Origin of the sequence: Xenorhabdus sp. KK7.4 (genome assembly GCF_963876465.1) — a bacterium.
Lineage (GTDB): Bacteria > Pseudomonadota > Gammaproteobacteria > Enterobacterales > Enterobacteriaceae > Xenorhabdus > Xenorhabdus stockiae.
This window is the reverse complement of record NZ_CAWNQF010000078.1, coordinates 143,508-242,581: the sequence shown is the minus strand read 5'-3', so window position 1 is coordinate 242,581 and position 99,074 is coordinate 143,508. Positions and strand designations below refer to the sequence as shown.

56 protein-coding genes, 5 pseudogenes and 1 riboswitch (1 of these 62 only partly in view) are annotated in these 99,074 nt (G+C 44.8%); of the genes and pseudogenes, 30 read left to right on the top strand and 31 right to left on the bottom strand.

Going from position 1 to position 99,074, the window contains the following annotated elements; translation table 11 throughout:
* The first annotated feature begins 507 nt into the window (after positions 1 to 507).
* Positions 508 to 975, top strand: coding sequence for a hypothetical protein (locus AACS90_RS13725; protein WP_099120615.1), 468 nt, complete (start codon positions 508 to 510; stop codon positions 973 to 975).
* 27 nt (positions 976 to 1,002) lie between these two features.
* Here the strand turns inward: AACS90_RS13725 and AACS90_RS13720 are convergent, their stop codons facing one another.
* The 3 genes from AACS90_RS13720 to AACS90_RS13710 are packed head-to-tail and all read right to left on the bottom strand — an operon-like array spanning position 1,003 to position 1,802.
* Positions 1,003 to 1,173, bottom strand: coding sequence for a hypothetical protein (locus tag AACS90_RS13720; RefSeq protein ID WP_193757133.1), 171 nt, complete (start codon positions 1,171 to 1,173; stop codon positions 1,003 to 1,005).
* A 2-nt stretch (positions 1,174 to 1,175) separates the two neighbouring features.
* Positions 1,176 to 1,649 carry a DnaT-like ssDNA-binding protein gene (locus tag AACS90_RS13715; RefSeq protein ID WP_099120614.1) on the bottom strand — a complete coding sequence of 158 codons (474 nt, stop codon included), beginning with the start codon at positions 1,647 to 1,649 and terminating at the stop codon, positions 1,176 to 1,178.
* A 39-nt stretch (positions 1,650 to 1,688) separates the two neighbouring features.
* Positions 1,689 to 1,802: a hypothetical protein gene (locus AACS90_RS13710; RefSeq protein WP_241538181.1), complete on the bottom strand. Its 114-nt coding sequence runs from the start codon at positions 1,800 to 1,802 to the stop codon at positions 1,689 to 1,691.
* A 54-nt stretch (positions 1,803 to 1,856) separates the two neighbouring features.
* On the opposite strand from AACS90_RS13710, the pseudogene AACS90_RS13705 reads away from it, so the two are divergent.
* Positions 1,857 to 1,967 (top strand): annotated as a pseudogene (locus tag AACS90_RS13705) (IS110 family transposase); the annotation flags it as partial.
* A 1,297-nt stretch (positions 1,968 to 3,264) separates the two neighbouring features.
* Here the strand turns inward: AACS90_RS13705 and rz1 are convergent.
* The 6 genes and pseudogenes from rz1 to AACS90_RS13675 form a co-directional block, all read right to left on the bottom strand.
* On the bottom strand, positions 3,265 to 3,381 hold the full coding sequence (gene rz1, locus AACS90_RS23340) for a lysis system o-spanin lipoprotein Rz1 (RefSeq protein WP_371635152.1): 117 nt from the start codon (positions 3,379 to 3,381) through the stop codon (positions 3,265 to 3,267).
* Positions 3,344 to 3,676, bottom strand: a pseudogene (locus AACS90_RS13695) (lysis protein); the annotation flags it as partial. The gene rz1 and the pseudogene AACS90_RS13695, both read right to left, overlap by 38 nt.
* Entirely contained in the window at positions 3,673 to 4,107 is a 435-nt protein-coding gene (locus AACS90_RS13690) for a lysozyme (RefSeq protein WP_099120613.1), read from the bottom strand. The gene AACS90_RS13690 and the pseudogene AACS90_RS13695, both read right to left, overlap by 4 nt.
* A pseudogene (locus tag AACS90_RS13685) lies at positions 4,104 to 4,412 on the bottom strand (phage holin, lambda family); the annotation flags it as partial. The gene AACS90_RS13690 and the pseudogene AACS90_RS13685, both read right to left, overlap by 4 nt.
* Positions 4,413 to 4,760: 348 nt before the next feature.
* Positions 4,761 to 5,783: an IS110 family transposase gene (locus AACS90_RS13680; RefSeq protein ID WP_099120611.1), complete on the bottom strand. Its 1,023-nt coding sequence runs from the start codon at positions 5,781 to 5,783 to the stop codon at positions 4,761 to 4,763.
* Positions 5,784 to 6,036: 253 nt separating this feature from the next.
* Positions 6,037 to 6,333, bottom strand: a complete 297-nt coding sequence (locus tag AACS90_RS13675; RefSeq protein ID WP_099120610.1) for a hypothetical protein — start codon at positions 6,331 to 6,333, stop codon at positions 6,037 to 6,039.
* A gap of 22 nt (positions 6,334 to 6,355) precedes the next feature.
* Here AACS90_RS13675 and AACS90_RS13670 point away from each other — a divergent pair, with 22 nt between their 5' ends.
* Positions 6,356 to 6,919 carry a hypothetical protein gene (locus AACS90_RS13670; protein WP_099120609.1) on the top strand — a complete coding sequence of 188 codons (564 nt, stop codon included), beginning with the start codon at positions 6,356 to 6,358 and terminating at the stop codon, positions 6,917 to 6,919.
* 100 nt (positions 6,920 to 7,019) lie between these two features.
* On the opposite strand, the gene AACS90_RS13665 is transcribed toward AACS90_RS13670, so the two are convergent.
* Together AACS90_RS13665 and AACS90_RS13660 are read right to left on the bottom strand one after the other, a co-directional pair.
* Entirely contained in the window at positions 7,020 to 7,514 is a 495-nt protein-coding gene (locus AACS90_RS13665; protein WP_099120608.1) for a DUF7823 domain-containing protein, read from the bottom strand.
* A 721-nt stretch (positions 7,515 to 8,235) separates the two neighbouring features.
* A pseudogene (locus AACS90_RS13660) lies at positions 8,236 to 8,367 on the bottom strand (antitermination protein); the annotation flags it as partial.
* Between the two features lie 110 nt (positions 8,368 to 8,477).
* Here AACS90_RS13660 and AACS90_RS13655 point away from each other — a divergent pair.
* The 3 genes from AACS90_RS13655 to AACS90_RS13645 are packed head-to-tail and all read left to right on the top strand — an operon-like array spanning position 8,478 to position 9,302.
* Positions 8,478 to 8,702: a hypothetical protein gene (locus AACS90_RS13655; protein ID WP_153043640.1), complete on the top strand. Its 225-nt coding sequence runs from the start codon at positions 8,478 to 8,480 to the stop codon at positions 8,700 to 8,702.
* Positions 8,702 to 8,992, top strand: a complete 291-nt coding sequence (locus AACS90_RS13650) for a hypothetical protein (RefSeq protein WP_099120605.1) — start codon at positions 8,702 to 8,704, stop codon at positions 8,990 to 8,992. Before AACS90_RS13655 ends, AACS90_RS13650 begins: the two co-directional genes overlap by 1 nt.
* Positions 8,982 to 9,302: a hypothetical protein gene (locus AACS90_RS13645; protein ID WP_099120604.1), complete on the top strand. Its 321-nt coding sequence runs from the start codon at positions 8,982 to 8,984 to the stop codon at positions 9,300 to 9,302. Before AACS90_RS13650 ends, AACS90_RS13645 begins: the two co-directional genes overlap by 11 nt.
* A gap of 135 nt (positions 9,303 to 9,437) precedes the next feature.
* Here AACS90_RS13645 and AACS90_RS13640 read toward each other — a convergent pair whose 3' ends face one another.
* Both AACS90_RS13640 and AACS90_RS13635 read right to left on the bottom strand, forming a co-directional pair.
* Positions 9,438 to 10,688 carry a tyrosine-type recombinase/integrase gene (locus tag AACS90_RS13640; RefSeq protein ID WP_099120603.1) on the bottom strand — a complete coding sequence of 417 codons (1,251 nt, stop codon included), beginning with the start codon at positions 10,686 to 10,688 and terminating at the stop codon, positions 9,438 to 9,440.
* Positions 10,689 to 10,892: 204 nt separating this feature from the next.
* Positions 10,893 to 11,072, bottom strand: a complete 180-nt coding sequence (locus tag AACS90_RS13635; RefSeq protein ID WP_099120602.1) for a YoaH family protein — start codon at positions 11,070 to 11,072, stop codon at positions 10,893 to 10,895.
* Between the two features lie 165 nt (positions 11,073 to 11,237).
* On the opposite strand from AACS90_RS13635, the gene pabB reads away from it, so the two are divergent.
* The 8 genes from pabB to mntP all read left to right on the top strand — a co-directional run bounded on the left by pabB (position 11,238) and on the right by mntP (position 19,417).
* On the top strand, positions 11,238 to 12,608 hold the full coding sequence (gene pabB / locus AACS90_RS13630; protein WP_099120601.1) for an aminodeoxychorismate synthase component 1: 1,371 nt from the start codon (positions 11,238 to 11,240) through the stop codon (positions 12,606 to 12,608).
* Positions 12,605 to 13,168 carry a CoA pyrophosphatase gene (locus AACS90_RS13625; RefSeq protein ID WP_099120600.1) on the top strand — a complete coding sequence of 188 codons (564 nt, stop codon included), beginning with the start codon at positions 12,605 to 12,607 and terminating at the stop codon, positions 13,166 to 13,168. Before pabB ends, AACS90_RS13625 begins: the two co-directional genes overlap by 4 nt.
* A 176-nt stretch (positions 13,169 to 13,344) precedes the next feature.
* Positions 13,345 to 14,709, top strand: a complete 1,365-nt coding sequence (locus AACS90_RS13620; RefSeq protein ID WP_099120599.1) for an L-serine ammonia-lyase — start codon at positions 13,345 to 13,347, stop codon at positions 14,707 to 14,709.
* Between the two features lie 537 nt (positions 14,710 to 15,246).
* On the top strand, positions 15,247 to 16,212 hold the full coding sequence (gene manX, locus AACS90_RS13615) for a PTS mannose transporter subunit IIAB (protein WP_099120598.1): 966 nt from the start codon (positions 15,247 to 15,249) through the stop codon (positions 16,210 to 16,212).
* 78 nt (positions 16,213 to 16,290) lie between these two features.
* Positions 16,291 to 17,088 carry a PTS mannose/fructose/sorbose transporter subunit IIC gene (locus AACS90_RS13610; RefSeq protein ID WP_099120597.1) on the top strand — a complete coding sequence of 266 codons (798 nt, stop codon included), beginning with the start codon at positions 16,291 to 16,293 and terminating at the stop codon, positions 17,086 to 17,088.
* A gap of 13 nt (positions 17,089 to 17,101) precedes the next feature.
* Complete coding sequence (locus AACS90_RS13605; RefSeq protein ID WP_193757132.1) at positions 17,102 to 17,959, top strand: PTS mannose transporter subunit IID; 858 nt, start codon at positions 17,102 to 17,104, stop codon at positions 17,957 to 17,959.
* A gap of 91 nt (positions 17,960 to 18,050) precedes the next feature.
* A complete protein-coding gene (locus AACS90_RS13600) occupies positions 18,051 to 18,509 on the top strand; it encodes a DUF986 family protein (protein ID WP_099120595.1) in 459 nt (152 codons plus the stop codon).
* A gap of 140 nt (positions 18,510 to 18,649) precedes the next feature.
* Positions 18,650 to 18,825, top strand: a riboswitch (yybP-ykoY riboswitch).
* A gap of 7 nt (positions 18,826 to 18,832) precedes the next feature.
* Complete coding sequence (mntP, locus tag AACS90_RS13595) at positions 18,833 to 19,417, top strand: manganese efflux pump MntP (RefSeq protein WP_153043639.1); 585 nt, start codon at positions 18,833 to 18,835, stop codon at positions 19,415 to 19,417.
* 53 nt (positions 19,418 to 19,470) lie between these two features.
* Here mntP and rlmA read toward each other — a convergent pair whose 3' ends face one another.
* On the bottom strand, positions 19,471 to 20,286 hold the full coding sequence (gene rlmA / locus AACS90_RS13590; RefSeq protein WP_099120593.1) for a 23S rRNA (guanine(745)-N(1))-methyltransferase: 816 nt from the start codon (positions 20,284 to 20,286) through the stop codon (positions 19,471 to 19,473).
* A 173-nt stretch (positions 20,287 to 20,459) separates the two neighbouring features.
* Between rlmA and AACS90_RS13585 the strand changes: the two genes are divergently transcribed.
* The gene (locus tag AACS90_RS13585; RefSeq protein WP_099120592.1) at positions 20,460 to 21,017 is read left to right on the top strand and encodes a GNAT family N-acetyltransferase; all 558 of its coding nucleotides are present in this window, start codon (positions 20,460 to 20,462) and stop codon (positions 21,015 to 21,017) included.
* 11 nt (positions 21,018 to 21,028) lie between these two features.
* Here the strand turns inward: AACS90_RS13585 and AACS90_RS13580 are convergent, their stop codons facing one another.
* From AACS90_RS13580 to AACS90_RS13550, 7 genes are all read right to left on the bottom strand, one after another.
* The gene (locus AACS90_RS13580; RefSeq protein ID WP_099120591.1) at positions 21,029 to 22,357 is read right to left on the bottom strand and encodes an MFS transporter; all 1,329 of its coding nucleotides are present in this window, start codon (positions 22,355 to 22,357) and stop codon (positions 21,029 to 21,031) included.
* A 9-nt stretch (positions 22,358 to 22,366) separates the two neighbouring features.
* Positions 22,367 to 23,890 (bottom strand): signal transduction histidine-protein kinase/phosphatase UhpB, encoded by a 1,524-nt coding sequence (gene uhpB, locus AACS90_RS13575; RefSeq protein WP_099120590.1) that lies wholly within the window; start codon positions 23,888 to 23,890, stop codon positions 22,367 to 22,369.
* Positions 23,890 to 24,498, bottom strand: a complete 609-nt coding sequence (gene uhpA / locus AACS90_RS13570; protein WP_099120589.1) for a transcriptional regulator UhpA — start codon at positions 24,496 to 24,498, stop codon at positions 23,890 to 23,892. Before uhpA ends, uhpB begins: the two co-directional genes overlap by 1 nt.
* Before the next feature lie 139 nt (positions 24,499 to 24,637).
* Positions 24,638 to 26,014: a hexose-6-phosphate:phosphate antiporter gene (gene uhpT, locus AACS90_RS13565; protein WP_099120588.1), complete on the bottom strand. Its 1,377-nt coding sequence runs from the start codon at positions 26,012 to 26,014 to the stop codon at positions 24,638 to 24,640.
* A 249-nt stretch (positions 26,015 to 26,263) separates the two neighbouring features.
* On the bottom strand, positions 26,264 to 27,565 hold the full coding sequence (locus AACS90_RS13560) for an AAA family ATPase (RefSeq protein WP_241538177.1): 1,302 nt from the start codon (positions 27,563 to 27,565) through the stop codon (positions 26,264 to 26,266).
* 56 nt (positions 27,566 to 27,621) lie between these two features.
* Complete coding sequence (locus tag AACS90_RS13555) at positions 27,622 to 28,368, bottom strand: OB-fold protein (protein ID WP_099120587.1); 747 nt, start codon at positions 28,366 to 28,368, stop codon at positions 27,622 to 27,624.
* Positions 28,369 to 28,712: 344 nt separating this feature from the next.
* A complete protein-coding gene (locus AACS90_RS13550; protein ID WP_099120586.1) occupies positions 28,713 to 28,919 on the bottom strand; it encodes a hypothetical protein in 207 nt (68 codons plus the stop codon).
* 379 nt (positions 28,920 to 29,298) lie between these two features.
* On the opposite strand from AACS90_RS13550, the gene cycA reads away from it, so the two are divergent.
* Positions 29,299 to 30,699: a D-serine/D-alanine/glycine transporter gene (gene cycA, locus AACS90_RS13545; protein ID WP_099120585.1), complete on the top strand. Its 1,401-nt coding sequence runs from the start codon at positions 29,299 to 29,301 to the stop codon at positions 30,697 to 30,699.
* Between the two features lie 67 nt (positions 30,700 to 30,766).
* Here cycA and AACS90_RS13540 read toward each other — a convergent pair whose 3' ends face one another.
* A complete protein-coding gene (locus tag AACS90_RS13540; RefSeq protein ID WP_099120584.1) occupies positions 30,767 to 31,156 on the bottom strand; it encodes a nuclear transport factor 2 family protein in 390 nt (129 codons plus the stop codon).
* Between the two features lie 119 nt (positions 31,157 to 31,275).
* On the opposite strand from AACS90_RS13540, the gene AACS90_RS13535 reads away from it, so the two are divergent.
* Complete coding sequence (locus AACS90_RS13535) at positions 31,276 to 31,779, top strand: GNAT family N-acetyltransferase (RefSeq protein ID WP_099120583.1); 504 nt, start codon at positions 31,276 to 31,278, stop codon at positions 31,777 to 31,779.
* A gap of 116 nt (positions 31,780 to 31,895) precedes the next feature.
* Here the strand turns inward: AACS90_RS13535 and speD are convergent, their stop codons facing one another.
* The 3 genes from speD to AACS90_RS13520 all read right to left on the bottom strand — a co-directional run bounded on the left by speD (position 31,896) and on the right by AACS90_RS13520 (position 36,190).
* Positions 31,896 to 33,371, bottom strand: coding sequence for an adenosylmethionine decarboxylase (gene speD, locus AACS90_RS13530; protein WP_241538176.1), 1,476 nt, complete (start codon positions 33,369 to 33,371; stop codon positions 31,896 to 31,898).
* 554 nt (positions 33,372 to 33,925) lie between these two features.
* Positions 33,926 to 34,918 (bottom strand): leucyl aminopeptidase, encoded by a 993-nt coding sequence (locus tag AACS90_RS13525; RefSeq protein ID WP_241538175.1) that lies wholly within the window; start codon positions 34,916 to 34,918, stop codon positions 33,926 to 33,928.
* A gap of 384 nt (positions 34,919 to 35,302) precedes the next feature.
* Positions 35,303 to 36,190 (bottom strand): LysR family transcriptional regulator, encoded by an 888-nt coding sequence (locus tag AACS90_RS13520; protein WP_099120581.1) that lies wholly within the window; start codon positions 36,188 to 36,190, stop codon positions 35,303 to 35,305.
* A gap of 130 nt (positions 36,191 to 36,320) precedes the next feature.
* On the opposite strand from AACS90_RS13520, the gene AACS90_RS13515 reads away from it, so the two are divergent.
* From AACS90_RS13515 to AACS90_RS13500, 4 genes are all read left to right on the top strand, one after another.
* A complete protein-coding gene (locus tag AACS90_RS13515; RefSeq protein ID WP_241538174.1) occupies positions 36,321 to 37,238 on the top strand; it encodes a DMT family transporter in 918 nt (305 codons plus the stop codon).
* A gap of 179 nt (positions 37,239 to 37,417) precedes the next feature.
* Entirely contained in the window at positions 37,418 to 37,741 is a 324-nt protein-coding gene (locus AACS90_RS13510; RefSeq protein WP_099120580.1) for a phage holin, lambda family, read from the top strand.
* A gap of 386 nt (positions 37,742 to 38,127) precedes the next feature.
* Positions 38,128 to 38,436, top strand: a complete 309-nt coding sequence (gene ghoS, locus AACS90_RS13505; protein ID WP_099120579.1) for a type V toxin-antitoxin system endoribonuclease antitoxin GhoS — start codon at positions 38,128 to 38,130, stop codon at positions 38,434 to 38,436.
* A gap of 371 nt (positions 38,437 to 38,807) precedes the next feature.
* The gene (locus AACS90_RS13500) at positions 38,808 to 39,452 is read left to right on the top strand and encodes a hypothetical protein (RefSeq protein ID WP_099120578.1); all 645 of its coding nucleotides are present in this window, start codon (positions 38,808 to 38,810) and stop codon (positions 39,450 to 39,452) included.
* A gap of 46 nt (positions 39,453 to 39,498) precedes the next feature.
* Here AACS90_RS13500 and putP read toward each other — a convergent pair whose 3' ends face one another.
* Entirely contained in the window at positions 39,499 to 40,983 is a 1,485-nt protein-coding gene (gene putP, locus AACS90_RS13495; protein WP_099120577.1) for a sodium/proline symporter PutP, read from the bottom strand.
* Positions 40,984 to 41,708: 725 nt separating this feature from the next.
* Between putP and putA the strand changes: the two genes are divergently transcribed.
* Positions 41,709 to 45,689: a trifunctional transcriptional regulator/proline dehydrogenase/L-glutamate gamma-semialdehyde dehydrogenase gene (gene putA / locus AACS90_RS13490; RefSeq protein ID WP_099120576.1), complete on the top strand. Its 3,981-nt coding sequence runs from the start codon at positions 41,709 to 41,711 to the stop codon at positions 45,687 to 45,689.
* A 238-nt stretch (positions 45,690 to 45,927) separates the two neighbouring features.
* On the opposite strand, the gene fliZ is transcribed toward putA, so the two are convergent.
* From fliZ to AACS90_RS13470, 4 genes are all read right to left on the bottom strand, one after another.
* Complete coding sequence (fliZ, locus tag AACS90_RS13485) at positions 45,928 to 46,440, bottom strand: flagella biosynthesis regulatory protein FliZ (protein ID WP_086956345.1); 513 nt, start codon at positions 46,438 to 46,440, stop codon at positions 45,928 to 45,930.
* A 51-nt stretch (positions 46,441 to 46,491) separates the two neighbouring features.
* Entirely contained in the window at positions 46,492 to 47,214 is a 723-nt protein-coding gene (locus AACS90_RS13480; protein WP_099108236.1) for an RNA polymerase sigma factor FliA, read from the bottom strand.
* Positions 47,215 to 47,598: 384 nt separating this feature from the next.
* On the bottom strand, positions 47,599 to 48,576 hold the full coding sequence (locus tag AACS90_RS13475; protein ID WP_099120575.1) for a flagellin N-terminal helical domain-containing protein: 978 nt from the start codon (positions 48,574 to 48,576) through the stop codon (positions 47,599 to 47,601).
* A 245-nt stretch (positions 48,577 to 48,821) separates the two neighbouring features.
* Positions 48,822 to 48,950, bottom strand: a complete 129-nt coding sequence (locus AACS90_RS13470) for a hypothetical protein (protein ID WP_339373620.1) — start codon at positions 48,948 to 48,950, stop codon at positions 48,822 to 48,824.
* A 99-nt stretch (positions 48,951 to 49,049) separates the two neighbouring features.
* Between AACS90_RS13470 and fliD the strand changes: the two genes are divergently transcribed.
* The 5 genes from fliD to AACS90_RS13445 all read left to right on the top strand — a co-directional run bounded on the left by fliD (position 49,050) and on the right by AACS90_RS13445 (position 52,813).
* Positions 49,050 to 50,513: a flagellar filament capping protein FliD gene (fliD, locus tag AACS90_RS13465; RefSeq protein WP_099120574.1), complete on the top strand. Its 1,464-nt coding sequence runs from the start codon at positions 49,050 to 49,052 to the stop codon at positions 50,511 to 50,513.
* Positions 50,514 to 50,525: 12 nt separating this feature from the next.
* Positions 50,526 to 50,936, top strand: a complete 411-nt coding sequence (gene fliS, locus AACS90_RS13460) for a flagellar export chaperone FliS (RefSeq protein ID WP_086956342.1) — start codon at positions 50,526 to 50,528, stop codon at positions 50,934 to 50,936.
* Entirely contained in the window at positions 50,936 to 51,313 is a 378-nt protein-coding gene (gene fliT, locus AACS90_RS13455) for a flagella biosynthesis regulatory protein FliT (protein WP_099108240.1), read from the top strand. The genes fliS and fliT overlap by 1 nt, the downstream gene beginning before the upstream one ends.
* Positions 51,314 to 51,598: 285 nt before the next feature.
* The gene (locus AACS90_RS13450; protein ID WP_099108241.1) at positions 51,599 to 51,979 is read left to right on the top strand and encodes a hypothetical protein; all 381 of its coding nucleotides are present in this window, start codon (positions 51,599 to 51,601) and stop codon (positions 51,977 to 51,979) included.
* Between the two features lie 96 nt (positions 51,980 to 52,075).
* Positions 52,076 to 52,813, top strand: coding sequence for a cyclase family protein (locus AACS90_RS13445; protein WP_099120573.1), 738 nt, complete (start codon positions 52,076 to 52,078; stop codon positions 52,811 to 52,813).
* A gap of 81 nt (positions 52,814 to 52,894) precedes the next feature.
* Here the strand turns inward: AACS90_RS13445 and AACS90_RS13440 are convergent, their stop codons facing one another.
* Positions 52,895 to 54,901: an autotransporter outer membrane beta-barrel domain-containing protein gene (locus AACS90_RS13440; RefSeq protein WP_099120572.1), complete on the bottom strand. Its 2,007-nt coding sequence runs from the start codon at positions 54,899 to 54,901 to the stop codon at positions 52,895 to 52,897.
* An 833-nt stretch (positions 54,902 to 55,734) separates the two neighbouring features.
* Between AACS90_RS13440 and AACS90_RS13435 the strand changes: the two genes are divergently transcribed.
* From AACS90_RS13435 to AACS90_RS13425, 3 genes and pseudogenes are all read left to right on the top strand, one after another.
* Positions 55,735 to 78,624, top strand: coding sequence for a non-ribosomal peptide synthetase (locus AACS90_RS13435; RefSeq protein ID WP_099120571.1), 22,890 nt, complete (start codon positions 55,735 to 55,737; stop codon positions 78,622 to 78,624).
* Positions 78,624 to 85,367, top strand: a pseudogene (locus AACS90_RS13430) (non-ribosomal peptide synthetase); the annotation flags it as partial. The gene AACS90_RS13435 and the pseudogene AACS90_RS13430, both read left to right, overlap by 1 nt.
* Positions 85,364 to 99,074 carry the 5' portion of a non-ribosomal peptide synthetase gene (locus AACS90_RS13425; protein WP_099120569.1) on the top strand. It continues 1,169 nt past the right edge of the window, so 13,711 of the gene's 14,880 nt are visible here — the first part of the coding sequence; the start codon lies at positions 85,364 to 85,366; the stop codon falls past the right edge of the window. The pseudogene AACS90_RS13430 and the gene AACS90_RS13425, both read left to right, overlap by 4 nt.

The window sequence follows — 99,074 nt, the reverse complement described above, 5'->3', positions numbered from 1 at the left end:
CTAAATTCATATTCAACATATTTGTTTTCTCCTTTTAATAGGACGCCAAAAGCCAGTAGTGGAATACTGGCTTTTTTATTTGGTTTAATTGTGAAAAAACATGCAAAACGACCGATGCAAAATAATTGCATCGGTTAATTGTGGTATTTTAGATTTTGGGATAAGTAAAGATTAGCGTTTCCGCTTAAGTTATATAATTATTAATCCGTGTTATAATTTAAATATGAAAAATATAATGAGCGCATTACGCTAGGATGGCTTGTGCTTTTTCAGCACTGCGATATTAAAGAACGAAGACTCCCCACACGGGCGGGGCATTAATTGTAATTAGCCAGTCTTTCTTAGAAGATTACTTGCTCAAAGAAAACCTAGAGAATTCCGGCATAGTATGTACTTTGTCAGCACACCCAAATTGTTCAAAGAGCGATATTCAATCGATATAAGCTAGCACACGCGAAGATAATATTCCACCAGCAAAAAAGCAATTAAGCGACGGAGTGAACACCGATGAAATATTTAAAAAGTTTTGCAGCATTAGCATTATCAGTACCTATGATGGCATTTTCTGCATCTCCTATTATTTGTAAAAACGAATCCACAGGTAACACCAGTACATCTATCTGGCCTTCACTTTATTTATCAGATCCGAATACTCTTTGTTTTGATGTTAAAGGGTGGCCAGAATTTTCTGGTACCAATTGCGTTAAAAATGGAAAAAGCGCGAAATGGACTGGACTTGTTATTGTCTGGGAAGACGGGGAATCACAAGGTCGGGATTCTACCGATTTCCGTGTAATAAATCCTGTGGTCACAAATGAAAACATACAATATCGCATAGAGTGGTCTCGTGGGGGCGAGTGGCGCACTATGCAGAACGTAGCCATCAACCGGCTTACTGGTGGTGCCGTGAGCTACTTTGTCACTGAGCATGGTGGAGAAAACTACCAATGTAAGGTTGTAAAAAAAGCAATTTAAGTCAATTGGGTATGAAATTTACTTATCTTAAGCAATTAATGTAAACCACCCTAGATAGTAATCACAATAAGCCCCGTTACGCTCCCGGCCTTCATCATCCACCCAGCGTCTCCCCTTACGCTTAACTACAAACTCAGCACCGTATTGCTTGAGTAGCCGCTCAGAAGTTTTCTGCATTCTGGAATAAAACTTTGCCACGCTTACCCCCGAAATACTTGAAATGTCATACCGCTATCAGATAGAAAATCACGCAATAGAGAATTAAACCAAGCCATATTCGGTGTGCCGGAGTTAGTACCCTCTCGGTAGGTTACTGATACAGCCCCACTGACAGCCTCAGACAGGACTTCGCCACCAACCGTGGTAAGATCATATTCAAGCGAGTCAATCGCCAAACGGCATTGTGCCTGTATTAATTGCACCGGGATTCCATAACTCGGCAATAACTCGCCATCGGCATAAATACCTTTTCTCGGAAAGGCCAATGGCTGCCCCAATATTGATTTCTGCCCTTTCCATTGTCGTGTGGATAGATAGTCCATCGCCTGAAACAAAAGGGCTGGCAGGTTGCTATCATCCGATAAATGGTAACCACGCTGAACAGCAAACCGCTTTAAATCCTCGGCACTGGCGTAGCTATTAAACGTTGGCGAGTTTTTATCTGAATCAATCATGCTCACCTCAAAATAAAGGGGCAATTAAGCCCCTTACGATTACTTATTGTCGACCGTAGTCGTTGCTGTGGTATCTTTACCAAACGTCACCATAACACCGGCAGTATCCTTAATGCTGGTTACAATTTGCTTCCAGTTGGATTTAGCCCCCAGCTGATCATTTGTCGGTGATTTGATGCTATCTTTCGCCCATTGATAACCGAAGCAGGCAAGCCAAATAAAGTCGCCATCGTTGCTTGTATGCGTAAATTACTGGTCATTCTCAATGCAATGATAAAAACAAATAAACCATGGGATGAATCGTTCCATACAGTTTAAAGTGAAAGACAGTTGCTCATTAATGTGAATTATCATCATTGTTTTTGCCTCATTCAGAATAAATAACTGGTCTGATTTATATAACCCGTACTTTTTTAGTCGGGACGATATAAAGTTCTGCATAAGTCACGCGTCACCCCCCTAAATATGGGCAAAGTCCGATAATCGGACTTTGGTCATTTAACTACATAGCTATCACTACTCTGTGAATCATGATGGCAATGTAAGCCGTCTCTCCGGCTGTCACATCACTTTGCCTGCCTACAGCGGATGTTGCTGATAATGACCTGTTATTCTCAGGGGCATGGGTTATTTTTGATTCTGTCAGTACGCTCGACATGTCATAGCTAATACCGACAGACGGCGATAACCCGGCGCAAAGGGATATCGGTATCGATACACCTGAAGAGGTGCGCACAAAACAGAAGAGTTAAAACAAGGGATTAAGTCGCTTTGCCCAGCCCCTTGATCTCAATCAACATATTGAAATACAACGAGTTTATGGCTTTTGTCCAGCACATACATTAACCATAGAGATATCTCTACAGTCGAAAATAAAAATGCCACCAGTCCGTATGCGTTGGGTACGCGATGAGAACGAAGTGGCAGCATGAGTTATCTGTATTCCTTTAACCGCTCAGGGAATGGGTAAAGAAATATTGACTTTAATTTCATGCGTTAATCAATTGTTAAGAATTATTCGCTTGTTGTTACGGTGTGATGGGTTTATTAGATTTACCAGTTTTTGTGATGATAACGTTGTAAACGATGCGGAGAATAACTATGAAAAAGTATCTTCTTCTTTGCCTAGTTGCAGGCACTGCGCTTTTAGCACCCATGCAGACCTACGCTTCGATTTGCGAGTATATGAATGGTAGTGATTGGGCTAGCTGTATGACTTCATGCATAGCACTTTACCATGATTACGGTACTTGCCTATCTTTATAATAACTTCCGATAGGACGGTAGTGCTTACACCGTCCTCTCACCCACACTGCGTCCTAACATACTCCTACAACCCCAGAATCATTTGTTCTGGGGTGATATACTCTCCGCTCTCTGATTCCATAACTTGATTACTTCCGTCTCAGCTTCGCCGAAATCATCAAACCATCCAATCTCAGGCCCACGGGCATCACAGCTATAGCAATCAACTCATCCTATATAATTCTTATCATCAAAATCAAAACGATGGTCAGGGGCTAAATTATCACTGCCACAAAACGAGCACGACTTAAGTTGATTGCTCATTAGTCTTTTCCCCTGCATTCAGCCTTAACATAATCCTGCAAATATCTCAGTTTTGCCCGGTCGTTGATGATGCCTTCTCGGATATCGAGAACAGCTTGTCCAGTTTATCTACTGAGTTCGACGGTGGTTGCATTGACCACGCTGCCGGAGGAAGTGATTTCAGACACAGGACAGGTGGCTGGGATGCGCAGCTTGCGACGACCAGCGGCAACATCAGCCCGAAGAGTGTTGATTTCAGTCTTAGCATTGGCGAGTTCCTGAGTATGTTTGCTGTCTAACTCATGCAGCATATCAATGTGCGTGTTTTGGTAGTTGATTCGATCGGTCAGTTGCTGGATTTCAGTTAGCTGGTCGCTATTGATACCGAGCTGTTTCCTATACCCAGAGCGATAGAGGTAAGCCGCACCGGAGGCAATAATCAGCGCAATAACCACGCCATAGGTAAAATTGAGTCTCATGACAAAAACATCTGGCGCTCAGATGCCCTACGCTTAGTCAGACCGTTCATCACCTTACCCGCTGCCTTATTCCATCTCTGGAATTCATCGGCTGCACCTTGATAGTCACCGGCATTGAGCTTCTTCAGTAAGGTAGAACGGACAAAGTTACCCGCACCACAATTGAAGATGAACGAGCACAGGGCATCAAACTGTCCCTGACTCAGTGATACCTTTACGGCTGATTCAAGGGTAATGTAAATAGGCTTAAGATCATCATGCAGGAATGCGTCGGCCTGCTGCTCGGTGATCACTTGTCCCGGCTTGACGTCTTTTGTGTGACCGTAGCCAATCGTCCACGGAATACCACCCGTAGCCGGATCGGGATAGGCTTTCAGTTTCAGGCCTTCATATTGTTTGATGAAGCTCAATCCGTTTTCGCTGATTTTCATCTGTGCACCCCGAACTTGTTTTTGAAGAAAGTAAAGACCGCATCAAGAATTGACCCAATCTTCTTAGTGCCCAAAAAGCCAATCAGGACACCGAAGAACTGAGCGAGACTCAGTGGGAGTTGTGCATATTCCAGCGCGTTAATAATCCCCACACTGATTGCCGCACAGATAAAGGCTTCGACTAATGAGGCTTTCCAGCCTGAGCCATCCCTTTTCTCCCGGGCAAATGCTGTCGAGGCAGCCAGCAACATACCACCCAGAAAAGGGGCATTGATAATTAACCAGTCCCAGACATGCGCCCAGAACTCCGTGTTTTTTCAGTTATACGCATATTTCCACCCCATCAGAACAATGGGCGTCCGTGGGGTGAGTCTATGGTCGCTATATGAACGCATCCCGTTTGCAAGACAAAAATCATGTTGACATCGACGGTAGGTTGCAGCTCTATATCCGGCCTTATTGCAGACAATACTGCGGGCCTCGATGTAATCCGCTGACTGGCTCCTCATTCCTCCGACGAGCTTCACGCTCTGGCGACCATACAGGTTTAGCAAATCAAGGTTTTACCTGTCTTTGTCATCATGATTATTGCCTCAGCAATCTTTCTGCATTCAGCTTTGTCATTACATATTGAGATTAATCAGTGTCCGGTTTTAATTAAGAGGTCTGACACTGACGTAATCTTTTTGGTAATCCCGCTGATGGGCGACCAGAGCCCAAACAGTACGAGCCAGTTTATTGGCCATTCCCACTATAGCCACGCAGGTCGGCCGTCGTTTTTTGAGTTCAGTCACCCATGGTAAGGGCGTTTTTGTGGTTAAGGTGGCGACCCTTGCTCCATGGATAAACAGCGTTCTCAGATAGGTATCTCCCCGTTTACTAATCCCCAGTAATTTGACCCGGCCTCCCGTCCCCGTCTGTTTCGGCACCCATCCCAGATAGGCCGAAAACTCTCTGCCCGACCGGAACGCTCTGGGATCGCCCATCGTGGCAATGGCGGCGGTCGCAATCAGCACACCAACACCGGGTATTTTCATAATCCGCTGGCAATCAGCATTCTGTTTTGCCCACGCTATGAGTTGTTTTTCCACCTGTTCAATTTGTTCATCGATTTCGTTCAAGCGGTAGTATTGTTCTTCAAGAAGACTGAGCAGGAAAGGGGCCAGTTTTTCCCTTAGCCGCTCCAGTACTTCCGGCATCGCTTTATCCAATGAAGCTCTGCCCTTATGCACAGTTTCACCGAACTCCAGTAGCAAACCATGCAGCGCATTGATTTGCGCGGTTCTGAATTTCACTAATTGGTAACGCATCCTATGTAACGACAAAATAGCCTGTTGTTCTTCGTTTTTGACGGCAACCGATTTACCGGGTTGCTGAACTGCCTGCCATATGGCTCGGGCATCCTGAACATCATTCTTATTTCCCATCCGGAATGCCCTGACGAACCGCGCCTGAAGCAAACGCACTTCATGCCCCAGTTTTCTCAATTCCCGTGCCCAGTAGTGAGCACCGCCACATGCTTCCATGCCAATCAGACTAGACTCGCGGTTACTAAAGAACGTTAAAAAATCCTGCCGCCGCAGCTGCCTATCAATAACTTCACCTGTGTATTCATCGACAAAATGAATTTGCATCAAATGTTTTGCAATATCGACGCCAAAAGGAGTAAATTTCATGAGTGGTTCCTCCAGTCATCAGGGAGCAACAGGCTCCCGCTTTTAGGCACTATAAGGCCGGAAATCTGTGAGGAACCACGCCTCATCTCTCAATTCCAGCACTGTGTCACAGGCTCAGTGGTTGGGATGCGTTCATTACATTCCTGTGAGTTGTAGTGAATAGGATACCAGCCGCAATAGGAGATACTGAGGTTATGAAAGTGATTGCGGTGGCAAATTTGGAATACCCTACGTTAAATAAAGGGTATTAATTTTAGTCATCACTAGCATACCAATCACTTTCCGCTATCTGGCATTCGAGGGAAAAAATTTCATCTTGGTAATTTGCAATGACCTGTTTTATTACGTTTTTTTGTTCAAGTGTTAATGAATCCCAGATTGCAATGATGGGTTCATTTTGGTGAGAGTGCTCTAGCTCAATAAAAAGTTCTTGGATAATAGATGTCTTGGGGATCTGTGTTGCCGCTCTTTCGGATGAATTAACCCCTATAGATAAACGAGTGATACCGTTATCATCAGTAATGACAATTTTTTCTTTAGATAAACGCATACCACCCTCACAAGGACACATAATGAATTATCAAATATTTTCAACTCTATTTCAGGATACACATACGCCCAATGCTTGGATTAATCTAGCTGAAAATACATCACCTATGGTTACTGTCTTAACGACGCATTTATTATGTGAAGGCTTCTTAGAAGCTTATATTTGTTCAAAAGTAAACATTCCTGATTTGTTTTCTGATACTCCAGAAGCTGGAAAAGTGAAGTTTAAAATGCAATTTAGTAGTAAGCTAAAATTCGCTCAGCGTTTAGGGCTTCCATTGGATGCCTATAAGGCTATTGATATTTTGAATAATATTCGCAATGAATTTGCTCATCGTTTACTTCAAGCTGAAATTAGTAACGAAAAAATTAATCAAATAGCTGCCAATGTGAATAAAATTCATTGTTATGAAAATCAGCATGCGCTTGAAGAAGAGAAATTTGAATACACTAGCGAGGATGGGCAGACCACTCACATATACGCTTTTAATGATCCACAAACACCTAATGCAATGAAACTCATTATTGCCTATGGTTCATTAATTACTCGCTTAATCCAATTAGTTAAAGATAAATACAAAAAATAATATGATTGGTGCCCGTGATTACTGGGTGCCATATTAATCCTTATACGTTCCCTAAAAACAAAAAGGCCGCATTAAGCAGCCTTGAATTCAAAGTGTAGATTTATTCCCAGTTAATATACAGGCGTTTGGTTACACCTGTCTGCTTCAATACAGCTCCCAACTCATATGCCCCAGGGCTGGTATATAAGCCGCTAACACTGTTTTTTGGCGGACTCCCTGGATCGTTAGGATCTTCAGTATTATTACCAAGATTATAAGTTACTCCATCAACTGTTACATAAAGAGTTTTATTATAAAATAGATTATATACCTGCTGAAAATGCCCATCATAAGAAAATGTAAGCCATGTAATTGCAGATGTATTACTCACTTTAGATGAAAACTCTGACCAGTCGAACTCTGTAGTTTTCACAATATCAATAGGGGTATTATTTTCTATTACAATTAAAGATCCAAAAGATGATACTCCATTATTACCATTTGAATATGTGTCATCTTGATAACCCCACCAATGTGCCCATGTATCAGTATCTGGATCCCACCGGGCCATTCCTAAAGTAATATCAATAGTCAGCATATTTTTTATTTCAGACATAAACACCTCACTTTATTATTCGTTAAAGGTCATTTCATCCTACTGCTAACTAGCCAGTTAATATTACTGAGGTCAGGTTCCTATCTCAATTGAATAGCCTGTAACAGAATCAATACGCCTTAAAATAAGGTGGCGCATTATAAAGTTTGCCTGTTAGTCGAGTGCGTGATTCAGTGAGGTGTATATTTGAAGTTTGGTGCTGACAGTGCCCCCTAAATTATTAATGAAGCTTATTTTGACTGTCATAAATTCACAACATTATAATCACACTGTATGTAATGATACACAAGCATTCCTAACATTTAGAATGTCAGATTATTAACTCAAAAAGGTTACAAAATTGAATATTAAAATAAGGCTGTTAATTATATTTATCTTAGGGGTAGGGTTCAATATTTACGGTATAACTCATTTTACATCCGAAAAAGAAATCACCCGAATTCCAAGAATTCTTTACCCACTGTATGAAAATTTCGGTAGTGCTGGGTTAGGCTCAGCCCTGATTATTGGCGGGTTATTCATAATGTTTTATGCCATCTTCACATACAGGAAAATGAAGTAATTTAACTAAAATTCAAAATTGAGCACCTCAAATATTGGGGTGCTTTTGTGCCTTATAAGCAAAAACCCCGCACTGAGCGAGGTCTGAAATTAATAAGCTGTGTGACATTGCTATCACTCTTATCACAATAGCAGCATTTTTACGTACATAAAGCTATTTTTAGAAGTTACTGCATAATTGATGGGTGCTAATATTCTGCGGTACTAACTGGACGCATTTATCCATTTCCAGTGCGACATCCAGCATCATTAACATACCTTCAATAACACCTTCGGCCTTTTGAAGCTTCTTTAGCCCACTCACAAACAGACTTTACGGTAATCCTATTTTTGTAGTTCAACCACTTTACGAAAACGCCTTCGAGCTTGCAGAGCAAATCATAAAAAAAGTGGAGGCAAGCCGTGACTGAGGAACACCGCCAGATGGTGGACATCCACGACGAACTAGTCAGAACGGTAGTCCGCATTGACGACGGCAGGGATTGGGGGCAGCGCATTATCCATACCATGAGACGTAACTTTTACATTCATGAGGGCATCTGCCCTCCTCTTCCACCAGCACCCAAAGTGTCGGTAGTGAAGATAACACCAGCGAATAAAAAGCATAACAAACGGGGTAAAAAATAATGATAAGCATCGATAATGCACAGAATGACATTGGCTTACCCGGACAAATCGACGACGGGCGTGAGTGGGCAGATTGGTTATTGAAGAAGGCGGAAGAGTCAAACGCGAGCAGTAAAAATGAAATGACGATGGGAATAGATGAGCTACTTGAGAACGAAAAGGCGTTGCATATCGTAGCTAAATCTCTTGGATACTCAAAGGCGCAATTTATTGAAGAATTACAGCAAGCGCAATCGGAGGAGCTTCAATATATTAAATTCGAAAGTGAAGAGGCGAGCAATGTTCAATAACTCATTCCACCTGACTCAGATTATTGCCTCAGTCTGGGGTGATCCGTCTGATATCACTGATGTAGTCTGGCATTCTGGATACCGCAAGCCGGAACGGGAAGCAAAAGAAATAGCCCAGCTCACTATCGACATTATGGAGGGGGTACCCGATGGGGTGCCCTACTCCGCAAGACCGAAGAATTTGAACGATATCCTCATGGCGGAACTGAACAACATTATTTTCGATGCAACGTGGAGTGATAAGGCAACACCGGCGAGTGTGGCGAGGGTGATATTGGAGAGCGGGTATCAGAAAGGAGAGGAAAAATGAATCAGTCACCTTACATTAAAACTCAGGAACTGGCAGAACGATATGGAGTGAAACCACACACTATAAGATTATGGTGCGGTAATGGGAAGCAACGTCGAGAAGGCTTCCCAAAACCCAAGTTTAAATCCAATCAGCTTAATTTTCTGCGGCAGGATATTCTTGATTGGGAGGACGGGAAACAATTTTAGTCAGTTTATCCCACCAGCGTTCATAGGCTTCTCTCTGCTCATTTAGGTAGGTGTGCTTATCGTACACCTGCCAAATTCCCGGCAATTTATGACCCAGCATGATTTCAGCGACATGGGGTGACGTTAATTCAGATATCTCAGTACGCATGGTTCTACGTAAGTCATGAATTGAAAAAGATTTAAAATTAGGAAACTGAAGAGATATTTTTTTGTTTAGGGTGGTGACTAGGCTTACGTGCCCTCCAACGGGTAAAAATGGATTGCCATTTTCCACAACAAATAAATATTCGCTCCTGCCGTTTAATCTCTTGGCTTGCTCAATTAACTCTTTAGCCGCCGGAATGATAGGTCTAATGATGTTTTTTTTAGATTTCCTTCCTGTCTTGTGGTTTTTAGGGGGAATAATCCAAATATCTTTTTCATAATCAAAGTCGTTCACTTTGGCTTTTAGTAGTTCACCGATGCGACAACCAAATAAAAGGCATAATTTTATTATTAGTGCATTTCGTGGGTTATACCCGGGAGTGTTAATCACCTGAAAGAGAATAGCCAGCTCTTCTTCGTTTAAGATCCGCTCTCTTATCTCACTATCAACATCTATATTTTTTCCAACTAAATCACTTCGTTCCACATCAGATAACAGGGAGAAATTGGTTATCCCCCGTCGAATCGCCCATTTATGCGCAACTTTGGCATATGTTAATACTCGGGCACCTGTTGTTGGTGCTTGCTTGATAGTCTCTTCAATTAAAGAAAGCCAGACGTGAAGTGTTACCTCGTCATGGGGGAAATCCCCAATTTTTGGAAAAACGTAAATTTCAAAAGAGCGCAAAATCTCATTTGCTTTTACCTTCGAGCCTTGCATGGTTGCCACCCACCATTCCCTAATGAGCGTTTCCACAGTGACTGCGTTTAAGGCGTATTCTTTGCGAACACGCTTGACTATTTTTGGATTGCGATTCTGTTCCAATTCCCCGCGATAGAAAATCACGGAGTCACGGGCATCTTTTAAACCCGTTGCCGGATATGTGCCAATATCAATCCTGTCACCCTTACCATTCCAGCGATATCTAAATTGGAATATGATCTTCCCTTTTGGTGTGACGCGAGCAGACAGGCCGTCTCTATCTGATTTAGTGATGATTTTTTCTTGAGGCTTACCATTAGTAGAACGGAGCCATGAATCAGTAATAGCCATATCACTTTCCTCGAAAGATAACACAGCTTTTAATGTAGTTTATGTACACGTCTATGTACATTTTTTTCATGACTTCACAAGAATGCACATGCTTACTACTGACTATTAGCAAGAAGGAAATGGTTTTAATTTCATTGTAATCAATTAATTAAATCTACATTCATGACTAAGCCTGATTATAGATAACAAGGAATGACAAGCAAGTCACATTCCATCTTCAAATAAAACATGGATCTGCTCTTTATCCTGATGTTTTTCCCTCAGTTCCTGAGCCACAATCGCGATTGCTTCTCCACTGCTCATCCCTTCAGAAATAAGTTGATGGATCCTTTCCACAGCAATCTGTTGTTCTTCATGGGACAATGCCGGCATACCTGAAAACATGGCGTTTACCTCTAATATATAGTAATAATTGATGATGATTATGATTATATACGCAATCAATTTTAAGTTGCAGTATGACAGCAAGTGAACCGGTGTACCATTCTATGATAATCTCCGCCAATTAATCAGTTATTTTTGAATTGCCCTGCCAATACGGGTTCCACCATGAAGATTGCATTACAAAAACGTCAGTTACCTTATTTCCCTGATCTTGCAGCCAGCTATTTTGCTCCTCTTTCCGCATCTCCCTGGGCAATGTTGTTACATTCAGGAGCCGCTCAGCATTCACATAATCGATTTGATATTATTGTTGCTGAACCAATCATCACTCTTGTGACACAAGGAAACGCTACCGAAATCAAAAGTTATGATGTTGTCTCTCATTCTCAAGAAGATCCTTTTCTTTTACTAAAAAAGCATCTTAATGACTGCAATATTACCCCTCAGTTTGATCCTGACCTGCCCTTTCAGGGAGGAGCATTGGGGATATGGGGATATGATCTCGGGCGATGGACTGAAAAGCTACCAGCGACAACCATTAATGAATTGAATTTCCCGGATATGGCCATTGGGATCTACGATTGGTGTCTTATCATTGACCACCACCAGCAAAAAGCAACTTTATTAAGCTATCACGATATTGATACTCGCCTGGCATGGCTGGAAGCACACACCCAGCACCGCGAAACAAATTTTGCCCTCACCAGCGCATGGCAATCCAATATGAGTGAGCAGCAATATCATGAAAAAATTGCGCATATTCATCGTTATTTGCGTAATGGCGATTGCTATCAGGTTAATCTGGCACAGCGTTTTCACGCCGATTATCAGGGCGATGAGTGGCAGGCTTTCAGGCAACTCAACGAATCTAATCGCGCTCCTTTTTCAGCTTTCATTCGTTTGCCTGAAAATTGCGTCATCAGTGTTTCACCCGAACGGTTTTTATTACTGGAAGATAATAAAATTCAGACCCGGCCGATCAAAGGCACATTGCCACGTGAACAAGACCCGGAAAAAGATCGATTACAAGCTGAAAAATTAGCCAAATCCCGAAAAGACCGCGCGGAAAATCTGATGATCGTTGATCTCCTCAGAAATGATATCGGGCGTGTAGCGGAAGCGGGATCAGTTAAAGTCCCCGAATTATTCGTTGTTGAACCTTTTCCGGCAGTCCATCACCTTGTCAGCACCATTACTGCAACATTGCCGGACGAATATCACGCAACAGATTTACTGCGAGCCTGTTTTCCCGGAGGTTCCATCACGGGTGCTCCAAAAATTCGGGCCATGGAAATCATTGAAGAATTAGAACCACATCGCAGACATGGATATTGTGGAGCTATTGGCTATATTAGTTTCTGCGGTACAATGGACAGCAATATTACTATACGCACCCTATTGACAGAAAAAGGAAAAGTGTACTGCTGGGCTGGTGGGGGAATTGTTGCTGACAGCACTGCGGAAAAAGAGTATCAGGAAACATTCGATAAACTTGGACATATCTTACCGAAATTAAGGGAACTCCATACATCATGACATCTCTTTCTGATTTTATTCATCGGTTTCAACTGCAAATTCCCGTACAACCGGATTATCCGGTCAACAATCAGCGGAATGCCGCTGTATTACTGCCGATTATTTGTAAGCCCGAGCCTACACTGTTACTTACCCAACGGGCCAGGCATCTACGTTCACATGCAGGGCAGGTTGCTTTCCCCGGTGGCGCGGCTGATCCGGCAGATCATTCACTGGCTGCCACCGCGCTACGTGAAGCCGAAGAAGAAGTCAATATTCCATATCATCAGGTACAGGTTCTGGGGCAGTTAGCCCCTATGGAAAGCAGCAGCGGGTATCATGTCACTCCTGTCGTCGGGTTAGTTTCGCCGCCCTTCTCTTTTCAGGCCAATCCAACAGAAGTAGACAATTTTTTTGAAATCCCGCTTTTTGATGCGCTCTCTCTTCCCAACTATCAGTATTTGGATGTTAAGAAGCATAACCGCCAACATCGGATCTACTTTTATTGGTATCGTGGGCAAATGATCTGGGGATTAACTGCCTCAATTATTTATCGGCTGGCTCAACAAGTCCAAAACTAGAGCTAAAAATAACCACTAACAAACATTATTTGCACATTTATTGTCCGAAATCATACCAATAACTATTATAATTAAAAAAAAACTGTAAACTCCTTTATCAACACCACTAAATCACAGTAAAGTAACGCGCTTTATTATAAATATACTATATCTCTTTCTTCTTTAAGGAGTCTGGCGTGATTAGCGTTTTCGACATGTTTAAGGTGGGTATCGGCCCATCCAGCTCTCATACTGTTGGTCCTATGAAAGCAGGAAAACAATTTGTCGATGATCTTGTAAACCAGGGGCTTATGTCCTCTATCACGCGTGTAGCCGTTGATGTATACGGCTCACTTTCATTAACCGGGAAAGGTCATCATACGGATATCGCCATTATCATGGGGTTGGCCGGTAATATGCCTGCAACTGTTGATATTGATTCAATCCCTGGTTTTATTCGTGATGTTGAGCAAACTCAACGTTTGCCGCTGGCAAATGGTTTACATATAGTCGATTTTCCTCGTGACGGAGGCATGAATTTCCGGAGCGATAACCTTTCATTACATGAAAATGGCATGCAAATCCATGCATTTGCAGGTGACGAAAATGTTTACAGCAAAACCTACTACTCTATCGGTGGTGGCTTTATTGTTGATGAAGAACATTTCGGTAAGCCATCTCAGGATACAAAGCCTGTTTCTTATCCATTCAGCTCTGCTGCTGAATTACTGATGAATTGCAGCAAAACAGGCCTGTCCCTTTCCGGCCTGATGATGAAAAACGAGCTGGATTTACATAGCAAAGAAGAAATTGCTGAATACTTTGCAGATGTATGGGATACCATGCAAGCCTGTATTGAACGAGGCCTGAATACAGAAGGCGTTTTACCCGGCCCTCTGCGTGTACCGCGCCGTGCCGCGGCTTTGCATCGTATGCTGACATCATCAAACAAACTTTCAAACGACCCGATGAACGTTGTTGATTTAATCAACATGTTTGCTTTGGCTGTCAATGAAGAAAATGCCGCTGGCGGCCGCGTTGTTACAGCACCAACCAATGGCGCATGTGGGATCGTTCCAGCAGTACTGGCTTACTACAATCACTGCATCGAACCGGTTACCCCTGAGCTGTATACGCGCTACTTCTTAGCCTCAGGTGCAATCGGTATTCTGTATAAGATGAATGCTTCTATTTCCGGTGCAGAAGTTGGCTGTCAGGGAGAAGTTGGGGTTGCCTGTTCAATGGCGGCGGCAGGTCTGGCAGAATTGCTCGGCGCAAGCCCTGAGCAGGTGTGCATTGCCGCTGAAATCGGCATGGAACACAACCTTGGTTTGACTTGTGACCCAGTTGCCGGACAAGTACAGGTTCCATGTATCGAACGTAATGCAATCGCGTCGGTTAAAGCGATCAATGCAGCTCGTATGGCATTGCGCCGTACCAGTGAACCACGCGTTTCACTCGATAAAGTTATTGAAACGATGTACGAAACTGGCAAAGACATGAATGCCAAATACCGTGAAACATCACGTGGTGGTCTGGCCATAAAAGTACAGTGTGACTAATCAAATCTGTAAGTTATCAATATGGCATAAGTTAAATAGCGACATTCTTTAAGTTCAGATTTGGCTTATCCGGAAAAATCCCTGCTAATATAGTAGGGATTTTTTTTGGCTGAAACGGATCAAAGAAGTATATTTTTTCCTCTTTTCTATTTAAAACATCTCTTTCTTTTTATCTAAAGATTAACAAAATGTTACCGGAAACAGACATTAAGACCAAAAAATAAAAAATAAAAGAATTAATTAATTTTTATTTGCCATAATTAAAATTAAAATATTATTTTTGCCTATCAAAATAGTTCGACTTAAATTTTCTGACTGATAGCAATTTTCTTGAATGATTCCAATGATAATCTAATGACATATTTTCTTATGTAACAAAATAGAGTCCATAAGAAATGAAATACTTGGGATGGAACCTCGATAAAACATAATATTTGTAACTATTATGTTTATTAACTGGTAGTAAAACAGGTTGGAAGTATTGAGCATGAGCTTGCAATAAATCCGAGTTCGATTGTTACAGAAAGGGGAAAACAAGTGAGTATAGCCATTATGATTGGCACACACGGGGCTGCGGCAGAGCAACTGCTACGCACCACGGAAATGTTGATTGGGGAACAAGAAAACGTTTCCTATATTGACTTCGTGCCCGGTGAAAATGCCGATACATTATTCGAGAAATACAATAAGAGACTGGAGTCGCTTGATACAACGCAAGGGGTCTTGTTTTTTGTTGATACCTGGGGTGGCAGCCCGTTTAATGCGGCAAACCGGATTGCTGTAGACAAAGAAAACTACGAAATCATTACGGGTGTAAACGTACCAATGCTGGTTGAAGCCTTCATGTGCCGTGATGATGACCCATCCATGGAAGAATTGGTTGCGGTTGCATTAGAAACAGGGAGAGAAGGCATTCGTGCTCTTAAAACAGAGCCAGAAGAAGAAGCCAGTAAACCTGAACCTGCCAAGCCAGCCACTCCAGTTGCATCTCAGGTTAGCACTCCAGCTGCAGGCGGTCATATGAAAATCGCTCTTGCACGCATTGATGACCGTCTTATTCACGGTCAGGTTGCAACCCGCTGGACAAAAGAAACTAATGTAAAACGTATCATTGTAGTCAGTGACGAAGTTGCTCAGGATACCGTACGTTCCACTTTATTAAAACAGGTCGCACCTCCCGGCGTCAGTGCGCATGTGGTCGACGTTGAGAAGTGCGTCCGTGTTTATAACAATCCCAAATACGCCGATGAGCGCGTTATGCTTTTATTCACCAACCCTACTGATGTACTGCGTATTGTAGAAGGCGGAGTTTCACTGGAGTCTGTCAATATTGGTGGTATGGCGTTCCGTCAGGGTAAAACCCAAATCAATAACGCCATTTCTGTTGATGCAAGTGATATCACTGCTTTTGAAAAACTGAGTTCACGCGGTATAGAGCTTGAAGCACGTAAAGTTGCCAGCGATGCGCGTTTAAATATGATGGATTTACTCAAAAAAGCTTAAAAAATAAAGATATTTTTTACTCACCATTACTCAACAACAAAATTCTTACCAAATTATATTTGGTTACAGGAGAAAACAATGGAAATTACCGTTGTTCAACTTTTCTTGATATTCATCGTTGCCTGTATTGCAGGTATGGGTTCTATTCTTGATGAATTTCAATTTCATCGCCCATTAATTGCCTGTACATTAATCGGCCTGATTCTTGGTGATGTCACAAAAGGTATCATCATTGGCGGGACGCTGGAAATGATCGCTCTTGGCTGGATGAATATCGGTGCAGCGATTGCCCCTGATGCTGCTTTAGCATCAATTATTTCGACTATTCTGGTTATCGCTGGCGGACAACAGGTTGGTGCAGGTATTGCGCTGGCAATTCCACTGGCGGCAGCGGGTCAGGTTCTCACTATTATCGTCCGTACTTTGACTGTCGGCTTCCAACACGCGGCAGATAAAGCCGCTGAAAACGGTAATCTCCGGGCTATTACAGCTCTTCATATCTCTGCACTGGTGTTGCAGGCAATGCGTATTGCCTTACCTGCGCTGGTTGTCGCCCTGTCTGTCGGCACATCTGAAGTTCAGAATATGCTGGATTCAATTCCGGAAGTCGTTACTACGGGCCTCAATATCGCAGGTGGCATGATTGTTGTTGTCGGTTATGCGATGGTGATTAACATGATGCGTGCTGGTTACCTGATGCCATTCTTCTATCTGGGTTTTGTGGTCGCAGTATATGTACATAATCTTGTTATCCTTGGTGTCATTGGTGCAGTTATGGCGATTCTGTATATTCAGCTCAGCCCTAAATACAATCGATCACAGGCAGCAGCCCCTGCCGGTAACACCCCGAATAACCTTGATAATGAATTAGATTAAGAGGATGAACAACATGTCAGATACAACAAACATGGGTCAGAAAAAACTGACACAAAGTGATATTAATGCTGTCTTCCTGCGTTCTAACTTATTTCAGGGTTCATGGAACTTTGAGCGCATGCAGGCGCTGGGTTTCTGTTTCTCAATGGTGCCAGCCATCCGCCGCCTTTATCCTGAAAATACCGAGGAACGTAAACTGGCCATCAAGCGTCATTTAGAGTTCTTCAATACGCATCCCTATGTCGCAGCACCTATTCTGGGTGTCACACTGGCAATGGAAGAACAGAAAGCAAACGGAGCTGATATTGATGCCGCTGCAATCAACGGGATTAAAGTCGGTCTGATGGGACCGCTGGCCGGCGTAGGAGATCCTATTTTCTGGGGAACTGTGCGCCCTGTTTTTGCTGCGCTTGGTGCCGGACTTGCCTTAGGTGGTAGTTGGATCGGGCCATTTATATTTTTCTTACTATTCAATCTAGTGCGTTTACTAACCCGTTATTACGGCGTTGCATATGGTTATAAGAAAGGAATAGATATCGTCAAAGATATGGGAGGCGGTTTCCTGCAAAAAATGACAGAAGGCGCGTCAATTCTGGGGCTATTTGTCATGGGAGCGCTGGTTAATAGTTGGACGAAAATCGACATTACACTGGTTGTCTCTAAGGTACCTGATCCTACAACCGGTGAGATGAAAATAAACACTGTTCAAACTATTCTTGATCAGTTGCTACCCGGGATTGCACCTCTATTGCTAACTTTTGGATGTATGTGGCTATTACGGAAAAAAGTAAACCCTTTATGGATTATTATCAGCTTCTTTGTGATTGGTATTATTGGTTATTATTTCGGTCTTCTTGGTGTAGCCAAATAGTTTTGTTGAAAAATTGATTAACTGAAAATAGGGAGAGGAAACATTTCCTCTCCCCCACTTACAAAACAGATCAGGAAACTCAGGAGTAAACATGAGCCTGAATGACATCATATTGATAGCCTCAATTTTATTGGCGTTCGCTTTTGCTATTTATGATGAGTTTTTTATCCACTACTTCAAAGGCAAGACGCTGTTAACTATAAAATTAAAAAGAAAACACCGAATCGACGCCTTAATATTTATTATTTTAGTTAGCATTGTGATTTATAATAATGTAGCTGGTCAAGGCAGCCCGCTAACAACTTATTTATTATCGTTTATTATTTTAATCTCAATATACTTTGGTTATATACGCTCACCTAAACTCATCTTTAAAAAAGAAGGGTTTTATTATTTCAACCGCCTTTTTTATTATGAAAAAATTAAAGCTATAAATTTATCCGAAGATGGTATTCTAATGATAGACTTTGAAGTAAATAAAATATACATAGCCGTAACAAAATTAGATGATTTAGAAAAAATCTATAAATTTTTACTGAGTAATAAATAATATTTTCCTTTCTATTAAATAAGGCTGTAATATCACATCAGCCTTATTCTTCCTCATAACATAGATAATGATAATTATTATCATTAAATAAATTAACATAGCACGAAATATTTTGCCTTTCACTCTGAGTATGTTATCGTCCAGTACAGTCATTGGGGAGTAGCCTGTTCCAGAATATTACTGGAAAATTCGTATCAACATACTCGTTTTAATAAAACGTGGTGCGAATGCCGAATCGGTTGGCAAGACCATAGACATATAAAATCACCATTGGTTGGGGGTGGTTTATATGTATATGGAACTACCCAACCGAGGCTGTTTTAATGAATCTCTATGCAACACTCATTCTTGCACTAGCCCTCTCTATGGATGCTTTTGCTGCTGCCGTAAGTAAAGGAGCAGCCCTTCATCGTCCTCATTTACGTGAAGCAATTCGAACAGGGCTTATCTTTGGCCTTATTGAAGCCTGTACGCCTTTAATCGGTTGGTCTCTGGGAATTTATGCCAGTCAGTACATTATGGAGTGGGACCATTGGGTGGCATTCACACTATTATTTGTCCTTGGCTGCCGGATGATCAGAGAAAGTTTCAAACATGATCCTGACGTCACCACCAAGCCAACAGCACCACACCGTCATAGCTCAGTAACCTTAATATTTACCGCTATTGCAACCAGTCTGGATGCGATGGCAATTGGTATTGGCCTCGCTTTTTTACAAGTTGATATATTACCCACAGCGATGACTATAGGAATAATGACGATGATCATGGCGACTTTGGGAATGTTAATTGGGCGTTATATTGGGCCACTATTAGGCAAACGGGCAGAGCTTATTGGTGGATTAGTATTAATTGCAATTGGCTTCAATATATTATTCGAACATCTTAAATTATTTATATATGCCTGATATTTATTCATAAATGAGTTCCCCGTTCTTATTGCGGGGAACTCATTCAGAGATTAAATATGACGGTAAACTTTTAACGTGAAATCAGCTTCACAATTAAACAATTTCTTAGCTATTAAATGGCTTTTAACGTCTTCAGACGCTCTCCAGGCAAAAGGTGTCATCTGTAATAAATTATAAGCCTGTTCACCATCCAGCTGCATTTCATAAGCCAGAGTTTCCTCAGCCACTAATTCGTACCCTTCCAGTTGCTCGCTATTTTCAGGATGTAAACGGACTTCCTGATAAATCAACTCTTTCAGCTGATACAAGTGACGTGGGCCGGGTGTTACAGTGAGGACAATTCCCCCTGATTTTACAACCCGAAATAACTCAGCAGCTTTGCAGGGAGCATAAATCCGCAAAATACCATCAAGGGAACCATCTGCAAACGGTAGTCGATGACTGGATGCCACACAAAAATCAACATCGGGATAACGTTTGGCACCATAGCGGACTGCAATTTTCGCCACATCCAAACCATGAACTGTGATGGGTCGTTTCAGACTCAAAGCCTGTTGTACCGCAGCAGTGTAATACCCTTCTCCACAGCCAATATCCAACAACACTCCAGCCTGTTCCGGTAAAAAGCAATCAAATAGCTCAATAACTTTTTGCTGTAATGCCTGATAGTGACCCGCCTGTAAAAATGCCCTTCTCGCCTGCATCATCTCAGCACTATCACCCGGCTCTTTTGAACGCTTATGCTGAACCGGTAACAAATTCACATAACCTTCTTTTGCACAATCAAACTGATGATTGTTTTCACAACGCCATTGGTGATGGGAAAACAGTAATGGTGAATGACATAAAGGACATTGATAAGACATAACATTCCGATGGGAGTAAAGAATAAATCAAGCATTCACTATACCATGTTTCGGTTTGGTATGTTTTTATAAAACCGCTTTATATAGTGGAGATAAAATCATATTGACTATTTTACGACTAAAATTCATTATGAATTTCACAATAAATTAACATTGAGTTGGTAATCAAAAAAATGCCGTTTGAAGATTTAGAAACTAAGCGTCTTTTATTAAAGAAATTGGCTCATACCGATGCGATTCACATACAACAAAAATTTCCTCACTGGGATATTGTAAAATACTTAGACAAGAATGCAGTCCCTTGGCCATATCCCGATAATGGTGGCGATATTTTTGTCAATAACGTTGCCATACCTGCAATCCAAGAACAAAAAGCCTATATCTGGTCACTCAGAATGAAAGCTAGGCCCGATGAGTTCATTGGTGTCATTGGGTTATATAACAAACAAGATAATAATCGCGGTTTCTGGCTCTCTCTCGAATATCAAGGGCATGGATTTATGCGCGAAGCCTGTGAAAAGGTTACGAGTTATTGGTTTACAGAATTAGACCGGACAGTACTCAGGGTAGCCAAAGCTAAAATCAATGATAAATCCAGAAATATTTCATTATCTGAAGGTATGAAAGTGATCAGAACTGAGAAAAAAGAATATGTTTCAGGGGAGTATGATAGTGAAATATGGGAACTGACCAGAGAAGAGTGGCTTAACCGGCAAATATCACAGCGTTAAAATAAGAGCAGTTAACCCTGCTCTCTTTGCTGAGGAAATTGAGCCTGTAAAAAAGGTAGCAATAATAAACCAATCATGACAGCACATACAGAGATGGTAATAAACAACCCAGTCCAGTGATAATTCTCCAAAATAATCGCAAAAGGATAACCACCAAGTGCTGCACCAGTATAGGCGAAGAGACCAACAAATCCCGTTGCTGCTCCAGCTGAATCTTTATGTGAACACTCCGCTGCCGCCATACCAATCAATAACTGTGGGCCAAAAACGAAAAAACCGATAGAGAAAAATCCCAACGATTGAAAAACTAAATCTGTTACAGGCATCAACCATAAAGCAGCTACTGACAAAAAAATACCAATTGAAAATATTAAATTGATAGGACCCCGATTGCCGCCAAATAACTTATCAGACCCCCAACCGGCAACCAAGGAGCCCACAAAACCTCCGACTTCAAAAAGTGATACGACAAAGTTGGCGCTCACTAAATCATAATGATGATATTCTGTCAGATAAAGGTTTCCCCAATCGTTGATAACTGTGCGAACAATGTAAACCAGCAAATAACTACAGGAAAGTAACCAGATATATTTATTCCTGAAAACATAATCTCTTAATATTTCTTTGGTACTTAATCCCTTTCCTTGATTTTCATGCTTTTTTTCCAGAAAATCATTGCGATACTGCCCAATAGTTGGCAACCCCATTGAAGCCGGTTTATCACGTAATCGCCAACATAATAGAATTCCGCCTAATATCCCCAGACAACCGGGCACAATGAAACCTTCACGCCAGCTGAAGTGCAAGGTGACAAAACCAACAAAGAGTGCAACTAATGCACTCCCAATGTGATGCGAAGTATTCCACAATGACCACCAAAAACCACGTTCCGAACGCGAATACCAAGTGGTAAGTAATTTAATACATGAAGGAGAGGCCCATCCCTGAAACCAGGCATTCAATATCCATAAGCAGGTAAACATGACAACAGAACTGGACAGACCGAAAAAAACATTAATGACACCGGTAGCAATAAGCCCAATCCCCATGAAATAGCGTGGATTAGAGCGATCAGAGAGAATACCGGAAATAAATTTTGAACAGCCATAAGTAATATAAAATAACGTACCAATCAGCCCAATTTCAGCTTTATCAAGGCCCAGATCACTGATCAATTCTGGCATTGCATAATTAAAGTTTTTACGGGTGAAATAAAATAGCGCATAGCCCACATATAAGCTCAACATTATATGCAGACGCCAGTAACGATATTGCTCCCTAATTTCTACCGTAGTCAGATGATTTTGATTAATTAATTTAGGCTGAGAAAAAACTGTCATGATCATTTCTTAAAGTTTAGGCAAAATGATCGATAAGTCCGTACCAGAGTGTGTAGATTCATTTTGCTGTTTCTCACTATGAATTGAAAAATTACCACCGAGGGCCTGTACACGCTCACGCATACCTCGCAAGCCAAACCCCTTCATATGATCTTCAGCTTTACAGCCAATACCATTGTCTTTGATCAATAAACGGATCATTTCCTTAATAGAAAAATGCACTTTAATACAATCAGCCTGAGAATACTTTAATGCGTTATTCAATGCTTCCTGACAAAGACGATATAATGTAGCTTTCGTTGCGTCACTTAGCTGCTCAATAACAACATCAGAATCAATCTCCCAATTAATTTCTACTGATATGCCGTGAGCTTCAAATTCCATATCCCGCAATAACTGCTCAATAGCTTCCTTAAGGCCAAAATCGTCGAGTACTTTAGGCCGTAATCTGCTCAATAACATTTTGGTAGTATCATAAACATTCAGCGATAATGTTTCGATAGTTTTGGCACAATTAATAACCACCGGCGTTGCACCAACACGTTGGATAATATTTGCCTGTGTCCGGATAGCTGTAATATTTTGACCTATTTCATCATGTAATTCGCGGGCAATCTCCCGCCTTACTGATTCCTCTGCTTTCACTAACTGGCGTGACAGACTGTGATTACGAGATAATTCTCTCTTTAGCTGCATATTCAGATCACGCTGACGCTGGACAGCCATTCCAAGTATTATTCCTGTCAGAGTCTGGGTTAGAAGAGATAACAGCAAATCCGTAATTTCCATATCGGAAACACCGCTACGAGCAGCAATTAGCGCAACACTATTCAGTAAAGTGCCAAGCAATGCTCCCTGCCAGCCGTAGCGAAAAGCCAATAAAATAATCGGAATAGCAAGGCAGAATGGCGCAAAATAGCGGAGTTCGTTAGGTATCCAGATCTGAAGAAAGATATTTAATATAAATAATAGACTATAAAAAATGACCTGTTTCAGATTGAAACGAATTTGGTGTGCAATAACATTGGCAGTCATGGGTAGCCAGACATTCTGGAATAAATAATGCCAAACTAAGTAACACAAAGGAACCAGCATAATGCCCCCGGTTAAACTCACCAAAAGTGCGATGGTTACAGCCGGATTATGATTGATGACGGATATAACATTAACGATTGAAGTGATTACAATCACAAGGGCCATCACAGCAAGTCTTTGCCACTGATTACCACAATAATAACGACTGGCTGCCCATACTATGGGAAGGCTGACTATACTGGCAGTTAATACAGTTAGCCACTGAGGCTGCTTCATTAGTAAGGCCAGACCAATCGTAAGCAACCATTCTGTACCATATAGTGTTGGCCAATATTTCTGCGGGATATGTAAAGCAATGCCAAGACGCAGTGCAAATGGAAAAAACAAAATAGCCAGCTCTAAGTCATTGACAAAGTAATAAGCTATCACCCATAAACAGAACCACCAACAGGAAAACAGTAATCCACCACAAAATGAATTGAGCAAGTATCGATACATTAGAGATCACTAGAGGCAAAATAATTTGCTAAGCCCACGTTATTTGTCACGCCCAATTTACTTATCGCATTAGCCCGATGAACATGAATTGTTTTATGACTCAAACCCAGTTCAGCAGCTACTGCTTTAACATCCATTCCTGTCGCAAGCATTTCCGCGATTTGCCTCTCTCTCTTGGTTAAGTGGTCCAAAGCAGCAGGATTATTTTTTGATGATGTCAGTTTTAGCACAATATCCGGCGAGAAGTAAAAACCATTATTCACAACAATACGCACCGCCTGTACCAATTCATCCGGGCTACAGCGTTTGCTCAGATAACCCCGGGCTCCCGCCTTCAGGGCTTTTTCTACCATAGTGGCTGAATCGTGGACACTCAGCATAATACAACCAATGCCGGAGGGAATATCCTGCAATAGTGATAAGCCACTTTCATCAGCCATTGAGATATCAAGAATACAGACCATTGCCCCTGAACCGGGCAGACCATATCTTGCTTCAGCGCATGAACTGAATTCACCAACAACTTCAATATCAGGCTCTAAGCTTAATAATTGGGCAAAGCCAGAACGTACTACCACATGGTCATCGACTAATGCTACTTTAATCATCGTTATTTATTGCCAGATCAGAAAACCCGTATAAATTACTCTCATTAATATAGCTGCGCAATAGACTGGGAACGATACGTTTCACTCAAAAACGCTACTGCGAATAAAACAGTAGCGTCATAATGATTTTTAACAAGTTTTACAGCGCTTTCCTGCTACTACGAATTTTTCTCTCTTCAGCAATAGCAACAAACGCAAGTAATGTAATACAGATAAATGCAGAAGTATCAAGTGCGACAAAAGTACCTTTCCAGCCTGTTAAACCAAAAATAGGCACTCCATCAGCAATCATTCCCAAACCTAATTTAGCAAAACTATCACCGATTAAATAAGCAAACGTACCTTTAACACCATCTGCAACACTGATCGCTTTTTTCGGTACAAAGCCAACAGCTGACACGCCAATCAGTAATTGTGGGCCAAACACCAGAAATCCGAGTACAAATAGAGAGCCTAAATACATAAACTCGCTGGTTGCATGCTGGTAGAACTCAAGGCTAACAATAATTAGGCCCAGTGAGACACAAGCAACAAGAGCGCGACGACCATTTGCTAAATCTGACAAATATCCCCACATCAGCGTCCCGACTAACGCCCCAACCTCAAACATTGTAAAGCCGGAAATAGCAGTTTCTTTTGAATGCCCTAATTCCTGATACGCATATACCGTTGACCATTGGTCAATACCAATTCGCACGATATAAAGAAAAATATTGGCAAAGCAAAGAAGCCAGATCACTTTGTTTTTCAGAATATACTCAACAAAAATCTCCCGCTTGGTCATTTGATTTTCTTCTGCTGCTATATCCTCTTCGCTGATCGCCTCACCAAATAACTCTTCTGCTTTACCCAGACCATAACTTTCAGGCGAATCGCTTCCATAGCGTAAACCAATAAAACCGATGATCAGAGCAATTATGGAAGGGAAAATAAACATCCCGATGACATGACCATCAAATAAATAGTGTGCTCCAAACAAAGCAACACCTGCCGCACCTGCGCCACCCACATTGTGTGACATATTCCAAAGCCCAAGATAGGTGCCTCGTTTGCTACGCGGAGTCCATTTGGTAATGGTGGAATAACTTGCCGGCCCACCTATACTTTGGAAAAAACCACTCAGCGCATAAAATGCCACCATCAAAAAAATACTGATCCCAGAGCTGCCCATACTCATACTAAAACCGAGCATGGCCAGGCCAGACAAAATCAACATAAATGGCAAAAATTGTTTGGTATTTTTTCCATCTGCATAATAAGCCACTAACGTTTTGCCTACGCCATAAGTGATAGAGAACCCCAACCCTATCAACCCAAGCTGCGTCATCGACAAACCATAAGTAGAAACCATATCGTTCTGGGCAATATTGAAATTCTTGCGCACCAGATACATCGCCATATAGCCAATGAAAACCACCAGATATGACTGCATAAAAGGCTTAAACCACATCTTGCGGCGTATATCGACTGGAAGATCCAACGTCGGTTGGCGAACTTGTTCCAGAATTTTAATCATATGAAATCCTCAGATAACCACGACAAAGAAAACCTTTTTAATGCAGGTGGAAATCAAAAAGGTGGCTCGCTAAAACGCGAATTTTTTCGTAGGTATTGTTATTACTGAGATTCTAAGAAAGGGGTTAAAAATTGGCTTGAGCTATTGTCTTAGATAAACTAGGAAAATTTCCTAGTTTTGTCTTTATAGGAAGTAAAGCGTGAAAAGAATCACAATCTCTCAGCGAAGCAACCTGAGACGATAGATATCTTAATTCCTATCTGGCCAGTGCCATGATGGCTCCTCCAGTATATCCCTACCAATGATATGAGTTTCACCTAATTGCTTTTCAAGCTGAATAGTCTGACAAAGCGAAGAGTACTGTAGTGCTGAAATCAATACTGGAGAGTGTGAAACAACCCAAACCTGAGTCTGAGCTGAAACCTTTATAATCAATTTAGCCAGTGAGGGTAAAAGTTCTGGATGCAGGCTGGTTTCTGGCTCATTTAATATCATCATTGATGGCGGACGTGGTGTCAGCAATGCCGCAATCCATAACAGGTAGCGTAGCGTTCCGTCGGATAATTCAGCACCGGAGAGAGTACGCATTAAACCATACTGACGAAACTGTAATGTAAATAGCCCTTCGTTGGAACGGGAAACTGCCAAAGAAGCTCCCTGAAAAGCATCATTAACCGATTCATCCAGCAATTGCGCATCACCTATTTCACGGATAGTTTGTAACGCAGCAGCCAGATCCCGCCCATCATGATGCAATACCGGAGTGCGGGTTCCAATCTGAGCTTTGCGGGCAGGAGCATCACTATCTGTCCGGAAATGATCATAGAAACGCCAGCCACGGATAAACTCACGCATATGAAAAACTTCCGGAGCCATTGAAGGATCAGAAATCTGATCAAACATACTGGTGAAACTATTAATATGCTCTGAAGTAATTTGCCATTTCCGCCCATCACGAACCCGGCTTATTGCCCCTTTTCGTTCTACCAAAACACCTGCCGGATGATAACGCCCTCCTCCCCAAATACATTCCTGTTTAATTTCTGGATCTAACGCAAAAGCAGAGCTAGACGGGTGAGGCAAACCAAGGGAGATGGAATAACCAAACGAATCTGTCGCAAACCCAAGACGTAACCGTTTTACTTCTTTTCTAACCCCACCCTGTACTGGCATGTGCCCTGCACGTACCGCACCAGAAAAATTTTCCGGCCCGGCCCAAAATGCAGAATCCAGCCCACCTTCCAGTGCCAGAGAATTCACTACACCACCCTGAGCTGTTTCAGATAACAAACGTAATGCCCGATATAAATTTGATTTACCGCTACCGTTTGCGCCTGTAATCACATTAAGAGGAGCAAGAGTAATACGAAGATCACGAATAGAACGATAATTATTGATAGCTAATGTCGATATCATAAAATCAATATCTTCCTGATTACCATTTTTATTTTCAGCAATCATTAAATCAATAGAAATAATGATATCCGCGGGGATGTTATCCTTACCTAAAAGAATATAAATGGCAATCATTTTTAACAGAAAAAATCCCATACAAAAAATCAACCAAAAACATCGTTATCAAACTAATTATTTCATTATAATATTTATTATTCTAACATTTCTTTATACCACTCTATTTGATCTCTGTTTTTTTCCACATACTTTTTCCACTCTGAGCTTTTTGATTTATTCAGACAAGAGATATCTATTTTTTTACAAATAGAGAAATTATTAGTGGATAAATCAACTAACTTTGTTAATGCAACTATATTAACACCTACTTTATTAGATCCATTCTTATCTCCACTAACCACTCTATTAATCTGAGATATAATAGACTTAGCAACTTGTTCTTTTGCTTTATTTTCTGATATACAACTCTTTAAAAAAGGCTCACCAACAGCAGTTCCGGCAACTTCACAGGCTAAAGTAATTTTTTGTCCTTTACGTAATGTTAAGGCATAATCCTGAAAATCATTACTCAGTGCTGCATGCACAGTATCTAAAAAACCGCCAGCACTTAATGCAATGAAGACTTTACCATCAGAAGAGTAATTATTTATACTTTTAATAATTCCGAAAACGATAACTTTCTTATATTTTAAATCATTATTTGCTTTAACTTCATTTTCGGAATACCTTCTGTATAAATCCTTTGCAGTTATATGAATATATCCATAATCACTAGATTTTTTTTTGCCAGAAAAAAACCGTTTAACATCATTATCAACAAGCGATTTTGCAAATTTAGCATCATTTTCAGTAAAAGGAATAATCCCACTGTTTGCCACAGCAATTTGCCAAAATAACACAGAAACCACCGCAACAACCAATTGTGCTAGTTTTCTAATCATAATCAATAACCTAAATTTAAAACCAAAAAAAATTCCACATTTAAGGAATCCATTTACTGATAAATTTAATCCACATTACCCTGAATAATAGTCAATGTAAAATATTACCAGTTATTATCATTAAACAATAACATAACAATATAATTTATCCCTCTTATCCAATAAAGTTAAAATTTCAGAAAAGTAATATTGACTATTAACAATCTAAATTACTGATTGAACAATTGATTAATTATCTATTTTTAAGGTTATTTGTAATATTAATCTTAGACAGGCATCGCTACCGACCTAATGGAACTTGCTAAATAGATTCTATGCTATGCCTGTTCTATTTTAATACTTATTTATGACAAAGTATAAATACCAATAACAGAAACTCTTGTTACATTACCATCCAACTCCTGGGCATGAACAAGTGCATTATCCTCCAGAATAGTTAAAAACTGAGCGGCCGAATTTTTCGTCATATCAATATCTATAGCAATCTGAGTGCTAACTAAAACTCCATCATTATTGTCAAGACCGTTATAAACGACGATATATTTACTCATGTCTTATTCTCCTATTTATATTATCTCCTATACACTACATTGGCTATTTTCCTTTTTCCATATGATTAATTAATGGTCTATTTTTAAATTTCATCTAACAATATTTATACCTGAATTCTGGAATAATGAATCCGTCGGAAGTAAACTTTATCATCCCAAAGCCTGCCACCGCTGAGAGACAGAACATCAACATATGTATTTATAAAAGTGAGGACTGGAATGAGTAAAAAGAACCATCAATATTTAGCTCAAAATACGTTCTATTGGTTTTTCGTGTAAATTCCTTCTGTTAATAATGTAGTTGTCTATGTCACAATGGCGTCTTAAACACAGCCTGAGGGTATTAAGGCCATGCTGTGAGAATAAATTGGATACAACTATGGAAGAAAATATACAACCCACACACCCACCTGAAACTGAAGGCTCGCATCTTCAGCGAAGCCTGACTAACCGACATATACAGCTTATTGCTATCGGGGGCGCTATTGGAACCGGCCTGTTTATGGGGTCAGGTAAAACTATTTCCCTTGCAGGGCCTTCGATCATTTTCGTTTATATGATCATCGGGTTTATGCTGTTTTTCGTGATGCGAGCAATGGGAGAGCTATTGCTTTCCAATTTACATTATAAATCATTCAGTGACTTTGCAGCTGACCTTCTGGGACCATGGGCCGGTTTTTTTGTGGGCTGGACTTATTGGTTCTGCTGGGTGATTACCGGTATTGCTGATGTTGTTGCCATTACCTCTTATGTTGGGTATTGGGCACCTGGTTTCCCTGAATGGGCAACTTCACTTTTATGCGTTTTGATTTTACTGACGCTGAATCTCGCAACAGTCAAACTATTTGGTGAACTGGAATTTTGGTTTGCAATGATCAAAATTGTTGCCATTGTTGCCTTAATTGTCATTGGTGGCGTATTGATTGGTAGTCATTTCCAGTCTCCCGCAGGGCATGTCGCTTCCCTTTCCAATGTCTGGGGCGATGGAGGCATGTTCCCTATGGGGCTGAGCGGATTCTTTGCCGGCTTTCAAATCGCAATATTTGCTTTTGTTGGAATTGAATTAGTCGGAACAGCAGCGGCAGAAACCAAAAATCCGATGAAATCGCTGCCGAAAGCCATTAATGCCATTCCTGTCCGGATTATTACATTCTACGTACTCGCATTAATTGTTATTATGTCAGTTACACCGTGGCGTGCGATTGTGGCGGATAAAAGCCCCTTTGTAGAACTGTTTGTTCTGATCGGGTTACCTGCCGCAGCCAGCATTGTGAATTTCGTAGTACTGACTTCTGCTGCATCCTCAGCAAACAGCGGAGTTTTCTCTACCAGCCGGATGTTATTTGGTTTAGCTAAGGAAAGAAATGCACCAAAACAGTTCAGCCAACTTTCCCGGCGTTCAGTTCCTGCATCAGGTTTGATTTTTACCTGTTTATGCCTCTCTTGCGGCGTTATTCTGATCTATTTTATTCCCGATGTAATGCGTGTTTTTACATTGGTAACAACGATATCAGCCATTCTGTTCATGTTTATCTGGAGTATGATTTTGTGCTCCTATCTGGCCTACCGGAAGTACCGTCCTGAACTGCATAAAGCATCTGTTTACAAAATGCCCTTTGGTATTGTGATGTCGTGGGTTTGTCTGGCTTTTTTTGCTTTTGTCATAGTTCTTCTGTCGTTACAAGCAGATACCAGACAAGCATTAATTGCGACACCTGTCTGGTTCATTATTTTAATGATCGGGTATCAAGTTGTGAAAAGGCGCAAAACCCACCTCTGATAAGAGAAGAATGATAAAAATCTATGCATAATAGAATGGCCCGGGATCCGGGCCATTTTTATGGATTCTATTGATAATCGGCAATTTTTGTCCCCTGATGGAATCTGAGTTGCCATACACCTGATGTTGATAGCTGCCAGATTGAGGAGCGCAATGCTTCATTATATGACTGCCCTCTTTTATTCACTTCGTAAGATTTATAGGTAAGCAGCACAATATTTTCATCCAAAATCTGAATATTAAAATCTTCTGAAAAAATTTGAGGAATAATATTTGTTTCTTCTTTTAAAAATTTCACCACAATTTTCTTCGTATAAATATGACCAGACTTTCCTATTTCCAGAAAATTATCATGTAGGATACTATTCAACCATTTAATATCATATCTTTTTTCTCCATGCAGGCTAATTTCAAGGTTTTTTATTATTAAAAGTATGGCTGAATTCCCCTGATTCATTGATACCCTAACATTATAATAATTAAGGAAAAACAATATTATTTATTTTTCAGACATTATATTTACATTTAATGTTTTATCGGGTAATTATAGTAAAGTCAAATTCAGGAGAGGTATATATGAAAATTAAAATCAGATCTGCTGAAACTGAAGATGCTGAGCATTTTCAGCGAATTTTTGGTCATCCCGATGTTTATACCTATACATTACAACGCCCATGCCCATCTCTTGAAATGTGGCGTGAGCGTCTTAAGGATAATAGAATTCAGGGTGTATTCGACTTCGTGGCAGAAATAAATAGTAACGTTGTTGGCACTCTGGGGTTATATAGTTATCCCAACCCAAGACGCAAACATGTTATCAGCCTCGGTATTGGTATTGATTCTGATTATTCAGGCCGAGGTATTGGCTCAGAAATGATGGCGTTTGCTATTGATTATGTTTTCAACTGGCTCGGTTGCATCAGAATTGATCTGGAAGTCTTCACTGATAATGAAAAGGCAATTGCTCTTTATACTAAGTTTGGGTTTGAAATGGAAGGTATTCAGCGCAAAGCAGCCCTTAAACAGGGGCGGTACTGCGATGTTATGGATATGTCTCTAATAAATGAGCAGGTTTTATAAAGTCCCATTAGGACTAAAATAGTTATTTTCTTAAAAGAAAAAAATATTTCTTTGCTGTAATCAATTTATTTTCTATATGTCTGGCCAGATAATCTATCAGCCAGACATGAACTATATTAAAAACCTCGTTGCAATATTTTGCACTCATATTCCTGTGAATTTAACTGGCTCTGTAACTGATTTATAAGAGTATCCTGATGATTAAAATCACTATATATTAATAAATCAAGTGCAGCATAACTATATTCTGGCCATGTGTGGATAGCAAAATGTGACCCTGCCAATATCATTGCTCCACTGATACCACGTGATTTCGATTGATGAAAATGGTAATTAATAACATCAAATTCACACTTATGAGAAATATCAACCATCATATTCTCAATAGTTGATATACATTTCAATTTGTCACTTTCACAGTTTTTCATTTCTATGATGATATGAGTGCCAAACTGTCTTGTATCTGCAGGCAAGTTGATTTTTTCTTGCCCCTGATATTGAAATTTGGTTCTGTTACACTTGTTACAACCTGTCTCTATCAACTGCTCTATGGTTAATATGTCTTTTCCATATCCAATCGTCAACCGATTGTTACACGATTTACATTGATAGAATTTTATACGTGGATTAATCTCTCCAGTATATATTTTATTTGAATAATCAACATTACCTGAAATGGTTGGATATGTATTTTTTGTGACAGAAAGAATATATAAGTCACTGACATTACCTATAATACTCCCGCCATAATATGTATTAAATTGTGGATAGATGCTTTTGATAAAAAGATTTTGATCGCTAAAAAGTCTTTGAACTTCCTGATTTTCTTTAGGCTTCTTTTGTCCAAATGATAATAATATCTCACTCCCTTCATTTTTAGAAAAGCTAATCGCCCTTGACAAAAATAGCTTTAATCCGCTAAGAGTATAGGGTGGATCTGTTAAAATCACATCAAATATTCGGGCGTATTTATTTGGTTCTTTCAGATTTAAATGCTCAGTATTAATCGTAAAATTATTTTTCGCTGATACATACCCAATAAATTTCAACAGCTCTTCATCAATATCTTTAACATGAATATTTTTATTATCATGATGGCCCAGCTTTTTGAATGCCATCATTAAAGCTATAGATGTTAAATCATCATCACCTAAAAAAAGAATTTTTTGTTTGAATACTATCGGGTTTTTGAGTAACAGCATTACCCTACGCACAGATGTATCCAAAGTGGCATGAGCCTGATCCAACAATACATTGACGCGAGGACGGCTATCATATATAGGAGCAAGCAAACCGGCTAAATCATCTTTAAATTTTTCACTTGCCTCTTCTGAGGATAATGAATTATATAATTCAGAATCAACAAGCTTGTAATTAAGTTCATTCTGAATATATTGAATACCCTCTAATTTTAGTTTAAACACCCCTTTATTATCCGCAAAATTTAATTTTATCAGTTCTTTTTTAAATGCGGATACGAGAGGAATAGGCAACCCTATTTTTAATGATAATTCTTTATTTGATACACGATCATCTAAATATAAATAAGAAAGTAATTTTTCCAGTACTTCAATAGGTTGTTCTAACTTCATATTATTCTTTATTGTACAGAGTATATTCATTTTAATCTCTTATTCTCTTATATAGCGCTCAGTCCTTCATATCAATAATATAATAAAAATGATTACCTATTAATTCAGTTACCAGCAACATCAATATTATAATTTATTAGCAATCTATGTTAAATAATTTAACTTTGCAATAAGAATGTTTACCAAAAATGGATAAAAACATTTCCATTAAGTGATTAAAACATAATGATATAATTTCATTTTTTAAATTTTAAACAATAGAAACTTATATATCCTTAATCAAGGGGCAGTGAAAATGACATTTATTTTGGAATAAAAAAGATTGTTTATAGAATTAAATATTGAAAAACATAACAAATAAGAATAAATTACTTACAATACAACCACTCTCTATATGTTAACATGGGTTATATTTTTAATTGAAAATATAACGCTTATCTTCTAAATTGTTCCGTAAAACTAGATGGTTATATTAGGGCGAGATGCGAACTAAAGCTCGCACTTATATTTACGCTGAATATATATAAAATGAATCGAGAATTTTTCCGCTAAAATCAGATAATGAATTTGTTATTATCAAGCACAATAATATTGTCAAAGAATAACTTTCCTCCCTGAAAAATTAAGTCTAAATGATGACTACCCACTTCTCCCCCGCCTAATCCAAGATGTAACCCGGGATGCCTTTCTTCAAACCCCGCATTTAATCCATATAGCCTCTCCACACCACAGTTGGTCCCGATACCAAACTCTTCAATCGTACTGTTACTAGAGTTAGCTGATAGATATTTATCAAAATCTTTCGAAAATTCAGTGCATTGACAGGTAAAATCGATAATTTTGCTATTTTTGATAGTCAAGTTGAAGAAGTCACTGACAACACCATACTTAATTGCAAAAGGTATTGTACTCAGAAATGCACCGCTAAAACTGATAGAGCCTTCCAGATTATGTAGTTTTGTTGCAATTTCACCCGGTGTCAGATCATAATTACCAATGCCATCAATTGATGTCCAGGATTGCTTCTCACTAAAAGTTGCAGTAAGAATATGCTCATCATTCTGCTGATAGATTACTTTTTTACTATTATTAGCCAAATTAATTAAAATATTATTTCTGTCTTTGATAACATTTAACTCTTCAGAAAATGCTTCATAAAAATGTTCGCTATAATCTTTAAATAAAACAGACTTTCGCCAGTTTTCTCGCATAACTTTTCTTATTGCTGACAAAAACTCAGGACCGGATGATTTAAAAGGTTTTAAAGTTGAAGAAAGATAGAAAAATACATATAAATCACAACATTCAATCTCCCTAACTAATGTATCGGAAGAGGTTAGTTCAAGAGATAATGAAGATATATTCAAAGTAGGAAATTCTGGCGAGACGGTTATAACATCTTCAACAATATTCTTGTGTTCTTTATCCCATCCAACAAATATATTAATTATATTCTCTTCATGTTTTTTTTCTTTAATAGCGGGATGATGTAACAAGCAAGTCAGCATGTTTTTTATATTTTTCCTTTTTTTATTAAGAAATAACACAATAACCTCCTGATAAATAACGGGGAATAACATCCCCGTTAAGTTGTCAGAAATTTAATTTCTATAATGCTAAACAGGCCACATTGCAGTTCCAACTGGAACAATAGCTTTTTGTTGCATTATTTCAACAGCTTCTTCAAAGGTTTCTTCTTCAAACCATTCATTCAGTTCGATTGCATCGTTTTCCATCTTAAACTCCAGTCTTTACATTACTGAATGCGAATATATGCTAGCAGCTATTATCGCATAGCGATTCAAACAGAAGTACTATAAGTCAACCAGCATACATATATCATAAATAAATTTGATATATTGTTTAGAAGAATCGTTATATTGAACATTATTATTAAATAATACTTAATCTTATTACTAGGATTTTATTATCTAGCTAGAAAGTTGCTGCAAATGTTGAGAGACAACTTCAGTAATAAAATCTACCACCTTCCTTATTTTCAGGGAATATGCCAAATCTGCATGAATAACAAGCCAAAGAGGCTGATCTAACCCCAGCTTAGGAGAAAGGCAAATGAGATCAGCAGAATCAGCAATAAAATGAGGTAGAACTGCCAATCCCAGACCTGCTTTAACCGCCGCAACCTGAGCTAAGAGTGAAGTTGTCGCTATAGAAAGCGGACGACCATTCAGGGTTTTTTCCATCCATTTGTACATTGGAAGTTGCTGGCTCTCATCAGTCCAGCCAATAAAATGAGCATGACTATAGGCTTCATCAGATATCTGAGATGGATAATTTTCCCAGTATTGTTTACTGGCATATAATCCAAAACCCAGTATTCCAATCTGACGGACAGTAACATGGCCTTGTTCCGGCCTGACAAGGCGAAGAGCTAAATCAGCATCTCGGCGATGAAGGTTGACAGTACGTGAATCAGTAATAATTTCCAGTGCCAAGTCTGGGTATTTTTTCTGCAAAACCGACAGATTAGGAATAATTAAATTGCTAGCCAGCATTTCTGTTGTTGCAAGACGCACTTTACCAGCGATTTTTGTACGTACATCAACTTCTGTCAAAAATGAATTTGCTGCAGTTTCCATTGCTTCTGCTTTTTCCAACAATCCCCTTCCATCTTCTGTTAACTGGTAGCCAGTCTGATGGCGAAAGAACAGAGGCATCCCAAAAGTTGCTTCCAGCCTTTCAATTTTTCTGGACACTGTTGCAATACCAACCCCAAGAAGGGTTGCTGCATTACTGATAGTTCCGGTCTGAGCAACTGCCAGAAATACACGAATATCATCCCAAATAAGTGATTGCATATCATGACTTCCATTTTTGGAAAATTATTTTCTATTTATATCTAAATATCTTTTTTTTCGACTATGCCACAATCATCCTAATAAAAATACAATCAATTTGATTTAATAAAAATTTAATCGAGTCAATAATATGCGTATACGAAATACACCACAGTTAGCGATTGTTCTGACATTAATTGCAACATTTTTTTGGGGTTCAAATTTTCAGGTAACAAAGATTACCCTGATGAATCTGCCTCCGTGGACTGCTTCTGCTGAACGCTTTGCTTTTGCTGCCTTATTTATTTTCCTATTTATGATATCCAGAAAAAAATTTAACATTGGAATACTCAGAAAAAACTGGATTACTTTTATTCTCCTCGGAGGAATTGGAGTTGCAGGATTCAATGGTGCATTATTTGTTGGTCTCCAATATGCAAACCCTGTTAGTGCTGCATTAATAATGGCAACAACACCTGTCACTACCAATATTTTTGAGAGCATCATTAATCGCCGTTCTCCTGATATAGTACGTATAACAGGAATGATACTCAGTTTGTTTGGTGTGATTCTGGTTGTTACCAATGGTCAATCTATGTTGGGTAACACTACTCATATTAATACTGGAGAATTAATTATCTTTTTGGGATCTCTAGGCTGGGCAATTTATACCATTGGGATCCGCACTTTTGTTATAGAATCAACACCTCTGGAATCCACTGGCTGGACGATGTTTTTTGGCACAATTATATTGTCGATCATTGCGATTTCAGTTGAATCACCCGTTTCGACATTATTATCTGCACCCTTTGAAAGTCATTTAGCTGATTTTTATATGGGTCTTGCTGGTTCTGTTGTTGCTTATCTATTCTGGAACATAGCAATTACTATTCGTGGCGCAGGAAAAACAGCTATCTTTTTTAATTTTGTCCCTATTTTCGCATTAGCGATACAGACTATTGTAGGAGACAGCCCCAGTTTCATCCAACTTTCCGGTAGCGCTCTCACTATTATTGGTGTGCTGATTGGACAGGGTATCAGCAAGGGCTCTGAGAGAACTTCACAATAAAAGTCACTATGAAGTTCGTATTATGCAAGGCACAACTTTATAAAAATGTGGAGATCCGGTGCTAACGCTATTATGGAAATATGTAACCTATCACTGAACACCGGGATCCAATCTCTGCCCAGTTAATTTTAATTCAGGCATTGTGATTGAACGACCGGAAATAAATTATGGGGCGAATAATGCAAGAATATCCTGAATTATGGATTGACCTTATGTACTACCTGAGAAATGCCTGGCCACAGATATCCGGCGCATTGCTGGCTATCATGATCTGTTATGGACGGCTGATTTATGACGGTGTGGAACGCAAAAACCGATGGGCTGAACCTCTTCTCTGTGGAGCACTTTCATGGGGATTCTCCAGCGGGCTAGAGCTGATTGGTATTCCTGTCAGCGTATCACCTGCTCTTGGCGGCGCAGTGGGTTTTCTTGGTGTGGAGAAATTACGCGAATTTGTGATACGCGCTATTGAGCAACGCATGGAGGAAAAGGCTCATAAATAGATAACCCAAAATATATATACACAATGGATTTCAAGATGCGTCGCGGCGGCAAGGGAGATTATCCCCAGGAGCATAGATAACTATGTGACTGGGGTGAACGAATGCAGCCAACAAAGAGGCAACTTGAAAGACGAAGTGTATAAAGCTCTGCATATTTGTAGAGCTATTAAATAGCAGATCTGATAATAAATATTATATTAAATCCCCTCTAAAAACATTTCATCAAATAACTGTGATTTAATGATATGGCGTAACGTCATTAATACCTGTTAAATTCTCCGGCATACCAACCTCGGAAAGAGATTGGATATAAATATCATCGCATTCTTCACACAGAAAACCGATGAATAATTTTATTTAAACATTAAATAAAAGAGAGGTAATTCATGGCTAATTATTTAATCCGCGTTGAAATCTATGGTGCAGGCCCAAGAGAAATTAATGCTCTCAACGAATCACTTAAAACAATTAACTTTAATAATAAAGTGGTATTTTCAAATGGCAATGTTATGGCCTTACCTGCCGGCACTTATGTTGGTTATTCATTAAACACTGCCGCTGAAATAAGAGATAAAGTATATAAATTAGCATCTCCACTTTCCGCGAGAAACCCATCAATATTTGTTTGCCAATATAATGAATGGTCTGCATATCTTTATCCTGCATCCATCAATGCATCTGCATCTGAATCCTAATTAAAAAATTAGGTAATTTAATTCTCCAGTCAACCGATTGGCTGGAGAATCGTTTTTTTGCAAAAAATTTTATATTCACTATCATCTATCTCGTTATATACATTAGAAAAAACATTAAAAAAATAAAAATAAAATTACCCATCCAAAATATCTCCTACAAAAACAAACGATTGAAAATTACAATTCATTTAATTCATCATTAAAAACAAGATAAATTAACATAATTTTTATTAAACATTAATAATTAGAATAATCAAAAATATAGACTATTATTTAAAATATACTAAAACAAACAACTACCATTAGCTAATGGAACGTTTCCTTTAGAAAGGTTGATTTTTTATTTACTTATTAATGAGCAAGGAGCGGTTATGAAAATCATAAATTTAATTTATCATAGAATGTTTAATTTTATTATTATGATGTTACTTACTACCACATCAATTTCAGCATTCTCTTCTGGGTATCACCCAATAACCATTGATAATAGAACAAATTATACAATCACTGTCTATGCACCATCTGTCTATTCTGTTTGCACATATCAGCCAACACAAGGCAATCCTGTAGTAATAACAGTGGGGCCGGGAAAGAAAGGAACTTTTACTTGGGAAGATAAAAACTCTCTCAGCTGTTTTCTCTCCGAAAAAATAACAGGGTTTAAATTTATTACTCAGGATAATAAATTATTATGGTCCGGCCGTATAGGAATGATAGAAGTATCCCCCACTATTTTATCTGATTATTATTGGACAATTTTTTACTCTAAACAATATTGCCCAGCACGTTTGAATGAAATAAGTGAAAAAACTGATGGAGCTCCTCCACCAAGTTATATACGCGCTTATTTTAATTCAGAACCAATAAAAATAGACTCTCTCTATGATGTGTATCATAACAAAATCGGTAATTTTGAAAATTCAGATCAAGGATGGACTATTACTCTTCTTCAACCACCAGAAGGGACAAAACTTGAATATGCCGGAGATCCCAGCCGATGGACATGTTGGAATTAACTATTATTAATGAGCCTCTGCTACTTCAGAGGCTCTGAATATATCTTTATTTAGTATTATACTGAGCTTCGGCTTCGATAAAACGCTGCTGGATCGTCTTATTTGGTGCTTTGCCCAACAAGCTCACCACCACAATGGCAAGCGAGGCCAGAATAAATCCGGGGATGATTTCGTACAGACCAAACCACTCAAACTTCATCCATACCAGTACAGTCACAGCACCCACCAGCATACCCGCTAATGCGCCGTTGCGTGTCATGCGTTGCCAAATCACCGAAATCAGGATTACTGGGCCAAATGCTGCGCCAAAACCCGCCCAGGCATTACTGACTAAAGCCAGCACTTTATTATTTGGGTTAGTCGCAATCACAATGGCAATAGCCGCGACCAACAGCACCATCATCCGTCCGACCCATACCAGTTCTTTCTGGCTCGCTTTCGTACGAATAAAGGCTTTATAAAAATCTTCTGTCAGAGCACTGGAACACACCAGCAACTGGCAGCTCAGTGTACTCATGACCGCAGCCAAAACCGCAGACAACAAGATACCCGTGATCCACGGATTAAATAACAGTATGCCCAGCTCCATAAAAATACGCTCATGGTTTTGTAATACCGGGCCAGCCTGATCCGTATGGATTGAAAAATATGCAATACCAAAGAAACCTACCGCTGACGTACCCGCAAGACATAACAGCATCCACGTCATACTGATACGGCGCGCTTTATGGATAGTCTGATGAGAATCTGCGGCCATAAAACGGGCCAGAATATGGGGCTGACCAAAGTAACCTAACCCCCAGCCCAACAATGAGATGATGGCCACAAAATTCAGGTTCTTAAATATATCCATATAGACAGGATTTTTCGCCTCAATAATGGTAATGGCCTTCTCCACGCCACCCACGTTGAGTAAAATCAGCACAGGCACCAGAATCAAAGCAAAAATCATTAAGGTTGCTTGCACGGTATCAGTCCAGCTCACCGCCAAAAATCCGCCGAGGAAAGTGTAGGCAATCGTAGCTAACGCACCCAGCCAGATAGCGTGTTCGTAGCTGATACCAAATGTATTTTCAAACAGCAGTCCACCCGCTACAACCCCCGACGCACAGTAGATAGTGAAGAAAATCAGGATAACAACGGCAGAGATAATACGGAGAACTTTACTGCTATCATCAAAGCGGTTGGTGAAATAATCCGGTAAAGTCAGCGCATTATTATTGATTTCTGTATGAACACGTAATCGGCCTGCGACCCAGCGCCAGTTCAGATAGGCTCCCAGTAATAAGCCCAACGCGATCCAGATTTCTGATACACCGGATAAAAAAATCGCCCCCGGCAACCCCATTAATAACCAGCCACTCATATCAGAAGCGCCAGCAGATAGTGCTGTTACTACACTGCCTAATCGCCGGCCACCCAGAATATAGTCATCGAAATTCTTGGTGGCACGGTAAGCCATGAAGCCTATCAGTAGCATCCCGGCTATATAGACAATGAAGGTAATTAGCATTGGTGAATTTACTGTCATGCAGGTTCTTCTCCATAGTATTTTTTGCAAATCCTGTTTATTCAGACTACTTGATTTGCGTCAATGATGTGTTCTGTACTTATACCCGTCGTCTTTCAAACTGCCTCTTTATTGGCTGCGCTCGCTCACCCCAGTCACATAGTTATCTATGCTCCCGGGGATGAACTCCCTTGCCGCCGCGATGCGGCTTGAAATTCATTGGGTATAGATTTCCCACTTCTTTCAGCGCAATATCTCTCTCAGGACAAGGTGTTCTGTTGTCAGGTTTTACCCATCTTGCTTTCAGACTGCCTTTTGCTGGCTGTATGCAACTCGAAGTTTACTGGGTAGGCCAGAGTTGTACCTGAAGATTATTTCACCTGAAGGTGGCGTTGTTCCGATATGTAATTTATATTTGTAATTATTTAAAAATCACTTTCTATCCTAAATTAGCTAAAACATTTTTAACAACTGATTAACGGCATTTTTTACAAGAAACGTTCGCCAAGTCACATTTATCACCCATAAAGTTGCACCTTCCATAAAAAACCCTATGTAGCCAAATGAAAATAAATACTTATCTATCATGTAGATAATAGATTAATAATCATGAGCCACAAATTATATGTTCAAAATCAGATTGATTTCACAAATTCTGAATAATGGCTTTTAACAAAGTTGCACAAAGTTGCAACATGGAAGATATTGTTCCGTAACTTGATTAGTCTTCCTATTAAGGAGTGAGAATGGGTAGTACCACTATGGGCGTGAAGCTCGATGAAGCAACGCGTAACCGCATCAAAGCTGCTGCACAACGAATTGAGCGCACACCACACTGGCTGATTAAGCAAGCCATTTTTAATTATCTCGAACGTCTTGAAAATGAGGAAAAGATCCCGGAAATATCAGCCGCTCAGGATAACAAAGAAGAAAAGATTTCCGAAGAAGAATCACCAATTGAAGCCCGTTATCAGCCGTTTCTGGACTTTGCCGAGCACATTTTACCCCAATCGGTGAAACGTTCTGCAATTACTGCGGCTTATCGGTTACCTGAAACACAGGCTGTTCCAATGTTACTGCAACAAGCTCAGTTACCAGAAGAACAATCCAAAGCGGCACATAAACTCGCATATTCCATCGCAGAGAAATTACGCCAGCAAAAACAGGGTATTGGGCGCGCCGGTCTGGTTCAGGGGCTACTACAGGAATTTTCACTCTCTTCACAGGAAGGTGTCGCACTGATGTGCCTTGCCGAAGCCCTGCTGCGCATTCCTGATAAAGCAACCCGCGATGCACTCATCCGCGACAAAATCAGTAACGGTAACTGGCACTCCCATCTGGGGCAAAGCCCGTCCATGTTCGTTAATGCTGCGACATGGGGATTACTGTTTACCGGTAAATTAGTCTCTACCCATAACGAAGCCAAATTATCCAAATCACTGACCCGAATCATTGGCAAGAGCGGTGAACCATTGGTGCGCAAAGGCGTAGATATGGCAATGCGTCTGATGGGAGAGCAATTCGTCACAGGCGAAACTATTGCTCAGGCCCTTGCCAACGCCCGCAAGCTGGAGGAGAAAGGCTTCCGTTACTCCTATGACATGCTTGGTGAAGCCGCACTGACTGAAGAAGATGCACAGGCTTATATGGTCTCTTATCAACAGGCCATTCATGCAATTGGTAAGGCATCGAACGGCCGGGGCATTTATGAAGGGCCGGGTATTTCTATCAAACTTTCCGCCCTGCATCCCCGCTATAGCCGCGCCCAGTATGAACGCGTGATGACCGAACTCTACCCTCGCCTGCTTAGCCTGACTTTACAGGCGCGTCAGTATGATATCGGTATCAATATTGATGCAGAAGAAGCGGATAGGCTGGAAATTTCCCTCGATTTGCTGGAAAAACTCTGCTTTGAACCTCAACTGGAAGGCTGGAACGGGATTGGTTTTGTTATTCAGGCCTACCAGAAACGCTGTCCTTTCGTTATTGACAGTATTATCGATTTAGCTCAGCGCAGCCGCCACAGACTGATGATCCGTCTGGTAAAAGGGGCTTATTGGGATAGTGAAATCAAGCGTGCCCAGATTGACGGTCTGGAAGGCTATCCGGTTTATACCCGCAAAGTGTATACCGATGTTTCTTATATCGCCTGCGCCCGTAAGTTGCTATCTGTGCCTAATCTTATTTACCCTCAGTTTGCAACTCATAACGCCCATACTCTGTCTGCCATTTACCATATCGCAGGGCAGAATTACTATCCGGGACAGTATGAATTCCAGTGTCTGCACGGAATGGGTGAACCGCTTTATGAACAGGTGGTCGGTAAAATTGCGGACGGCAAACTGAATCGCCCGTGTCGAATCTATGCACCGGTCGGAACCCATGAAACTTTACTGGCCTATCTGGTTCGACGCCTGTTGGAAAATGGGGCGAATACCTCATTCGTTAACCGTATTGCTGATACCAATCTACCGATCGATGAACTGGTTGCCGATCCGGTAAAAGTGGTTCATGAACTGGCTAAATCTGAAGGGCAAATCGGCCTGCCTCATCCAAAAATTCCATTACCAATTGACTTATATGGTAAAAATCGTGCCAATTCGTCAGGATTAGATCTTTCCAGTGAGCACCGTTTAGCTTCTCTTTCCAGCGCGCTGTTGAGTTCTTCCATGGAAATATGGAACAGCGAACCGTTATTGGGTGGTGACTATACTCATACTGAGGAATTACCGGTTGCCAGCCCGGTTAACAACCCGGCCAAATCTTCTGATATCGTCGGCTATGTGCGGGAAACCACAGAGCAGGAAGTCAGCCACGCAATGGATGTCGCCACCAATGCCGAAACCATCTGGTTTGCCACGCCACCGTCAGAGCGTGCAGCTATTTTGGTACGTGCTGCGGAACTGATGGAAGATAACCTGCAATCCCTGCTCGGTATTCTGGTTCGTGAAGCAGGTAAAACGTTCAACAATGCCATTGCCGAAGTTCGTGAAGCGGTGGATTTTCTCTATTACTACGCCGATCAGGTGCGTCAGGATTTCGCCAATGATACCCATCGCCCACTTGGGCCTGTGGTCTGTATCAGCCCGTGGAACTTCCCTCTGGCCATTTTCACCGGTCAGATTGCCGCTGCATTAGCGGCTGGTAATAGTGTTCTGGCAAAACCAGCAGAACAGACACCACTGATTGCAGCGGTCGCCGTTAAAATGCTGCATCAGGCAGGCATTCCGCGCGAAGTACTACAATTATTGCCGGGGCAAGGGGAAACTGTCGGTTCTATGCTGGTAGGCGATGAACGTGTGCGTGGCGTGATGTTCACCGGCTCCACCGAAGTTGCCAGCCTGTTACAGCGTAATATCGCCGGACGTCTTGATGCTCAGGGCCGCCCGACGCCACTGATCGCAGAAACCGGTGGGATGAATGCGATGATTGTCGATTCCTCCGCCCTGACTGAACAGGTTGTCACTGATGTGGTTGCCTCTGCTTTTGACAGTGCTGGCCAGCGCTGCTCTGCCTTGCGTATTCTGTGTATACAGGATGATGTTGCAGACAGAACACTCACCATGCTGAAAGGCGCAATGGCGGAATGCCGGATGGGGAATCCTGAACATCTGTTCACCGACATCGGCCCGGTGATCGATGCCGAAGCAAAAGCGAATATCGAGCGCCATATTCAGGCTATGCGCACTAAGGGCAGAACGGTTTATCAGGCGACTCATGAAAATGTGGCAGACAGTCGGGAATGGTCACAGGGAATGTTCGTCAAACCTACCCTTATTGAGCTGGAAAGTTTTGATGAGCTGAAAAAAGAGATTTTCGGCCCTGTTCTGCACGTTGTCCGTTTCAAGCGGGACGAGTTGGATCAACTGCTTGATCAGATTAACGCTTCCGGCTATGGATTAACATTAGGCGTTCACACCCGTATTGATGAAACCATCTCTCAGGTCACGGGTAAGGCAAAAGTCGGTAATTTATATGTTAACCGCAATATGGTCGGTGCCGTTGTTGGTGTCCAGCCATTCGGTGGTGAAGGATTGTCCGGCACCGGGCCTAAAGCCGGCGGACCGCTTTATCTTTATCGCCTGTTGTCCCAGCGCCCAGTCAATGCTGCAACTCAGACATTAGCGCGTCAGGATGAGGAATATCCGCTGGATGCCACTATCCGCACTGCCCTGCACTCTCCTTTCAACAAACTGGCTGAATGGGCTACATCAAATAACCACTCGGAACTGAGCCACATCATTCAGGAATACGCTTTACTGGCTCAGGGCGGGACAACGCGCTTACTGCCGGGACCAACGGGCGAACGTAATACCTACACCCTGTTGCCGCGCGGTCAGGTTCTCTGTCTTGCAGATAATGAGCAGGATACTCTGATTCAGTTAGCCGCAGTGCTTTCAGTTGGTTGTCAGGTGGTCTGGGAAAAGGATGAACTTCACCAGCAGTTACTCAAACAGTTACCAAAAGAAGTTCGTCACGCCATTTATTTAGTGAATGACTGGCAGAATGAAGACACGGTTATGGAAGCGGTTATTTATCACGGTGATTGCGATCAGTTACGGCAGGGATGTGAAACCGTTGCACAACGTAAAGGGCCGATTGTTTCAGTGCAGGGTTTTGCCCGGGGCGAAACTAATCTGTTGCTGGAGCGCCTGCTGCATGAACGTTCATTGAGTGTTAACACCGCAGCGGCAGGAGGAAATGCCAGCTTAATGACCATCGGTTAAAAAAGCGGAATTAAAAAAATAGATTAGCCAATTTATTTATAATCATTTGATTAAATCAAACGATTAAATCAAATGATTAAAATAACCCGCTTAGTTCTATTTGGTTATATATTTATAACCAAATAGACATATAAGACATGATGTATTAAAAATAAAGGGGAATGCACTATTTGTACATTCCCCTCTAAAACTGACCAAATTGTTCAGCCAAACAGACGCTATGTTTTTGCCGAATTAATCAATGCCCGTTCTGTTGCCAGCTCAGATATTGTTCGTATTTACGCAGCGCGATATTGTAATTACTGAAAGCAGATTCGGACAGCTTCTCACTCAATTTTTCCTGAATTTTTTCTGGTGTAAACTCTTCTTCAGGATAATTGTCTGAGGTCAGTAACTCATCCAATCTGCGCAGACGAACCACGTATTCACGCACTGTGCTGTGGCTCATCTCGGTTTGTTCAAACAGATACTGTTTAAATGACATAATGTCGAAATAATCAGTCTGGCTATTGCAATAAATTTCACTACAGAAGCGGCACAGCGCTACAAATTTACCCTGTAACTCATTCCATGTTTTGTCATCAACCAATTCGGTCATCTCGGAAATTGCTTCTTTATTGATAACCTGACCGTTAAAAACAAGGGAAATACGGTCAAGAGTCTTATGACAATGCAAACAATGAGTCTGACTATGTTTATAGTCCTTAATATAACGGCTAAGAGGCCGTTTCTTTTGTGTTGTAACAGACATAAGAGATAAAGCCCTGTGTGTAGTCTTAACAAAAAACAAATAAGCAAAAAGTTACTTCTCTGGATTCAAACGCGCCCGCAGCCTTTTTATTGCCTGGCTGTGGAGCTGACTCACGCGAGATTCCCCCACATTAAGCACCGCGCCAATCTCTTTAAGATTCAGTTCTTCCTGATAGTACAGCGTCAGAACCATTTTTTCCCTTTCAGGTAACGACTCAATAACATCGATAACCCGCTGACGGAGATCACCTTCCAATAACTGTTGGAGAGGATTTGTCTCATGCTCTTCCTCAATTACTGGCTCACAGCTTTCGCCGTAAATTTCGTGCCATTCGTCATAAGAAAATAGCTGACTGTTATTGGTTTCTAACAGTATTTGCCGATATTCTATCAGATTAATCTTTAATTCTTTAGCAACTTCCTGCTCACTGGCTGGACGGCCTAACTCTTGCTCAAGTTTACGGATGGTTTGCGTGACTTCCCGTGCATTGCGTCGCACACTGCGTGGCGCCCAATCACGGCTCCTCAACTCATCCAACATTGCACCTCTGATGCGCTGCACTGCATAAGTGGTAAACGCCGTTCCCTGTAGGGAATCGTAACGCTCCACTGCGTTCAGCAACCCTATGCCACCGGCCTGAAGCAGGTCATCAAGCTCGACACTGGCAGGCAACCTCACCTGTAGCCTCAGTGCTTCATGGCGAACCAGTGGTACATAGCGCTTCCAGAGGCTATTTTTGTCCATCACGCCTTCGGCGGTATACAAATCGCTCACAACAACAGACACCTTTGGATAAGAGACTGGATACCATTATCCAATCCCCTAACGGGTACAATCGTTTGAACAATGAAGTAAAAGCGCTTCTTTTTCACCTATGCGAAATTTTTGTTGTCCGCCTTGTGTCGCAAGTTTCAGGCTGTCCCTGACAATACCCGTCGTCTTTCACGTTGTCTCTTTGTTGGCTGCGTTCGCTCACCCCAGTCGCATAGTTATCTATGCTCAGGGGTTCACTCCCTTGCCGCCGCGATACAACGCGAAATACTTAGGGTATTCCCTTTAAATAGCACCTAAAAAATAAGGATCGGCAAGCCGATCCCTTTTTTAGATGTAGGAGCTATGCAGGTTGCCCTGCATAAGCCCTTAGCTGAGTAATAAAAATTAACGCAGCAGAGACAGAACGGTCTGTGGAACCTGGTTCGCCTGAGCCAGAACAGAAGTACCAGCTTGTTGCAGGATCTGGCCACGGCTCATGTTAGAAACTTCAACCGCGTAGTCAGCGTCTTCGATACGGCTACGAGCAGCGCTCAGATTGTTAACAGTGTTGTTCAGGTTGTTAACAGTAGATTCCAGACGGTTTTGAACTGCACCCAGTGAACTGCGTAGGCTGTCTACATCTGACAGAGCTTTATCTAATTTAGCCAATGGATTTGCTGTAGGTTTTTCCCCTGCTTCTTTTTTCTCGTTAAGAGCTGTATTTGCAGCGGCAAGTTTCTCTTTTAAACCAGCTTCTGCGTCAGAATCTTTGTTATCAGACAATGCTTTCGCAGCGTCTGCTACATCTTTTTCAGCCTTTGCTACTGCCTCTTCTTGTTCTGGAGTCTGTTTCAATGCCACTCTAAAGTCATTCAGTTTTAACTCCTGGCTGTCAATTTTTTTCAAATCGATTTTGATAGTTTCGCCATCGTTAGCACCAACCTGAATATTCAGAGTAGTATCTTTGCTTAATACTTTTACGCCATTAAACTGAGTTTGTTCAGAAATACGATCAATTTCACTCAGGCGCTGAGTCACTTCTTCTTGAATAGACTTCAGGTCGCTTGGAGAGTTAGTACCGTTTGTCGCCTGAACGCTCAGTTCGCGGATACGTTGCAGGTTGTTATTGATTTCGTTCAGAGAACCTTCGGTAGTCTGAGCAATGGAGATACCGTCGTTTGCGTTACGGGAAGCCTGAGTCAGACCTTTAACGTTAGCAGTGAAACGGTTAGCAATCGCTTGACCAGCAGCATCATCCTTCGCGCTGTTAATACGTAAACCAGAGGACAGACGCTCAATCGCAGAACCTAAAGTACCCTGAGATTTAGTCAGGTTGTTTTGAGCCAGCAGAGATGAGTAGTTAGTATTGATTACTGATGCCATAGTAGAGTTCCTTTTTAAAATCAAGTCGATATAATTAGTCTGAGCCTGTTTGCTCACGGTGTTCATCACCGCCAACAATTTTATCGGCTACTTAAAAAGAACCTTTAATATTTCTTGAAAAAAGTTTTTCATTTTTTTCTTACTTCTTGTTTCTCCGATGGTTTTCAAGTTACATCGCGGCTGCAAAGAAACGAATTTGCCAAGCCAAAGGCTGGACTGCGGTGAAGAAAAGCAGGAACCTTTCATTAATCTCCAGGAGCATAAGTAACCGTATATTTATAAAAACGGTGACTGGCGTGAGCGAGCACAGCCAATAAATAGACAGCCTGAAAGACGACAGATATACCGATAACCCAAACAGCGCCTGTTCTCATCAACTATTCCATCCATCAAAAAAATCGTTTTCTCAGTAAACTTTTCGCAAATTAATCCGATAACAACTCCAGTGATGCTTTACAAATAAAGGAGTCAATATGGCTAGCATTTCCTCATTAGGGGCCGGGTCCGGGATGGATTTGGGTTCTTTGCTGGATAAACTTCAGGCAGCAGAAAGAAAACGTTTAGAACCATTAGCACAGCAACAAACAAGCTATAAAGCAAAGCTGACCGGTTTTGGCACATTAAAAGGCAGTCTGGAAAAACTTCAGACCGCTTCGGAAGAACTGAAAAAATTCGATAAGCTTAATACAACTAAAACAAGCGAAGACCATAAATTATTTACTCCAAGCACGGATTCCAAAGCCAGCCCGGGTAACTATAAGATTGAAGTTGAGCAGCTTGCCGTAGCGCAATCTTTGCAAACCACATCTGTTCCCAGTGTAAAAGAGCAGTTGGGAGAAACTTCGGCAACAAGCCGTACTATCGTTATTGAGCAGGAAGGTAAAGACGGTAAAACAGAACTCATGAAGATTGCTCTGACCGATGAGCAAACTTCTCTGGTTGAGATCCGTGATGCAATTAATAAGCAGGAAGGTAATGTTAACGCCAGCATTATTAAAGCCGACGATAAGAATAATTATCTGATTCTGACCGCTAAAAAAGCGGGTACAAAATCGATGATGAAAATCAAGGTCGAAGGTGATAATAAACTGAACGAATTGCTGGAGTACCCACCAAGCGATAAAAAACGCACTGGTGTAATGCAAGAAAAAGTTCCCGCAAAAAATGCAGTATTACACGTTAATGGTGTCAAGATTGAGCGCCAGACTAATGAAATAAAAGATGCACCTGAAGGTATTACCCTGAATCTGAAAAAAGTTTCAGAAAAAGAAACTGTAAAAATCACAGGGGAAAAAGGCGAAATCAAAGAAGTAGAACAGTTCAAATCAGAAACACTGGTTGTTTCCCGTGATATTGAACCAATGCAAGAAGCAATTAAAAAGTGGGTTGATGCTTATAATGACTTACAGTCTACTTTTGATTCACTGACCAAATTTAAAGCGGTCGGAAAAGGTGAAGCGGCGTCAAAAGATAATGGTGCTTTGCTGGGTGACGGAACACTGAAAAATATCCAGAACCAATTAAGACACCAATTATTTGCTGCCCAGAATGTTGCTGATATCGCTACCTTAAATAAATTGGGTATTAAACAGAAATTGGATGGCACACTGGAAATCAATAAAGATAAACTGGAAAAGAACCTGAAAGAGAAACCAGCCAACGTGAAGGCTTTCTTTATGGGCGATGGTGAAAAAACCGGCTTTGCAACCCAGACTTACAATCTATTAAAGAAAACGTTAGATAGCCATGAAGGGACTATCGCAACCGCAACCGAAGGCATTAATAAAAGTCTTAAAACCCTTGAGAAACAAGTGGAGCGGACAAATGACACTATTGATGCCACAATGGAGCGTTATAAACGTCAATTCACAGAATTGGATAAACTGATGAATTCCCTGAATAACACAAGTTCATCCCTATTCCAGCTTTTAAGATAATTAAAGGATAATATGTATCAACGTTCGGCAAGCCAGTTATACGCTCAGGTAGATCTTGAGAGCGAAATTATGAATGCTTCTCCCTATCAGTTGATTCAGATATTGTTCAATGGGGCGCTCAGCGCCCTACGTCGTGCAATTATTCTGATGCAACAGGGAAATATCCCGGAAAAAGGTTTAGCTATTTCAAAGGCGATAAATATCATTGATAATGGTCTGAAAGAAGGACTTGATTTCGAAAAAGGCGGAGAGATTGCTCAGAATCTTTCTGCTTTATATGATTATATGAGTCGTCGTTTACTCCATGCTAATTTACGCAACGATGAGAAGGCTATTACCGAAGTGATTGATTTACTTACCGAGATTTCAGATTCTTGGCGGCAGATAGGTCCTCATTACAACGCCAGTCAGGATATTGTTTGATGAAAAATGATCTGGATCTTTTGTCAGCTTACCAGCAGATCCTTAGTTTAAGTGAGCAGATGCTTGATTTAGCTAAAAATGAAAAATGGGATGTACTTGTCGATATGGAAATCACCTATCTGAAAGCAGTAGAAGTGGTTACCTTAATATCAGAAGATTCAGATGCGCCTATTTCATTGCAGCAGAAATTAACCAAAATTTTGCAGACTGTCTTGGATAATGAAAATGAAACTAAGCGGTTATTACAAAAACGCTTAGATGAACTCAGCGACCTGATTAAACAGGAAAGCTGCAAACAATTATTGCATGATACTTATGGGCAATTCCCTGTCAGTGATTATGAAATGGAGTTAACGCCTACGACAGAGAAAACATAAAAATAACAGCGGCACCATAATATTTTATTAATATAATAATAATGAGTGGTATCGTTTATTGATCTTATTTCAGGTGGTGTCATTTAGTCACCATCCCTTTTTCGGGGATCCTGATCCGGCATTATATTTTATGCATAATTTGCAAACAATCAATATAAAAACACAAACATTTTCAACACAAAAAATTAACGCAAAGATGATAATAACGGCTGTTTCTTGCAAGAAGAATACGGAAGAACAATCAAATTTTATTATTATTTAAAATAATATATTCAATGGAATGATATGAAAAAATTTCTCACTTTTACGATGTTATTTATCCCAGCGATAGGTATCGCTTCGACAAATGAAAATTTAGATTACTGCGCTACGACAGAATCGTGGGCAGCTTATCAGGTTATAAACGCCGCAGTCAGAAAAAATAACCAACTGGATAAGCATCAGGCAAATTCAATATTAATTAACAGACACCTTCTGGAAAAAAATAAGTTACCGATAACTTATTCAGCCTGGGGCGAACTTTATTCCCAGACAATAGAAGTTACCATTCCTTATATTGACAAGAATAAATCACCGGTGATTATTATTGCTTCATCGATTATTTCTGAAGAGGAATGTTCTTTTTCCGATCCCACCTATGTTGATATCACCCCAAAAAGTTATTAATATCCACTAACAAACGAGTCTCGGTGGCTGCCCCAGTCACCGACGATTGAATATATCACCTGTCATCCTCAAAAAATTAAAAAAGATGAGGTTTTTATGACGAATAATATTTTACAGGCACTCACTTTATTAAAATCTAAAAAATGGGTCGATCTGACTCACAGCTTTGATCAACATTCTCCTCATTTCTCTATGTTTCCCCCTGCTCAAATAAAAACATTATTTAGTTATCAGGATGGCTTTTTCACCCAACAATTTACTTTTGTCGGGCAATATAGTACGCATATTGATGCTCCCTGCCATTTTATTCCTGATGGACGTTTCCTGAATGGAATTGAATTAAAAGAACTGGTATTACCATTAATAGTTATTGACCAATCAGAACGGGCAGAACAAGAGCCTGAATTTTCGTTGTCAAAAGAAGATATTCTCTGTTTTGAAGCCGAGTATGGCATTATTGAAGCCGATACTTTTGTTGCATTAAGAACAGACTGGAGTAAACGCTGGCCTTCTCAGGCGAAAATGGAAAATAAAGACATTAATGGAAATAATCAGACACCCGGCTGGGGATTAGATGCTCTAAAATTCCTGTTTGAGGAAAGGAAAATAAAAGCCATCGGGCACGAAACATTTGATACTGACTCCTCGAAAGATGCCAGAAATAATAATATCTTCCTCGGCGAGCATTACGTTTTAGCACAGGATACGTATCAAATAGAAATCATGAAAAATTTAGACAAGGTTCCTACTCGTGGTGCGATTATTTTTAATATTGTCGCTAAACCAGAAAAGGCAACAGGGTTCCCGGTACGTTCATTTGCGATAATCCCGTAAGTTACAATAGGTAGTTCAAGCATAACTGACAAAAGAATGCACTAAGCTTGAACTACTTTCCTGACAAAAACTATTTAATGCTTAGAACAATACCTTAAACCCTGCTGTTGTATGTATCGGAGTTTCGATTTTATTGCCATGAAGGTAATTTACCTCAGCGTAAACAGAGATATTTTTATTCACATTAGTATTTATACCCAAACCATATTTACCGGTATTACCGGAGTAATTATTATCAAAAGTCACTTTGTTAATATTGACTTTATTGCTGCCATTAAATTCATGGGAAACAGCCAACTTAGCATATGGCATAATCTCCATACTACCTAATGTCAGATGAGTACCAAAACGTGCACCGGCTTCACTTTGTAAGCTATTTGTTCCGTGAATGTCAGTCTGCATACCATTACTGAGTGTATAATCAGCACTGCTGATGTGAGAATAACTGACTCTTACATAGGGATCAAAAGTAACACGTTGAGATATTGGCAAGGTATAGCCCGTTTCCAATGAAGTCGTGAAAGCCCCCTGATTATAATCAGCCCGTCCGATATCACCGCTATTCATTCTGGCTCTAATTTGGTTTTTCAGACGATTACCTTTCAACACTGCATCAAAATACAAACCTGATTGATCCAGATAGGTCGCATACAGACCACTACTGTAACTCTCAACATCGCCATTACCACCGATATTGAATTTAACATTAGATTTACTGTATGACGTGAAGGCACCTGCTAATAATTTACCTCTTCCCAGCTCAAATTGCTTACCTACCCCGATTTGCAACCCATGCATGGTATTTTTAAATGCGGCATAGTGATGAGTATTCAGGCGGCTATTATCGCTAAGATGGCGTACCCAAACCTCCATTTCACCATCATTGCTACGCAAATTGCCCTGCCGCTGGTGTAAAGTATTTAACTCAGTGTTCAGAATATGTTGTGAAGAAGCAGACATGCTCATTATATTTCGGGCACTGGAACTAAAACCAATTGGAACAAGTGTACTCTTATTATCAGTCTTAGTCGGCTTAGTCATTTCTACCGGATCTTGTTTTGGTTCCTGAAGCAGCTCTTTTTTCTCATTTACCAGATACCATTCCGTATGTTCGCCATCTTTTTTACTCTCTAACCGATAACGATACTTATGAATACCAATATCTACGATGCCTTCTTTGTTCAGTAAATCAAACTGAGCATCACCTGCATTGATATAAACAAGACGGATATTTTCTGGGTGAACAATTTCCCGCCCCCTATCTTGGACTAGGATGCCAAAATTACCAGACGCATGGCCTGTCACATAAATCAGATCACCAATATTATCAGCAAGGCTGGTAGATAATTCAAAATTACCGGTACCCGATAAGTTATTTATCTCCAATTTATTATATTGTGCCCCTGACTCATACCCATCCATTATTATTTTACTATCTGGCAGCATTTCGAGATTATGGATCTGCGTCACTAAATATGGCCCTGGTTTTTCAGGGAATGGGGCATCGCCATCTTCTCCATCATCTTCATTCCATGATGGAGTAATCACTACGACTCCAGCTAATTTTAAGTTTTCAATTGAAACATTAGCTGCTGGCACGGGAGTATTTACCTTCACGTTGACAAAATTATCATCAACATTATCAATTGTTAACTCTGCACCTTTAGCAATATAAAGTCTTCCTCTTGATATAGAGTGTGCTTCCATATCAAGTTCACCACCAGTGTTAATAGTTGTATCCTGAATTATCGGCTTCCCTTGACTTTTTCCTTTACGTTTTAACATAAATATTGATGAACCTTTATTAACAATAGAGTTAATCGCTGTTCCTGCATCCTCTATTCTTAAAGTTGAATTTTGATTCAAAGTTATATTTTTTATTTTTTTATCATCACGCAAAAAAATTATGGATTCATTGAATACAGTATCTGAAGGGATGTTATCAATAAAATAGGTTAGCTCATTATTTGCACTAAAAGGATCAAAGCTTCTATCATCAAAAACACCAGAGTTCGAGTCAGCAATAGCGTAACCTGACACACTGAAAACAAACGCAGATATAACTAAAGACAAATAGGTTTTTTTCACTCTACAACCTCTATATTACATTCTCTTTCTTTAGCACTCGATACAACTGACATAAAAAGTGCCGTAACTTAATAATGTTACATTATTTTTATTTTACCCATTCATCATTAATCAACTATTCCCACGCCATATTCACTTAATAAAAAACACGGAACATACATTAATTATCTCGATGATTTATTTAAACAATTCAATTAGAAATAATCTAGCATCATCCACGATAGCATTAACAATAAAACAGAAAATCAATATTTATAACCATCAAAATAACAATTTTTATAATTTCATAATGGGATAATCAATATAAATGGCCCATCATCAAATTTAATAACGCCTGTATTTACGAATAGTTCATCAGTAATTTTAATACTGCCTATCAAAAAATAGATAAGCCTTACCCCTTTTAGAAAGGGGATTAAAAAAATAAAGTATCTACCTTATAAAGGTTATCTGTTCAATTTCCTTCCCGAGAAACTGTATCGAATAAAAAGTATTTAACATTTGACTCATTATTAGTCTAACAAGCAGGAGTTAAGTAATGTTTATGTCGTGCTCTCGTCTCAATAACGAAAATCAGCCTGCATATGAGGTAAATTACGTATTCCTATCTTCTGACTGCAAATTTTCGATCAACTCTCTACAGCAGATTATCTGGTTTGGCTCAAATCCTCCATCCCATCCCCATTCTACAGCCCCAGTTTAATTGCCCTCGCTCAGAGAGTATTGAAAGAAGTTTAACTATAACACATTAATTTTTATTCATTATTTTGGGTTAAATAAATCATATTCAATCATTAGGCTAATCAATAAGCCTAACAAGCAGGAGTTAAGTAATGCCTATGTCGTGCAATCGTATCAATAACGAAGCCCAGCCTTCATATGAGAATACTTCTGAATCTTCCTCTTGCACATTCTCACTCAGTTCTCCACAACAGGTTGTCTGGCTTGATCAAATCCTTCGCCCTGATAATACCTGTTACAATATCGGTTCAGTGATTCTCATTGAGGGAGAATTAGATGAAGCGCTGTTAATTCAGGCTTTTAAAAATGTTATTGAGCGTCATGATGCACTCCGTTTACGATTGATTGATACGCAAGAATTACCCCTGCAAAAAATTGATAATACTTTACCTGTTTCCGTAACAGTGGATGATTTTTCCGGGCATGCCAACCCAGAAGAGCTGGCTGAACAGCATTTCCGCACAACCTTTTTACGCCCGTACGATTTAAATAATGAGTTATTCCGTTTTGAGCTGTTCCGGCTGGGTAATAAACGCTGGAACTGGCAGTTCTTCTGTCACCATCTTATCGGGGATGGAACCACTTTGGGGCTGATTACTGAAGAAATAGCCAACACTTACAGCCAATTGGCCAGAGGTGAAACAATCACTGAAAGCGCCCCCTCTTATATCGACTTTGTGGATGAAGACATCGCCTATCTGAATTCAAAACGCTATATACAGGATCTGCAATTCTGGCTGGAACGCTATGAAAATTTTCCCCCTGCATTACTCAAACCATCAAATCCAGATAAAGCCACAAAACACCAGCCCCCTGAGCCTTTAATTTATCAATTTGACCGAACGCTTTTTCAGCGTATCGAAGAGCTGGTTGCGGCAAACGGGTTATCCGTGCTGCATTTTATGTATGCCATTCTGGCCTGTTATTTTTTCAGGACAACGCATTTTTCACGTACTGACAGCACAGAGGAAATTGTTTTTGGCATCCCCGTACATAACCGTAAAAACATCAAACAAAAACGTATGGTCGGGATGTTTACCTCAGTGATCCCCGTTGGTATTACCGTGGATCCACATGATTCTTTTCTTGATGTTATGAGAAAAGTAGCAACCGAGTTGCGACGTTGTTATAAGCGCCAACGCTTACCGATTGCAGAGTTAAACCGACACTTACAAACCCGTCAGAAAACAGGCCAGAATCAGTTGTTCGATATCATACTGTCATATGAGAAGATCGAAATGAATGCCAGCCTGCCGGAGGCTTCTCTCACATGTGTCAAAATGCAGCGCGGCAACCCGTTTCCTCTGATTGTTGCAATCCATCATTATGCCTTTACAACGAACAGCGAAGATATCCGAAAACCGGTAACACTGGAGTTTAATTACTCTCCCGATTACCTGAGTCAGACTGAGGTTACAGCACTTCAATCCCGTTTAGTTACCCTGGTAGAAGCCGCGATCTCTGCTCCGGAAACCCTGACCCGATACTTGCCGGTGCTGTCGCCGGCTGAACAGCAAAAAATATTGGTGGATTTTAATGCCACTCAGCAGAACTTTACGCAACATGTCTTAATTCATCAGCTTTTTGAAACTCAGGCAGAGCTGTTCCCCGATACCATTGCCGTCGAGTTTAACGGGCAAAAATTGAGTTATGACGAACTCAATCGCCGGGCCAATCGTCTGGCTCATTATCTGATTGCACGGGGTGTAAGGCCAGATAAACGAGTCGCGATTTGTATTGAGCGCAGTCTGGAGATGGTTGTAGGTTTACTGGCTATTCTGAAAGCGGGCGGAGCCTATGTGCCACTCGATCCAGCTTACCCTAGCGAAAGACTGGCCTATATGCTGGAAGATTCAGAGCCAGTGCTCATACTGACCCGGACAACACTGGCTGACAAACTGACCAGCTCCGTACCAACAATTCTGCTGGATAATATACTCGACACCGATCCTTCATTTCTGGCAGAACAACCGGCTGACAATCCGGATGCACAGGCATTAGGGCTAATGCCACACCATCTGGCCTATATTATTTATACCTCCGGTTCAACCGGTCTTCCCAAAGGCGTGATGGTTGAACACACCAATATCACTCGCCTGCTGGCGGCGACACAAGCGCGATTCCGGTTTAATAACAACGATGTCTGGACGCTGTTCCACTCTTTTGCTTTCGATTTTTCAGTGTGGGAATTGTGGGGAGCGCTGGCTTACGGGGGCAAACTCATCGTTGTTCCACTTGAATGTGCCCGCTCACCCCAGATGTTCTATGAGCTGCTTTGCCGGAAGCAAGTCACTATTCTGAACCAGACTCCAAGTGCCTTCCGTCAGTTAATTGCGGCTCAGGATATGATGCCGCATGAGCAGCACACACTGCGCTGCATTATATTCGGCGGCGAAGCATTAGAGTTGCACACCCTCGCCCCGTGGGTTGACCGCAATCCTACTGAACAGACCCGTCTGATAAATATGTATGGCATCACGGAAATTACCGTACATGCGACCTATCGTGAACTGACGGAAGCGGATATCCACGCAAGGCATGGCAGCCTGATTGGGCAGCCTCTGGAGGATTTACGCATCTATATCCTTGATGCTTATGGTCAGCCTGTTCCAATAGGCGTTGCAGGCGAACTCTATATTTCAGGTGCTGGCGTTGCCCGGGGTTATCTGAACCGCCCTGAGCTGACTACCGAACGTTTCCTGCCCAATCCGTTCTCCGGTAATCCGGATGATCGCATGTATAAAACCGGGGATGTAGGGCGCTGGTTGCCCGATGGTAATATTGAATATCTTGGCCGCAATGATTTTCAGTACAAAATACGGGGCTTCCGCATTGAGCTGGGGGAAATTGAAGCCAGACTTAAGCAATGCCACGGTGTACGTGAGGCCGTGGTTCTCCTTCGTGAAGACGAACCAGAAAATAAGCGTCTAATCGCCTACTTACTGCCGCAGAATGGTGTTGAACTGGTTCCGGCGGTTCTGCGCCGCCAGCTGGCAGAACATCTGACGGAATATATGCTACCCAGTGCATTTGTGGTACTTACCGCTTTTCCTCTCACCCCGAATGGCAAACTGGATCGCCGTGCCTTGCCGTTACCTGAACAATCGGCGGTAGTCACGCATGAATATGAACCACCACAAGGAAGAGTAGAAACGGCTTTAGCGCAAATCTGGCAGAATTTATTAGGATTAGAACAGGTTGGTCGCCATGACCATTTCTTTGAATTGGGTGGTGACTCCCTGCTGGCTGTCCAACTGGCGGCCCGTATACGCCGGATCATGGGGCGAGAACTTCCTCTGCAACAGATTTTTAGCCGACCTGTCCTGATGGAGTTGGCTCAGATTATTACTGAAGCAGCGGTATCCACTCAGGCCGTTATTCCTTCGGCTGATCGCAGCCAGCCACTACCGCTGTCCTTTGCCCAGCAGCGCTTATGGTTCCTGAACCAGCTCGATTCGGCTGCCAGCCGGGCCTACCATATTCCGGTAGCACTGTGCCTGACAGGTCGGCTTAACCATCATGTCCTGACCAGTACACTCAATCATCTGGTTGCCCGCCATGAAAGCCTGCGCACTCGGTTTATACTGGTTGAAGGCCAGCCTTACCAGCATATTGATCCTGCTGATACCGGCTTTACCTTGTCCTGCCATGAGTTACGCAACTTAGATCCGGCGCTACACACTGAACGAATTGAAGAGATTACAGCACTTGAAGCTCAGACGACCTTTGATTTTATCCACGGGCCACTTGTTCGTGGTCATCTGCTGCAACTGACCGATGAAGAGCACCTGTTACTGATCACTCTGCATCATATAATCACTGATGGCTGGTCTATCGGTGTATTCATGCGTGAATTGGATATTATCTATCATGCATTGCTTAACAATCATGATATTTCTTTGTCACCCTTATCCATTCAATACGCCGACTATGCTGTCTGGCAACGTGAATGGTTACAGGAAAACATCTTCACGGCCCAACAAAATTTCTGGCGTATACAACTTGAGAATGCACCGGCACTACTGTCACTCCCGACAGATCGGCCACGTCCGGCAATCCAGTCCTACATTGGCAGTCAGGTTCCTTTCCATCTTGATAACACGGTGCTGGCATCACTTCAGGCACTCGGAAAACGCCACGATACCACTCTTTTTATGACGCTTCTGGCTGGCTGGAGTATCGTGCTGTCCCGGCTGAGTGGTCAGGATGATATCGTAATCGGCACCCCCATCGCCAATCGATCACTCTCTGAGCTTGAAGGATTGATGGGATTTTTTGTTAATACACTGGCTCTGCGGATCAAACTCAATAATCATTTCTCTGTCGCTGACCTGTTAGCTCAGGTGCGGGAGCAGGCACTGGCTGCTTACGATCATCAGGATCTGCCTTTTGAACAAGTCGTTGAAGCCTTACAGCCTGAACGTAGTCTCAGCTATAGCCCCATCTTTCAGGTCATGCTGGCGCTGGATAATACGCCGGTTCAGGATCAGACATCGCATGAATTGCAAATCACCCGGTTTGAGCAGGCGGGTCATAGTGCCCACTTCGATTTAATGCTGTTACTGGCCGAAAGTGATACAGGTCTGACTGGTGGACTGGAATATGCCGCTGATCTGTTTGATGCCACTACCGTTGAACGCATGGTGGGTTATCTCATCAATGTACTGACAGCAATGGCAGAGGATGAAACACAGGCCATTACGCACCTGCCTATGCTGTCCGCGGCAGAACGACAGCAATTGCTGGTGGATTTCAACGCCACTCAAGACACTTTTTCAGAAATAAACAGTCCACAATCCGCCCTAATCCATGAGCTGTTTGAACAACAGGTGACACAGACTCCGGCTGCTATCGCTGTCGTTTTCGAACAACAAACCCTGAGCTATGACGCACTTAATCGTCATGCCAACCAACTGGCTCATTATCTGGTTAAGCGGGGAATAAAACCGGATGATCGAATTGCCATTTGCGTCGAGCGCAGCCCCGAAATGATTGTGGGCTTACTGGCTATCCTGAAAGCGGGCGGAGCTTATGTCCCTCTCGATCCGGCTTACCCTGCCGAACGGCTGGCTTATATGCTGGAAGACTCAGCCCCGACAGCCATTCTGACTCAGACAACACTGGCTGGCACGCTACACAGCTCTATACCAATTGTTCTGCTCGACAATATATTCGATATCAGCTCCTCCTCTCTGGCAGAACTGCCCGATCACAACCTTGACGCACAGTCACTGGAGCTGACTTCACGCCATCTGGCCTATGTCATCTACACTTCTGGTTCAACCGGTCTGCCGAAAGGTGTGGCAATCGAGCACCGTAATGCCGTCAATCTCCTGAACTGGGCGCGGAAAACATTCAGCCAACAAGAGCTGGCACACACCCTTTTTTCCACGTCACTGAATTTTGATCTATCTGTATACGAATGTTTTACGCCTCTGATTTCTGGCGGTACGGTGCATCTTGTCCCTGATGTGTTATCGCTGATCAATACAAGGTCTATCACTACAAAACAGAACCTCAGCCTGATCAATACCGTGCCCTCGGCTATCCCGCAGCTGATTGAAGCCAATGCGATACCTGCAAATATCGCAACCATCAATCTAGGCGGTGAGGCGCTGAAACCACATATAGTTAAACAGTTATTTGCACACACTAATATCCGGCATATATACGATCTGTATGGCCCTTCAGAAACGACCGTTTATTCAACGTGGACACGCATGGATCGGACAACGGGTTTTCACAGCCATATCGGACGCCCGATCGCCAATACCCGGATTTACATCCTTGATTCATCAGCTCAGCTTGTCCCCATGGGTACTGTCGGTGAAATTCACATTGCCGGAGCGGGTGTAGCGCGGGGATATCTGAATCGTCCTGAACTGACGATGGAACGTTTCCCCGCCGATCCTTTCTCCTCAGAACCCGATGCCCGCATGTACAAAACCGGAGATCTCGGTCGCTGGCTGCCTGATGGTAATATCGAATACCTCGGACGTAATGATTTTCAGGTCAAAATTCGCGGCTTCCGCATTGAACTGGGGGAAATTGAAGCACAGCTGATGCAGTGTCACGGTGTGAGTGAAGCCGTGGTTATCGCCCGTGAAGATACTTTTAATCAACAGGCTATTGAGGAAAAAACAGGTGAACAGAAACGGCTGATCGCCTATTTACGTCCACAGGAGGGTGTTGAACTCTCCCCTGCAGAACTGCGCCAGCAACTCGCTCAACACCTTGCTGAATATATGTTGCCCAGTGCTTTTGTTGTGTTGGAAACCTTCCCGTTAACCCCTAACGGAAAACTTGATCGTCAGGCACTGCCTGAACCTGATGTTTCGACAGTGATAACCCGCAGTTATCAGGCTCCCATAGGGGAGAAAGAAACCGCACTGGCACGCATCTGGCAGGAGCTGCTGGGATTAGAGCAGGTCAGCCGCCATGACCACTTCTTTGAACTCGGCGGTCATTCGCTGATGATTGTCAGCCTGATTGAACGACTGTACAAATTTGGCTGGAAACTGGATGTTCGCAGTGTGTTCTCAGCGCCTGTCCTGATGATAATGGCTCAGGCGATTGAGGGAGATGCCGATACTTTTGTTGTTCCGCCTAACCTTATCCCGGATGGTTGCACCTCTATTACACCGGATATGCTGCCGCTGGTTTCACTTTCACAGGCCGAAATTGATGCGATTGTCGAAGTTACTCCCGGCGGAGCCAGCAATATACAGGATATCTATCCACTGGCACCGTTACAGGAAGGCGTTCTGTTTCACCACCTATTACAGGAACAGGGTGATATTTATTTGCTCCATTGTATGCTCGCTTTCAATACCCGCGCATACCTTGATGATTTCCTGTCCGGTTTTCAGTATGTTATCGACCGCCACGATATTCTGCGTACAGCCGCCTGCTGGCAGGGGCTGGTCAAACCGGTTCAGGTGGTCTGGCGTCAGGCACGGCTGACGATCAATGAGTTCATTCCGTCCACAACAGATGATATTCCCGCTCAGCTCAGAGCGCTCAATAATCCGCGTGAACACCGTCTTAAGCTAAACCATGCACCACTATTTTTGGTAGATATCGCTTATGATCCGGTTCAGGATAACTGGCTGCTGGCACTGCACTTTCATCATATGACCGCTGATCATATGACACTGGAGCTGATTTTCGACGAAATTGCCCTGATACAGCTTATCCAGAAACAACAAGAACAACCTGAAACATTACCTGCTGCTCAGCCTTATCGTAACTTTATCGCTCAGACGTTAAACGTACCAACATCGGTACACGAGACCTATTTCCGTGAACAACTTGCTGATATTGACACGCCCACCGCACCTTTTGGTGTGCTCTCCCTATCGGATGATGAACCTGTTGCTGAAGCGCGCCTCACTTTCGATCCGGTTCTGGCGGAGAATATCCGCCATCAGGCCCGTCGTCTGGGCGTCAGCCCGGGAGTACTGTTTCATGTCGCCTGGGCACAGGTACTGGCACAAACCAGCGATTGTAATGATGTTGTATTCGGCTCAGTGCTATTAGGCCGATTGCAGAGTGGCAAAGGAACAGCCCGAACACTGGGTATGTTTATCAATACCCTGCCGGTACGGGTTTCCCTGACAGACCAGAGTGTGCTGGATACCGTACAGGCTACCTATCGCAATCTGACTACCTTACTCGAGCACGAACAGGCACCGCTGGCACTGGCACAGCAATGCAGCGGCATGGCGCAACCAATGCCACTGTTTAGTACTCTACTTAATTATCGCCATACCCGGCTCAATGAAGCTGATATTTTTGAGATGCCCCAGCTGGGTATGCGTATTCTCACGGCGGAGGAGCGGACAAATTACCCAATCACCCTATCCGTGGATGATACGGGAGCAGGGTTCCGTCTGACAGCTCTGGCGGGAGCAGGCATTGATCCGGCACGCATTACCACTTATCTGGAAACTGCCCTTCGTGGCTTGACTGAGTCACTGGCTCGCAATCCGCAGCAACTGATTCAGGAGTTGTCCATCCTGCCCGCCACAGAGCGACAACAAATACTGGTGGATTTTAACTTAGCTCAAACAACCTTATCGCCAACAGAAGGTGCCCAGCCGGGTTTAATCCACCAATTATTTGAAGAGCAAGCCGCACATCGCCCCGACACCATCGCTATAGTGTTTGAAGGTAATTCCTTTAGCTATGGCGAACTAAATCAACGTGCTAACTATCTGGCGCATCATCTGATTGCGCAAGGTGTACGCCCCGATGATCGTGTCGCGATTTGCGTTGAGCGCAGCCCTCTGCTGATTATTGGCTTGCTCGCCATTCTTAAGGCCGGAGGCGCATATTTACCCCTTGATCCGGCTTATCCGACGGAAAGATTGCAGTATATGCTTAGGGATGCTGCTCCCGTCGCCATACTGACTCATACCGCTCATGCGGATAAATTGTCGGAAAACCACATTCTGACTGTATTATTGGATGAACAGGAAACCGTCCTGCCAACACAACAGCTCGATAACCCCACGGTTCACCTGACATCAAAAAATCTGGCCTATGTGATTTACACCTCCGGCTCAACCGGACAACCCAAAGGAGTCATGGTTGAGCATCGTAGTGTGCTCCACCTTATTATCAATAACAGTTTTGTGGATATCGGCCCTGATGACTGTGTTGCTCATTGTGCCAATATTGCGTTTGACGCCTCAACATGGGAAATATGGTCAGCCCTGCTGAATGGCGGATGTTTACATATCATTCCCCAGACTGTATTGCTGGATCCGGTGCGTTTCAGTCATTCACTCATCGAAGGAAAAGTGACCGCGCTTTGGCTGACTGTCGGTCTGTTCAATGCCTACTTTGATATTCTTATGCCGATGTTCGGGCAGCTACGTTACCTGCTGGTCGGTGGTGATGTTCTCGACCCCGGTAAGATCCGGCAGGTATTCTCGTCTGAATCTCAGCCTGCCTATCTGATTAACGGCTATGGCCCGACGGAAACCACCACGTTTGCAGCCACCTATGTAATAACATCCCCCATTGATATCACTCGCTCTATTCCTATCGGCCGCCCATTAACCGATACGCAAATCTATATTCTTGATCCCAAAGGGATGCCTGTTCCTGTTGGTGTTGCCGGCGAAATTTATATTGCCGGAGCCGGTGTTGCCCGTGGTTATTTAAATCTGCCTGAGCTGACTACTGAACGTTTTCTTGAGTGTCCTTTCTCCTCAGCGCCTGATGCGCGCATGTATAAAACAGGGGATCTGGGGCGCTGGCTGTCTGATGGTAATATCGAATACCTCGGACGCAACGATTTTCAGGTCAAAATCCGTGGCTTCCGCATTGAACTGGGGGAAATTGAAGCACAGTTGATGCAGTGTGACGGTGTGCGTGAAGCTGTCGTAATTGCCCGTGAAGACGAATCAAAGCAAAAACAGTTGGTCGCTTATTTGCAGCCACACAATGGCCTATCGTTAATACCCGCTGAACTACGTCATCAACTCTCACAACACCTTGCTGACTATATGCTGCCCAGCGCTTTTGTCATGCTGGAAACTTTCCCGCTGACATCCAATGGTAAACTGGATCGTCAGGCGCTTCCGGTACCTGATCTGACAGCAATAGTGACACGTGGTTATGAAGCACCGATCAGTGAAACGGAAACTGCACTGGCTCAGATTTGGCAAAAATTACTCGGCGTGCAGCAGGTCGGGCGTTATGACCATTTCTTTGAACTGGGGGGACATTCCCTGCTGGCGGTTCAGTTTGTCGCATACGTTCGTCAGGAACTGGCAAAAAACCTGTCATTAAAACAACTCTTTGACCAGCCAGTTCTGGCTGAGTTGGCACAACTGCTCACTGAAACTACAACTACCAGCCAAATCGAGATCCCTGTTGCTGACAGAAACCAGCCACTGCCACTCTCTTTTGCACAACAACGGTTATGGTTCCTGACACAAATCGATCAGGCCGCCAGTCTGGCCTATCATATTCCCGTTGCATTACATCTCAGCGGGCAACTCCATCACCACGCACTGAATCAGGCACTGAATAATCTGGTGGCTCGACAAGAAAGCCTGCGCACCCGCTTTATCTCTGTAGCAGGTTATCCCTGCCAATACATTGATCAGGCTGATACCGGTTTCGCACTGTCTTACCATGACCTGCGCCCGTTAGCCGCTGAAGAACGAACTAACCGTATTACTGAATTGACCGCTCTTGAAACCCGGACACCATTTGATTTCACACAGGGGCCATTGATTCGTGGTCACTTGCTGGAACTGGCTGATGAAGAACATATCTTTCTGCTCACCCAACACCATATGATTTCCGATGGCTGGTCTGTCGGTGTGCTAATGCGTGAGCTGAGCGTTCTCTATCATGCGGCTCTTGAAAATCAGGCCAACCCGTTACTGCCATTATCTATTCAGTATGCCGATTATGCCGTCTGGCAACGTGGCTGGTTGCAGGAATCGGCTCTGACTGCACAACGTGATTTCTGGTCTTCCCGGCTTAAAGATGCTCCGGCTTTATTAACTCTGCCGACTGACAGACCCCGCCCGACGGTGCAGTCGTTCGTCGGCGGTCGGGTTCCTGTTTATTTTGATGCCGAACTACTGGCTTCACTGAAGAAACTGGGGCAGCGCCATAACAATACCCTGTTTATGACCCTGCTGGCGGCATGGAGTATTGTCCTCGCCCGGCTGAGTGGGCAGGATGATATTGTCATCGGTACACCGGTTGCCAACCGACCTCACCATACACTGGAAGGATTAATCGGCTTTTTTGTCAATACATTAGCCCTGCGTACCAGAATAAGCGATTCCGACAGTGTTGCTGACCTGCTGGTTCAAATCCGTGAACAGATGCTGGATGACTATGCCAATCAGGATCTGCCTTTTGAACAGGTGGTGGAAGCGTTACAGCCGGAACGTGATCTCAGTTACAGCCCGATATTTCAGGTGATGCTGGCTTTAAACAACACCCCTGCTCAGGCATTAAACCTGCCCGATATCCGCTGTACGCTAATAGAACAGACACACCCCAGCGCGCATTTTGATTTAACCCTGTCTCTGACCGAAAACGAAAATGGTCTGGCAGGTGAACTGACTTATACCGCAGATTTGTTCGATTCCGCAACCATTGAGCGCATGACTGGCTATTTAGTCAATGTGCTCACAGCAATGGTCACTGATGATACGCAATGTATTGCCACTCTGCCTATGCTACCCGCATCGGAGCGGCATCAATTACTGGTAGATTTCAATGCTATCCGGAGTGATTCACCACAGCCCGGCTTCACACCAGATGCACTTATCCACCAGCTGTTTGAAACTCAGGTATCGCAGTGCCCTGATGCTATTGCCGTGGTTTATGAAAACCAGACGCTGAGTTATCACGAACTGAACCAGCGAGCCAATCAGCTGGCTCATCATTTACTGGCGCTGGGAGTACGTCCGGATGATCGGGTTGCCCTTTGTGCTGAACGCAGCCCGGAGATGGTCATCGGTCTGATTGCCACACTGAAAGCCGGTGGCGCATATGTGCCCCTCGATCCGGCTTATCCGGCGGAACGGCTTAACTTTATGCTGGAAGATGCCGCTCCGGTTGTTTTGCTAACCACCACTGAGTTGGCAGACCAGCTGACCAGTACATTACCGACTATTTTACTCAATCACCCTGAACAGTTTCCGACAACACAACGAACGGATAACCCGGATGCTCAGGTATTGGGGCTGACACCCCATCATCTGGCTTACGTTATTTATACCTCCGGTTCAACGGGTCAGCCAAAAGGCGTGATGGTTGAGCATCATAGCCTGTGTAATCTGGTAACCACCCAACAAAATGTCCTTGCCCTCACGCCTGCGAGTCGGGTTCTGCAATTTGCTTCCGGCAGTTTTGATGCCTCTGTCTGGGAATGCGCTATGGCGCTACTGACGGGAGCCAGCCTCTATCTGGCAAAACGTGCCGATCTTCTACCCGGTGCGATCCTGTCAGATTATCTGGAAACCCACGCTATCAGCCATGTACTCCTGTCACCTACTGCGCTGACGGCAATGGATTCTCTGCCCGATACCCTTCAGACATTACTGGTCGGCGGGGAGGCCTGTCCAGCGGGTTTAGTCAAACGCTGGTCAGCGGGACGGCAGATGCTCAATGCCTACGGGCCGACGGAAATTACCGTTTGTGCAACGCTTTATCCGTGTGATAGTCAGGAAAACACACCGCCGCCGATTGGTCGTCCCATTACCAATACACAGGTTTATATTCTTGACGCCAATGCTCAGCCTGTTCCTGTGGGGGTCACCGGAGAGATTTATATCGCTGGTGCTGGCGTTGCCCGTGGTTATCTGAACCAACCTGAACTAACAGCCGAACGTTTCCTGCTCGATCTATTTTCTTCTGAGCCAAATGCTCGTATGTACAAAACGGGGGATCTGGGTCGCTGGCGTTCTGACGGCAATATCGAATATCTCGGTCGCAATGATTTTCAGGTCAAATTACGCGGTTTTCGTATCGAACTGGGGGAAATTGAAGCCAGACTGGTACAGTGTCACGGTGTACGCGAAGCCGTAGTTCTGATCCGGGAAGATGAACCAGATCAGAAACGGCTGGTTGCCTACCTGAAACCGGAAGAAGGTACTGAACTGGTTCCGGCTGAACTACGTCAGCAACTGGCTCAGCACCTCGCTGACTATATGCTTCCCAGCGCTTTTATTATCCTTGATACATTCCCGCTGACGCCCAATGGCAAACTGGATCGTCAGGCACTGCCTGCGCCTGATCTGTCCGCTCTGGCAATACAGGGCTATAAAGCCCCCGTTGGCGAAATAGAAATAACGCTGGCTCAAATCTGGCAACAACTACTAGGTCTGGAACAGGTCAGCCGTTATGACAACTTCTTTGCGCTGGGCGGGCATTCACTGCTGATTGTCAGTCTGATTGCAGAACTGCATAACCACGGCTGGCGGCTTGATGTCCGCAATGTGTTCGCTACGCCTGTGCTTACCGATATGGCACAAGCCGCTCAGCGTGATGCAGAGTTTTTTGTCGTCCCACCTAACCTTATTCCAAATGGCTGTCAGGCTATTACACCGGATATGTTGCCGCTGGTTTCACTGTCCCAGTCAGAGATTGACGCTATTACTGCCAGTGTTTCTGACGGAGCGGGTAATGTGCAGGATATCTATCCGCTGGCACCGTTACAGGAAGGCATTCTGTTCCATCATCTGTTACAGACACAGGGTGACGACTATTTATTACATACCCTTATTGCCTTTGATACCCGAACTCACCTTGATAGTTTCCTGAGCGCCATGCAGCAGGTAATCGACCGTCACGATATTCTACGCACCTCGGTTTACTGGCAGGATCTGGCACAGCCCGTTCAGGTAGTATGGCGTCAGGCACCGTTATGTATCAAAGAATTTACGCCAGAAACAGAAGACGATATATCGGCCCAATTACGCACTCACACCGATCCGAGCTGGCACCGCATTGACCTGACTCGTGCACCCCTGTTCACGGCTGATATTGCACACGATACGGCACAAAATGAGTGGTTACTGGCACTGCGTTTCCATCATCTGGTCAGTGACCATATGACACTCGATCTGATCTTCGCCGAAATTGTCCGGATACGGCAGGGAAATACAGATGCACTGCCTGTTTCAGTGCCCTATCGCAATTTTATCGCCCAAACGCTGAATGTACCGGTTTCAGTACACGAAGATTATTTCCGCGAGCAACTGGCAGATATTGACGAACCTACGGCACCCTTTAATGTGCTTAAAATGCCGAAGATCAGCGCATTACCTGATCATCGGCAATTGCGGGATAGCAGCAATCCCGTCGCCAAAGCCCGTATTTTACTGGATAACGATCTGGCAAACACTATCCGTTCTCAGGCACGTCGTCTGGGCGTCACTCCCGGCGTCCTGTTCCATGTTGCCTGGGCACAAGTACTGGTACACACCAGCGGTCGTGATGATGTGGTTTTTGGCTCCGTGCTGCTGGGTCGTTTGCAGGGTATCACCGGGGCAGAGCAAATGCTGGGAATGTTTGTTAATACTCTGCCAATCCGCATTTCTCTGGCCGGTCGTCGTGTGCAGGAAACCGTGCTGGACACCTATCACCGCCTGACCGCGCTATTAGAACACGAGCAGGCTCCGCTGGCACTGGCACAACAGTGCAGTGGTGTGGCACAGCCGATGCCGTTGTTCGGTGCCTTACTGAATTATCGCCATAGTCAGATGACTCAGGCTGAAATGGATACCATCTGGGCGGGTATGCGTGTGGTCGCAGCGGAAGAGCGAACTAACTACCCCATTACCCTGTCCGTGGATGACTTAGGTGACGGTTTTCAGCTCACAGCGCTGACTGTGACTGAAATTTCACCTGATCAGGTCACAAGCTATCTGATAACTGCGATTCAAGGGCTGGTTGAAGCTTTAATTGATCATCCTCAGCAACCGATTCTGGATATTCCGATTTTATCGGGATCAGAGCGGCAACGGCTGTTGGTGGAGTTTAATGCTCCTGAAACGCAAAGCGCATTCCCGGAAAATGCGCTAATTCACCAGTTAGTCGAAATTCAGGCATTACAGCGTCCTGATGCTATTGCCATCACCTATGAAAATCAGACGCTGAGCTATCGTGAACTGAATCAGCGAGCCAATCGTCTGGCACATCACCTGCTGACACTCGGCATACGCCCGGATGATCGGGTCGCTATTTGTATTGAACGCTGTCCGGAAATGGTTATTGGGTTGCTGGCCATTCTCAAAGCCGGTGGCGCTTATCTGCCACTTGATCCTAACTATCCGGCTGAGCGGCTTAACTTTATGCTTGAGGATGCTTCCCCGGTTGCCTTACTGACACAGGCTCAGTGGCATGAAAAACTGAACAGCGCCTTACCTGTTATCTTGCTGGACGATGAGTCAGACAGTTCCGTATCGTTCCCAACGCGTAACCCTGACATTCCGGCTTCAGGGCTGACATCACGCCATCTGGCCTATGTTATTTATACCTCCGGTTCAACCGGTCAGCCGAAAGGTGTCATGGTTGAACACTGGAATGTCATTTCCCTGCTTATCAATAACGGCTTTGCTGATATCGGGCCGGATGACTGCATTGCCCATTGTGCCAACGTCTCATTTGATGCGGCGACATGGGAGGTTTGGGCTGCGCTGACACATGGCGCACGACTTCTGCTAATCCCAGAAAAAGTACTGTTACAACCTGACCAATTCGCGCAATCTCTGTCAGCAGAGAAAGTCAGTGCACTATTCCTGACTACGGCACTGTTTAATCAGTATGTCAGCCTGATTGCTCCTGCGTTATCGGGTCTGCGTTACCTCCTGTTCGGCGGTGAGCAGGCCAACGCCCATACCGCCATTCGTTTCCGGGCGGAATATCCTGTGCAGCATTTGCTGCATGCCTATGGGCCAACAGAAGCCACAACGATTGCTACTGTTTATGAAATACCGCTCATGCCAGAAAAAGCCGGTGAAGGTGAAATCAAAATTCCGATTGGTCGCCCTATCGGTAACCGGAGAATCTATATTCTGGACAAACAGGCTCAACCTGTTCCTGTCGGAGTTTCCGGTGAGATCTATATCGCCGGTGCAGGCATTGCCCGTGGTTATCTGAATCGCCCGGAACTGAACGCAGAGCGTTTTCTGCCCGATCCGTTCTCTTCAGAACCTGATGCACGTATGTACAAGTCCGGGGATTTGGGGCGCTGGTTGCCGGACGGTAATATCGAATACCTCGGTCGCAATGACTTTCAGGTCAAACTGCGAGGCTTTCGTATCGAACTGGGGGAAATCGAAGCCAGACTGGTACAGTGCGATGGGGTACGTGAGGCGGTAGTTCTGATACGGGAGGACGAACCTAATCAGAAGCGGATGGTAGCCTATCTGCGACCAGAGGAAGACACTGAACTCGAGCCAGCAGAACTACGTCGCCAGCTTGCTCAGCATCTTACTGATTATATGCTGCCCGGTGCGTTTATTATGCTGGAAACTTTCCCGCTGACCCCTAATGGCAAATTAGATCGTCAGGCACTTCCTGCACCGGATTCATCGGCAGTAGCAACCCGTGACTATGCAGCGCCTGTCGGTGAAACGGAAATCGCATTAGCCCGGATCTGGCAGGATCTGCTGGGACTGGAGCAAGTCGGGCGCTATGACCATTTCTTTGAACTGGGCGGGCATTCGCTGCTGGCAATTCAGCTTACAGCCCGTGTCCGTCAGGTACTGAAGCGGGAATTACCGTTGCAACAGCTATTTGATCAGCCACGTCTGATGGATTTAGCACAGGTTCTGACTGATGTTGCAGCAATCTCTCAAATGACAATACCGGTCACTGACCGCAGCCAGCCGCTGCCGCTTTCCTTTGCTCAACAGAGACTATGGTTTTTAGACCGACTCGATCCGGCTGCCAGTCTGGCTTACCATATTCCACTGGTATTGCGTCTGAGCGGAGAACTCAGTCACCATGCCCTGCGCCAAACATTCGACAATCTGGTCGCCCGACATGAGATCCTGCGTACCCGTTTTGTACTGGTGGCAGGCCAGCCCCGCCAGCAAATTGCAACGGCTGACAGCAGATTTGCGCTGTCTTATCAGGATCTGCGCACATTAACTGCCGATGAACAAACCCAGCGAATTACAGAAATTGCTACCACCGAAACCGGAATACCGTTTGATTTTACTCAGGGTTCACTGATCCGTGGTCAATTACTGCAACTGGCTGATGATGAACATGTATTACTGATCACCCAGCACCATATTATTTCCGATGGCTGGTCTGTCGGTGTGCTAATACGTGAGCTGAGCATTCTCTATCGGGCTGCTCTTGAAAATCAGGAAAACCCGTTACTACCCCTGCCCATTCAGTATGCCGATTATGCGGTCTGGCAGCGTGACAATCTGCATGAAGCCGCGCTTAACAGACAACGGGAGTTCTGGTGTCACCAGCTCTGCGATACGCCTGCTTTGCTGACACTTCCGACAGACCGGCCTCGTCCCGTATCACAAACTTTTACCGGAGGAAGAGTTCCCGTTCATTTTAATGCGGAATTACTGGCTTCGCTGAAAACACTCGGACAACGCCATAACAACACCCTGTTTATGACCCTGCTGACAGCATGGAGTATCGTGCTGGCGCGGCTGAGCGGGCAGGATGATATTGTCATCGGTACACCGGTTGCCAACCGTCAGCATCGCGAACTGGAAGAGCTGATCGGCTTCTTTGTGAATACGCTGGCCCTGCGTGTCAGGCTGAATGGTTCTGCCAGTGTGGCCGATTTGTTCAGACAGATTCGGGAACAGACTCTGGCGGCCTATGCCAATCAGGATCTGCCCTTTGAGCAGGTAGTGGAAGCGTTACAACCTGAGCGTAGCCTGAGTTACAGCCCGATATTTCAGGTTATGCTGGCGTTAAATAACACACCAGCACAGACACTGACATTACCGGATTTACAATTAACGGTGATGGAACCGATACACCACAGTGCCCACTTCGATTTAACCCTGTCATTAACCGAAACCGATGCAGGTCTGACAGGCGAACTGACCTATGCCAGTGCGTTATTTGATGCAGCAACCATTGAACGTATGGTGGGTTATCTCACCAATGTACTGAACGCAATGGTGGCAGATGAATCACAACTGGCTGCTACTGTGCCTATATTGTCGCAATCAGAACGGCAACAATTGCTGATGGATTTCAATGCGCATCAGGCTGATTTCCCCGATAATGCGTTGCTCCACCAGCTGTTTGAGGCTCAGGCAGAGCAATATCCTGATGCAGTTGCCGTGGTATTTGAAGGGCAGACACTCAGCTATGGTGAACTCAACCAACGTGCCAATTATCTGGCACATCAGCTGATTACGCAGGGTGTACGTCCGGATGATCGGGTAGCAATTTGTGTCGAACGGAGTCTGGAAATGGTGGTCGGTCTGCTGGCTATCCTCAAGGCCGGAGGAGCCTATATCCCGCTTGACCCGGCTTATCCTGCCGAACGACTGGCCTATATGCTGGAGGATTCAAATCCGGTGGTCATAGTGACTCAGGCAACACTGGCCGAAAAACTCACCAGTCCCCTGCCTGTAGTTATGTTGGATAATGTTATGCAGGATAATTTATTATCCGGTGGCTTATTACCCGATCATGAACAGTTCGGGAACCCGGATGTACAAAAATCAGCACTGAACCCCCATCATCTGGCGTATGTGATTTATACCTCCGGCTCTACCGGTAAACCCAAAGGCGTGATGGTTGAACACGCCAATGTTACCCGCCTGCTGGCAGCGACACAGGCGCGGTTCCGGTTTGATAACAACGATGTCTGGACGCTGTTTCACTCCTTTGCTTTCGACTTCTCAGTCTGGGAATTGTGGGGAGCGCTGGCTTACGGCGGCAAGCTGGTGGTGATCCCGACTGAATGTGCCCGTTCACCACAGATGTTCTATGAGCTACTGTGTCGTGAACAGGTCACTATCCTGAACCAGACACCCAGCGCCTTCCGCCAGCTGATTGCAGCTCAGAATATGACTCAGCACGACCTGCCACCACACATGCTGCGCTGCATTATCTTTGGCGGTGAAGCGTTAGAGCTGCATACCCTCGCTCCGTGGATTGAACGCAATCCGACTAAACAGACCCGTCTGGTGAATATGTATGGCATCACGGAAATTACCGTACATGCGACCTATCGTGAACTGACGGAAGCGGATATCCACGCAAGGCGTGGCAGCCTGATTGGGCAGCCTCTGGAGGATTTACGCATCTATATCCTTGATGCCTATGGTCAGCCTGTACCACTGGGCGTTGCAGGCGAACTCTATATTGCAGGAGCAGGGGTTGCCCGTGGCTATCTGAACCGCCCTGAGCTGACCGCAGAGCGTTTCCTGTCTGATCCCTTCTCCGGTAAACCCGATACACGCATGTATAAAACCGGTGATTTAGGGCGCTGGCTACCTGATGGCAATATCGAATATCTCGGCCGTAATGATTTTCAGGTCAAAATACGCGGTTTCCGCATTGAACTGGGGGAAATTGAAGCCAGACTTGAACAGTGTGCCGGAGTCCGTGAAGCTGTCGTGATCGCCCGTGAAGACGGAACACATCAAAAACAGCTGGTGGCCTATCTGCTGCCACAGCCTGATGCCATACTGAATCCGACAGAATTGCGTCAGCAACTGGCACAACACCTTGCCGACTATATGCTGCCCAGTGCATTTGTCACACTGGATGCTTTCCCGTTGACAGCAAATGGAAAACTCGACCAGCGGGCATTACCTGCCCCTGATTCATCAGCCGTGGTATCACATCGCTATGTGTCGCCAATGGGTGAAACAGAAATCGCACTGGCACAAATCTGGCAACGCCTGTTAAAACTGGAGCGTGTTGGTCGTCACGACCATTTCTTTGAATTAGGCGGGCATTCCCTGATGATTGTCAGCCTGATCGAGGAGTTACGTCTCATCGGCTGGCAACTGGATGTGCGCAGCGTATTTATTTCTCCTGTCCTTGCCGATATGGCACAGACTATTCAGCGTGATACTGACGATACATTTATCGTGCCGCCTAACGGCATTCCTGAAAATTGTCAGCTGATCACACCAGACATGCTGCCTTTGGTTGCGCTGTCCCAGACAGAAATAGATGCCATTGTCGCTACCGTGCCCGGCGGCGCTGCCAATGTACAGGATATCTATCCGTTGTCACCGTTGCAGGAAGGGATCCTGTTCCACCATCTGTTACAGATACAGGGTGACAATTATCTGCTGCAAAGCCTGCTCGCTTTTGACTCCCGCGAACGTCTTGATGCGTTTCTGTCCGCACTGCAACAGGTTATCGATCGCCATGATATTCTGCGAACAGCGGCATACTGGCAGGATTTAGTTCAGCCGGTTCAGGTTGTCTGGCGTCAGGCGTCTCTGAGTATCAATATGTTCACGCCAGCCACTGAAATCGATATTGTTACCCAACTCAGAGCGCATACCGATCCACGCCGATACCGTATCAATCTGGATCGTGCACCGCTGTTTACCGCAGATATTGCTCACGATCCGGAACACAATGAATGGCTGATGGCACTGCGCTTCCATCATCTGGTCAGTGATCATATGACGCTGGAGCTGATTTTTGCAGAGATTGCGCTGTTCCTGACAGGAAATACGAAAATACTGCCTGCTGTTCTGCCCTATCGCAACTTTATCGCCCGGACACTGCACGTGCCGGAACCGGAACACGGGGCTTATTTCCGCAGCCGACTTGCTGATATCGACGAGCCAACCGCGCCGTTTGGTATCCTGAAAGTTCAGACCGACGGCGAAACTGTGGCTGAATCCAGTCTCACTATTGCCCCAGAACTGGCAGCGGCGATCCGCACTCAGGCGCGACATCTGGGAGTCAGTCCGAGTGTCCTGTTCCATGTGGCATGGGCGCAGGTACTGGCAAAAACCAGTGGTCGTGATGATGTGGTTTTCGGTTCCGTCCTGTTGGGACGGCTTCAGGGAGGTGCAGGAGCCGAGCAGGTATTAGGGATGTTTATCAACACCCTGCCAATGCGGGTTTCTGTCGGTGATTGCACCGTTCAGGAAGCGGTTAAGGATACCTTCCACAATTTAATGCTGCTGCTGGAGCATGAGCAGGCACCTCTGGTTCTGGCACAACAATGCAGCGGTGTACCGCAGTCAATGCCGTTGTTCAGCACCCTGCTGAATTATCGCCATAGTCAGACGGCTGAATCGGTTGACACTGTCTGGACGGGCATTCGCATTCTGACCGCAGAAGAGCGTACCAACTACCCAGTCACGTTGTCAGTGGACGATTTAGGCACCGGATTCAGGCTAATTTCACAAACAATAACCGGCATTGACCCGGACAGAATAGCCGCTTATCTGGTAACTGCAATTAATGGCCTGATTGATGCGCTGACACATAACCCACAACATCTGCTGCGGGATATCTCAATCCTGCCAACAACAGAACGCAAGCAGTTGCTGACCGATTTCAATGCTAATCAGGTGGAATTCCCACACAACATCCTGATACACCAGTTGTTTGAGGAACAATCAGCCCGTGCGCCTGACGCCACTGCCATTATATTTGCGGAACAAACACTGAGTTATAACGAGCTGAACTGTCGTGCTAATCAGCTGGCTCATTATCTGATTAAGCAGGGAGTGCAACCGGATGATCGGATAGCCGTCTGTCTCGAACGCGGCCCGGAGCTGATTATCAGCCTGCTCGCTATTCTCAAGGCTGGCGGGGGTTATGTCCCACTGGACCCTGCTTACCCGGCAGAACGACTGACCTACATGCTGGAAAATTCATCCCCGCAGATCCTGCTGACTCAGGCAGCACAAGCGGAAAAATTGTTCCTCTCTACATCGGTGATAACTGTTCCGGTTATGGAACTGGACACTCAGGCATCGTTACTGGCGGAACAGCCAGCCGATAATCCGGATGCCCGGGCACTGGGAGTGATGCCACACCATCTGGCGTATGTGATTTATACCTCCGGCTCTACCGGTAAACCCAAAGGGGTGATGGTTGAACACGCCAATGTTACCCGTCTGCTGGCGGCGACACAGGCACGGTTCCGGTTTGATAACAACGATGTCTGGACGATGTTCCACTCTTTTGCTTTCGACTTCTCGGTATGGGAATTGTGGGGAGCGCTGGCTTACGGGGGCAAGCTGGTGGTGATCCCGACTGGATGTGCCCGCTCACCTCAGATGTTCTATGAACTGCTTTGCCGGAATCAGGTCACTATTCTGAACCAGACTCCAAGTGCCTTCCGCCAGCTCATAGCCGCTCAGGAGATGATGCCGCATGAGCAGCACACACTGCGCTGCATTATATTCGGCGGTGAAGCATTAGAGCTGCATACCCTCGCCCCGTGGGTTGAACGCAATCCTACCGAACAGACCCGTCTGGTGAATATGTATGGCATCACGGAAATTACCGTACATGCGACCTATCGTGAACTGACGGAAACGGATATCCATGCACAGCATGGCAGCCTGATTGGGCAGCCTCTGGATGATTTACGCATTTATATCCTTGATGCTTATGGTCAGCCTGTGCCACTGGGCGTTGCAGGCGAACTCTATATTGCAGGAGCAGGTGTTGCCCGTGGTTATCTGAACCGCCCTGAGCTGACTACCGAACGTTTCCTGCCCGATCCGTTCTCCGGTAAGCCCGGTATGCGCATGTATAAAACCGGCGATTTAGGCCGCTGGTCATCGGATGGCAATATCGAATATCTCGGCCGCAATGACTTTCAGGTCAAGATACGGGGCTTCCGTATTGAGCTGGGTGAAATCGAGACAAGGCTTGAACAGTGTCACGGTGTACGTGAAGCGGTGGTTATCCTTCGTGAAGATCAACCTGAACATAAACGCCTCGTTGCCTATCTGCTGCCCCAAAACGGCGCTGAACTTGATCCGGCGGTTCTGCGCCGCCAGCTGGCAGAACATCTGGCGGAATATATGCTGCCCAGTGCCTATGTCGTGCTGACCACTTTCCCTCTCACACCGAATGGCAAACTGGATCGCCGGGCGTTGCCGAAGCCTGAACTCTCTGCGGTGGTGACACATGAATATGAAGCGCCACAGGGAAGGATAGAAACAGCACTGGCACAAATCTGGCAAGAACTGTTAGGGCTGACACGCATTAGTCGTCATGACAATTTCTTTGAACTGGGTGGTCATTCACTGATGGTTATCCGGCTGATAACCCACATAAAAAGTCAGTTTATGGTCAGTATTCCTCTGACCTCCCTGTTTGTTTCACCCAAATTAATGGAACAGGCAGACATCATCTTTGCAGCACAAATGAGTGCAATCGGCGACAACGACATTGAATCAATTCAAAGCGATCTTGATGCGATGTCAGCTGAAGAGTTAATGGCAATTTTAGGCGAAAACGATACCCGTAAAAAAGATACCGGCGGAGATAGCAAATAATGACAAGGACTACTATGAATCTCGATGATCTGAAACGTGCTGTTATGGAGAAAAGGCTTGAAGAGCAACTGAAAGCACGGGGTTATCAACAGCAGCAGTCAATGATAAAACCCGCGGATCGTAACCAGCCACTGCCATTATCTTTTGCTCAACAGCGACTGTGGTTTCTCTGCCAGTTCGAACCGGCTGCCAGTCTGGCCTATCATCTGCCGGTAATACTCCGCCTTAGCGGTCAGCTTGACCGCCATGCGCTGAGCGCATCACTCGACCGTCTGGTTGAGCGCCATGAAAGCCTGAGAACCCGTTTTGTGTCAGTGGAGGGAAAACCCTGTCAACACATTGATCCGGCCGATATCGGCTGTACTCTGTCTTATCATGACCTGAGCCAGTTGGCTCCGGTTTTGCACGCCGAGCGCATTACCGGGTTTATTGATACCGAAGCGCAAACCCCGTTCGATTTTACTCAGGAACGGCTGATTCGCGGCCAGCTGCTTCGTCTCAGCGATAAAGAGCATATTTTATTACTGACACTGCATCATATTATTACAGACGGCTGGTCTACCGGTGTGCTGATACGGGAGTTAGGAGATTTCTATCGTGCGGCCCTTGATGGCCATGATATCTCTTTATCACCATTACCTGTTCAATATGCTGACTATGCGGTCTGGCTACATGAACAAGCGCAGGGAAATAGCCTCACGAAACAACGCGATTTCTGGTGTGAACAACTCAAAGATGCTCCGCCGCTGCTGACACTCCCTATTGATCGCCCACGCCCGGCAGTACAGAGCTATATCGGCGGCAAAGTCTCCTTTCATATTGATGCCCCTTTACTGGCATCACTGAAGGCGCTGGGGAAACGCCATAACAGTACGCTGTTTATGACCCTCCTGACCGCATGGAGTATCGTACTGAGCCACCTTAGTGGGCAGGATGATATTGTTATCGGTACCCCTGTTGCTAACCGTCCACACCGTGAGCTTGAAGGGCTGATAGGCTTCTTCGTCAATACGCTGGCTTTACGTATCACCTTCGATAACGATCTGAGTGTGGCTGATTTACTCACTCAAATCCGGGAGCAGTCACTGGCGGCCTATGCCCATCAGGATCTGCCCTTTGAACAGGTGGTGGAAGCTCTGCAACCTGAACGTAGTCTCAGCTACAGCCCGATTTTTCAGGTGATGATGGCCTTAAATAACACGCCGGCTCAGGAGCTTACACTGCCGGAACTGCAACTCACTCCGATTGAGCAGAAGCATCGGGGTGCGCATTTTGATTTAACCCTGTCACTGAACGAGATCGGAACAGGTTTAGCCGGAGATTTAGAATATGCCGCCGACCTGTTCGATCACCCAACTGCTGAGCGTATGGTGGGTTATTTAACCCATATATTAACTGCAATGGTGATTGATGATAGCCAGCCCGTAAACACATTGCCGATGTTGCCAGATTCAGAGCGGCAACAATTATTAGTGGATTTCAATGCCACTCAGACAGCGTTTCCGCAAGATGCGCTTATTCACCAGTTAGTTGAAGCGCAGGTGTTACAGCGCCCCGATGCTATCGCTATAAGCTGCGAGGGGCAGACACTGAGTTATGCTGAGCTTAACTGCCATGCCAATCGTCTGGCTCATCACCTGCTGGCACTGGGTATACGCCCGGACGATCCGGTTGCAATCTGTGCCGAACGCAGCCCGGAGCTGATAGTCGGTCTGCTTGCCATACTGAAAGCGGGTGGTGCCTATGTGCCACTCGATCCTCATTACCCTGCTGAACGGCTGGGCTATATGCTGGAGGACGCCAGACCTGTAGCTCTGCTGACGCAGCTAGCATGGTACGACAAACTGGACACCTTTGTGCCTGTCGTTTTGCTGGATAATTTATTGAGTGAGCAGGAAGCACCTCTGGCTGGCTATCCCACTCACAATCCGGATATTCAGACATCAGGTCTGACCTCACATCATCTGGCTTATATCATTTATACGTCAGGCTCAACGGGCCAGCCTAAAGGCGTGATGATTGAGCACCGCAACGTAATTCGCTTACTTATCAATAATAACGTTGCCGATATTACTCCCGATGATTGTGTTGCCCATTGCGCCAATATTTCATTTGATGCGGCAGCGTGGGAAGTCTGGTCTACGTTGGTACATGGCGCCAGACTCCTGCTAATACCGGAAAATACCTTGCTACAGCCAGCTTATTTTGGTCAGTGTCTGTCATCCGCAGGTATCACAACTTTATTTCTTACCACTGCCCTGTTTAACCAATATGCAGGCTTGCTTGCCCCAGCCTTGCCGGGTCTGCGTTATGTTTTGTTTGGTGGCGAACAGGCCGATAGCCGCTCGGCTATTCAGTTATGGGCTGAGCATTCGCCACAACATTTATTGCACATGTACGGGCCAACGGAAGTCACTACTTTTGCCACCGCTTATAAAATCCCCTTTATCGAAAGGTTTCATACTGAACAGATTGAAAAAGAGATAAAAATTCCCATTGGTGGTCCGATTGCCAACACTCAGATCTATATTCTTGATTCCGGCAAGCAACCTGTTCCTCTTGGGGTAACGGGCGAAATTTATATTGCCGGTGAAGGGCTTGCCCGTGGTTATCTTAACCGTCCGCAACTCACCGCTGAGCGCTTTCTGGTTAATCCGTTTTCCTCAGAGCCTGATGCACGAATGTATAAGACCGGCGATCTGGGGCGCTGGCTGCCGGATGGCAATATTGAATACTGTGGTCGCAATGATTTTCAGGTCAAAATACGCGGTTTCCGCATTGAGTTGGGGGAAATTGAAAGCCGCCTCTCCCAGTGTCATGGTGTGCAAAAAGCACTGGTTCTCGCCCATGAGGAAGCCGGTGATGAGAAAACAGGCGCTAAAACAGGAAATCAGAAACGGTTGATTGCCTATATACAGCCTCAGCCGGGAGTGATACCGGAACCGGCCGAATTGCGTCAGCAGCTTGCCAGACACCTTGCTGATTATATGTTGCCCAGTGCTTTTATCATGCTGGATAATTTCCCGCTGACCGCTAACGGAAAAATTGACCGTGATGCGCTTCCTGCTCCAGAGACTTCCGCTTTCGCGGTTCGCCACTATGAATCTCCGACAGGGGAAACAGAAACTTCGCTGGCACAAATCTGGCAACAACTGCTAAGACTGGAGAAGATCAGTCGTCATGACCATTTCTTTGAGCTGGGTGGTCATTCACTGATGATTGTCAGCCTGATCGAAGAGCTACGCCGTACTGGCTGGCACCTTGATATCCGCAGCGTATTCTCCACGCCGGTTCTCGCTGATATGGCGCAGGCTCTCCGCCGTGATACTGATTCTTTTGTTGTGCCTGAGAACCTGATCCCTGAAGATTGCACTGCGATTGTTCCTGAGATGCTGCCATTGGTGACATTATCTCAGTCTCAGATTGACGCCATTGTCGGCACTGTGTCCGGTGGCACTGGTAATGTACAGGATATTTATCCGTTATCTCCCTTGCAGGAAGGAATTCTGTTCCACCATCTGATGCAGACTGAGGGGGATACCTACCTGTTACAGAGTTTGCTGGCTTTTGATAACCGCGAACGCCTTAACCATTTTTTATCTGCTTTACAGCAAGTTATCAACCGTCACGATATCCTGCGCAGCAGTGTTTTCTGGCAAGGACTGGAGCAGCCGGTTCAGGTCGTCTGGCGTCAGGCACCACTGGAGATTAACGTCTTCACTCCCAATACGGAAAATAATATTCAGGGACAACTGCTGGCTCACACCGATCCACGCCAGCATCGTATCGATCTGACCCGTGCTCCGTTATTCACTGCTGATATCGCTCATGATACGGCGCAAAATGAATGGCTGCTGGTATTACGTTTTCACCATCTGGTCAGCGATCATGTGACACTGGAACTGATTTTCGATGAAGTTGCACTTATCTTGCACAAGCAGGAAACTGCCTTGCCCGCCGTATTGCCTTACCGCAATTTTATTGCCCGAACGCTGAGTGTGCCTGTCTCAGAACATGAAGATTATTTCCGTTCCCGGCTGGCTGATATTGATGCTCCAACTGCGCCATTTGGCGTACTTTCAATATCTAATAACGAAAATTCAATACCGAATAACGAAAATCCAGAAACAGAACCGAATAACGCTATTACGGAAGCACACCTTCCGCTTTCTCCTGAATTATCGGGTTCCATCCGTGCGCTGGCACGGCAACTGAAAGTCAGCCCGAGTGTCCTGTTTCATGTCGCATGGGCGCAGGTACTGGCACAGACCAGCAGTCGCGATGATGTAGTTTTTGGTTCCGTTTTGTCAGGCCGTCTGCAAGGCGGAGCTGGAGCTGACCATATACCGGGAATGTTTATTAACACCCTGCCGATTCGGATTTCCCTCGCAGATCGCAGCGTACAGGTTGTGGTACAGGATACTTATCAGGATTTAATCACACTGCTGGAACATGAACAGGCCCCGTTAACACTGGCACAAAGTTGCAGCGGTGTAGAACACACCATACCACTATTCAGTACCTTGCTGAATTATCGCCATTCTCAGGCCAGTGAAGAAAAAACGCCCAAAAACAGTTGGTCAGGTATGCGAGTTATCGCGGCTAAAGAAGGCACTAACTATCCCATCACTCTGTCAGTGGATGATTTAGGCTCAGATTTCTGCCTGTCCGCCCACGCGGTAGCGGGTATCGACCCTGTCCGGATTACTCACTATCTGCAAACAGCCCTCTGTGGTTTAGTTGATGCCTTGATGCATCATCCCCGGCAATTAATTCTGCATGTGCCGATCCTGCCGGAAACCGAGCGACAACAGCTGTTGGTGGATTTTAACGCGAGTAGCTGTAAAACCGGACAGTCTGACCTCTCACAGGATATGCTGATCCACCAGCTATTTGAGGCTCAGGTATTACAGCGTCCTGATGCCGTTGCGCTGACTGATGAAGATCAGACACTCAGCTATGAGGAGCTGAACCAGCGCGCCAACCGTCTGGCTCATTATCTGATTGCGCTGGGTGTACGTCCGGATGACCGGGTCGCAATTTGTGTTGAACGCAGCGCGGAACTGATAGTTGGCCTGCTCGCTATTCTTAAAGCGGGTGGTGCATACGTGCCTCTCGATCCGGCTTATCCGGCGGAACGACTGGCACTGATGCTGGAAGATGCTACGCCCGTGGTATTACTGGCACAAACAACGCAGCTCGACAAGTTGCCTGATACGGTACCGGTATTCGTACTTGATTCGCCAGATAACTCATTGGTCACTCAGCCGGCTGATAACCCGGATACTCAGGCTTTGGGGCTGACATCACGCCATCTGGCCTATGTGATTTACACCTCTGGTTCAACAGGACAGCCCAAAGGGGTCATGGTTGAACATATTAATGTCAATTATCTGGTGATTAATAATCATTATGCAGATATCGGTGCGAATGACTGTGTTGCCCATTGTGCCAATACTGCGTTTGATGCCTCGACATGGGAAGTTTGGTCTGCCCTGCTTAATGGCGGGCGTCTGCATATTATTCCGCAATCTGTCCTGCTCGATCCGGTGCTTTTCTGTGATTCGCTGATTAGAGGAAAAGTCACTGCACTTTGGTTAACCGCTGGGTTGTTTAATGAATACTTTAATACGCTCAAGCCACTGTTCGGACAATTACATAATTTACTCGTGGGTGGGGATGTGCTTGATCCCGGAAAGATACAACAGGTACAACAGGCTGAATCCCAGCCTGCTCATCTGATTAATGGCTATGGCCCGACAGAAACCACAACGTTTGCATCAACTTATGAGATAAAATCGCCTGTTGATGTCGCACACTCCATTCCTATTGGCCGCCCAATCGCCAGTACCCGGATCTACATTCTTAATTCACGTGGTCAACCTGTACCTATCGGCGTTACAGGGGAAATCCATATCGCAGGCAAAGGCGTTGCCCGTGGTTATCTGAATCGCCCCGAGCTGACTGCGGAACGCTTTATTACTGATCCATTCTCTTCTGAACCTGATGCCCGTATGTACAAAACCGGTGATTTGGGGGGCTGGCGTGCCGATGGCAATATCGATTACCTCGGTCGCACTGATAAACAGATCAAACTGCGTGGTTTCCGCATTGAGCCGGGCGAAATTGAAGCCGGACTGATGCAGTGTCATGGTGTGCGTGAGGCGATTGTTCTGAGCCGCGAAGACGGGGCCGGACAGAAACAACTGGTTGCCTATCTGATTGCTCAGGATGGCATTGAACTAACCCCAACTGAACTGCGCCGGCAGCTTTCCCGACACCTTGCCGACTATATGCTGCCCAGCGCTTTTGTCACGCTTGAATCTTTCCCGCTGACTCCTAATGGCAAACTGGATCGTCAGGCTCTGCCAGCGCCTGATATGTCAGCGATTGTTACGCGCCAGTATGAAGCACCGAACGATGAAGAAGAGGCAACACTGGCAAAAATCTGGCAAAGCCTGCTGGGACTGGAGCGTGTAGGCCGCTTTGATCACTTTTTTGAACTGGGCGGTCACTCTCTGATGGTAGGTCAGCTCGCAACCCGCATTCAGAATGAATTTTTGGTTGAGATCCCCATCGCTTCACTGTTCCTTTCCCCCAGACTGGCGGATCAGGCAGAAATAATTTTCGCAGCACAAAAGGAAGCGGTGGGACAAAACAATATTGACTCCCTTCAGGACACACTGGATTCAATGTCCGCAGAGGAATTAATGGCCATGTTAGGTGGAGACAGCGACAAATGATAAAGAGCGATATGAATCTTGAAGATTTGAAACGGGCTGTTTTGAAAAAGAAACTTAAAGAGCAATTACAAACTCAGCAGCACCAGAAACGACCGCCTGTTCAGCATGCTGACCGTGATCTGCCCCTGCCATTATCTTTTGCACAGCAACGCCTGTGGTTTCTTCACCAGCTCGAACCAGCGGCCAGTCTGGCTTATCATATTCCCATGTCACTGCGCCTGACCGGACAACTGAATCGTCATGCCCTGACCACTACCCTCAATCGGCTGGTTGCCCGCCATGAAATTCTCCGTACCCGTTTTATGCTTACCGAAGGTCAGCCATACCAGCATATTGACCCTGCTGACACGGGCTTTACCCTGACTTATCAGGATCTGCGTACGCTGGATTCAGAAACGCATATGCAGCATATCGCCGACATTGCCGCACTTGAAGCCCGGACTCCCTTCGACCTGACCCAAGGCCCGCTGATCCGGGGTCAGCTATTACAATTAGCTGATGACGATCATGTCTTGTTGTTCACTCAGCACCATATTATTTTCGATGGCTGGTCAATTGGTGTACTGGCACATGAACTGAGTGCCCTTTACCGCGTGGAATGCGATCCAGATAATAATGACTCCGATAATAATGACCCCGAAAATAATAGTGATACATCACTCCCGCCACTGCCCATTCAGTACGCCGATTATGCGCTCTGGCAGCGGAATTGGTTACAGGGTGATGTTCTCGCGGAACAACGTGATTTCTGGAGCCGTCAGCTTAAAGGTGCCCCGGATTTACTGACACTCCCCACCGATCGCCCACGCCCTGCTACTCCGGGTTATACCGCCGGACAGGTGCCGATTCAGTTTGATGCATCCCTGTCAGAGGCACTGAAATTATTCGGACAACGCCATCAGGCTACTCTGTTTATGACGCTGCTGGCAGGCTGGAGTATCGTTCTATCCCGAATGAGCGGACAGGATGATATCGTTATCGGCACACCGGTCGCCAATCGGCCGGGAAATGAGCTTGAGAGTTTAATTGGGTTCTTCGTCAATACACTGGCGTTGCGGGTCACATTCAGTGAATCCCCGACAGTTGCAGAGTTACTCACGCAAATCCGTGAACGGTCACTTGCTGCCTATGCCCATCAGGAATTGCCTTTCGAGCAGGTGGTGGAAATAGTACAACCCGAGCGTAGCCTGAGTTATAACCCGATCTTTCAGGTTATGCTGGCCCTGAATAATACACCGGCAAAAACATTAACCCTGCCCGGCCTGCAACTGACGCCGGTGGAACAGGTACGTTACAGTACTCATTTCGATCTGACTTTATCGCTGACTGAAACCAAAGCCGGATTATTGGGTGAACTGGAATATGCCACTGATCTATTCGATGCTGCCACCATTGAACGTATGATCGGTTATCTGAAACAGGTACTGATGGCGATGACAGCAGATGCCATGCAACCCGTTGCCAGATTGCCGTTGCTGTCCGCTTCAGAGCAACAGCAATTGTTAGTGGAGTTTAATTCAACACAAACGTTTCAAACAGAAAACCCTCAAAATGCTCTCATCCACACGCTTTTTGAAGCTCAGGCAGAACAGCACCCTGATACTACAGCCATCATCTGTGGAGATCAGGTAATCAGCTATGCAGAACTGAATCAATACGCCAACCGTCTGGCTCATCATCTGATTGCCCTGGGTGTACGCCCGGATGACCGGATTGCTATCTGTGCCGATCGGGGTCTGGAAATGGTGGTGGGATTACTGGCTATTCTTAAGGCGGGTGGTGCTTATGTGCCGCTTGACCCGGCGTATCCGACCGAACGACTGGTTTATATGCTCAAAGATTCCGCTCCGGTCGCATTACTGGTTCAGCCGTCAACTTGTCAGGCCATTCATTCCGATACAGTGCCCGTCATCATGCTCGATATCCAGACGCCATTTATGGAAGAACAACCAGAGCATAATCCAGAGGTACCCGGCATAACGGATCAGCATCTGGCTTATATCGTTTACACCTCCGGTTCAACGGGCGTTCCCAAAGGCGTAATGAGCAGCCACCATGCCCTGAGTAATCGGCTGTTGTGGTTTGTACGCGATATGTGGTTTGTGGACGATATAGTGACCTTCCCGCTTATCACAGCACTGAAAACCAGTATCAGCTTTGTGGATTCGGTAACAGAAACTCTGAGTACATTACTGGCGGGAGGACGACTGGTGGTTTTCGACAACCACGAAGTGAAAGATCCTGCCCGCTTCTGTGCAGGTCTACAGCATTATGGTGTGAATTCACTGGTCGTTGTTCCTTCCTTTTTACAGCTCTTAATGCAGGAGCGTAATGAACAGGCTCTGAAATCAGTCAGGATACTGATTTGCAGCGGAGAGCGGCTGGCACCCGAACTGGCACAGCAGGTCGTCACCAATTATCCGTGGCTCCGGCTGTTTAATTTCTATGGTTCAGCAGAAATTAATGGTGACGCAACCTGGTATGCATACGATGCAGCGCGGGGTGTGCCGGATGTCTCCGTCATCGGACGCCCAATTGCTAATACCCGCTGCTATATTCTGAATCCTGACAGGCAACTGGTTCCGTCTGGTGTCACTGGCGAAATTTATATTGCCGGAGCCGGAGTGGCTCGTGGATATCTGAATCGCCCTGAACTGACGGCGGAACGTTTCCTTGCCGATCCATTCTCCCCTGCTCCGAATGCGCGTATGTATAAAACCGGTGATCTGGGTCGCTGGCTGTCAGATGGCAACATTGAGTATCTCGGTCGTAATGACTTTCAGGTGAAAATACGTGGTTTTCGCATCGAACCGGGAGAAATCGAAACACAACTGATGCAGTGTCACGGCGTGCGCGAAGCCGTAGTCATCGCCCGTGAAAAAGCATCTGCGGAAAAAACAGGCAGTCAGAAACAACTGGTTGCTTATCTGCTGGCTCAGGATGGCATTGAACTGACTCCCGCACAATTACGCCAGCAACTCGCTCAGCATCTTGCTGATTATATGCTGCCCAGTGCCTTTGTCATCCTCGATGCCTTTCCGCTGACACCCAATGGCAAGCTGGATCGTCAGGCGCTTCCTGTCCCAGATCAGTCAGCAGTAATCAGGCGAGGCTATGAAGCCCCCGCAGGCGAAATGGAAATTGCGTTAGCGCGGATCTGGCAGACGTTGCTGGGGCTGGAAAAAGTTGGTCGGCATGATCACTTCTTCGAACTAGGCGGGCATTCCCTGATGATTGTCAGCATGATTGACCGGTTGCATAACATTGGGTTACGGCTTGATGTACGGAATGTGTTTGCAGCCCCTATCCTGAGCGAACTGGCGCAGGTGATTTTAGTCTATCAGCGCGATACTCCCGCTTTTGTCGTCCCCCCTAACCTCATTACCGCAGACTGCACAGCGATTACTCCGGATATGCTGTCACTGGTTTCCCTGTCACAATCAGAGATAGATGCCATTGCCGCAACCATTCCCGGCGGAGTCAGTAATATACAGGATATTTACCCACTGGCACCGCTACAGGAAGGGGTTCTGTTCCACCATTTGTTGCAGACTCATGGGGATGATTACCTGCTGCAAAGCCTGCTGGCCTTTGACAGCCGTGAACGCCTTGACACTTTTCTGGCCGCATTGCAGCACATCATCGATCGTCATGATATTCTGCGCACCTCTGCTTACTGGCAGGAGCTGGCTCAGCCTGTTCAGGTAGTCTGGCGTCGGGCACCACTGCATATTCATCACTTCATACCGACAACTGAAAACGAAGTGCTATCACAGCTAAGTGCTCACACGGATCCGCACCATAATCGCCTCAATCTGAACCTCGCTCCGTTATTCTCTGCTGATATTGCTTATGATACAGCACAGGATGAATGGCTGCTGTCTCTGCGTTTTCACCATCTGGTCAGCGACCATATGACACTGGAACTGATTTTTGCCGAAATCGCTCAGGTATTGCAGGGGCAGTCGGAATCACTACCAGTAGCTCTACCTTACCGGGATTTTATCGCCCGAATTTTAAATGTGCCGATCTCAGTACATGAGGACTATTTCCGTACCCAGCTAGCCGATTTTACTGAACCCACTGCGCCATTTGGCATCGTCAGAATACCAAACGATAACCGTGTTATTCATCAGTCTCATCTAGCGGTTGATCCGGCTCTGGCAAAGCATATCCGTACTCAGGCCCGCCATCTGGGTGTCAGCCCCAGCGTACTGTTCCACGTCGCATGGGCTCAGGTGCTGGCACATACCAGCGGTCATGACGATGTTGTCTTTGGCTCTGTATTACTGGGCCGTTTACAGGGAATATCCGGGGTTAAGCGCATACTGGGGATGTTTATCAATACCCTACCAGTCCGGATTTCCCTGACTGACCGCAATTTGCAGAAAACAGCAAGTGTTCAGGAAGTCGTACAGGCCACTTATCGCAATCTGACTCATCTGCTGGAACATGAACAGGCTCCGCTATCACTGGCACAACAATGCAGTGGCGTGGCTCAGCCTATGCCTCTGTTCAGCGCCTTACTGAATTACCGGCATAGCCAGAGTAATGAAACAGAAACAGTCAATACAACCTGGGAAGGCATACGGGTTCTGTCAGCGGAAGAACAGACTAACTACCCTGTTACACTCACCGTGGATGACTTAGGCGAAGATTTCCAGTTGAAGGCACAGACTGTAACCGGAATCGATTCTGACCGTATACTCCAGTACCTGCTCACCGCGGTCAGTGGTCTGGCTGATGCCCTGACACATAACCCTCAGCAACCGATTTTACCGTTGCCGGTCATTCCGGCTTCGGAACAACAGCAATTATTGCTGGATTTCAATCAGACTCAGGCTCTTTTCCTGCCAACAGACAGCCCACAAAGTGCACTTATCCACCAGCTATTTGAAACCAAAGCCATGCATCACCCCGATGACATTGCAGTGGTACACGGTCAGCAATCACTCAGTTATGGCGAGCTGAATCGCCATGCTAACCGCTTAGCTCATCATTTAATTGCATTGGGTGTACGTCCGGATGACCGGGTAGCTATCTGTGTCGAACGGGGTCTGGAAATGGTGGTGGGATTACTGGCTATTCTCAAAGCGGGTGGGGCTTATGTGCCGCTTGACCCGGCCTATCCGTCTGAACGACTGGCTTATATGCTCAAAGACTCTGCTCCGGTCGCATTACTGGTTCAGCTATCGACCTGTCAGGTTATTCACTCCGATATTCTGCCTAAGTCTGCGGAATCTTTACCGAAAGTCCTGCTCGATATTCAGATGCCGTTTATGGAAGAACAGCCAGAGCACAATCCGGAAATATCCGGTATGACAGATCAGCATCTGGCCTATGTTGTTTACACATCTGGTTCAACAGGTGTGCCTAAAGGTGTCATGAACAGCCACCATGCCCTGAGTAACCGGCTGTTGTGGTTTGTACGCGATATATGGTTTGTGGACGATATATGGTTTGTGGACGATATAGTCACCTTCCCGCTTATCACCGCGCTGAAAACCAGTATCAGCTTTGTGGATTCGGTAACAGAAACTCTGAGTACCTTACTGGCAGGAGGACGGCTGGTGGTTTTCGACAACCCTATGGTCAAAGATCCTGCCCGCTTCCGTGCTGGTTTACAGCATGCTGAGGTGAATTTACTGGTTGTCGTGCCTTCCCTGTTGAAACTCCTAATACAGGATAGTAATGAGCATACCCTGAAATCAGTCAGGATACTGATTTGCAGCGGAGAACGGCTGGCACCCGAACTGGCACAGCAGGTAGTGACAAATTATCCGTGGCTCCGATTGTTCAATTTTTATGGTTCATCTGAAATTAATGGTGACGCAACTTGGTATGAATATAACGCTGAGCGTGGCGTACCGGATGTATCGGTAATCGGGCGTCCAATCGCCAACACCCGCTGCTATATTCTGAATCCTGACAGACAACTGGTTCCGTTTGGTGTCACTGGCGAAATCTATATCGCCGGTGCCGGATTAGCCCGTGGTTATCTGAATCTTCCGGAACTGACGGATGAGCGTTTCCTGCCCGATCTCTTTTCGTCCCAACCGAACGAGCTGATGTATAAAACCGGTGATCTGGGACGCTGGCTGCCGGACGGAAATATCCAGTACCTCGGACGCAATGATTTTCAGGTTAAGCTGCGTGGTTTCCGCATTGAACTGGGTGAAATCGAAACGCAATTATTACAGTGTCACGGCGTACGGGAAGCCGTGGTTCTGGTACGTGAAGATGAACCCAATCAGCAACGTCTGGTTGCTTATCTGCGTTCACATGAGGGAACCGAACTGATCCCGGCTGAACTGCGCCGGCAGCTTTCTTTGCATCTTGCTGAGTATATGTTGCCCGGTGCTTTTGTCACGTTAGAGACATTCCCACTGACACCGAATGGTAAACTGGATCGTAAAGCCTTCCCTGCCCCGAGTACATCCGCGATAGTGACACAGCACTATGTGGCTCCGGTTGGTGAAACTGAAACTGTTCTGGCGCAAATCTGGCAGGAACTGCTAGGGCTGGAAAGAGTCGGCCGCTATGACCATTTTTTTGAACTCGGTGGTCATTCCCTGCTGGCAATTCAGCTTGCTGGCCGTATTCGTCAGATGCTGGGCCGTGAGTTACCCATACAGAAGATATTTGACCAGCCAGTGCTGGTGGCATTAGCACATACTCTTGCTGATGCGGCAACGACAACACAAGTCATTATCCCCAGCGCCAACAGCAATCAGCTTCTGCCGCTCTCTTTTGCTCAACAACGGCTGTGGTTTCTGGGGCAACTCGATCCGGCTGCCAGCCTCGCCTACCATCTTCCGGCGGCACTGCGTCTTACCGGCTTACTTAATCGGCAGGCACTGACTAGCGCACTCAACCATCTGATTGCCCGCCATGAAAGTCTGCGTACCCGCTTTATCTCCATCGACGGGCATCCTTACCAGCATATCGATCCCGCTGATATCGGTTTTTCTCTGCCCTGCCATGACCTGCGCCAGCTTGATCCGGCTTTACAGACCCGCCGGGTCACTGAACTTGTCGATCTCGAAGCCCGGACACCTTTTGATTTTGCGCAGGGTTCTCTGATGCGTGGGCAGTTACTTCAGCTGGCTGATGACGAGCATGTATTGTTACTCACCCTGCATCACATCATTACTGACGGCTGGTCACTGGGTATACTCGTGCGTGAACTGGGCGATTTTTACCAGTCTGCTCTTGACGGTAGTGATAACCCCTTACTGCCATTGCCTATTCAGTATGCCGACTATGCTGTCTGGCAGCGCGATCAGCAACAACAGGCAACGCTGAATGCACAACGCGACTTCTGGTGTCGCCAGCTTGCTGACATTCCGGCTTTATTGACACTGCCTGCTGATTACCCGCGTCCGGCAGTACAAACCTATGCCGGTGGGCAGGTTTCTCTTCATCTTGATGCCCGCTTACTGACATCGCTCAAGGAATTAGGTCAGCGTCACAACACCACACTGTTTATGACCCTGCTGAGCGCATGGAGCATCGTACTCGCCCGCCTGAGCGGGCAGGATGATATTGTTATCGGCACGCCGGTTGCCAACCGCCCGCATAAAGAACTGGAAGGCCTGATTGGTTTCTTTGCGAATACACTGGCATTACGTGTCAAATTCAGCCGCGAACTCAAAGTGACAGATTTGCTGGCGCAGGTTCGTGAACAATCGCTTGCTGCCTATGCCAATCAGAACCTGCCGTTCGAGCAGGTCGTGGAGGCCTTACAGCCGGAGCGCAGCCTCAGCTACAGCCCGATCTTTCAGGTGATGCTGACACTGAATAATACACCGCCTCAGAAACTGGTATTGCCCGGTTTACAGCTTTCATCGGTTGAACAGGCCCATCATGGCGCTTATTTTGATTTAACCCTGTCGCTGACAGAAACCGAATCCGGTCTGGCGGGCGCTTTAATCTATGCTGCTGATTTGTTTGATCACACCACGGCTGAACGTATGACGGGTTATTTCACTAATATACTGGCAGCGATGGTAAGCGATGCAAGCAGAACCATCGCTACCCTTCCTATCATATCGGAACCGGAAAAACGGCAGTTACTGGTGGATTTTAACGCTACACAGGTAAGTTACCCACAAAATGCGTTAATTCATCCGCTGTTTGAGATTCAGGCAGAACAATGCCCTGATGCAATCGCAGTAGAATTCGAAGATCAAACCCTGAGTTATGGCGAACTGAATCGCCGTGCCAATCAGCTGGCGCACTATCTGATGACGCAAGGTGTCCGCCCTGATACACGCGTAGCAATCTATCTTGAACGCAGCCCGGAAATGGTAGTGGGATTACTCGCCATTCTTAAGGCCGGTGGTGCTTATGTCCCCCTTGACCCGACTTATCCGGCTGAACGGCTGGCCTATATGCTGAAAGATTCAGCTCCGGTGGTTTTACTCACCCGAACAGTTTTACTCACCCGAACGGCACTGGTGGAAACATTAAACCCTGCGCCATCCTGTACTATCGTGTTGCTTGATGAGCCGCAGTCTTATCTGGCTGGGCAGCCGAAGCATAATCCAGATACACAATCAATTGGGTTGAAGCCTCACCATCTGGCTTATGTGATTTATACCTCGGGATCAACCGGATTACCTAAAGGGGTGGAAATGCCACTGATGACTCTGTCAAATTTACTACAATGGCAGCGTCAGGCTGATTCATGCCTCACCAGAAACGGTAAAACCCTGCAATTTGCGGCACTGGGATTTGATGTCGCTTTTCAGGAAATCTTCACTACGCTAAGTGAAGGCGGTTGTCTGGTGCTGATTGATGAAACCCTGCGTCGGGAGCCTCTGCAACTCCTGCGGCTGATTCAGCAAAAGCAGATTAACCGCATTTTTCTTCCTTTTATTGCACTTCAGCACCTTGCCGAAGCCGACAGCCATCGCTCAGGCAATAGTAATGAGAGCGATATATCCTGTCTGGCCCATATTATTACTGCCGGTGAACAATTACGTATCACCCCGACCATTCGTCGTTTTCTGCAACGTGCGGGGCATTGTCGGTTACACAATCACTATGGCCCGACGGAAAGTCACGTTGTCACGTCCTATACCTTAGACAAGGAAATTGAACACTGGCCGGTTCTGCCGCCTATCGGGCGCCCGATCGCCAATGCTCAGATCTATATTCTTGATGAATATTGCCGTCCTGCGCCTCTTGGTGTCGCCGGTGAGCTTTATATTGCGGGCGTAAACATTGCCCGGGGTTATCTGAATCGTCCGGAGCTTACCGCCGAACGCTTCCTGATTGATCCGTTCTCAACGAAATCCCATGCCCGCATGTATAAAACCGGCGATCTTGCCCGTTGGTTACCCGACGGCAATATTGAATATCTCAACCGTAATGATTTTCAGGTGAAAATACGCGGTTTTCGTATCGAACTGGGTGAAATTGAGGCTCAGCTGATGTTGTGCCACGGCGTACGGGAAGCTGTCGTTATCGCCCGTGAAGAGGTTGTTAATGAAAATAGCCAGAAACGGCTGGTCGCTTATCTGTGCCCACAGGAAGGCGTGAGCCTGAGCCCTGCTGAATTACGCCAGCAGCTGGCCCGACATCTTGCTGAATATATGCTGCCCACAGCTTTTGTGATATTAGATGCGCTTCCGTTAACACCTAACGGCAAACTGGATCGCAAGGCACTTCCCGCCCCGGATTCATCGGCTATTGCTACCCGTGATTATGTAGCTCCGGTTGGTGAAACAGAAACTGTTCTGGCGAAAATCTGGCAAGAGTTACTCAGGCTGGAACAAGTTGGGCGATATGATCACTTTTTTGATCTGGGCGGGCATTCGCTGTTAGCCGTTCAACTGGCTGCCCGCGTGCGTCAAATGCTGAAACGCGAGTTACCTCTGCAACAATTATTTGCCCAGCCAGTCCTGATGGATTTAGCACAGGCTATTGCTGAGGCTGATACGACTAACCAAACTATGATAGCAGTGGCAGATCGCAGCCAGAGGCTGCCTTTATCCTTTGCACAACAACGGTTATGGTTTCTTGGTCAGCTCGATCCTGCCGCCAGCCTTGCTTATCATCTACCGGCGGCATTACGCCTGACCGGCAAACTGCATCATCAGGCGTTATGCTCCGCGCTTGATAATCTTGTAGCCCGTCATGAGGGATTACGCACTCGGTTTGTGTCAAATGGAAACCAGCCTTATCAGCATATTGATGCTGCCGATATCGGCTTTAACTTATCCAGCCATGATCTGCGCCTGCTTGATACAGCCGAGAAAAACCAGCGGGTTGCCGAAATTGCTGAACGTGAAGCACAGACGCCTTTCGATTTTGCCTGTGGACCACTTATCCGTGGTCAATTGCTGCAACTGGCAGATGAGGAACACATTCTGCTGATCACCTTGCACCATATTATTACCGATGGCTGGTCAATCGGAATACTGGTACGGGAATTAGGGGTTTTCTACCGTGCCGCGCTCAATGGACAGACTGCCGTTTTGCCGCCACTCCCCATTCAATACGCTGACTACGCCGTCTGGCAACATCAATCATTGCAGGAAACAGTCCTTGCTGAACAACGTGATTTCTGGCGTAGGCAACTTAAAGATGCTCCCGTATTACTGACACTACCGACTGACCGGCCTCGCCCGAAAGTACAAACCTATGTTGGTAGTCAGGTTGCTTTCCACCTCGATAACCGCGTGTTGTCTTCACTGAAAACCCTTGGAAAGCGCCATAATTCGACCCTGTTTATGACCGTACTGGCTGGCTGGAGCATTGTCCTTGCACGACTCAGTGGTCAGGATGATATTGTCATCGGCACCCCCGTTGCGGGTCGTCCGTATCCTGAACTCGAAGGATTAATGGGTATTTTTGTCAATACACTGGCATTGCGTATTCAGTTTGATGAAAAACTTAATATCGTGGATTTGCTGACTCAGGTCAGAGAAAGTGCGCTGGCAGCCTTTGCTCATCAGGAATTGCCTTTTGAACAGGTAGTGGAAGCCTTACAGCCTGAACGCAGACTCAGCTATAGCCCTGTTTTTCAGGTCATGCTGGCCTTAAATAACACACCCGCTCAGCAGCTGATTTTACCTGAGTTACAGTTCACGCCATTTGAACAGACACAGCACACCACCCATTTTGATTTAACGCTATCGCTGGTTGAAACTGAATCTGGTCTGGCAGGCGCACTGTCCTATGCCACTGACTTGTTCGATCATTCAACTATTGAACGAATGGCCGGTTATTTCACAAATGTACTGACGGCAATGGCAGCTGATGAAAGGCAAGCGGTTGTGACACTCCCAATGCTGCCGGAACTGGAACAGCAGCAACTGTTGGTCGATTTTAATACGACTCAGGCTACTTTCTTACCAGCAGACAACCCGCAAGATGCCCTGATCCACAGGCTGTTTGAAGCTCAGGCAGAGCAATCCCCTGACGCGATTGCGGTAGTATTTGAAGATCAGGCCATCAGTTATCGTGAACTTAACCGCCGGGCTAATCATCTGGCTCATTACTTGATTGCAGAGGGTATACGCCCTGATGATCGAGTTGCGGTTTGTCTCGAACGCAGCCCCGAAATGGTTGTCGGTTTACTCGGTATTCTTAAAGCCGGTGGAGCTTATGTTCCGCTTGATCCGGCCTATCCGGCAGAGCGACTGAAGTATATGCTCAAAGACTCCGCTCCGGTAGCATTACTGACTCAGTCTGAAATCTATCAGACCATTTATCCCGATATGTTATGCGATTTAGAATCTTCGGACGCTCTGCCAATAGTCCTTTTAGATATCCAGACACCGTTTATGGATACACAACCAGAACATAATCCGGAAGTGTCCGGTATAACAGATCAGCATCTGGCCTATGTTGTTTACACATCCGGTTCAACGGGTGTTCCTAAAGGTGTCATGAGCAGCCACCAAGCCATGAGTAACCGGTTATTGTGGTTTGTGAACGATATATGGTTTGTGCATGACAGAGTGACACTTCCGCTTATCACAGCACTGAAAACCAGTATCAGCTTCGTTGATTCAATAACAGAAACGCTGAGTACCCTATTAACAGGGGGGCGGCTGGTGGTTTTCGACAAGCATGAGGTGAAAGATCCTGTCCGTTTCCGCGCAAGCCTACAACATGCTGGTGTAAATTTACTGGTCATCGTTCCTTCCCTGTTGAAGTTCTTAATCCAGAATAATGATGAACACGCCCTGAAATCTATCAGGATATTGATTTGCAGCGGGGAACAGCTGGTACCCAAACTGGCACGACAAATAGTCACAAATTATCCGTGGATCCGGCTGCTTAATTTTTATGGTTCATCTGAAATTAATGGTGATGCGACATGGTATGAGTACGATGCTACACGTGTTGTCCCGGATGTCTCCGTCATCGGGCGTCCCATTGCCAATACCCGCTGTTATATTCTTAACCCTGACAGGCAACTGATCCCCGTTGGTGTCATTGGTGAAATCTATATCGCCGGTGCCGGATTAGCCCGTGGTTATTTGAATCAGCCAGAACTGACGGCTGAGCGCTTCCTGCCCGATCCTTTTTCTGCCTATCCGAATGAGCGGATGTATAAAACCGGCGATCTCGGGCGCTGGTTGCCGGATGGCAATATCGAATATCTTGGCCGTAATGATTTTCAGGTTAAGCTACGAGGCTTCAGAATTGAACCCGGTGAAATAGAAACCCGGCTGGCAAAATGTGATGGAGTACGTGAAGCGGTCGTCATTATCCGTAAAAACACGGTTGATGAACAAACAGGCGGACAAGAACGTCTGGTTGCTTACTTATTACCGCATATGGGCGCTAAGTTAGTCCCGGCTGAACTTCGCCGGCAACTTGCCCAACATCTTGCTGAGTACATGCTACCCAGTGCTTTTGTGACTTTGGAGGCTTTCCCATTAACCCCTAATGGTAAACTTGATCGGCAGGCACTGCCTGCTCCTGATTTATCCGCAATGATAGTACATAATTATGCCGCCCCGATGGGCGAAACTGAGATCGCGCTGGCACAAATTTGGCAGGATCTATTGGGATTGAAACGTGTTGGCCGTTATGACCATTTCTTTAAACTGGGCGGTCACTCATTACTCGCAATACAACTACTAAACCGAATGAAGGAACAGGAAATGGAAGCTCCGCTGACCGCTTTGTTTGCTCACCCCACATTATGTGAGCTGGCTGCCGCTGTGGATAAACACCTTGCCGTACCAGAATCGCCGTTTGATGCAAACCCAATACCATTAAGTCCGTCTGGCTCTTTACCACCACTATTCCTGATACACGAGACTTCCGGCGATCCGCTGGTTTATTCTCCATTAGCAACGCTACTGCCGGCTGAGCTTCCCGTTTACGCACTACAGGCGCTCGGCATTCATACACTGGAACCGCAACCCACCTCCATTGAAGAACTTGCGGCCTGCCATATTCAGGCTATCCGCCGCATTCAGCCTGAGGGACCGTATCGTCTGGCTGGCTGGTCTATTGGTGGCCTGATTGCCTATGAAATCGCTCAACAGTTAATCAATGACAATGAAGTCGTGGAATTCCTTGGCATGATTGACACCTATAATTATGTCAATGGCGATACTGATAACAATACGCTTCATGAAGACAGGGCTAGTGAAGATAAAGCAGCTGTACAAATCGGGTTAATCATTGATTCACTGCGTACTCAGAAGAATATTGATGATGAACAGGCGCTGAAAG

Coding starts and splice junctions, on each gene's coding strand:
- AACS90_RS13725 (WP_099120615.1), top strand. CDS start 508: ATGAAATATTTAAAAAGTTTTGCAGCATTAGCATTATCAGTACCTATG.
- AACS90_RS13715 (WP_099120614.1), bottom strand. CDS start 1,649: ATGATTGATTCAGATAAAAACTCGCCAACGTTTAATAGCTACGCCAGT.
- AACS90_RS13690 (WP_099120613.1), bottom strand. CDS start 4,107: ATGAAAATCAGCGAAAACGGATTGAGCTTCATCAAACAATATGAAGGC.
- AACS90_RS13680 (WP_099120611.1), bottom strand. CDS start 5,783: ATGAAATTTACTCCTTTTGGCGTCGATATTGCAAAACATTTGATGCAA.
- AACS90_RS13675 (WP_099120610.1), bottom strand. CDS start 6,333: ATGCGTTTATCTAAAGAAAAAATTGTCATTACTGATGATAACGGTATC.
- AACS90_RS13670 (WP_099120609.1), top strand. CDS start 6,356: ATGAATTATCAAATATTTTCAACTCTATTTCAGGATACACATACGCCC.
- AACS90_RS13665 (WP_099120608.1), bottom strand. CDS start 7,514: ATGTCTGAAATAAAAAATATGCTGACTATTGATATTACTTTAGGAATG.
- AACS90_RS13650 (WP_099120605.1), top strand. CDS start 8,702: ATGATAAGCATCGATAATGCACAGAATGACATTGGCTTACCCGGACAA.
- AACS90_RS13645 (WP_099120604.1), top strand. CDS start 8,982: ATGTTCAATAACTCATTCCACCTGACTCAGATTATTGCCTCAGTCTGG.
- AACS90_RS13640 (WP_099120603.1), bottom strand. CDS start 10,688: ATGGCTATTACTGATTCATGGCTCCGTTCTACTAATGGTAAGCCTCAA.
- AACS90_RS13635 (WP_099120602.1), bottom strand. CDS start 11,072: ATGTTTTCAGGTATGCCGGCATTGTCCCATGAAGAACAACAGATTGCT.
- pabB (WP_099120601.1), top strand. CDS start 11,238: ATGAAGATTGCATTACAAAAACGTCAGTTACCTTATTTCCCTGATCTT.
- AACS90_RS13625 (WP_099120600.1), top strand. CDS start 12,605: ATGACATCTCTTTCTGATTTTATTCATCGGTTTCAACTGCAAATTCCC.
- AACS90_RS13610 (WP_099120597.1), top strand. CDS start 16,291: ATGGAAATTACCGTTGTTCAACTTTTCTTGATATTCATCGTTGCCTGT.
- AACS90_RS13605 (WP_193757132.1), top strand. CDS start 17,102: ATGTCAGATACAACAAACATGGGTCAGAAAAAACTGACACAAAGTGAT.
- AACS90_RS13600 (WP_099120595.1), top strand. CDS start 18,051: ATGAGCCTGAATGACATCATATTGATAGCCTCAATTTTATTGGCGTTC.
- mntP (WP_153043639.1), top strand. CDS start 18,833: ATGAATCTCTATGCAACACTCATTCTTGCACTAGCCCTCTCTATGGAT.
- rlmA (WP_099120593.1), bottom strand. CDS start 20,286: ATGTCTTATCAATGTCCTTTATGTCATTCACCATTACTGTTTTCCCAT.
- AACS90_RS13585 (WP_099120592.1), top strand. CDS start 20,460: ATGCCGTTTGAAGATTTAGAAACTAAGCGTCTTTTATTAAAGAAATTG.
- AACS90_RS13580 (WP_099120591.1), bottom strand. CDS start 22,357: ATGACAGTTTTTTCTCAGCCTAAATTAATTAATCAAAATCATCTGACT.
- uhpB (WP_099120590.1), bottom strand. CDS start 23,890: ATGTATCGATACTTGCTCAATTCATTTTGTGGTGGATTACTGTTTTCC.
- uhpA (WP_099120589.1), bottom strand. CDS start 24,498: ATGATTAAAGTAGCATTAGTCGATGACCATGTGGTAGTACGTTCTGGC.
- uhpT (WP_099120588.1), bottom strand. CDS start 26,014: ATGATTAAAATTCTGGAACAAGTTCGCCAACCGACGTTGGATCTTCCA.
- AACS90_RS13560 (WP_241538177.1), bottom strand. CDS start 27,565: ATGGGATTTTTTCTGTTAAAAATGATTGCCATTTATATTCTTTTAGGT.
- AACS90_RS13555 (WP_099120587.1), bottom strand. CDS start 28,368: ATGATTAGAAAACTAGCACAATTGGTTGTTGCGGTGGTTTCTGTGTTA.
- AACS90_RS13550 (WP_099120586.1), bottom strand. CDS start 28,919: ATGAGTAAATATATCGTCGTTTATAACGGTCTTGACAATAATGATGGA.
- cycA (WP_099120585.1), top strand. CDS start 29,299: ATGGAAGAAAATATACAACCCACACACCCACCTGAAACTGAAGGCTCG.
- AACS90_RS13540 (WP_099120584.1), bottom strand. CDS start 31,156: ATGAATCAGGGGAATTCAGCCATACTTTTAATAATAAAAAACCTTGAA.
- AACS90_RS13535 (WP_099120583.1), top strand. CDS start 31,276: ATGAAAATTAAAATCAGATCTGCTGAAACTGAAGATGCTGAGCATTTT.
- speD (WP_241538176.1), bottom strand. CDS start 33,371: ATGAAGTTAGAACAACCTATTGAAGTACTGGAAAAATTACTTTCTTAT.
- AACS90_RS13520 (WP_099120581.1), bottom strand. CDS start 36,190: ATGCAATCACTTATTTGGGATGATATTCGTGTATTTCTGGCAGTTGCT.
- AACS90_RS13515 (WP_241538174.1), top strand. CDS start 36,321: ATGCGTATACGAAATACACCACAGTTAGCGATTGTTCTGACATTAATT.
- AACS90_RS13510 (WP_099120580.1), top strand. CDS start 37,418: ATGCAAGAATATCCTGAATTATGGATTGACCTTATGTACTACCTGAGA.
- ghoS (WP_099120579.1), top strand. CDS start 38,128: ATGGCTAATTATTTAATCCGCGTTGAAATCTATGGTGCAGGCCCAAGA.
- AACS90_RS13500 (WP_099120578.1), top strand. CDS start 38,808: ATGAAAATCATAAATTTAATTTATCATAGAATGTTTAATTTTATTATT.
- putP (WP_099120577.1), bottom strand. CDS start 40,983: ATGACAGTAAATTCACCAATGCTAATTACCTTCATTGTCTATATAGCC.
- putA (WP_099120576.1), top strand. CDS start 41,709: ATGGGTAGTACCACTATGGGCGTGAAGCTCGATGAAGCAACGCGTAAC.
- fliZ (WP_086956345.1), bottom strand. CDS start 46,440: ATGTCTGTTACAACACAAAAGAAACGGCCTCTTAGCCGTTATATTAAG.
- AACS90_RS13475 (WP_099120575.1), bottom strand. CDS start 48,576: ATGGCATCAGTAATCAATACTAACTACTCATCTCTGCTGGCTCAAAAC.
- AACS90_RS13470 (WP_339373620.1), bottom strand. CDS start 48,950: ATGAGAACAGGCGCTGTTTGGGTTATCGGTATATCTGTCGTCTTTCAG.
- fliD (WP_099120574.1), top strand. CDS start 49,050: ATGGCTAGCATTTCCTCATTAGGGGCCGGGTCCGGGATGGATTTGGGT.
- fliS (WP_086956342.1), top strand. CDS start 50,526: ATGTATCAACGTTCGGCAAGCCAGTTATACGCTCAGGTAGATCTTGAG.
- fliT (WP_099108240.1), top strand. CDS start 50,936: ATGAAAAATGATCTGGATCTTTTGTCAGCTTACCAGCAGATCCTTAGT.
- AACS90_RS13450 (WP_099108241.1), top strand. CDS start 51,599: ATGAAAAAATTTCTCACTTTTACGATGTTATTTATCCCAGCGATAGGT.
- AACS90_RS13445 (WP_099120573.1), top strand. CDS start 52,076: ATGACGAATAATATTTTACAGGCACTCACTTTATTAAAATCTAAAAAA.
- AACS90_RS13435 (WP_099120571.1), top strand. CDS start 55,735: ATGCCTATGTCGTGCAATCGTATCAATAACGAAGCCCAGCCTTCATAT.